Source organism: Janthinobacterium agaricidamnosum (assembly GCF_003667705.1).
GTDB lineage: Bacteria > Pseudomonadota > Gammaproteobacteria > Burkholderiales > Burkholderiaceae_D > Janthinobacterium.
In genome coordinates, this window is sequence record NZ_CP033019.1 from 5,324,486 (window position 1) to 5,435,792 (window position 111,307).

Annotated in this window: 115 protein-coding genes and 1 tRNA gene (2 of these 116 cut by a window edge); 55 read left to right on the top strand and 61 right to left on the bottom strand. The window is 62.2% G+C overall.

Annotation, left to right across the window (positions count from 1 at the left end):
* The 9 genes from D9M09_RS24055 to D9M09_RS24095 all read right to left on the bottom strand — a co-directional run.
* Window positions 1–49 carry the start of a helix-turn-helix transcriptional regulator gene (locus tag D9M09_RS24055; RefSeq protein ID WP_070311687.1) on the bottom strand. 284 nt of this gene lie to the left of the window's left edge, so only the first 49 of its 333 coding nucleotides appear in the window; its start codon is at window positions 47–49; its stop codon lies off the left edge, out of view.
* Window position 50: 1 nt separating this feature from the next.
* Entirely contained in the window at window positions 51–1,343 is a 1,293-nt protein-coding gene (locus D9M09_RS24060) for a type II toxin-antitoxin system HipA family toxin (RefSeq protein WP_240453459.1), read from the bottom strand.
* Window positions 1,344–1,518: 175 nt separating this feature from the next.
* Window positions 1,519–3,006, bottom strand: coding sequence for an aldehyde dehydrogenase (locus D9M09_RS24065; RefSeq protein WP_070311689.1), 1,488 nt, complete (start codon window positions 3,004–3,006; stop codon window positions 1,519–1,521).
* Window positions 3,007–3,036: 30 nt separating this feature from the next.
* A complete protein-coding gene (locus D9M09_RS24070) occupies window positions 3,037–3,888 on the bottom strand; it encodes an ABC transporter permease (RefSeq protein ID WP_070311690.1) in 852 nt (283 codons plus the stop codon).
* Window positions 3,885–4,814: an ABC transporter permease subunit gene (locus D9M09_RS24075; RefSeq protein WP_070311691.1), complete on the bottom strand. Its 930-nt coding sequence runs from the start codon at window positions 4,812–4,814 to the stop codon at window positions 3,885–3,887. Before D9M09_RS24075 ends, D9M09_RS24070 begins: the two co-directional genes overlap by 4 nt.
* 7 nt (window positions 4,815–4,821) lie before the next feature.
* Window positions 4,822–5,970 carry an ABC transporter ATP-binding protein gene (locus tag D9M09_RS24080; protein ID WP_070311692.1) on the bottom strand — a complete coding sequence of 383 codons (1,149 nt, stop codon included), beginning with the start codon at window positions 5,968–5,970 and terminating at the stop codon, window positions 4,822–4,824.
* 199 nt (window positions 5,971–6,169) lie between these two features.
* Window positions 6,170–7,630: an aspartate aminotransferase family protein gene (locus D9M09_RS24085; protein WP_121670560.1), complete on the bottom strand. Its 1,461-nt coding sequence runs from the start codon at window positions 7,628–7,630 to the stop codon at window positions 6,170–6,172.
* An 11-nt stretch (window positions 7,631–7,641) separates the two neighbouring features.
* Window positions 7,642–9,012: a glutamine synthetase family protein gene (locus D9M09_RS24090; RefSeq protein ID WP_121670561.1), complete on the bottom strand. Its 1,371-nt coding sequence runs from the start codon at window positions 9,010–9,012 to the stop codon at window positions 7,642–7,644.
* 54 nt (window positions 9,013–9,066) lie between these two features.
* Window positions 9,067–9,831, bottom strand: a complete 765-nt coding sequence (locus D9M09_RS24095) for a gamma-glutamyl-gamma-aminobutyrate hydrolase family protein (protein ID WP_070311694.1) — start codon at window positions 9,829–9,831, stop codon at window positions 9,067–9,069.
* A 282-nt stretch (window positions 9,832–10,113) separates the two neighbouring features.
* Between D9M09_RS24095 and D9M09_RS24100 the strand changes: the two genes are divergently transcribed.
* On the top strand, window positions 10,114–11,259 hold the full coding sequence (locus tag D9M09_RS24100) for an MFS transporter (RefSeq protein ID WP_070311695.1): 1,146 nt from the start codon (window positions 10,114–10,116) through the stop codon (window positions 11,257–11,259).
* Window positions 11,260–11,263: 4 nt separating this feature from the next.
* Here D9M09_RS24100 and D9M09_RS24105 read toward each other — a convergent pair whose 3' ends face one another.
* Genes D9M09_RS24105 through D9M09_RS24115 form a run of 3 tightly spaced genes read right to left on the bottom strand, consistent with a single transcriptional unit; the run spans window position 11,264 to window position 14,587 of the window.
* Complete coding sequence (locus D9M09_RS24105; RefSeq protein ID WP_121670562.1) at window positions 11,264–12,079, bottom strand: hypothetical protein; 816 nt, start codon at window positions 12,077–12,079, stop codon at window positions 11,264–11,266.
* Entirely contained in the window at window positions 12,076–12,642 is a 567-nt protein-coding gene (locus D9M09_RS24110; RefSeq protein WP_240453460.1) for a sigma-70 family RNA polymerase sigma factor, read from the bottom strand. The genes D9M09_RS24105 and D9M09_RS24110 overlap by 4 nt, the downstream gene beginning before the upstream one ends.
* Before the next feature lie 49 nt (window positions 12,643–12,691).
* Entirely contained in the window at window positions 12,692–14,587 is a 1,896-nt protein-coding gene (locus tag D9M09_RS24115; RefSeq protein ID WP_121670563.1) for a beta-propeller domain-containing protein, read from the bottom strand.
* Between the two features lie 172 nt (window positions 14,588–14,759).
* On the opposite strand from D9M09_RS24115, the gene gabD reads away from it, so the two are divergent.
* A complete protein-coding gene (gabD, locus tag D9M09_RS24120) occupies window positions 14,760–16,214 on the top strand; it encodes an NADP-dependent succinate-semialdehyde dehydrogenase (protein ID WP_121670564.1) in 1,455 nt (484 codons plus the stop codon).
* Window positions 16,215–16,237: 23 nt separating this feature from the next.
* On the opposite strand, the gene D9M09_RS24125 is transcribed toward gabD, so the two are convergent.
* Together D9M09_RS24125 and D9M09_RS24130 are read right to left on the bottom strand one after the other, a co-directional pair.
* Window positions 16,238–16,861: a trimeric intracellular cation channel family protein gene (locus D9M09_RS24125; RefSeq protein ID WP_070220436.1), complete on the bottom strand. Its 624-nt coding sequence runs from the start codon at window positions 16,859–16,861 to the stop codon at window positions 16,238–16,240.
* 4 nt (window positions 16,862–16,865) lie between these two features.
* Complete coding sequence (locus D9M09_RS24130; protein ID WP_121670565.1) at window positions 16,866–19,304, bottom strand: penicillin-binding protein 1A; 2,439 nt, start codon at window positions 19,302–19,304, stop codon at window positions 16,866–16,868.
* A gap of 143 nt (window positions 19,305–19,447) precedes the next feature.
* Here D9M09_RS24130 and D9M09_RS24135 point away from each other — a divergent pair, with 143 nt between their 5' ends.
* Window positions 19,448–20,341 (top strand): HTH-type transcriptional regulator ArgP, encoded by an 894-nt coding sequence (locus tag D9M09_RS24135; RefSeq protein ID WP_205602298.1) that lies wholly within the window; start codon window positions 19,448–19,450, stop codon window positions 20,339–20,341.
* Here the strand turns inward: D9M09_RS24135 and D9M09_RS24140 are convergent, their stop codons facing one another.
* The 4 genes from D9M09_RS24140 to D9M09_RS24155 all read right to left on the bottom strand — a co-directional run bounded on the left by D9M09_RS24140 (window position 20,342) and on the right by D9M09_RS24155 (window position 23,988).
* Window positions 20,342–21,214 carry an ABC transporter permease gene (locus D9M09_RS24140; RefSeq protein WP_070290883.1) on the bottom strand — a complete coding sequence of 291 codons (873 nt, stop codon included), beginning with the start codon at window positions 21,212–21,214 and terminating at the stop codon, window positions 20,342–20,344.
* Complete coding sequence (locus D9M09_RS24145; RefSeq protein WP_070290882.1) at window positions 21,211–22,056, bottom strand: ABC transporter ATP-binding protein; 846 nt, start codon at window positions 22,054–22,056, stop codon at window positions 21,211–21,213. The genes D9M09_RS24140 and D9M09_RS24145 overlap by 4 nt, the downstream gene beginning before the upstream one ends.
* A 1-nt stretch (window position 22,057) precedes the next feature.
* Window positions 22,058–23,023, bottom strand: a complete 966-nt coding sequence (locus tag D9M09_RS24150; RefSeq protein ID WP_240453677.1) for an ABC transporter substrate-binding protein — start codon at window positions 23,021–23,023, stop codon at window positions 22,058–22,060.
* Between the two features lie 80 nt (window positions 23,024–23,103).
* Entirely contained in the window at window positions 23,104–23,988 is an 885-nt protein-coding gene (locus D9M09_RS24155; RefSeq protein WP_070290880.1) for a TauD/TfdA dioxygenase family protein, read from the bottom strand.
* Window positions 23,989–24,201: 213 nt separating this feature from the next.
* On the opposite strand from D9M09_RS24155, the gene D9M09_RS24160 reads away from it, so the two are divergent.
* Window positions 24,202–24,687, top strand: coding sequence for a tetratricopeptide repeat protein (locus D9M09_RS24160; protein WP_070311706.1), 486 nt, complete (start codon window positions 24,202–24,204; stop codon window positions 24,685–24,687).
* An 18-nt stretch (window positions 24,688–24,705) separates the two neighbouring features.
* Here D9M09_RS24160 and can read toward each other — a convergent pair whose 3' ends face one another.
* The 7 genes from can to D9M09_RS24195 all read right to left on the bottom strand — a co-directional run bounded on the left by can (window position 24,706) and on the right by D9M09_RS24195 (window position 33,666).
* Window positions 24,706–25,377, bottom strand: coding sequence for a carbonate dehydratase (can, locus tag D9M09_RS24165; RefSeq protein WP_034788731.1), 672 nt, complete (start codon window positions 25,375–25,377; stop codon window positions 24,706–24,708).
* Between the two features lie 136 nt (window positions 25,378–25,513).
* Window positions 25,514–26,647: a molecular chaperone DnaJ gene (dnaJ, locus tag D9M09_RS24170; RefSeq protein WP_034745985.1), complete on the bottom strand. Its 1,134-nt coding sequence runs from the start codon at window positions 26,645–26,647 to the stop codon at window positions 25,514–25,516.
* Between the two features lie 163 nt (window positions 26,648–26,810).
* Window positions 26,811–28,754: a molecular chaperone DnaK gene (dnaK, locus tag D9M09_RS24175; protein WP_070290878.1), complete on the bottom strand. Its 1,944-nt coding sequence runs from the start codon at window positions 28,752–28,754 to the stop codon at window positions 26,811–26,813.
* Window positions 28,755–28,845: 91 nt separating this feature from the next.
* Entirely contained in the window at window positions 28,846–29,382 is a 537-nt protein-coding gene (grpE, locus tag D9M09_RS24180; protein WP_034788734.1) for a nucleotide exchange factor GrpE, read from the bottom strand.
* A gap of 344 nt (window positions 29,383–29,726) precedes the next feature.
* Window positions 29,727–30,836 carry a ferrochelatase gene (gene hemH / locus D9M09_RS24185; protein WP_121670566.1) on the bottom strand — a complete coding sequence of 370 codons (1,110 nt, stop codon included), beginning with the start codon at window positions 30,834–30,836 and terminating at the stop codon, window positions 29,727–29,729.
* A gap of 143 nt (window positions 30,837–30,979) precedes the next feature.
* Window positions 30,980–32,647: a DNA repair protein RecN gene (gene recN / locus D9M09_RS24190; RefSeq protein WP_070290876.1), complete on the bottom strand. Its 1,668-nt coding sequence runs from the start codon at window positions 32,645–32,647 to the stop codon at window positions 30,980–30,982.
* A gap of 47 nt (window positions 32,648–32,694) precedes the next feature.
* Window positions 32,695–33,666, bottom strand: a complete 972-nt coding sequence (locus tag D9M09_RS24195; RefSeq protein ID WP_227742053.1) for an NAD kinase — start codon at window positions 33,664–33,666, stop codon at window positions 32,695–32,697.
* 263 nt (window positions 33,667–33,929) lie between these two features.
* On the opposite strand from D9M09_RS24195, the gene D9M09_RS24200 reads away from it, so the two are divergent.
* The 4 genes from D9M09_RS24200 (at window position 33,930) to gloA (ending at window position 36,632) form a co-directional block, all read left to right on the top strand.
* Window positions 33,930–34,196 carry a hypothetical protein gene (locus D9M09_RS24200; RefSeq protein WP_070220458.1) on the top strand — a complete coding sequence of 89 codons (267 nt, stop codon included), beginning with the start codon at window positions 33,930–33,932 and terminating at the stop codon, window positions 34,194–34,196.
* Between the two features lie 51 nt (window positions 34,197–34,247).
* Window positions 34,248–35,558: a PQQ-dependent sugar dehydrogenase gene (locus tag D9M09_RS24205; protein ID WP_121670567.1), complete on the top strand. Its 1,311-nt coding sequence runs from the start codon at window positions 34,248–34,250 to the stop codon at window positions 35,556–35,558.
* 118 nt (window positions 35,559–35,676) lie between these two features.
* Entirely contained in the window at window positions 35,677–36,099 is a 423-nt protein-coding gene (locus tag D9M09_RS24210; RefSeq protein WP_070220462.1) for an OsmC family protein, read from the top strand.
* A gap of 125 nt (window positions 36,100–36,224) precedes the next feature.
* A complete protein-coding gene (gene gloA / locus D9M09_RS24215) occupies window positions 36,225–36,632 on the top strand; it encodes a lactoylglutathione lyase (protein WP_086137871.1) in 408 nt (135 codons plus the stop codon).
* A 4-nt stretch (window positions 36,633–36,636) separates the two neighbouring features.
* Here the strand turns inward: gloA and D9M09_RS24220 are convergent, their stop codons facing one another.
* Window positions 36,637–37,542 (bottom strand): LysR substrate-binding domain-containing protein, encoded by a 906-nt coding sequence (locus D9M09_RS24220; protein ID WP_121671222.1) that lies wholly within the window; start codon window positions 37,540–37,542, stop codon window positions 36,637–36,639.
* A 93-nt stretch (window positions 37,543–37,635) separates the two neighbouring features.
* On the opposite strand from D9M09_RS24220, the gene D9M09_RS24225 reads away from it, so the two are divergent.
* A complete protein-coding gene (locus D9M09_RS24225) occupies window positions 37,636–38,103 on the top strand; it encodes a DMT family transporter (protein WP_121670568.1) in 468 nt (155 codons plus the stop codon).
* Between the two features lie 68 nt (window positions 38,104–38,171).
* Here the strand turns inward: D9M09_RS24225 and D9M09_RS24230 are convergent, their stop codons facing one another.
* From D9M09_RS24230 to D9M09_RS24245, 4 genes are all read right to left on the bottom strand, one after another.
* Window positions 38,172–39,512 (bottom strand): TolC family outer membrane protein, encoded by a 1,341-nt coding sequence (locus D9M09_RS24230; protein ID WP_070290871.1) that lies wholly within the window; start codon window positions 39,510–39,512, stop codon window positions 38,172–38,174.
* A gap of 146 nt (window positions 39,513–39,658) precedes the next feature.
* A complete protein-coding gene (locus D9M09_RS24235; protein ID WP_034788759.1) occupies window positions 39,659–39,982 on the bottom strand; it encodes a rhodanese-like domain-containing protein in 324 nt (107 codons plus the stop codon).
* Between the two features lie 13 nt (window positions 39,983–39,995).
* Entirely contained in the window at window positions 39,996–40,646 is a 651-nt protein-coding gene (locus tag D9M09_RS24240) for a protein-L-isoaspartate O-methyltransferase family protein (RefSeq protein ID WP_070220472.1), read from the bottom strand.
* 170 nt (window positions 40,647–40,816) lie between these two features.
* The gene (locus D9M09_RS24245) at window positions 40,817–41,467 is read right to left on the bottom strand and encodes a TetR/AcrR family transcriptional regulator (RefSeq protein ID WP_070220474.1); all 651 of its coding nucleotides are present in this window, start codon (window positions 41,465–41,467) and stop codon (window positions 40,817–40,819) included.
* Between the two features lie 327 nt (window positions 41,468–41,794).
* On the opposite strand from D9M09_RS24245, the gene D9M09_RS24250 reads away from it, so the two are divergent.
* Window positions 41,795–42,664: a head GIN domain-containing protein gene (locus D9M09_RS24250; RefSeq protein ID WP_121670569.1), complete on the top strand. Its 870-nt coding sequence runs from the start codon at window positions 41,795–41,797 to the stop codon at window positions 42,662–42,664.
* Window positions 42,665–42,801: 137 nt separating this feature from the next.
* Complete coding sequence (locus D9M09_RS24255; protein ID WP_070220477.1) at window positions 42,802–43,062, top strand: YkgJ family cysteine cluster protein; 261 nt, start codon at window positions 42,802–42,804, stop codon at window positions 43,060–43,062.
* A 9-nt stretch (window positions 43,063–43,071) separates the two neighbouring features.
* On the opposite strand, the gene D9M09_RS24260 is transcribed toward D9M09_RS24255, so the two are convergent.
* From D9M09_RS24260 to D9M09_RS24285, 6 genes are read right to left on the bottom strand one after another with little or no spacing between them, the layout of a single operon-like run.
* Entirely contained in the window at window positions 43,072–44,100 is a 1,029-nt protein-coding gene (locus D9M09_RS24260; protein ID WP_121671223.1) for an alcohol dehydrogenase, read from the bottom strand.
* A 26-nt stretch (window positions 44,101–44,126) separates the two neighbouring features.
* Complete coding sequence (locus D9M09_RS24265) at window positions 44,127–45,239, bottom strand: flavin monoamine oxidase family protein (RefSeq protein WP_205602299.1); 1,113 nt, start codon at window positions 45,237–45,239, stop codon at window positions 44,127–44,129.
* Window positions 45,200–45,910, bottom strand: a complete 711-nt coding sequence (locus D9M09_RS24270) for a cupin domain-containing protein (protein WP_070220481.1) — start codon at window positions 45,908–45,910, stop codon at window positions 45,200–45,202. The genes D9M09_RS24265 and D9M09_RS24270 overlap by 40 nt, the downstream gene beginning before the upstream one ends.
* A 35-nt stretch (window positions 45,911–45,945) precedes the next feature.
* Window positions 45,946–46,290, bottom strand: a complete 345-nt coding sequence (locus tag D9M09_RS24275) for a carboxymuconolactone decarboxylase family protein (protein ID WP_070311714.1) — start codon at window positions 46,288–46,290, stop codon at window positions 45,946–45,948.
* A 51-nt stretch (window positions 46,291–46,341) separates the two neighbouring features.
* On the bottom strand, window positions 46,342–46,623 hold the full coding sequence (locus D9M09_RS24280; protein ID WP_070220486.1) for a hypothetical protein: 282 nt from the start codon (window positions 46,621–46,623) through the stop codon (window positions 46,342–46,344).
* 60 nt (window positions 46,624–46,683) lie between these two features.
* Complete coding sequence (locus D9M09_RS24285) at window positions 46,684–47,457, bottom strand: SDR family NAD(P)-dependent oxidoreductase (protein ID WP_070220755.1); 774 nt, start codon at window positions 47,455–47,457, stop codon at window positions 46,684–46,686.
* Between the two features lie 224 nt (window positions 47,458–47,681).
* Here D9M09_RS24285 and gcvA point away from each other — a divergent pair, with 224 nt between their 5' ends.
* The 8 genes from gcvA (at window position 47,682) to D9M09_RS24325 (ending at window position 56,576) form a co-directional block, all read left to right on the top strand.
* Window positions 47,682–48,614 carry a transcriptional regulator GcvA gene (gcvA, locus tag D9M09_RS24290; protein ID WP_121670571.1) on the top strand — a complete coding sequence of 311 codons (933 nt, stop codon included), beginning with the start codon at window positions 47,682–47,684 and terminating at the stop codon, window positions 48,612–48,614.
* Between the two features lie 97 nt (window positions 48,615–48,711).
* Window positions 48,712–49,482, top strand: a complete 771-nt coding sequence (locus D9M09_RS24295; RefSeq protein ID WP_121670572.1) for a DeoR/GlpR family DNA-binding transcription regulator — start codon at window positions 48,712–48,714, stop codon at window positions 49,480–49,482.
* Window positions 49,483–49,513: 31 nt separating this feature from the next.
* A complete protein-coding gene (locus D9M09_RS24300) occupies window positions 49,514–50,662 on the top strand; it encodes an MFS transporter (RefSeq protein ID WP_070220492.1) in 1,149 nt (382 codons plus the stop codon).
* 167 nt (window positions 50,663–50,829) lie between these two features.
* A complete protein-coding gene (locus D9M09_RS24305) occupies window positions 50,830–51,675 on the top strand; it encodes an undecaprenyl-diphosphate phosphatase (protein ID WP_070220493.1) in 846 nt (281 codons plus the stop codon).
* A 6-nt stretch (window positions 51,676–51,681) separates the two neighbouring features.
* On the top strand, window positions 51,682–53,505 hold the full coding sequence (gene recQ / locus D9M09_RS24310; RefSeq protein WP_070220494.1) for a DNA helicase RecQ: 1,824 nt from the start codon (window positions 51,682–51,684) through the stop codon (window positions 53,503–53,505).
* Window positions 53,505–53,987 carry a hypothetical protein gene (locus tag D9M09_RS24315; RefSeq protein ID WP_070290863.1) on the top strand — a complete coding sequence of 161 codons (483 nt, stop codon included), beginning with the start codon at window positions 53,505–53,507 and terminating at the stop codon, window positions 53,985–53,987. The genes recQ and D9M09_RS24315 overlap by 1 nt, the downstream gene beginning before the upstream one ends.
* Before the next feature lie 44 nt (window positions 53,988–54,031).
* Window positions 54,032–55,012: a LysR family transcriptional regulator gene (locus D9M09_RS24320; RefSeq protein ID WP_070290862.1), complete on the top strand. Its 981-nt coding sequence runs from the start codon at window positions 54,032–54,034 to the stop codon at window positions 55,010–55,012.
* Between the two features lie 277 nt (window positions 55,013–55,289).
* Entirely contained in the window at window positions 55,290–56,576 is a 1,287-nt protein-coding gene (locus D9M09_RS24325) for a Glu/Leu/Phe/Val family dehydrogenase (protein ID WP_070220497.1), read from the top strand.
* A 281-nt stretch (window positions 56,577–56,857) separates the two neighbouring features.
* Here the strand turns inward: D9M09_RS24325 and galE are convergent, their stop codons facing one another.
* Together galE and trmB are read right to left on the bottom strand one after the other, a co-directional pair.
* Window positions 56,858–57,877, bottom strand: a complete 1,020-nt coding sequence (gene galE / locus D9M09_RS24330) for a UDP-glucose 4-epimerase GalE (protein ID WP_121670573.1) — start codon at window positions 57,875–57,877, stop codon at window positions 56,858–56,860.
* A 156-nt stretch (window positions 57,878–58,033) separates the two neighbouring features.
* Complete coding sequence (gene trmB, locus D9M09_RS24335; RefSeq protein ID WP_070220500.1) at window positions 58,034–58,714, bottom strand: tRNA (guanosine(46)-N7)-methyltransferase TrmB; 681 nt, start codon at window positions 58,712–58,714, stop codon at window positions 58,034–58,036.
* A 473-nt stretch (window positions 58,715–59,187) separates the two neighbouring features.
* Between trmB and D9M09_RS24345 the strand changes: the two genes are divergently transcribed.
* Both D9M09_RS24345 and D9M09_RS24350 read left to right on the top strand, forming a co-directional pair.
* Window positions 59,188–60,228, top strand: coding sequence for a phosphoribosyltransferase-like protein (locus tag D9M09_RS24345; RefSeq protein ID WP_121670575.1), 1,041 nt, complete (start codon window positions 59,188–59,190; stop codon window positions 60,226–60,228).
* Window positions 60,203–60,847: an NADAR family protein gene (locus tag D9M09_RS24350; protein ID WP_276208651.1), complete on the top strand. Its 645-nt coding sequence runs from the start codon at window positions 60,203–60,205 to the stop codon at window positions 60,845–60,847. Before D9M09_RS24345 ends, D9M09_RS24350 begins: the two co-directional genes overlap by 26 nt.
* 412 nt (window positions 60,848–61,259) lie before the next feature.
* Here D9M09_RS24350 and D9M09_RS24355 read toward each other — a convergent pair whose 3' ends face one another.
* From D9M09_RS24355 to D9M09_RS24365, 3 genes are read right to left on the bottom strand one after another with little or no spacing between them, the layout of a single operon-like run.
* A complete protein-coding gene (locus tag D9M09_RS24355; RefSeq protein ID WP_121670576.1) occupies window positions 61,260–61,475 on the bottom strand; it encodes a hypothetical protein in 216 nt (71 codons plus the stop codon).
* Window positions 61,472–62,536, bottom strand: coding sequence for a phage portal protein (locus D9M09_RS24360; RefSeq protein WP_121670577.1), 1,065 nt, complete (start codon window positions 62,534–62,536; stop codon window positions 61,472–61,474). The genes D9M09_RS24355 and D9M09_RS24360 overlap by 4 nt, the downstream gene beginning before the upstream one ends.
* The gene (locus D9M09_RS24365) at window positions 62,533–64,344 is read right to left on the bottom strand and encodes a terminase ATPase subunit family protein (RefSeq protein WP_121671225.1); all 1,812 of its coding nucleotides are present in this window, start codon (window positions 64,342–64,344) and stop codon (window positions 62,533–62,535) included. The genes D9M09_RS24360 and D9M09_RS24365 overlap by 4 nt, the downstream gene beginning before the upstream one ends.
* 136 nt (window positions 64,345–64,480) lie before the next feature.
* Between D9M09_RS24365 and D9M09_RS24370 the strand changes: the two genes are divergently transcribed.
* The 24 genes from D9M09_RS24370 (at window position 64,481) to D9M09_RS24480 (ending at window position 83,360) form a co-directional block, all read left to right on the top strand.
* Window positions 64,481–65,269 carry a GPO family capsid scaffolding protein gene (locus tag D9M09_RS24370; RefSeq protein WP_121670578.1) on the top strand — a complete coding sequence of 263 codons (789 nt, stop codon included), beginning with the start codon at window positions 64,481–64,483 and terminating at the stop codon, window positions 65,267–65,269.
* A 47-nt stretch (window positions 65,270–65,316) separates the two neighbouring features.
* The gene (locus D9M09_RS24375) at window positions 65,317–66,336 is read left to right on the top strand and encodes a phage major capsid protein, P2 family (RefSeq protein WP_121670579.1); all 1,020 of its coding nucleotides are present in this window, start codon (window positions 65,317–65,319) and stop codon (window positions 66,334–66,336) included.
* Entirely contained in the window at window positions 66,336–67,052 is a 717-nt protein-coding gene (gene gpM / locus D9M09_RS24380; protein WP_121670580.1) for a phage terminase small subunit, read from the top strand. Before D9M09_RS24375 ends, gpM begins: the two co-directional genes overlap by 1 nt.
* 107 nt (window positions 67,053–67,159) lie before the next feature.
* Complete coding sequence (locus tag D9M09_RS24385; RefSeq protein ID WP_121670581.1) at window positions 67,160–67,663, top strand: head completion/stabilization protein; 504 nt, start codon at window positions 67,160–67,162, stop codon at window positions 67,661–67,663.
* Window positions 67,663–67,878: a tail protein X gene (locus D9M09_RS24390; protein ID WP_121670582.1), complete on the top strand. Its 216-nt coding sequence runs from the start codon at window positions 67,663–67,665 to the stop codon at window positions 67,876–67,878. The genes D9M09_RS24385 and D9M09_RS24390 overlap by 1 nt, the downstream gene beginning before the upstream one ends.
* A gap of 64 nt (window positions 67,879–67,942) precedes the next feature.
* Window positions 67,943–68,314, top strand: coding sequence for a hypothetical protein (locus tag D9M09_RS24395; protein ID WP_035820867.1), 372 nt, complete (start codon window positions 67,943–67,945; stop codon window positions 68,312–68,314).
* Complete coding sequence (locus D9M09_RS24400) at window positions 68,314–68,874, top strand: glycoside hydrolase family 108 protein (RefSeq protein WP_121670583.1); 561 nt, start codon at window positions 68,314–68,316, stop codon at window positions 68,872–68,874. The genes D9M09_RS24395 and D9M09_RS24400 overlap by 1 nt, the downstream gene beginning before the upstream one ends.
* Window positions 68,871–69,383, top strand: coding sequence for a lysis system i-spanin subunit Rz (locus tag D9M09_RS24405; RefSeq protein ID WP_121670584.1), 513 nt, complete (start codon window positions 68,871–68,873; stop codon window positions 69,381–69,383). The genes D9M09_RS24400 and D9M09_RS24405 overlap by 4 nt, the downstream gene beginning before the upstream one ends.
* Window positions 69,367–69,855, top strand: coding sequence for a phage tail protein (locus D9M09_RS24410; protein WP_121670585.1), 489 nt, complete (start codon window positions 69,367–69,369; stop codon window positions 69,853–69,855). Before D9M09_RS24405 ends, D9M09_RS24410 begins: the two co-directional genes overlap by 17 nt.
* Window positions 69,852–70,319 (top strand): phage virion morphogenesis protein, encoded by a 468-nt coding sequence (locus tag D9M09_RS24415; RefSeq protein WP_121670586.1) that lies wholly within the window; start codon window positions 69,852–69,854, stop codon window positions 70,317–70,319. The genes D9M09_RS24410 and D9M09_RS24415 overlap by 4 nt, the downstream gene beginning before the upstream one ends.
* Before the next feature lie 243 nt (window positions 70,320–70,562).
* Window positions 70,563–71,465, top strand: coding sequence for a hypothetical protein (locus D9M09_RS29245; RefSeq protein WP_162995785.1), 903 nt, complete (start codon window positions 70,563–70,565; stop codon window positions 71,463–71,465).
* Window positions 71,466–71,775: 310 nt separating this feature from the next.
* The gene (locus D9M09_RS24420) at window positions 71,776–72,447 is read left to right on the top strand and encodes a phage baseplate assembly protein V (RefSeq protein ID WP_240453462.1); all 672 of its coding nucleotides are present in this window, start codon (window positions 71,776–71,778) and stop codon (window positions 72,445–72,447) included.
* The gene (locus tag D9M09_RS24425) at window positions 72,444–72,788 is read left to right on the top strand and encodes a GPW/gp25 family protein (RefSeq protein WP_121670587.1); all 345 of its coding nucleotides are present in this window, start codon (window positions 72,444–72,446) and stop codon (window positions 72,786–72,788) included. Before D9M09_RS24420 ends, D9M09_RS24425 begins: the two co-directional genes overlap by 4 nt.
* Window positions 72,785–73,696 (top strand): baseplate assembly protein, encoded by a 912-nt coding sequence (locus tag D9M09_RS24430; RefSeq protein WP_121670588.1) that lies wholly within the window; start codon window positions 72,785–72,787, stop codon window positions 73,694–73,696. Before D9M09_RS24425 ends, D9M09_RS24430 begins: the two co-directional genes overlap by 4 nt.
* The gene (locus tag D9M09_RS24435) at window positions 73,689–74,309 is read left to right on the top strand and encodes a phage tail protein I (protein WP_205602300.1); all 621 of its coding nucleotides are present in this window, start codon (window positions 73,689–73,691) and stop codon (window positions 74,307–74,309) included. The genes D9M09_RS24430 and D9M09_RS24435 overlap by 8 nt, the downstream gene beginning before the upstream one ends.
* Window positions 74,306–75,865, top strand: coding sequence for a phage tail protein (locus D9M09_RS29405; RefSeq protein WP_205602301.1), 1,560 nt, complete (start codon window positions 74,306–74,308; stop codon window positions 75,863–75,865). Before D9M09_RS24435 ends, D9M09_RS29405 begins: the two co-directional genes overlap by 4 nt.
* Window positions 75,866–75,867: 2 nt before the next feature.
* Window positions 75,868–76,350: a hypothetical protein gene (locus tag D9M09_RS24445; protein ID WP_121670589.1), complete on the top strand. Its 483-nt coding sequence runs from the start codon at window positions 75,868–75,870 to the stop codon at window positions 76,348–76,350.
* 33 nt (window positions 76,351–76,383) lie between these two features.
* Window positions 76,384–77,559 (top strand): phage tail sheath protein, encoded by a 1,176-nt coding sequence (locus D9M09_RS24450; protein WP_121670590.1) that lies wholly within the window; start codon window positions 76,384–76,386, stop codon window positions 77,557–77,559.
* 53 nt (window positions 77,560–77,612) lie between these two features.
* On the top strand, window positions 77,613–78,122 hold the full coding sequence (locus D9M09_RS24455) for a phage major tail tube protein (RefSeq protein ID WP_121670591.1): 510 nt from the start codon (window positions 77,613–77,615) through the stop codon (window positions 78,120–78,122).
* Window positions 78,123–78,156: 34 nt separating this feature from the next.
* Window positions 78,157–78,465, top strand: coding sequence for a phage tail assembly protein (locus tag D9M09_RS24460; protein ID WP_121670592.1), 309 nt, complete (start codon window positions 78,157–78,159; stop codon window positions 78,463–78,465).
* 8 nt (window positions 78,466–78,473) lie between these two features.
* Window positions 78,474–78,587: a GpE family phage tail protein gene (locus D9M09_RS24465; RefSeq protein ID WP_071650284.1), complete on the top strand. Its 114-nt coding sequence runs from the start codon at window positions 78,474–78,476 to the stop codon at window positions 78,585–78,587.
* Window positions 78,588–78,617: 30 nt separating this feature from the next.
* Window positions 78,618–81,467, top strand: coding sequence for a phage tail tape measure protein (locus tag D9M09_RS24470; RefSeq protein WP_121670593.1), 2,850 nt, complete (start codon window positions 78,618–78,620; stop codon window positions 81,465–81,467).
* A 16-nt stretch (window positions 81,468–81,483) separates the two neighbouring features.
* Window positions 81,484–82,092 (top strand): phage tail protein, encoded by a 609-nt coding sequence (locus D9M09_RS24475; protein ID WP_121670594.1) that lies wholly within the window; start codon window positions 81,484–81,486, stop codon window positions 82,090–82,092.
* The gene (locus tag D9M09_RS24480) at window positions 82,089–83,360 is read left to right on the top strand and encodes a phage late control D family protein (RefSeq protein WP_121670595.1); all 1,272 of its coding nucleotides are present in this window, start codon (window positions 82,089–82,091) and stop codon (window positions 83,358–83,360) included. The genes D9M09_RS24475 and D9M09_RS24480 overlap by 4 nt, the downstream gene beginning before the upstream one ends.
* Before the next feature lie 93 nt (window positions 83,361–83,453).
* Here D9M09_RS24480 and D9M09_RS24485 read toward each other — a convergent pair whose 3' ends face one another.
* The 3 genes from D9M09_RS24485 to D9M09_RS24495 all read right to left on the bottom strand — a co-directional run bounded on the left by D9M09_RS24485 (window position 83,454) and on the right by D9M09_RS24495 (window position 84,629).
* Window positions 83,454–83,702 (bottom strand): hypothetical protein, encoded by a 249-nt coding sequence (locus tag D9M09_RS24485; protein ID WP_121670596.1) that lies wholly within the window; start codon window positions 83,700–83,702, stop codon window positions 83,454–83,456.
* Window positions 83,703–83,908: 206 nt separating this feature from the next.
* Window positions 83,909–84,157 (bottom strand): DUF1496 domain-containing protein, encoded by a 249-nt coding sequence (locus D9M09_RS30115; protein WP_162995786.1) that lies wholly within the window; start codon window positions 84,155–84,157, stop codon window positions 83,909–83,911.
* 25 nt (window positions 84,158–84,182) lie between these two features.
* Window positions 84,183–84,629, bottom strand: coding sequence for a helix-turn-helix domain-containing protein (locus D9M09_RS24495; RefSeq protein WP_121670598.1), 447 nt, complete (start codon window positions 84,627–84,629; stop codon window positions 84,183–84,185).
* A gap of 312 nt (window positions 84,630–84,941) precedes the next feature.
* On the opposite strand from D9M09_RS24495, the gene D9M09_RS24500 reads away from it, so the two are divergent.
* From D9M09_RS24500 to D9M09_RS24545, 10 genes are all read left to right on the top strand, one after another.
* Entirely contained in the window at window positions 84,942–85,139 is a 198-nt protein-coding gene (locus D9M09_RS24500) for a hypothetical protein (RefSeq protein WP_034745824.1), read from the top strand.
* A 230-nt stretch (window positions 85,140–85,369) separates the two neighbouring features.
* Window positions 85,370–85,633, top strand: coding sequence for an ogr/Delta-like zinc finger family protein (locus D9M09_RS24510; protein WP_121670599.1), 264 nt, complete (start codon window positions 85,370–85,372; stop codon window positions 85,631–85,633).
* A 123-nt stretch (window positions 85,634–85,756) separates the two neighbouring features.
* On the top strand, window positions 85,757–86,170 hold the full coding sequence (locus D9M09_RS24515; RefSeq protein ID WP_121670600.1) for a hypothetical protein: 414 nt from the start codon (window positions 85,757–85,759) through the stop codon (window positions 86,168–86,170).
* Between the two features lie 101 nt (window positions 86,171–86,271).
* The gene (locus D9M09_RS24520) at window positions 86,272–86,649 is read left to right on the top strand and encodes a hypothetical protein (protein ID WP_121670601.1); all 378 of its coding nucleotides are present in this window, start codon (window positions 86,272–86,274) and stop codon (window positions 86,647–86,649) included.
* Window positions 86,639–88,477 carry a replication endonuclease gene (locus D9M09_RS24525; protein ID WP_121670602.1) on the top strand — a complete coding sequence of 613 codons (1,839 nt, stop codon included), beginning with the start codon at window positions 86,639–86,641 and terminating at the stop codon, window positions 88,475–88,477. The genes D9M09_RS24520 and D9M09_RS24525 overlap by 11 nt, the downstream gene beginning before the upstream one ends.
* Complete coding sequence (locus D9M09_RS29250; RefSeq protein WP_162995787.1) at window positions 88,474–88,626, top strand: hypothetical protein; 153 nt, start codon at window positions 88,474–88,476, stop codon at window positions 88,624–88,626. The genes D9M09_RS24525 and D9M09_RS29250 overlap by 4 nt, the downstream gene beginning before the upstream one ends.
* Window positions 88,620–88,859, top strand: coding sequence for a hypothetical protein (locus D9M09_RS24530; RefSeq protein ID WP_121670603.1), 240 nt, complete (start codon window positions 88,620–88,622; stop codon window positions 88,857–88,859). Before D9M09_RS29250 ends, D9M09_RS24530 begins: the two co-directional genes overlap by 7 nt.
* On the top strand, window positions 88,856–89,470 hold the full coding sequence (locus D9M09_RS24535; protein ID WP_205602302.1) for a hypothetical protein: 615 nt from the start codon (window positions 88,856–88,858) through the stop codon (window positions 89,468–89,470). Before D9M09_RS24530 ends, D9M09_RS24535 begins: the two co-directional genes overlap by 4 nt.
* Window positions 89,471–89,480: 10 nt before the next feature.
* Complete coding sequence (locus D9M09_RS24540) at window positions 89,481–89,705, top strand: DUF4224 domain-containing protein (protein ID WP_121670604.1); 225 nt, start codon at window positions 89,481–89,483, stop codon at window positions 89,703–89,705.
* A gap of 19 nt (window positions 89,706–89,724) precedes the next feature.
* On the top strand, window positions 89,725–90,714 hold the full coding sequence (locus D9M09_RS24545) for a tyrosine-type recombinase/integrase (protein WP_240453463.1): 990 nt from the start codon (window positions 89,725–89,727) through the stop codon (window positions 90,712–90,714).
* Window positions 90,715–90,732: 18 nt separating this feature from the next.
* On the opposite strand, the gene D9M09_RS24550 is transcribed toward D9M09_RS24545, so the two are convergent.
* The 17 genes from D9M09_RS24550 to leuS form a co-directional block, all read right to left on the bottom strand.
* A complete protein-coding gene (locus D9M09_RS24550; protein WP_121670606.1) occupies window positions 90,733–91,890 on the bottom strand; it encodes a Fic family protein in 1,158 nt (385 codons plus the stop codon).
* Window positions 91,891–92,230: 340 nt separating this feature from the next.
* Window positions 92,231–92,304 (bottom strand) — tRNA-Gly (locus tag D9M09_RS24555).
* 246 nt (window positions 92,305–92,550) lie between these two features.
* Window positions 92,551–93,423 (bottom strand): dTDP-4-dehydrorhamnose reductase, encoded by an 873-nt coding sequence (gene rfbD / locus D9M09_RS24560; protein WP_121670607.1) that lies wholly within the window; start codon window positions 93,421–93,423, stop codon window positions 92,551–92,553.
* A 39-nt stretch (window positions 93,424–93,462) separates the two neighbouring features.
* Window positions 93,463–94,008: a dTDP-4-dehydrorhamnose 3,5-epimerase gene (gene rfbC / locus D9M09_RS24565; protein ID WP_070220504.1), complete on the bottom strand. Its 546-nt coding sequence runs from the start codon at window positions 94,006–94,008 to the stop codon at window positions 93,463–93,465.
* Window positions 94,009–94,052: 44 nt separating this feature from the next.
* Window positions 94,053–94,946 carry a glucose-1-phosphate thymidylyltransferase RfbA gene (gene rfbA, locus D9M09_RS24570; protein ID WP_070220506.1) on the bottom strand — a complete coding sequence of 298 codons (894 nt, stop codon included), beginning with the start codon at window positions 94,944–94,946 and terminating at the stop codon, window positions 94,053–94,055.
* Window positions 94,946–96,025, bottom strand: coding sequence for a dTDP-glucose 4,6-dehydratase (rfbB, locus tag D9M09_RS24575; RefSeq protein ID WP_070220508.1), 1,080 nt, complete (start codon window positions 96,023–96,025; stop codon window positions 94,946–94,948). Before rfbB ends, rfbA begins: the two co-directional genes overlap by 1 nt.
* A gap of 270 nt (window positions 96,026–96,295) precedes the next feature.
* Window positions 96,296–97,870: an SEL1-like repeat protein gene (locus D9M09_RS24580; RefSeq protein WP_240453464.1), complete on the bottom strand. Its 1,575-nt coding sequence runs from the start codon at window positions 97,868–97,870 to the stop codon at window positions 96,296–96,298.
* Between the two features lie 2 nt (window positions 97,871–97,872).
* Complete coding sequence (locus tag D9M09_RS24585) at window positions 97,873–100,077, bottom strand: EAL domain-containing response regulator (RefSeq protein ID WP_070220512.1); 2,205 nt, start codon at window positions 100,075–100,077, stop codon at window positions 97,873–97,875.
* Window positions 100,078–100,082: 5 nt separating this feature from the next.
* Window positions 100,083–102,236, bottom strand: coding sequence for an HDOD domain-containing protein (locus D9M09_RS24590; protein WP_240453465.1), 2,154 nt, complete (start codon window positions 102,234–102,236; stop codon window positions 100,083–100,085).
* Window positions 102,237–102,439: 203 nt separating this feature from the next.
* On the bottom strand, window positions 102,440–103,720 hold the full coding sequence (locus D9M09_RS24595) for a multidrug effflux MFS transporter (protein WP_200880291.1): 1,281 nt from the start codon (window positions 103,718–103,720) through the stop codon (window positions 102,440–102,442).
* A gap of 199 nt (window positions 103,721–103,919) precedes the next feature.
* The gene (locus D9M09_RS24600; protein WP_373631582.1) at window positions 103,920–105,122 is read right to left on the bottom strand and encodes a THUMP domain-containing class I SAM-dependent RNA methyltransferase; all 1,203 of its coding nucleotides are present in this window, start codon (window positions 105,120–105,122) and stop codon (window positions 103,920–103,922) included.
* Between the two features lie 217 nt (window positions 105,123–105,339).
* On the bottom strand, window positions 105,340–105,954 hold the full coding sequence (locus D9M09_RS24605; protein ID WP_070220516.1) for a 2-hydroxychromene-2-carboxylate isomerase: 615 nt from the start codon (window positions 105,952–105,954) through the stop codon (window positions 105,340–105,342).
* 10 nt (window positions 105,955–105,964) lie between these two features.
* Window positions 105,965–106,402, bottom strand: coding sequence for a CopD family protein (locus D9M09_RS24610; protein WP_070220518.1), 438 nt, complete (start codon window positions 106,400–106,402; stop codon window positions 105,965–105,967).
* A gap of 70 nt (window positions 106,403–106,472) precedes the next feature.
* Window positions 106,473–107,756 carry a glutamate-5-semialdehyde dehydrogenase gene (locus D9M09_RS24615; RefSeq protein ID WP_430886678.1) on the bottom strand — a complete coding sequence of 428 codons (1,284 nt, stop codon included), beginning with the start codon at window positions 107,754–107,756 and terminating at the stop codon, window positions 106,473–106,475.
* 11 nt (window positions 107,757–107,767) lie between these two features.
* Window positions 107,768–108,784: a DNA polymerase III subunit delta gene (gene holA / locus D9M09_RS24620; RefSeq protein ID WP_121670610.1), complete on the bottom strand. Its 1,017-nt coding sequence runs from the start codon at window positions 108,782–108,784 to the stop codon at window positions 107,768–107,770.
* 10 nt (window positions 108,785–108,794) lie between these two features.
* The gene (lptE, locus tag D9M09_RS24625; protein ID WP_070220522.1) at window positions 108,795–109,385 is read right to left on the bottom strand and encodes an LPS assembly lipoprotein LptE; all 591 of its coding nucleotides are present in this window, start codon (window positions 109,383–109,385) and stop codon (window positions 108,795–108,797) included.
* A 2-nt stretch (window positions 109,386–109,387) separates the two neighbouring features.
* Window positions 109,388–111,307, bottom strand: partial view of a leucine--tRNA ligase gene (gene leuS, locus D9M09_RS24630; protein ID WP_070311735.1) — the 3' portion only. Its footprint extends 720 nt past the window's final position; the window shows 1,920 of its 2,640 coding nt (coding positions 721–2,640); its start codon lies off the right edge, out of view; its stop codon occupies window positions 109,388–109,390.

A 111,307-nucleotide genomic window follows, 5' to 3' on the forward strand; every position in this document is an offset into this window, starting at 1 on the left:
TGCGCTGCCGCAACTCTTCCTTGTCAACGGTCTTCTTTGTACGCGCCATGTCAGTGCTCTCCCAATGCCTTGAGCTGTTCGATCTGCCCGGCGATATGTGGCCGGAGGAAAGCAATGATGTCATCATCCACGCCAGCCTCCTGCATATGCTGTTCCAGCGCAACCAGGTGCTGGGAAAATCCGTATAGCGCGAGGCGGATCTGCTGGCGCTCCACGTCCGGCATGCCGATCGTAGCTAGTATCGTCGTCCAGTCATGCAGCTCGTTTTTGGTATCCGGGTGATACCAGCGCGCCGCGCGTGGTATGCCATCCGGGTCCAGGTACATCGGTGCAAAATCGAACAGCGGCGTGAGGCGCACCTCGGCACCAATTTGCTGCACCGCCGTATTGCGTGCGTGATTATCGGTATTGCGCATGGCCAGGTTCAAGATATCGCGCTTGAGAAATTCGATGGTTTCCGCAGTCTTGTCGCTGACGACGGCGCGCAGCGCCTGCAATAGGTCGAACTGGCTGGGCGTGGCTTCAAAGCCAACGATACCTGCCAGCGAAGCGGCGCTTTCCTGATGCAGTCGCAGCACTTTTCCATCGAGGATGCGGCGGTCAAAACGGGGAATGAACAAGGTATCGTCCTGGTAGCGCAGCTGGCCTTCGGTGCGCAAGCCGACCGCGCGCGCCACAGTCATGTATGCGGCCTCATTCCGCAACACCTTGGCGTCGCTGGCGGTCTTTCCGCGCGGACGCTTGACGATGAAATGAGCAGCCGCGTCCTGATCCGCCAAAGCGCCATCGGCATGCCAGAGACCGGCATGGTCAGTGGTCAGCAGATATTTCGGCGCCGCTCCTTGCACCCCCAGACTGCCGGCGGCCAGCATGCCATGCATCAGCATGCGCTCATTGAAGGCATCGCCGCGACCTATGATCTCGTCCAGTGAAAAGCCGCTCAGCGGCTTGCCCTGGTCATGGCGATGCATATGTTGTGCGTAGTACTGCACGGCCTCGGCAATGCGCACGCGCCCGACGGGATTGAACGCGCCGGCGCACATCAGAGGAAAATCGGCAGCCGGACCATCGGCCAGCTGCAGCTGCCCAAGCAGATATGTCCGTCCGCTTCCCTGGGGAATCAGGTCAAAGATAAAGGCTGGCCATTGCGCCAGCTTCTGCATCTCTGCCGTGACGGGAAAACGCAGCGAGACAGGCCCACTCTCAAGCTTGAAGAAGGCATAATCGAGGTCATACTCGAACAGGGCAGCGGTACGTGGATTGCCGCCTGCAGGCTCAAGCAAAGTCAGCGATGCGCAATCGTGCCACGCATCATCATGAAAAATTTGAAAATGGCATTGCATGGCCGCTCCAATTGGATCTTATAGTAGCTAATTGTGTTCAGTTTACCCTTAAATTAGCACTTATACGATCCAAATTTTAGCAAGTGCAGCGCCATGAAAAATTTAATAGCACCCAAAAGGACTATTTTAAGCCAAAAATACCCTTAATTAGCCCTTTTAAGTACCCTTATAGAAATTATCCCACCTGTATCCACGTCGTCTTCAGCTCCGTGTACTTGTCCAGCGCATGGAGCGACTTGTCGCGCCCGTTGCCCGACTGTTTATAACCGCCGAACGGCACGGTGATGTCGTCGCCGTCGTACTGGTTGACGTGCACGGTGCCCGCGCGCAGGGCGCGCGACGTCTGGATGGCCTTGCTGATGTCCGAGGTCCACACGGCCGCCTGCAAGCCGTAGGGCGTGGCGTTGGCCTGTTGGATGGCTTCGGCGATATCCGTAAAGCCCAACACGGACAGGACGGGCCCGAAGATCTCTTCGCGCGCGATCGTCATGCCGGCGTCCACGCCGAAGATGGTCGGCTGCACGTAATAGCCGCCCGTATCAAGGCGCACGGCCTCGCCGCCGCCCAGCAATTGCGCGCCTTCGTTCTTGCCGGACGCGATATAGCCCATCACTGTTTGCATCTGCGTGGCGTCGACGATGGCGCCCATGACGGTGGCTTCATCGAGCGGATCGCCTGGCTGGAAGCGGGGCAGCATGGCCAGCGCCTTGGCGATAAATGCATCCTTGACCGATTCTTCCACGAACAGGCGCGAGGGCGCATTGCAGCTTTCGCCCTGGTTGAAAAAGATGGAGCCGACGGCGGCCGCCACGGCCTTGTCCAGGTCCGGACAATCGGCGCACACGATGTTGGCGGACTTGCCGCCCAGTTCCGTCCACGCCCGTTTCAGATTCGACTGGCCCGCCATCTGCACGATCAGTTTCCCCGTGCGCGTGGAACCCGTAAAGCCGATGCAATCGACATCCATGTGCAGCGCCAGCGCGGCGCCGGCCTCGTTGCCGTAGCCGGGCAGCACGTTGAACACGCCCGCCGGCACGCCCGCTTCCAGCGCGATGTCGGCCAGGCGCAGGGCCGTCAGCGGCGATTTTTCCGACGGTTTCAATATCACGCTGTTGCCGGCCGCGAGGGCGGGCGCGATCTTCCAGGCGGCCATGATCATCGGGTAATTCCACGGCACGATGGCGGCGACGACGCCCACCGGTTCGCGCGTGATCAGGGCCAGGCTGTTGGCGGGCGTCGGGGCGATTTCATCGTAGACCTTGTCGATCGCCTCGCCATACCAGCGCAGGCAGTTGGCCGTGGCGCCCACGTCCACGCTCTGGCTGTACTTGATCGGTTTACCCATGTCCAGGGTTTCCAGCAGGGCCAGCTCGGGACCGTATTTCTGTACCAGGTCGGCGAACTTGATCAATATCCGCTTGCGCTGCGCCGGCGACTTGCCGGCCCAGCGGCGGTCGTCAAAGGCGGCGCGCGCGGCCTGCACGGCCGCCTCCACGTCGGCGCCGTCGCAGCGGGCCACCTGCCCCAGCTGACGCCCGTCGATGGGCGACAGATTGTCGAAGGTCTGGCCGGACCTGGCCCAGGCGCGCTCGCCGTTGATGAAGGCGCGCCCATCGATCTTGATCTCTGCGGCCCGTGCATGCCAACTGGTGTTTTCCGTCATGGTCGTCTCCTGTGTCAGTTTACAAGCAGCTTACTCCTGGTCCGCCGAATACGCCGCAGACATCTGCTTGCGGCGTCTGCGGTCGGCGCGCGCCAGCATCACGGCATACGCGATCACGGCAATCGTCACGACGAGGATGGTCAGCGCGGCGATGGCATTGACGCGCGGGTCGAGCCCCAGGCGCGCGCGCGAGAAGATCACCAGCGGCATCGTCGTCGAACCGGGGCCGGACAGGAAAGCGGAGAGCACCACGTCGTCCAGCGACAAGGTGAACGTCAGCAGCCAGCTTGATGCCAGTGCCTGCGTGATGTTCGGCAGGGTCACGAGGAAGAATACCTGGTGCGCGCGGCAGCCGAGGTCCATGGCCGCTTCCGCCAGCGACTTGCTCATTTCCTGCAGGCGCGATTGCACCACCACGGCCGCATACGCCATGCCCAGCAGGGTGTGGCCGAGCCAGATGGTCAGCACGCCCCGCTCGGGGAAACCGAAGACCTTTTGCATGGACACCAGCATCAGCAGCAGGGACAGGCCGATGATCACTTCCGGCATCACCAAGGGCGCGCTGACCATGGCGGAAAACACCGTGCGGCCGCGGAAGCGCTGGTAACTGCTCAAGGCAAAGGCGGCAAAGGTGCCGAGGATGACGGACGAGGTGGCCGACATGAAGGCGATCTTCAGGGATAAACCGAAGCCCGAGATGATTTCCGCATCGCTCATCAACTCGCTGTACCAGCGCAGCGAGAAGCCGCTCCACACCATGTCCTGGCGCGAGCTGTTGAACGAGAAGACGATCAGCACGATGATGGGCAGGTACAGGAACAAATAGCCCAGCGAGAGCCAGCCGCGTCCGAACCAGCGCTGCAGGAAGGTACGTCCGTTCATGTGCGCTCCTCCGCGTCCTGGTCGGTCTTGTATTTGTTAAAAATGGCCATCGGCACGAGGATCAGCAGGATCACCAGCACCGTCACGGACGAAGCCATGGCCCAGTCGTTATTCGTGAAATACTCATCCCACAGCACGCGGCCGATCATCAGGGTTTCCGGGCCGCCCAGCAGCTCGGGAATCACGTATTCGCCCACGGACGGAATGAACACCAGCATGGCGCCGGCGATGATGCCCGACTTCGACAGGGGCACGGTGATGCGCCAGAACGCCTGCAAAGGCGTGGCGCCCAGGTCGGCCGCCGCTTCCAGATAGCGCACGTCCATTTTCACCAGGTTCGCGTACAGGGGCAGGATCATGAACGGCAGATAGGCATACACCATGCCGACGACCAGCGAAAACGAGGTGTTCATCATATGCAGCGGTTCCTGCACCACGCCCAGCGCGATCAAGAGATCGTTGAGCAAGCCGTGGTTGGCCAGGATGCCCTTCCACGCATACACGCGCAGCAGGAACGAAGTCCAGAACGGCAGCATCACCAGCATCATCAGCACGGGGCGGATCGATGGCCTGGCGCGCGCCATGAAGTAGGCGAACGGGTAGCCGATGAACAGGCAAATGGCCGTGGTGATGGCCGCGTACTTGATGGAACTGAGGTAGGTGAGCAGATACAGTTCGTCGGCGGCGATGAACAGATAGTTGGCGATTTTGACCTTCAGCACGACGATGCCGTCGACATACGACAGCAGGCCGCCGAACGGGCTGCCGGCCGTGTCCATGTCGGACAGGCTGATACGCAGCACGATCAGGAACGGTACCAAAAAGGCGGCCGTCAGGAACAGCGCGGGCACGGCGATGACGGCGTTGCGCCCAGTGACCCAACGCAGGGTGACGAGCTTGCGCAGCGATTGCAAAATGGACGTCATGATGGCCTCAGCTGGTCAGCACGACGATGTCGGCGCCATCCCACCACACCCACACGCGCTGCTCGCGCTCGAGGCGCGCGGCGTCGTGGCGGGCCGCGTTGGTGCGCGAGACTTTCACCACCGTGCCGCTGTCGAGGCGCACGTGGTAGCTGGTTTCATTGCCAAAATACGCCATGGCGACGATCACGCCCTGGGCGCAGTTATAGCCGTGTTCCGCTGGCGAAGCCCGTTCTTCCAAGGAGGGTGGTTCGGTCTGGATGCCGATCTTTTCGGGGCGCACGGCCACCGAGACATCCATGCCCAGGTTGCCCGTGATGCCATGCGCGACATAGTGGCGGCCGTCGGGCGTGTCGATCACCACGTGATCGGGTTCGTCTTCCGTGATGCGGCCGTCGAACAGATTGACGCTGCCGATGAAGTCGGCGACGAAGCGGCAATTCGGCGTCTCGTAGATTTCACCGGGCGCGCCCACCTGCAGGATGCGCCCTTCGCTCATGACGGCGATGCGCGTGGCCATGCTCATGGCTTCATCCTGGTCGTGCGTGACCATCACGCACGTCACGCCCACCTGCTCGATGATGTTGACCAGTTCCATCTGCGTGCGTTCGCGCAGTTTCTTGTCGAGCGCGCCCAGCGGCTCGTCGAGCAGCAGCAATTGCGGACGCTTGGCCAGGCTGCGCGCCAGCGCCACACGCTGCTGCTGGCCGCCCGACAGCTGGTGCGGCTTGCGCTTCGCGTATTGGCCCAGCTGCACCAGCGCCAGCATCTGTTCGACCCGCGCCGCCACTTCCGCTTTCGGCAAGCCGTCGCGGCGCAGGCCGAAAGCGATGTTGTCCCACACGGACAGGTGGGGGAACAGCGCGTACGACTGGAACATCATGTTGATGGGCCGCTGGTGCGGCGGCACGTCGACGATGCTGTTGCCCGCCAGGGCGATGCGCCCCGAGGTCGGCGTCTCGAAACCGGCCAGCATGCGCAGCAGGGTCGACTTGCCGCAACCTGAACTGCCCAGCAGGGCAAAGATCTCGCCCTTGTTGATCGTCACGGAAATGCCATCGACGGCGCGCACGCCATCGAATTCCTTGACCAGCTGATCAATCAGCAAGAAAGGCGCTTGGGCGTCGCTGGCCGACGCGGCAGGTGTTGCTATCGTCATGTGTGGGTAGCTTCTGGGTAAGAGGGTGTCAAAATGAAAAACTGGCCACTACAGGAGCGGCCAGGATGGAAGTTTAGCGGAACTGCCGCCTTTGCGGTCCAAAAAATGCATAGATGCTGCTTATTTGGGTAAAAACCCAACGGCAAAGACTGGGGTCAGACCCGGCGGGTCTGACCCCGGTATTTAAGCCAGCTCAGAGCTAAACCCAGCCCTTCGCTTTCACGTCCGCATACGTCTTGTCCAGGCACAGCCGTATCAGCGCCACCATCTCATCGATCTGCGCCCGCGTCATGACCAGGGGCGGGGCGACGATCATGCGCTCGCCCACGGCGCGCATGATGACGCCGTTGTCGAACATGTGGCCGCGGCAGATCATGCCCACGCCCTGGTCCTCGTCGAACAGCTCGTTGTCGTGCACGGTGGCGCCCTTTTTACGCACCAGGTTCAGGCCCGCGACAAGGCCGCAGCTGTCAGCATAGCCGACCAGCGGATGCTCGCCCAGGCTGGCGAAGCACTGCTTCAGGTATGGTCCCGTATCATCGGCCACCTTGGCCACCAGCTGCTCTTCCTCGATGATGCGGATGTTTTCCAGCGCGGCCGCGCAGGCCACGGGGTGGCCGGAATACGTGAAACCGTGCGTGAATTCGCCGCCCTGCTCGATCAGCACCTTGGCGACCCTGTCGCCCACCAGCACGCCGCCCAGCGGCACGTAACCCGAGGTGACGCCCTTGGCAAACGTGATCAGGTCGGGCTTGATGCCGAACAGTTCGGAGCCGAACCAGCGCCCCAGGCGGCCGAAGCCGCAGATGACTTCATCGGCGATCAGCAAAATGCCGTACTTGTCACAGATGCGCTGGATCTCGGGCCAGTAGGTCGATGGCGGGATGATGACGCCGCCGGCCCCCTGCACCGGCTCGCCGATGAAGGCGGCCACCTTGTCGGCGCCGATTTCGAGGATCTTGTCTTCCAGCCAGCCGGCCGCCTTCAAGCCGAAGGCTTCCGGAGACAAGCCATGGCCCGACTCCAGGTAATTGGGCTGGCCGATATGCGCGATGCCCGGTATCGGCAAGCCGCCCTGCGCATGCATGCCGTCCATGCCGCCCAGCGATGCTCCCGCCACCGTGCTGCCGTGATACGCGTTGTGGCGGCTGATGATGGTGTGGCGCTCCTTGTAGCCGAGGATATCCCAGTAGCGGCGCACCATGCGCAAATTCGTGTCGTTGCCTTCCGAGCCGGAACTGGTGAAGAACACGTGCTGGAACTGCGGCGGCGATATCTGCGCCAGCTTGGCCGCCAGCTGCGCGGCCGGCACGTTCGTCGTGCCAAAGAAGCTGTTATAGAAGGGCAGCGTCTCCATCTGTTTGTACACGGCTTGCGAAATCGACGTGCGGCCGTAGCCCACGTTCACGCACCACAGGCCCGACATGCCGTCGACGATCTTCTTGCCCTGGCTATCCCACAGGTAGACGCCGTCGCCGCGCACCATCACCCTGGCACCCTTGCTTGCCAGGTCCTGGAAGTCGGTGAACGGATGCAGGTAGTGGGCCGAGTCCATCTGCTGGATGGCGGCCGTGTCGTACACCTGCGGCGCCGCATTCTTTTGCGCCACGGACGATACAAAAGCGGCGCTCGGCGCCAGCGGATTGTTGGATGTGCTCATGCGTGTTCCTTTTAAACGTGTAATAACAGGTGTTCGCGCTCCCACGGACTGATGACGGTCATGAATTCCTGGTGCTCCAGGTCCTTGATGGCCGCATACACGTCGATGAAGCGCTCGCCCAGCACCGTGCGCAGCTTGTCTTCCGCGCGCAGCAGCTGCAGGGCCTCGGGCAAGCCTTGCGGCAGCTCGAATTTCATGTCGTAGGCGCTGCCCACCATCATCGGCGTCGCTTCCAGCTGCTCCGTCATGCCCAGGTAGCCGCAGGCCAGGGTGACGGCCAGGGCCAGGTAGGGATTCGCGTCGGCGCCGATGATGCGGTTTTCCACGCGGCGGTCCTGCACGCCCGACTCGGGCACGCGGAAGCCCACCGTGCGGTTGTCCAGGCCCCACTGGATGTTGATCGGCGCGGCAGTGTGGCGCACGATGCGGCGGTAGGAATTCACGTAGGGCGCGACGATGGCCATGGCCGACGGCATGTAGCGCTGCAGGCCCGCGATGTAATGCTTGAAGATGGGCGCGGCCGAACCGTCCTCGTTGCTGAAGATGTTCATGCCCGTCTTCGCATCGACGACGCTCTGGTGCACGTGCATGGCGGAACCCGGCTCGCCCGCCATGGGCTTGGCCATGAAGGTGGCGTACATATCGTGTTTTAACGCCGCTTCGCGCAAGGTGCGCTTGAAGAAGAAGACCTTGTCGGCCAGGCCCAGCGGATCGCCGTGCAGGAAGTTGATTTCCATCTGACCCGCGCCGATTTCGTGGATCAGCGTATCGACGTCAAGGTTCATCAGTTCGCAATAATCGTAGATATCCTCGAACAGCGGATCGAATTCGTTGACGGCGTCGATGCTGTACACCTGGCGGCTCGTCTCGGCCCGGCCGCTGCGGCCAATGGGCGGTTTCAATGGCAAATCGGGGTCCGTGTTTTTCGCCGTCAGGTAGAACTCCAGCTCCGGCGCCACCACGGGCTTCCAGCCCTTGTCCGCATACAGTTTCAGCACGCGCCGCAGCACGGAGCGGGGAGCAAAATCGACCAGCGCGCCATCGGCAAAATAGCAGTCGTGGATGACTTGCGCGGTGGGGTCGGTAGCCCACGGCACCATGGTGATGGTGGTGGGATCGGCCTTTAAAATCATGTCGCGGTCGGTGCTGGAAATGGCGCGGTCGTAGCCGCCATCGTCGACCGGGTAATTGCCCGTCACCGTCATGCCCAGTACCGCTTCCGGGATGCGCATGCCGCGTTCCTGGGTGAATTTCCCGCGCGGCAGGATCTTCCCCCGCGCCACGCCCGTCAAGTCGGGTACCAGGCATTCAATTTCCGTGACGCGCTTTTCATTGAGCCACAAATCCATATCCGTATAAGTGAAATTTTCGCGTATTGCCATGTTTCCCTCTCGCTGGTCTTGATCAAACACCGCGTACTGCGGGCGGTGCGCCTGTCATTCTGTCTTTCTGTGCTGCTCCTGGTAGTCGCGGCAAGCCTGGCCGAAGGCGCCGAACAGCCGCATGGACTGCGGATTGTCCTCGACCTGCCATTCCGGGTGCCATTGCACGGCCAGCGCAAAGCCGGCGGCGCTGGCCACCGTGTACGCTTCCACCAGGCCGTCGTCGGCCAGCGCTTCCACCAGCAAGCCATCGGCCAGCCGGGCGATGCCCTGGCCATGCAGGGAATTGACCATCATTTCGCTCTCGCCGCCCAGCAACCGTGACAGCACGCCGTCGGGCATCAGCTTGATGCGGTGCGCGGGCGCATACTGGCGCGCCAGCGGATCGAGCACGTTCTCGCGGTGGTCCTGCATGCCCGGCACCGCCTGCACGGCCTGGTGCAGGCTGCCGCCCAGGGCCACGTTGACTTCCTGGAAGCCGCGGCAGATGGCCAGCAGCGGCAACTGCAACGTCAGTGCGGCGCGGATCAGGGGCAAGGTGGTGGCGTCGCGCGCGGGGTCCTGCGGCAGGTCGGGATGCAGGATCTCTTCGCCATACAGGCGCGCGTCGACGTTCGAGGCGGAACCGGTCAGCATGACGCCGTCGGCGATCCGCAGCACCACTTCCAGGTCCGCATCGGCGCCCAGGGCCGGCAGCAGCAGCGGCATGCAGCCGGCGCCGCGCAGCACGGCGTGCAGGTATTTGTCCTGCGCCATGTGCCAGGCATGGCTGCCCAGCTGGCGCTGGCAGGCGGGAACGAGAACGATGGGATGGCGCATGGTGCTACCTCGCTGGCGTGACGATCCAATGACAGCGCCATGACAGCGCTGCCGCTCGCTTCACTGTACAGCAGAGCCGGTATAGTCGGCCACACCGATGGACGTGGCCAGCGGCGGCACACATCGCCTACACTACGGCTTTGCAATATTGCCTTTATTAAAATCATCATATGCCCGTCCGGCGCCAAACACCAGCGCCGCAGGCACAGTTGCCTACTTTCCCATGCATCCACACCGTTTTCCCGCCCTCCCGAACACCTTTTCCCCCTTGCGGGGGCAGCCATGAAGACCATGCCGTGGCGCGACTTCTTCGCCCTCGTGGTCAGCATCGGCGTGGTCGGCCTGGGCCTGGGAGCCACCATGCCGCTCACCGCCCTGACCCTGCACCAGCGCGGCGTGGGCACGGACATCATCGGCATGATCACGGCCGTCAGCGCCCTCGGCATCCTGGCCGCCTCGCCGTTCGTCTCGGGCTGGGTGGGGCGTTTCGGTGCGCGCGCCACCATGCTGGGCGCCGTCTGGGTGGCCTCGCTGGCGACGATCGCCATGCAGTTCAGCGACCACCTGCTGGCGTGGAGCGTGCTGCGCTTCCTGTTCGGCGGCGCCATGGGCGTGCTGTTTACCATCGGCGAAGCGTGGGTCAACCGCCTGGCGCCCGACAATTCGCGCGGGCGCGTGGTGGCCATGTACACCACCAGTTTTACCTTCTTCCAGCTGATCGGCCCCGCCCTCGTGGCCCTCTTCAACGACAAGATTGCGTGGAGCTTCGCCGCCTGCGGCCTGCTGTTTCTGCTGGCCGTGCCGGGCCTGATGCTGATCTCGAACAGCGGCCCGGAAAAGGAACCGCAAGAACACGGCGTGAAGTGGACCCTGATCCTGCCGCGCATGCCGATGATCGTGCTCGGTGCCGCCTTCTTTGCCCTGTTCGACACGCTGGCATTGAGCTTGCTGCCCCTGTATGCGATGGAGCACGGCATCGGCACGGACCTGGCCCTGCTGTCGGCCACCGTGGTGCTGGTGGGCGATACGGGCCTGCAATTCGCGCTGGGCTGGATGGCCGACCGTTTCGGCCGCGCCAGGGTGCACGCGGGCTGCGGCGTGGCCGTCTGCCTGCTGCTGCCGCTGCTGCCGTTTGCCGTCGGCACGCCATGGCTGTGGTGGACCCTGCTGCTGTTGCTGGGCGCGGCGGCGGGCGGCATCTACATGCTGGCGCTGGTGGCCTGCGGCGAGCGTTTCACGGGGCTGTCGCTGACCAGCGCCAGCGCCATCGTCAACGCCACCTGGGGTATCACCAGCGGCGGCGGTCCCCTGCTGACGGGCGTCCTGATGCAATCGGCGGGCGTAAACGCCCTGCCGGCCGTGATGTGGGTATGCGCCGCCATTTTCGTCGGCAGCGCCGTGTGGGAGCGCAGGAAGGGGATCGTGTAAAGCGCTACTTCGGTATTTTTTCCAGCCGCTGCCGCAGCTCCTCGGCCACCGGATAGTCGGGATACGCCTGCCGGAACGCCGTCCACTCGTCGTGCGCCAGGGCACCCTCGCCCGCCTTGAGCAGGGCGTCGATCTTCACCAGCCACACGGAGGCGTCGAGCTTTGCGGGCGGCGGCAGCGGCGCGGAGCGGGCCGCCACGGGAGCGGGCATGGCCAGCGCGCGCTGCACCGGCGCCTGACGCTGCAGGCCGGCCTCGGCCTGCATGACGGCTTGCTGCTCGATTGCCGCAGCAGGCGCCGGTGGTGGCGGCGGCGCAGGAGGAGCCACGGGTACGGTCACCGCCAGCGGAGGTGCTGACGGCACGGCTGCTACCGGCTCGGCCTGCACCGGCGGCCTCGGTGCCGCCTTGGCCATGGCGCGCGGTGCCGGTGCCGGCGCCGGCGCGGACTCAGTCGCAGGTGCAACGGCCGGTGCGGCTTCCTGCATCACCTCCTGCGTGACCGGTTCCCCGACCACGGGAAACTGCGCCGGCTTCGATCCGAACCAGTCCACGCCGATCAGGTTTACCGTCAGCAGCACGGCAGCGGCCAGCCCCAGCGGAACGCGCCAGCGCTGCAGGTAGTCCGGTGATTTCTTGGCCGGCAGAGTGCGCAGCACGCCATCGGCGCTGTCATTGGCCGCTGCCGGCTGGTGCAAGGCTTTTTCCGCGTCGGCCAGGATGGCCGCATCGAGCGCGCTGGAAGGCGCCGGCTGCGGCAGGCTGGCCAGCAGCGCGGTCAAGTCCTCGTCATTCGGTTCGTCGTGATTGTGCGTATTCATGCCTGTCCTCCCGCGCCAGCGGCGCTGTCCAAGCCCGCGCGCAATTTCTGCATGGCGTAGCGCAGCCGGCTCTTGACGGTTTCCGCTTCCGCCCCCGTCACCGCGGCGATCTCGAGGATGCTCATGCCGCTGAACTGCTGCAGCACCAGCGCTTCCTTCTGTTCCGCCGGCAGCGCGGCGATGGCCGCATGCAGCCGCGCGTGCTGCTGTTTCTGCTCCAGCGACTGCGGCGGCGATGCGCCCTCGTCCGCCAGTTCGCCTGCATCGCCGTGGTCCTGTCCTTCCCGCTGGCGCAGGAGGTCGATCAGGCGGTTGCGCGCGATCTGGTACAGATAGGTGCGAAACGCCGCCTGCGGCTGGTAGCCGGCGCGCGCCGCATGCAGGCTGGCCCACGCATCCTGCACGATCTCGTCCACCCACGCGCGGCGCGGCGAACGCCAGGCCACGAAGCGGTACAGGCCCTGGCTGTGGCGCCGGTACAGCTCGCGAAACGACGGCAGGTCGCCGGCGCTGTAGCGCAGCATCAGGTCTTCATCCGTCGCGGTCAATAAAGTGTCGGGCATGCGGACCAGTGTAGCCGAACTACGCGGCAGCGACAATTTCCCCGCGCCTTCAGCGCAAAGAGGAGGCATTGGGCGCATAGCTGACGCGGCGCACTTCGCGGATCTGCCCCTCCTTGAGCGCCCCTTCCACCAGTTCATAGCCGAGCAGGGCGAAGACGCGGCCCTGCAGGAACAGCGGGCGCGCATTGCCGTACCAGTCCACGCACGACGCGCGGCAGCCGTCGTCCGGTGCCGGGCCGGGCCGCGCCGCCAGCGCGCCCAGTTCAGTCAACTGCAGGCCGCTGTTGCGCAGGTACAGGACGGAGGCGGCTGACTTGTTGAGCCCAGGCCGTTCGTCCGCGCCCAGGATGGGCAGGCCGATCAAGCCCTCGCCGGCCGTTTGCGGCTTGTAGAAAAAGCCGTGGCTGCGCGACTCGCCCTGCGCCGCATCGGCGCGGATGTAGCGCGTGGCGACCGCCGCCTGCGCCCCCAGACCGATGGTGCTGAAGTGCAGATCCCTGCCCTGCGCGCCGATCACCACGGCGTCATTGCCCAGCGCCTCGATGCGCTCCACGCCGTGCGGCAAGGCCAGCGACTGCACGCTGCCCGCATCGGCCCAGCGCACGGCATACAGGGGCTGGCGTGGCCAGGCCTGGTCCGCCTTGCGGCGCCCCGCATTGCCCGGATTGCCGTACAACAGATAGGGCCCCACATAGCGGTTCTGCAGGCCGTAGCCGCCACCGCCGGGCAGCGGCTTGTAGCTGCCGGCCGGCGCACTGTCGCGGCCATCGGAAAACGACGCCAATGGCACACGCAGCAGGGCCATGTCGCCGCGCCCCCGCGTGCCATCCCACATCGCGTCGCCCTGGCCCTCGGCGCGCAGCAGGACGTTCAGGTGGCCGTCGCCGCTTTCGAGGAACGAGAACTGGTCGACGGGCGCGCCAGCCACCTTCAGGGCGCTGGGCGCCGAGCCGTCGAGGGGAATGCGGAACACGCCCGAGTCGCTGCCCCGGCGCGTCGTCCACACGAAAACAGATTCGCCCGACACATAAAACACGCGCCCCTGCGGCCCCATCACGGCGGTCGCTTCGCAGCGCATGTCGCGCTGCGCCAGGTCGCACACGGTGACCGTATGCAGGGTCAGACCAAAGCCCGGTTCGGGCTCTTCATCGGTGCGGTAAATGCGCGTGGCCGGGGCGATGCGCTTGAAGTCGGACGGTATGGCGTCGGGACGCCAGCGGCGCAGCGCGGGAAAGCCGCCAAACGGGTCGCCCCGGCGCAGGTTCAGCGACAGGGGTGAATAGAATACCAGCTTGCTGCCGATCAGGCGGCTGGCGTAATTGCGCGACGAATAATAATCGTTGGAGCGCAAATGATACGTGGCGCGATAGGCCAGCTTGCCATCCGCACCGATGTCGAACAGGCCGATCTCCGTGCCGCCACGGCTGTAGCTGTAGCCGATCACCACGACCGTGTCGCCATCGATCAGCATCTCGTCATACCAGCTGCCCGACGGGTCGCTGCCCGGCGCGAATGCATCGAGCGAGGCGACGGGCTGCAGGGCATTGCCGCCCACCTGCACGGTGAACAGCTTGCCGCGCCGGAGCATCACAAGGTGCTTGCCGTGCAGCTTGACGATGCCGCCTTCGTCCACGCCCGCCGTCTGCACATTGGTGACGGATTCGGCCGCTTCTGCCGACGCCGCCGGCGCCGTTTTCGCCACCATCGGCGCTGGCGCTGGCGGCGGTGCGGGCGGCGCCGCCATGGACTGCGCCGTGGCGCGCTGCAGTTTCTGCTGCTCCCGCAGCAAGGCCGCCTGGCGCGCCTGCAGCTGCTGCAGGTAGCTGCTCAAGGCCTGCTCGCTGGCGAACGGCGCCAGGGTCTTGCGCGGCGCCGTGCCGGCGGCATGGCTGCCTGCCGACAGCAGCAGGGACAGCATCAATATGATCTTGTGGGCGCTGGACATCGCTTCTGCTCCGGTTGATTGCGGTAATGACCATGAAACGGCATGCGCGGCGAAACGGGGTTAAAAAAGGTCAACTATTTTTGAAGGCCAGACGCCGCGCGTGGGACGCAATCGTGCGCCCGGCAAAAAGGACTACCATGGACGATCACGCAACCACTGCTGAAAGTCTGCCATGCTCACACTGAAAGATCCCACGCTGCTACGCCAGCAATGCTACCTGAACGGACTATGGCTCGATGCCGACGGCGGCAAGCACGCCGACGTCCGCAATCCCGCCACGGGTGAAGTGATCGGCCATGTGCCCGTGATGGGCACGCAGGAGACAAGAAACGCCATCAGCGCTGCCAACGCCGCCTGGCCCGCCTGGCGCAAGAAGACGGCCAAGGAACGCGCAGCCGTGCTGCGCCGCTGGAATGACCTGATACTGGAAAACGCGGACGACCTGGCGCTGATCATGACGGCGGAACAGGGCAAGCCCTTGCTCGAAGCCAAAGGCGAAGTGCAATACGCCGCCTCCTTCATCGAATGGTTCGCCGAAGAAGGCAAGCGCGTCGCGGGCGACACCCTGCAGTCGCCGTGGCCGGACCGGCGCATCGTCGTGACGAAGGAGCCGATCGGCGTGTGCGCCGCCATCACACCCTGGAACTTCCCGGCCGCGATGATCACGCGCAAGGCAGGACCGGCGCTGGCGGCCGGCTGCCCGATGCTCGTCAAGCCGGCCGGCATGACGCCGTTTTCCGCGCTGGCGCTGGCCGTGCTGGCCGAACGCGCGGGTGTGCCTGCGGGCGTGTTCAATGTCATCACGGGCTCGTCGCAGGAGATCGGCGATGAGATGACGTCCAATCCCCTCGTGCGCAAGCTCAGTTTCACGGGATCGACGGAAGTGGGCCGCATGCTGATGCGCCAGTGCGCGCCGACGATCAAAAAGCTGTCGCTGGAACTGGGCGGCAATGCGCCGTTCATCGTCTTCGACGACGCCGACCTGGATGCGGCAGTGGAAGGCGCCATCGCCTCGAAATACCGCAACGCGGGCCAGACCTGCGTGTGCGCCAACCGGCTGTACGTGCAGGATGGCGTGTACGAGGCCTTTGCGCAAAAGCTGGTGACGGCCGTGCAAAAACTCAAGGTGGGCAACGGCGCCGACGAAGGCGTCACGCAGGGGCCGCTGATCGAGGAAAAGGCCGTAAAAAAAGTGGAGCAGCACGTGGCCGACGCACTGGCCAAGGGCGGGCGCCTGCTACTGGGCGGCAAGCGCCATGCGCTGGGCCACAACTTCTTCCAGCCCACCGTGATCGCCGACGTGACGAGCGACATGCTGGTGGCCAGCGAAGAGACGTTCGGGCCGCTGGCGCCCCTGTTCCGCTTCAAGACGGACGAGGAAGTCATCGCCCTGGCCAACAACACGGAATTCGGCCTGGCGTCCTATTTCTATTCGCGCGACATCGGCCGCATCTGGAAGGTCGCCGAAGGCCTGGAATCCGGCATGGTGGGCGTGAACACGGGGCTGATCTCGACGGAAGCGGCGCCGTTCGGCGGCGTCAAGCAGTCGGGCCTGGGCCGGGAGGGATCGTCGTACGGGATCGACGATTACCTGGTCATCAAATACATCTGCATGGGCGGTATTTAACGATATGCCCGACGGCGCCGCCGCTATTCGAATCCCCGGATCCGGTCACCGTTGAAATTCGGCAGGCGCCACTCGAAGTGCAAGGCCAGGAAGCGGAACAAAAAGCCCGCGCCGATGGACGACAGCTGCGCCACGGAGCTGTCGACCTTGAAGTGCAGCAGGCCGACATACAGGGCGCCGGTAAACAGGGCCACGGTGGCATACACTTCGCGCTGCAGCACGAGGGGAATCTGGTTGCACAGGATATCGCGCAGCAAGCCGCCGAAGACGCCCGTGATCATCCCCGCCAGCACGACGATGGCCGGGTGCATCTTGGCCGACATGGCGATGTCGCAGCCGATCACGCAAAACGCTACCAGGCCCAGGCCGTCGACCAGCAAAAAGATGGCGCGCAGATGGTGCAGATAGCGCGCGACAAAGGCCGTCACAATGGCCGCGCCGATGGTAAACAACAGGTATTCGGGATGCGCGATCCAGCCCAGCGGGTAGTGCCCCAGCAGCACGTCGCGCACGGTGCCGCCACCGAGCGCCGTGACGGTGCCGATCATGCAGATGCCGAACAAATCCATGCCGCGCCGCATGCCCATGATGGCGCCGGACATCGCTTCGGCAACAATCGCCACCAGGTAGATCGTATATAACAGCATGGTCTTACTCTTCCGAAAATGATTTGAGAATTTGTTCGCGTTCGCGCGCTTCGCTCAGGGTGCGCGCTTCATTCGTGCCCGTGCTGGAGCCGCCATCGCCGCCAGCGCCAGCGTCACCGTGCGCCATGCGCGTATCGGCACCGCCGCTGCCGCAGCCGACGCTGCTGTGGATAAAGGCGAAGTTATCCTTCAGGCAGTCGCCGGCCAGGTATTCGGCATACACGTAGTCGCCATCGAGCAGGGCCAGGCCAGGCGGTTCGGCCAGCACCTGCTCGCGGCGGCCCTGCACGGCTACCTGCATGTAGTCGCGCCAGACGGGCAGCGCCAGCGTCCCCCCGGTGGCGTTGCCCAGGCTCTTGGGCTGGTCGTAGCCTAGCCAGACGACGGACACGAGGCCCGAGGAATAACCGGCGAACCAGGCGTCATAGGCATTGTTCGAGGTTCCCGTCTTGCCGGCCGCGTCGCCGCGTCCCAGCGCCAGCGCGCCGCGTCCCGTGCCGCTCTTGACGACGTCGCGCAGCATGCTGTCCATGACGTAGGCATTGCGCGTGGAGATCACCTGCGTGCCCGGTGCCGGCTCGCCCTTGGCGCGCGGCGCCGCGTCGGAAAACAGCACCGCGCCGCTGCGGCTGCGCACTTCCTTGATCAGCTTTGGCGGCATCTGCACGCCGCCGTTGGCGAACACGGCATACGATTGCGCCAGCTGCAGCGGCGTGACGGCGCCCGCGCCCAGCGCCAGCGGCAGCGAGACGGGATTGCGCGCGCCCTCGAAACCGAAGCGCGTGGCGTAGTGCTGCACGTAGCCGGGCCCCGCCGCCTGCATCAGGCTGACGGCCACCAGGTTTTTCGAGCGCACGAGACCGCGCCGCACGCTGATGAAGCCTTCATAGTTGTTGCCGTAATTGCGCGGACGCCACGGCTGCGCCCCCGTTTCCCGCGGCAGCAGCAGGCGCTGCGTATCATCCACGGCCGTGCCGGGAAAATAGCCCTTTTCCAGCGCCGCCGAATACACGAAGGGCTTGAAGCTGGAACCGGGCTGGCGGTAGGCCTGCATGGCGTGGTTGTAGTGGTTGCGGTAGAAATCGAAGCCGCCCGCCATGGCGACGATTTCGCCGCTGTGCGCCTCGACGGAAATGAGCGCGCCTTCCATCTCGGGCAGCTGGCTCACGAGCCAGAGCTTTTTCGCCGCGTCGTGCACCACGCGGATGACGCTGTTTTCCACGATGGCGCGCTTGCCGTCGAGCGGCAGCTTGCCGCCCAGGCGCGCGTCCGATGCCGTCAGCACGATCTCGTCGCCATTGCGCAGCTGCGCCGTCAGCTGGCGCTTGCCGCCCGTCTCGACCTTGCGCACCAGGGCGGCGCGCACTTCTCCGCTGTCCGGGTAGGCGGCCAGCTGGCGCGCCACGCTGTCTGCGGAGGCGGCCAGGCGCGCTTCCGGGCCGCGATAGCCGCGCCGCGCCTGCGCGTTCAATAGCCCATCGCGCAGCGACTTGTCGGCCGCCCGCTGCGGCGCCATGCGGATGGTGGTGGTCACGTCCAGGCCCATGCTGTAGGCGCCTTCGGGATAGCTTTGCACGATCAGCTGACGCGCTTCCTCGACCGCATACGCGGCCGCGTGCACGGAGCTGTTGCGGTCCTTGTTCAGGGCTAGTTTTTCCGCCACGGCGGCGTCGTATTCGGCTGGCGTGATGTAGCCGAGTTCGCGCATGCGCTGCAGGATGTAATGCTGGCGCACGGTGGCGCGCTGCGGATTGGCGACGGGATTATACGCCGACGGCGCTTTCGGCAAGCCGGCCAGCATGGCCGCTTCGGCAATGCTGACGTCGGCCAGCGGCTTGTCGAAATAGATGTTCGAGGCGGCGGAAAAGCCGTAGGAGCGCTCGCCCAGGTAAATCTGGTTCATGTACAGTTCCAGCAGCTTGTCCTTGCCGTAGTGCTGTTCCAGCTTGTAGGCGAGCAGCATCTCCGTCAGCTTGCGCTGCACCGTCTTTTCGCGCGACAGGAAAAAGTCGCGCGCCACCTGCATGGTGATGGTGCTGGCGCCCTGCGCATGGTGGCCCGTGACGACGTTGGCCAGGGTGGCGCGCGTCAAGCCGTAAAAGTCCACGGCGCCATGCTCGTAGAAGCGCGCATCCTCGATGGCCAGCAAGGCCTGGCGCATGCGCAGCGGGATCTCCTTCAGGGGCAGGAATTCGCGGCGCTCTTCGCCGTACTCGGCCAGCAGCTCGCCTTCGCTGGAAAAAATACGTAGCGGCAGCGCGGGCTTGTACTGCGCCAGGTGCTCGACGGGCGGCAAGTCCTGCCATGCCTGGCGCAGCCACCAGCCGCCCGCCAGCGCTGCGGACAAGCCCAGGCCCAGGGTCAATCCCAGGCCGAATTTCAGATTGCGTGCCAGTTTCGATGACGGCTTGTGGGGCTTTGTATCTTGCGCTTGTGCTTCCATGAGGTGATTCCTTTGCTGCCAGGAGGCCGCGCTGCATACGCGTACGCGGCACTCCATCAAAGAGGCATTGTGCACTGCAACACACCCATCCTTATGAAAAGTAAGTATTATTTAGTATTGATAAATTTTTCTTATGTTAGGCAGTGGTCATGGATCTCAATCCCAAGCACACGGAAGCGTTCCGCGCCGTCGTCGAAACGGGCAGTTTCGAGCAGGCGGCGCTGCGGCTGCACCTGACGTCGCCGGCCATTTCGCAAAGGGTGCGGGCGCTGGAAAGCCAGCTCGGCAATGCGCTGATCGTGCGCAGCCGTCCCGCGCGCGCCACGCGCATGGGCCAGCGGCTGATGCAGTATCTGAAGCGGGCCAAGCTGCTGGAAGCGGATTTGCAGGCGGAACTGGCGGTGCAGCAGGATGCCCCGCTGACCCTGGTGCTGGCGCTGAACGCGGATTCGATGGGCACGTGGTTCTTCCCGGCCCTGTCCGAGGTGTTGATACGCGAACGCGTGCTGCTGGACCTGACCGTGGAAGACCAGGACCACACGTATACCTTGCTGGAAACGGGCATGGCGATCGGCTGCATCAGCACGGAAGCCAAACCCATGCGCGGCTGCACGGCCGAGCCGCTGGGCGTGATGCGCTACTGGCTGGTGGCCACACAAGCGTTCCGCCAGCAGTGGTTTGCGCACGGGCTGACGCGCAAGGCGGCGCGCACGGCGCCCGTCGTCGCCTACACGCGCAAGGACACCCTGCAGTCGTCGTTCCTGCTAGAGGCGCTGGGCTTGCCCGAAGGCGCCTACCCCTGCCATTACGTGCCGGGCGCCACCTCGCACTTCAACGCCATCCGCTACGGCCTCGGCTACGGCATGGTGCCGGAATTGCTATTGAAGGCGAACACGGATGGGGAACTCGTGGAAATGCTCACGCCCAAGACACCTGCGGACGTGGCCCTGTACTGGCACACGTGGAAGGTGCAGTCGCCGCGCATGGAGCAGCTGTCGCGGCACATCATTGCGGCGGCGCGCACCATGCTGAGATAATTATCGCTGCATGCCCCAGCGTTTCAAGGTGACGCGCTCCAAGGTGCGAAAACCGATGTTTTCCACGATTAAACCGATGACGATGACGGCCGCCAGGCCCGCAAACACCTTGTCCGTGTACAGCTCGTTGCGGTTCTGGAAGATGTACCAGCCCAGGCCGCCCTGCCCCGACGTGGTGCCGAATACCAGCTCGGCCGCGATCAGGGTGCGCCAGGCGAACGCCCAGCCTATCTTCAAACCCGAGACGATGGACGGCAAGGCGCCCGGCACGAGGATGTGCAGCACCAGCCGCAAGCCGTTCAAGCCGTAGTTGCGGCCCGCCATGCGCAGGGTCTCTGGCACGCCCTGGAAGCCCGCATACGTGTTCAGGGCCAGCGGCCACATCACGGAATGGACGATGACGAAGATCAAACTGGCGCGTCCCAGGCCGAACCACAGCAGGGCCAGCGGCAGCAGGGCGATCGCAGGCAAGGGATTGAGCATGGCCGTCAGGGTTTCCAGAACGTCACGCCCGATGCGGCTCGACACGGCCAGCAAGGTCAGCACGAAGGCGGCCAACACGCCCACCGCATAGCCTTGCAGCAACACGACGAGGGACGCGGCCGTACGCGTGAGCAATTCACCGTTGGCGATGCCGCCGATAAACGCCTGCGCCGTCTGGATAAAGCTGGGCAGCAATAAATCGTTCTGCGTCCAGCGCGCCGCCCCTTCCCACAGCAGGGCCAGACTGAGCAAAATGAAAGCCTTGCGCCACAGCGCGTGCTGGCTCCAGCGCTGCCAGCGCGACAATGGCCGCTCGACGGTGACGCCGGCCGGCGGCGATGCCGCATAGACGAATTCCTGGCGGATGGGCGGCTCCAGCAGCGCGCTCATACGGCCTCCCGCTGCGCAGTAACTGCTTGCGGGACAGGAACCACTTCCTCATCGAACAGCAAGCCGTGGATGCGGCGGCTGGCAGCCTGGAATTCCGTACTGCCCGCGCTGTGCAGGCCGAACTGATGGCTGTTGAGTTCGGCGCGCACCCGGCCCGGATGGGGCGACAGCAGCAGGATGCGGTTGCCCACCACCAGCGCTTCTTCGATCGAATGCGTGACGAAGACGAGGGTAAAGCGCAGCTCTTCCCACAGGCGGCTCAGCTCTTCCTGCATCTTGCGCCGCGTCAAGGCATCGAGCGCGGCAAACGGCTCGTCCATCAGCAGCACTTCCGGCTGCATGGCCAGGGCGCGCGCGATGGCTACCCGCTGCTTCATGCCGCCCGACAAGGTATGCGGATGGGCATCTTCAAAGCCGGCCAGGCCCACCTTGGCGATCCAGTGATGGGCGCGCTCGCGGGCCGCCTGCTTGTCCAGCCGCTTGCTGGCAAGTAAGGGGAACATGACGTTTTCCAGCACGGTCTTCCATGGCGGCAACTGGTCGAATTCCTGGAACACGACGACACGCTCCGGCCCCGGCTTGCTGATAGGAACGCCCTGCATGGCGATGCTGCCGGCGCGCGGCGCGATGAAGCCGGCCACGGCCTTTAATAAGGACGACTTGCCGCAGCCCGATGGCCCCAGCAGCACGAAACGGTCGCCGCGGAACACGTCGAAACTGACGTCATGCGTGGCACGCACGGTACGCTGTTCCGTGCGGTATTCCAGGCTGACATGTTTGACGCTGAGCAAGGGCTCCAGCGCAAGCGGAGGGCGTACCAGGTGAAAAGCAAGCGCGTTCATGTCAGCCTCCTTGCGTGATGGCAGGGTCGTCAAAAAAGTAATCGCGCCAGCTGTCGGGCAGGTTGCGGATGGCACTTATACGGTGCAGGAATTGCGCCAGGCCATAGGTATTTTGCGGCGCGATCTTGAATTGCACTTGCGGATTGGCAAAGATTTTCAGCAGCAGATTACGGTCCACCTTGCTTTTATTGACCTTGATATAGATGTCGGCCGCGCCTTGGCGATTGCTGCTCGCGTACTGCGCCGCTTCGGCCAGCGCGGCGATGAAGGCGCGGTACGTCTTCGGATTGTCCTTGCGGTACTTTTCCGTCGCATACAGCAAGGTCGACGAGCTGGGTCCGCCCTGCACGTCATACGAATTCAGGATGATATGGGCGTTCGGATTCTGCGCCAGTTCCTGCTCCTGGAACGGCGAATTGCCGAAATGGCCGCTCAATTCCGTGCCGCCGGCGATGATGGCCGCCGCCGCGTCCGGGTGCGGCAGGGTTTGCGTGATTTTATCCAGGCGGGCAAATTCCTTGTCGCCCCACTGCTTCGCCACGGCCATCTGCAATATCCTGGCCTGGACGGAAACGGAGACGGCCGGCAAGGCGATGCGGTCCTTGTCCGTCAAGTCGGCCAGGGTTTTCACCTTCGGGTTGTTGCTGATCAAATAGTAGGGGAAATTACCGAGCGAAGCCACGCCGCGCACGTTCTGCCGGCCTTTCGTGCGGTCCCAGATGGTCAGCAGCGGCCCCAGGCCCGCCCCCGCGATATCGATATTGCCCGACAACAAAGCGTCATTGATGGCCGGGCCGCCGGACAGGGTGATCCACTCGACTTTCACGTCGACGCCCTGCTGCTTGCCATGCTTTTCGATCAGTTTTTGTTCCTGCGCAATATTGAGCAGCAAGAAGGTGATGCCGTGCTGGCCCGCGATGCGGATCTGGCCTTCGGCCCGGGCCATGGGCATGGCCATGCACAGCATGGCGATGGCGGCGAGAAGGCGGCGGGAAAAGGTCAAGATCGGCAACATAGACACTCCTTGGGTTAAATCAACAGTCAAAATCAGTAAGGCGCATCGCCTTCGATGGTGGTGCGGTAGAGTTTGCGGCGCTGGTCGAGCGGGCAGCCCGTCGCCAGGTGCATCAGCGAGCGGTTGTCCCAGAACACCAGGTCGTGCGGCTGCCAGCGGTGCACATACAGGTGTTCGGGGCGCACGCTGTGGGCGAACAGTTCGTCGAGCAGGGCGCGGCTTTCATCGGCGGGCAAGCCGACGATGCGCGTGGTGAAATGCTCGCTGACGAACAGGGCACGGCGTCCCGTTTCCGGATGCACGCGCACCACAGGGTGCGTTACGGGTTTGACTTCATCGATCTGCGCCTGCGTCAGCGCCGGGCGCCACGGGTTGCGGCGACGCAACTCCTCATACTGGCTCAGGTAGCTGTGTTCGGCACGGGCGCCGCGCACGGCGTGGCGCAGCGCGGCCGGCAAGCTTTCCCAGGCCAGGTGCATGTTGGCAAACACGGTATCGCCGCCCTCGTCCGGCAACTCTTGCGCGTGCAGCATGGAGCCGAGGCTGGGCACTTCCTTGTACGACAGGTCGGAATGCCAGAAATGGCCCGCGTCACCGAGGCCGATGGGTTGGCCATCTTCAACGATGTTCGAGATGATCAGCACTTCCGGCTGCGTAGGCAGCTGGAACTGGCGCAGCACGTGGATTTGCAGGGGGCCGAAGCGGCGGCTGAAATCGACTTGCTGCTGCGGCGTGATGCGCTGGTCGCGGAACACCAGCACATGATGGTCGAGGTGGGCGTGGTGCAGGCGCTGGAAGTCGCCCAGCGACAGCGGCTGCGACAGGTCCAGCCCCAGCACTTGTGCGCCGAGCGGCGCATCGAACGTTTCGATGCGGAACTGGCTGGAAGAAAACGCGGATTTCAGGACGGCCGACATGGGAACTCGACTAGAGTCTGGGGAAGTCCACTGTATGCCGGCCTGCGCTCCTTGCAAACGAAGCATTTACTATATGGATATGCGCGGCGCATTGCGCCATGCTGCAACAGGCGCTGTCACGCAAGGGCACAGCGGCACCGGCTTTGTGCCCGGAAAGGGAGCTAGCACGCAACTTGCTTGTCTGCCAATCTTCAACCATCGCCCAGGAAAACCATGCGCGCCTACGCCCTGATGCTCGCCGTTCTGTTCGCTGTTCCCGTCCACGCCCAGGACAGCCAGGATGAAAGTGATCTCAGCTACAAAGCCTATGTGCACAGCGACAAGCGCATCAAGTGTTTATACGGCTATGCGGCCGACAAGACGGGCGACCATGCGGCGGCCGTCGCCATCTTTGAAGACTGCATCCGGCGCTGGAACGATGTGTATTCGATGATTTGGCTGGCCCAGCTGTATGAAACGGGCATCGGCGTGCCCAGGGACCTGGCGCAGGCGACGGCGCTGATGCGGCGCGGCGCCCATACCAACGATGACGCCGCCTATGCGCGGCTGGCGCGCTATCACTATGGCGTGGCGCTGGCCGAAGGCCGGGGCACGCCGCAGGACCTTCCCCAGGCCAGAACCTGGCTGCGCCAGGCGGCGCAGGAGGGCGTGCGGGAGGCGGCCGATTATCTGGACCGCCTGGAAGGCGCCGCGCCATAGACGCGGCGCCAGCGCCGCTTACGCGATTGCTTCGTAGCGGGCCAGGCGGGTCGCCATGCGCGGCGCCAGCTCATGGCCGGCCGTGACCGTCACTTCGAGGTCGTTCAGCAAGCCATCCTTCAAGCCGTAGACCCAGCCATGGACGCTGAGTTCCTGGCCCCGTTCCCACGCATCTTGCACGACGGTGGTCTGGCATACGTTCAAGACTTGCTCGACCACGTTCAGTTCGCACAGACGGTCGCCGCGCTGGCGGCTCGTCAATACGTCGCCCAGATAGCGCTCGTGCTTCTGGCCAACGTCCTGCACGTGGCGCAGCCAGTTGTCGACCAGGCCGATGCGCGTGCCCGTCATGGCCGCATGCACGCCCTTGCAGCCGTAATGGCCGACGATGATGATATGTTTGACTTTCAGCACGTCCACGGCAAATTGCAGGACGGACAGGCAATTGAGGTCGGAATGCACGACCACATTGGCAATATTACGGTGCACAAACACGTCGCCAGGCGCCATGCCCAGCAATTCGTTGGCGGGAACGCGGCTGTCGGAGCAGCCGATCCACAGGTATTCGGGCGATGTCTGCGCTTCCAGGTTCTTGAAGAAGTTCGGGTCCTTCGCCACCATCGAGTCGGCCCAGCGGCGGTTACGCTGCAGCAGTTCCGCCAGGGCCGGGCCATTTTTCTGTTCGGTCATATCGCTCCCATTGTGTGCGTACGACTGAATTGGCCGCAGATCGCGCCCATAGGCCGGCGATGCTCGCACATTGTTCAGTCGTGATGAAAAAAACGCCGGGATGTTTCAGCATCCCGGCGCATGGTGTTACGTGTGCTTATTCAAAAAAATCCTTGACCTTGTCTTTCCAGGTCTTGCTTTGCGGACTGTGCTTGGCACCGCCCTCGGTCGTCGACTTTTCAAAGTCGCGCAGCAGGTCTTTCTGTTTTTCCGTCAGTTTCACCGGTGTTTCGATGGCCACGTGGCAGAACAGGTCGCCCGCGTAACCGGAGCGCACGCCCTTGATGCCCTTGCCTTTCAGGCGGAAGGTCTTGCCCGACTGGGTGCCTTCCGGAATCGTGAACGACACTTTGCCGTTCAGGGTAGGCACTTCGATTTCGCCACCCAAAGCTGCCTTGGTGAACGAGATCGGCATTTCGCAATGCAGGTCGTCGCCTTCGCGCTGGAACACGGCGTGCGGCTTGATGTGGATTTCCACATACAGGTCGCCCGACGGGCCGCCATTCGTGCCCGGTTCGCCGTTGCCGGACGAACGGATACGCATGCCGTTGTCGATACCGACTGGAATTTTGACTTCCAGGGTCTTGTTGCGCTTGATGCGACCGGCGCCGCCGCATGGCGTGCAGGGGTCGGTGATGACCTTGCCGCTGCCATGGCATTTCGGGCAGGTTTGCTGGATGCTGAAGAAACCTTGCTGCATGCGCACCTGGCCGTGACCGCCGCAAGTACCGCAGGTGGTGGGCGAGGTGCCCGGCTTGGCGCCGCTGCCATGACAAGTGTCGCACTTGTCCCAGCTCGGCACGCGAATCGTCGTGTCGAAGCCGTGCGCAGCTTGCTCCAGTGTAATTTCCAGGTTGTAGCGCAAGTCGGCGCCACGGTACACCTGTGGACCCGCATTGCGGCTGCGACCACCGCCACCGCCAAAGATGTCGCCGAAGATATCGCCGAAGCTGTCGGCAAAGCCGCCAGCACCGCCGCCGAAGCCGCCGCCACCGCCCATGTTCGGGTCCACGCCGGCGTGACCGTAACGGTCATACGCATCGCGCTTTTCCGGATTGGTCAGCATCTCGTAGGCTTCTTTGACTTCCTTAAACTTTTCTTCCGATTCCTTGCTATCCGGATTGCGGTCCGGATGGTATTTCATCGCCAGTTTACGGTAAGACTTTTTGATCTCTTCTTCCGAAGCATTTTTTGCGACACCGAGTGTCTCGTAAAAATCACGCTTTGCCATGTTGTCGGCACCTTGCAGTCTATCTACTGATGTAAAAATTACACGAAAAAGCCGAGTCGAGTGCTGCGCTAGGCGCAGCGACTCGGCTCGGCCGGTCTTCGCGGCTAATCCCGCGATGTAGCGTTCAGCCCGGCTGCCCCCGGTTCATGGGAGCGCAAGACAATTACTTGCTGTCTTTGACTTCCTTGAAGTCAGCGTCAACAACGTCGTCCTGCTTGGCGCCTGCGTCCGATGCGCCAGCAGCTTGCTGTGCACCTTCCGCGCCGCCGGCAGCTTGCTGCGCTTGCATGTCGGCATACATTTTTTCGCCCAGTTTCTGCGATGCGCTCGACAGTGCTTCCACCTTGGCGTCGATCTCAGCCTTGTCGCCCGCCTTGATGCTTGCTTCCAGGTCGGTGATCGCCGCTTCGATCTTCTCTTTCTCGCCCGCGTCCAGCTTGTCGCCGTATTCGGTCAAGGATTTCCGGGTCGAGTGTACCAGAGCATCGGCCTGGTTGCGCGACTCGGCCAATTCTTTGACCTTCTTGTCTTCTTCGGCGTTCAGCTCGGCGTCTTTCACCATCTTCTGGATTTCAGCCTCGGTCAAGCCGGAATTGGCCTTGATCGTGATCTTGTTTTCCTTACCGGTGGCCTTGTCTTTCGCGCCGACGTGCAAGATGCCGTTGGCGTCGATGTCGAAGGTCACTTCGATCTGTGGCGTGCCGCGCGATGCTGGCGGGATGCCTTCCAGATTGAATTCGCCCAGACCTTTGTTGCCGGCGGCGATTTCGCGCTCACCCTGGAAGACCTTGATGGTCACCGCAGGCTGGTTGTCGTCGGCCGTCGAGAAGACCTGGCTGAACTTGGTCGGAATCGTCGTGTTTTTGTGGATCATCTTGGTCATCACGCCGCCCAGGGTTTCGATACCCAGGGACAGAGGGGTGACGTCCAGCAACAGCAAGTCCTTGCGTTCGCCCGACAGGACCGAACCTTGAATCGCTGCGCCCACGGCGACGGCTTCGTCCGGGTTCACGTCCTTGCGTGGATCCTTGCCGAAGAATTCCTTCACTTTTTCCTGCACCTTCGGCATACGGGTCATACCGCCGACCAGGATGATGTCATCGATGTCCGACACTTTCACGCCAGCATCTTTGATGGCGGTGCGGCATGGTTCCATCGTGGCCGTGATCAGCTCTTCCACCAGCGATTCCAGCTTGGCGCGGGTCATCTTCAGGTTCAAGTGGACCGGTGCGCCGTTCGCCATGGCGATATACGGCTCGTTGATCTCGGTTTGCTGCGACGACGACAATTCGATCTTCGCGCGCTCGGCCGAAGCCTTGATGCGCTGCAGGGCGATCGGATCTTTTTTCAGGTCGATGCCGTTGATCTTCTTGAACTCGTCGATGATGTAATCGATGACGCGCTGGTCGAAGTCTTCGCCGCCCAGGAAGGTGTCGCCGTTGGTCGACAGCACTTCAAATTGTTTCTCGCCATCAACATCCGCGATTTCGATGATCGACACGTCGAACGTACCGCCACCCAGGTCATACACGGCGATTTTACGATCGCCTTTTTCGGTCTTGTCCAGGCCGAACGCCAGCGCTGCCGCGGTTGGCTCGTTGATGATGCGCTTGACGTCCAGGCCAGCGATACGGCCGGCATCCTTGGTGGCTTGACGCTGCGAGTCGTTGAAGTAGGCAGGCACGGTGATGACGGCTTCGGTGACTTCTTCACCGAGGTAGTCTTCTGCCGTTTTTTTCATCTTGCGCAGGACTTCAGCCGAAATTTGCGGCGGCGCCAGTTTTTTGTCGCGTACGCCGATCCATGCATCGCCGTTGTCGGCTTTCATGATTTGATACGGCATCAGCGCGATGTCTTTTTGCACTTCTTTTTCGTCGAACTTGCGACCGATCAGACGCTTGACTGCGTACAGCGTGTTTTTCGGATTGGTCACGGCCTGGCGTTTCGCTGGCGCGCCGACGAGAATTTCGCCATCTTCTTGATAAGCAATAATCGACGGCGTCGTGCGTGCGCCTTCAGCGTTTTCGATTACCTTTGGTTGACCGTTTTCCATGATGGAAACGCAGGAATTCGTGGTTCCCAGATCGATACCGATAATTCTACCCATGATTTTTTTCCTTTTATTTGCTAGATTTCAGATGGTTCTTATATGTGGCAAAGCGGCATGGTTTCAAGGCTTGCTTGATGCCGCACTCTGATTATTTTGCTTGCGCGGTCGTGACAATGGCTGGACGCAGCAGGCGGTCCGCAATCATATAGCCCTTTTGCAAGACTGACACGATGGTATTGGCTTCCTGCTCCGCTGGCACCACGGCAACGGCCTGGTGTTTCATCGGATCGAGCTTTTCGCCCTGCACTGGCAAGACTTCTACCAGGCGGTTACGCTCGAACGCGGCGTTCAGTTGCTTCAAGGTCATCTCGACGCCTTCTTTCAGCGATTCGATGGTCGGTGCTTCCACCGTCAGCGCCGTTTCCAGGCTGTCTTTCACCGGCACCATGGCTTCGGCAAAGCTTTCCACTGCGAATTTATGCGCTTTAGCAACATCTTCCTGCGCACGGCGACGAATATTTTCGCCATCGGCCTTGGCGCGCATGAAGGCATCGTGCATCTCTGCAAGACGCGCTTCGGTACTCGCCAGCTGCTCTTCCAAAGTAGGCTCTGCGGGAGTCGATGGGGCAGTCGCCGCGGCGTCCGCTTGCGGATTAGGTACAGCTTGGTTTTCCTGATCTTGCATCTAGAAAGCTCCTACAATCAATGACTTAAATGAGTTAGTCTAACTATCTTTACAACACTAACGGGCAGATGGGGCTATATCCTATTGTTTCAAGGGGTATACACGGCAAAACCAGAATTACAGCGATTCATGTTACAGCTTATTACAAAAGGTGACCCATTTCGGCCAGTGAGCCGTGCGCGCCCCCTTGATTTTCCAGGCTTCCCCGGGCAAAGCGGGCATTCTACCAGCCCCGCCATGGCCATCGCCACTGACGGCGTTGCTATCTGAATAGTACTTTTGTCGCGCCAGACATGACAAAGCCGCGCAAGCGCGGCTTTTCATTGCGGAAAAATTAATTATCTTTAATTTGCCGCGCCCAGTGCCAGCGCCGCCGCGCGCGCCTGCTCGCCCGCCTTCTTGTCCGCGTCGCGCTGCGGCGCCGTCTTCATCGTCGGCCAGCCGATCATATGCTGCTCCGCAATTTCCGCCATGCCCGCGATCCAGGCCGGCGTTTCGTTCAGGCAGGCGATGTAATGGAAGTGCTGGCCGCCGGCCGTCTCGAAATCATGCTTGGCTTCCATGGCGATCTCTTCCAGCGTTTCCAGGCAATCGCTGGTAAAGCCCGGACACAGCAGGTCGACCCGCTTGACGCCCTGCTGCGCAAGCGCCACCAGGGTGGGCGCCGTGTACGGCTGCAGCCATTCGGCCTTGCCGAAGCGCGACTGGAAGGTCACCACGTATTGCTCTTTAGTTAATTTCAGCTTTTCTGCCAGCAATCGCGCCGTTTTCAGGCATTGGCAGTGGTAGGGGTCGCCCAGCAGCAAGGTACGCTTGGGCACGCCATGGAAACTCATCACCAGTTTTTCCGGACGGCCATGCGCTTCCCAGTGGTTCAGCACGGAATCGCGCAAGGCGTCGATATATGTGTCGTGCTCGTGATATTGCTTGATGAAACGCAATTCCGGCACATTACGCACGGTAGCGTAATGGGCGAATACGGCGTCGTAGATGGACCCCGTCGTCGTGCCCGAGTATTGCGGATACGCCGGCAAAATGGCGATGCGCTCGCAGCCTTCGCTTTTCAGCTGGGCCAGCACGTCGGGCAAGGAAGGCGAACCGTAACGCATGGCCATGGCCACGGTCACACCATCGTGCCCTCGCTCGGCCAGGGCGCCGGCCAGCAATTTCGCCTGCTTTTGCGTATGCACTTTCAGGGGCGAGCCCTCGCGCGTCCAGATCGACGCGTATTTCTTGGCCGACTGGCCCGAGCGGAAGGGCAAAATAATCAGGTTCAGGATGAACCACCAGACGAGGCGGGGTATCTCCACCACGCGCGGGTCCGACAAAAATTGCTTCAGGTAGCGCCGCACGGCCGACGAGGTCGGTGCATCGGGCGTGCCCAGGTTGACCAGCACCACGGCGCTGCGGTCGATGCTGCCATGCGTGTACGGCGGTTCTGTTTGAAATGACATGAAGGCTCTTCGAAGGCGTTGGATGGATTAGGCAGTTATTATAGTTACATTGCGTCAACATCGGGGGTCAGACCCTCAATGCCGCTAACGTCAAGCTCAGCGCTAACGCGTCCGGGGGTCTGACCCCGGATTTAAGCCTGCGTTCAAATCGCCAGCAATTCGCGGGCATGCTTGCGCGTGGTGGCCGTGATTTCCAGGCCGCCCAGCATGCGCGCCACTTCTTCCACCCTGGCCTTGGCGTCGAGCATGTCGATGCGCGACGCCGTCTTGCCGTTGTCCAGGGTGCTTTTTGCCACTTGGAAATGCTGATTGGCCTGGCTGGCCACTTGCGGCAAGTGGGTCACGCACAGCACTTGGCGTCCCTGCCCCAGGCGTTTTAATAAGCGTCCGACCACTTCAGCGACGGCGCCGCCGATGCCGCTGTCGACCTCGTCGAAGATCAGGGTCGGCGTGGTGGTGGCGTGCGAAGTGATGACGGAAATGGCCAGCGCGATACGCGCCAGTTCGCCGCCGGACGCTACCTTGGCCAGCGAACGGGGCGCCGTGCCCGCATGGCCTGCAACGAGAAACTCGACTTGCTCGAGGCCGTGGGCGGCCGGATCGCACGGGTGCAGCGCGATTTCGAAGCTGCCGCCCGTCATGCTCAGTTCCTGCATGGCGCGCGTGACGGCTTGCCCCAGCTCCAGGGCGGCGGCGCGGCGCGTGGCGGACAATCGCTCGGCCACGGCGCGGTACTCGGCCTCGATCTTCGCTTCCTGGCGCAGCAAGCCCTCGATATCGGAAGCGTCGGCCAGGTGCTGCAGCTTTTCCGACAGCTTGGCGTGTTCCTCCGGCAATTCTTCTGGCGTGACGCGGAATTTGCGGGCCGTGCTGTGCATGGCTTCCATGCGCGCGTCGAGCTGGTGCAGACGCTCCGGGTCCAGTTCCACGCGGTCCAGGTAATTGTTCAGCGCGTACACGGATTCCTGCAGCTGGATGCGCGACGACTCGATCAGGTCGACGATCGGCTGCAATTCCGCATCGACGGACACGAGCTTGCCCAGCTTCTGGTTCAAGGCCGACAGTTGCGACACGATCGGATGGTCTTCCGACTCGGAAATGATCGCCAGGGCTTCCTGCGCCCCCTCCAGCAGGCTGGCCGCGTGCGACAGGCGGCTGTGCTCGTTCGTGATCTCCGTCCATTCGCCGGGCTTGGCGGCCAGCTTTTCCAGTTCGCCCACTTGCCATTCCAGGCGTTCGCGCTCGTACAGCACGTTGGCGGCATTCGTTTCGAATTCCTCGCGCTGGCGCACGAGGGCGCGCCAGCGCTTGTGCAGCGCCGCCACTTGCCGCGCATCCTGCTCCGCGCCCGCTTCGCGCGCCGTCGCCTGGCCGTCGAGCAAGGCACGCTGCGCTTCGCTTTTCAGCAAGGACTGGTGCGCGTGCTGGCCGTGGATATCGACCAGCATGTCGCCCAGTTCGCGCAGCTGGGCGGCCGTGGCGGGAATGCCGTTGATATACGCCTTCGAGCGGCCCGCATTGTCGATCACGCGGCGCAGCAGGGCGCCGCCATCGTCGTTGGCGAATTCATGCGCCACCAGCCAGGCCTGCGCCACTTCGCTGACGGAAAAATCGGCTGTGATGTCGGCCTTGGCCGCGCCTTCGCGCACCACGCTGGCGTCGCCGCGCCCGCCCAGCGCCAAAGTCAGCGCATCGATGAGGATGGACTTGCCGGCGCCCGTCTCGCCCGTCAGCACGCTGAAGCCGGCGGAAAATTCCAGTTCAATGGTATCGACAATGACAAAATCGCGAATGGACAGTGTATGGAGCATGGCTTCTGTGGTTAGGCGGCGCACCGCGGGTTGAGGTGGAGAAACTATTAGCTGAGCTTGCCCTCGCCCGACGGGTACTCATTCCAGTGCAGTTTTTCACGCAGGGTGTTGTAGTAGCTCCACCCTTCCGGATGCAGGAAGGTAATCGTATGGGGCGAACGGCGGATGAGGATGCGGTCTTGCTGCACCAGGCTGGCAAAGGTCTGCATGTCGAAATTGACGCTGATATCGCGCCCGCGCACGATTTCCACCACGATCTGGCTGGAATCGGGCAGGACGATGGGGCGGTTCGACAGCGCATGCGGGGCGATCGGCACGAGCACGATGCCGCCCAGGGTCGGATGCAGCAGGGGGCCGCCGGCCGACAGCGAATACGCGGTCGAGCCCGTGGGCGTGGAAATGATCAAGCCATCGGAGCGCTGGTTGTACATGAAGTGACCGTCGACCTCGACGCGCAATTCGGCCATGCCGGCGCCGCCGCCGCGCGAGACGACGACATCGTTGACGGCCATGCCCACGTGAATCGACTCGCCGTCGCGCAGCACGCTGCCTTCGAGCAAAGTGCGGCGCTCGGCCTTGAATCGGCCGCCGAGAATTTGCGCCAGCACGGGCAGCATGCGCTCAAGCGGAATATCGGTCATGAAACCCAGGCGCCCCTGATTGATACCGATCAAGGGGACGTCGAATGGTGCCAGCTGGCGCGCAATGCCGAGCATGGTGCCATCGCCGCCCATGACGATGGCGCAATCGGCGGCGGCGCCGATCTCGGCCGGCGACATGGCGCGCACTCCGGGAAACGCCAGGTTCAGGTGCGCGGCCGTCTCCGCCTCGAAGACCACCGTGTGGCCCAGCACTTGCAGGAAATCGACGATGCTTTTCACGGGCTCGGCAATGCCATCCGTATTCTGGCGCACGACCAGGGCAATGGTCTTGGCGCCCAGGTTGAAGCGCTCGCCCGGGGCTGGCAAGGTCGCGGCTGGCTGTTCGGCTCGCTGGTCGGCGTAGTTATCGACGGGCATAAAAATCTCGGTAATGAATTCGGTGGCAAGCCGCCCCAGGCTGTCGCGTCGCACGCCGCCATCGCATGATACTGTATATATCCACAGTATAGTGCGGCTGCCGTGTGCCCGCAAGGGGCGTTCTTGGTGTTGCACGCAGTGTAGCGCAGAAAAAGAATCGTCCATGCGTGCGCCAGCGCTCCCTGGATGGACAAATCCGCTTGCAGGCAGCCTGGCTGCGGCAGGACACTGATCCCACGTCAATTCTTCTGTCAGGAGGCCATATGGTTACCCAGCATAGCGAACGCAAGATCAATACCGATGAAAAGGTCAAGAATGACGGCATCGACCGTCTGCCGCACGAGCGCGACGAATCGCCCGATGCGCAGAACGTGCGCCCACGCAAGATCATGCAGCAGGCGGCCAGCGACCTGGAGCAGGGACTGGTCGATACGGACCTGCACGCCCAGCCGGGCGTGGAAAAGGTCAAGCCCGCCGCGCCGCAGCAAGCCCGTCCCGACGCGCAACTGGAACCAAAGAAGGCGCGCTGACTCCAACGGTCACGCTCTGCTACCCGCACTGTTCATGCTCCGGAGTACGCCATGCACCGTTACGCCCGTTCCTTCCTGCTGGCCGCTGCCTGCGGCGCCCATCTCGCCCATGCCCAGGCGCCCGCCATGCCCGTGGGCTTCGGCCCGCAGCCCACCCTGCCCGCACCGGACAAGCAGCTAATTCCCACCGTGAATGTGGCGCCCGTGCAGCGCTGGACGGCCGCGCAGCACCCCGCTGTCGCGGCGGGCCTGGCCATCCATGCGTATGCGCGCGACCTCGACCATCCGCGCTGGCTGTACGTCTTGCCGAATGGCGACGTGCTCGTGGCGGAAACGAACGCCCCGCCGAAGCCGGACGACAGCAAGGGCATCAAGGGCGCCATCATGCAGATGCAGATGAAAAAGGCGGGCGCGGCCACGCCCAGCGCCAACCGCATCACCCTGCTGCGCGGCGTCGACGCGAATGGCGTGGCGCAGACGCGCAGCGTGTTCCTGCAAGGACTGAACTCGCCGTTCGGCATGGCCCTGGTGGGTAACGAGCTGTACATCGCCAATGCCGACGCCTTGATGCGTTTTCCTTACAAGGAAGGCCAGACAGCCATCACGGCGCCCGGCGTCAAGGTGATGGATTTGCCGGGCGGCCCCATCAATCACCACTGGACCAAAAACGTCATCGCCAGCCCCGATGGCAAATTTCTCTATGTTTCCGTCGGCTCGAACAGCAACGTGGGCGAAAACGGCATGGCGGCCGAAGATGGCCGCGCCGCCATCTGGCAATTCACGCGGGCGACGGGCAAGGCCCGCGTGTATGCGACGGGCTTGCGCAACCCCGTCGGCCTGGCCTGGCAGCCCAGGACGGGCGCCCTGTGGACGGCCGTCAATGAGCGCGACGAGCTGGGCAACGACCTGGTGCCCGACTACATGACGTCCGTCAAGGATGGCGCCTTCTATGGCTGGCCCTACAGTTATTTCGGCCAGCACGTCGATGCGCGGGTCACGCCGCCCCGTCCCGAACTGGTGGCCACCGCTGTTGCACCCGACTACGCGCTGGGCGCCCATACGGCCTCGCTGGGACTGGCGTTTTATGACGCCACCCTGCTGCCGGAACGCTACCGGGGCGGCGCCTTCATCGGCCAGCACGGCTCGTGGAACCGCAAACCCTTCAGCGGCTATAAAGTCATCTTTGTTCCGTTCGCCGATGGCGTGCCCAGCGGTCCTCCGCAGGACGTCGTCGCCGGCTTCCTCGACAGCAATGGCAAGGCACAGGGGCGCCCCGTCGGCGTGGCCGTCGACAAGGCCGGCGCGCTGCTGGTGGCGGACGACGTGGGCAATGTCATCTGGCGCGTCACGCCGGCGCCGTGAACACATTGGCGCCGTGAACACATTGGCGCCGCGCATGCGCCCCCTGTGTGGCGCAACGAACGGAAGGGCAAGGATGCCACGCGCATGATGGACCTTCGAACCACGCAAGGAGTACATCATGAAAAAAACAGGATCAGCCGTCTGGAGTGGCGGCCTTAAGGATGGCAAAGGATTTATTTCCACCCAAAGCGGCGCACTCGACAATGTGGCCTATGGTTTCAACACGCGCTTCGAAGATGGTCCCGGCAGCAATCCGGAAGAACTGATCGGCGCGGCCCACGCGGCCTGCTTCACCATGGCCCTGTCCGGCCAACTGGGCGAGGCGGGCTTGCGCGCCACGGCCCTGAAAACCACGGCCGACGTCAGCCTGGAAAAAATCGATGGCAGCTATGCCATCACGGCCGTGCACCTGACCCTGGTGGCCACCATTCCCGGCGCCACCGACGAAGCGTTCCAGGACGCGGCCCTGCGCGCCAAGCTCGGTTGCCCCGTATCGAAGTTGCTGGCCACGGAAATCACGCTGGACGCCCGTCTGGAGTAATTCCAGAGGCACTAACGTCACCGTCCGCGGCTGTCCTGCCACCAGGGCAGCCGGGGCGGTCTCGGCAAGAAAGCCGTAAAACGCATAAAATCCTGCCATTCCCCTCTCACCCTCAAGGATTTACGATGCGTATTTTGCACACCATGTTACGGGTCGGCGACCTGCAGCGCTCCATCGACTTTTACACGAACGTCCTGGGCATGAAATTGCTGCGCACCAGCGACAATCCGGAATACCAGTACACGCTGGCCTTCGTCGGCTATGGTTCGAATCCCGACCACGCGGAACTGGAACTGACGTATAACTATGGCACCACCAGCTACGAGCTGGGCACGGCGTATGGCCACATCGCCATCTCGGCCGACGATATCGTCGCCGCTTGCGACGCGGCGCGGGCGAATGGCGGCAACGTCACGCGCGAACCGGGCCCCGTCAAGGGCGGCAACACGGTCATCGCCTTCATCACCGATCCGGATGGCTACAAGATCGAATTGATCGAACGCAAGTTCGACGGCCAGGGCGCCGGCCTGTAATTCCTCAGCCTGGTTCCGTGGCCGTTGCAATGGCCGCGCGCAGCCAGGCGATGCCCGCATCGCCGTCCGTGCGGCGGTGCCGTATCACTTCAAACGCAAACGGCGCGATGGCAAACGGCGCGGAGTACTGTGCCAGCCCCTGCGCCTCAATGCCCTGCAAGGCACGCCGCGCCACCGTCAATATCAGATCCGTCCCCATCACGACATCCGGTGCGACCGTCCAGTACGGCACGCGCACGGCGATGCGGCGCGCCTGGCCCAGTTGCGCCAGCGCTGCATCGACTTCGGCCGCCATGCCGCCTTCGCCGGACGCCACCAGCACATGGGGGCGCGCCAGATAGGTCTGCAAGCTCAAGCTCTCGCCCGGCGCCAGGCTGGCCGGATCGAGCGCGCACATGAACGTTTCCTCGAATAAGGTTTCCCTGTGCAACTGCTCGGGCAGTTGCGGGAACACGCCCAGCGCCAGATCGATCTCGCCATCCTGCACGCCGGCCACCACGGCAGAACGGCTGGCATAGCTGACGGCCATGTCGATGCCGGGCGCTTCCACGCGCAAACGCCGCAGCAAAGCGGGCAAGATCAATGCCGCACCGTAATCCGACATGGCCAGGCGAAACACGCGCTGCGCCGTGGCCGCCTCGAAGACGGCGCCACCGAGCACGGAGCGCACGCTCTGCAGGGCTTCGGCCAGCGGCCGCGCCAATTCCAGGGCGCGCGCCGTGGGCTGGAAACCGCCTTTGCCGCGCAGCAGCAACGGGTCGTCGAGCAGATGGCGCAGGCGCGCCAGCGCATGGCTGACGGCAGGCTGGCTCATGTGCAGGCGTTCCGCCGCGCGCGACAAATGGCGCTCGCTCAGCAGCGCATCCAGGATCACCAGCAAGTTCAAATCGACGGCGCGCAAATTATTCATTTCGTGCATAGTTTAATGACAAAATACGAATTGGATTTAATCATGACAGCATAATACGATGGCTCCATCAACTCAACACGCAGGGAGTCGCACATGCACGGATGGATCACCTTGTTTGCCCCGCTGGCCATGCTGGCCGGCGCCGTCGTCCCCTTCCAGGCGGGCGCTAACGCCGCGCTGGGCCGCAACCTGGGCCACCCGCTGTGGGCCACCATCGCCTCGCTGGCCGTCAGCGCCGTGCTTGCTTTACTGGTGATGCTGGCCTGGCGGGTGCCGGCGCCCGATTTGCACCTCGCCGTGCGCGGGCCGGGCTGGTCCTGGCTCGGTGGCGCGGCCGGCGTGTTTTATATTACGGCCGCGCTGATGCTGGCGCCGCGCATGGGTTCCGGCCCCTTCATGGCAGCCGTCATCGGCGGGCAGATGCTGGCCGCGCTGGCCATCGACCGCTACGGCTTGCTGGGTTTTGCCATCAAGCATATTTCTCCGCTGCACTGGGCCGGCGCGGGCCTGGTGGTGGCCGGTGTCGTGCTGACCCAGTTCGCCAACAGCCGCGCCGTGTGAGCACACGTCAAGGCGAAAAAAAACCAGCGCCGTTGCCGGGGCTGGTTTTCATGTAGAGCAGAGCGCGCTTACTTGACGAGCAAGGCGTTGACGGGCATCAAGTCCGTTTCCTTCAGGGTGCCGGCGGCGGCCTTCAGGCGCAAGCCGTTCATGATGGTGTCGTAGCGGGCTTTCGACAGGTCTTTTTGCGTCGAGAACAATTGTTTCTGCGCATTCAAGACGTCGATATTGATGCGCACGCCCACTTGATAGCCGAGCTGGTTCGACTCCAGCGCCGACTTGCTCGACACTTCCGCCGCTTCCAGCGCCTTGACTTGCGCCAGGCCGCTGTTGACGCCCAGGAACGCCTGGCGCGCGCCTTGCGATGCCGTGCGGCGTGCCGTTTCCAGGTCGTTGCGGGCCTTGTTTTCCAGCGCGATCGATTCGCGCACCTTGCTCGTCACGGCAAAGCCGCTGAAAATGGGGATGCTCCACTGCACGCCGATGGCGTTGTTGTTATTGCCGCTACCATTGCCGCCACCGGACGTGTAGGTGTGGCCCGTGTTGGCGATCAGGTCCAGGGTCGGATAGTGGCCGGCGCGGTTGCGGCCGATGTCACGCTTGGCCGATTCCACGTTGAACTGGGCCGTGACGACGCTGTAGTTCTGCTCTTCCGCCGAGCTCACCCACGGCTCGATGGCGGCCGGTTCCGGCGCGCTGATGACCACGCCCGCGCGCATTGGCGCCAGGCTCGTCGGCGCTTCGCCGATGATGGTTTGCAGGGCGCTGCGCTTGTTGGCCAGGTCATTGATGGCGGCAAATTCCTGCGCCACCACCAGGTCGTAGGCCGCTTGCGCTTCGTGCGTGTCGGTAATCGTTTGCGTGCCGACTTCGAAGTTGCGCTTGGCCGATGCCAGCTGCTCCGTCGTGGCCACTTTTTGCGCCTGCGTGGCGCCCAGGTTGTCCTGCGCGCTGAGCACGTCGAAATACGCTTGCGCCACGCGCGTGATCAAGTCTTGCTGGACTTGCGCAAATTGCGCTTCGGCAATCGCCTGCGCCAGCTTGCTTTGCTGGTAGGTTTCCCAACGGTCCCAGCGGAACAGCGGCTGCGCCAGGGTCAGGTTGTAGCTGTTCGCGCGGACGTTGACGGACGGCGAAGTGATCTTGTTGCCGCCATTGTTCTGGATAATCTGTTCCTGATTGCCGCGCGTATTGCTGCCCGAGGCGGAGATTTGCGGCAGCAAGCCTGCCAGCCCCTGCGGAACCCGCTCCATCCCGGCAGACAGGGCCGCGCGCGCGCTGGCGTACTGCGCGTCATTGGCCAGCGCCTGCTGGTACACCTGGATGAGATCGGCCGCCTGCGCTTGCAGCGAGCATGTCATCGAGACAAAGGCGCTGGTCATCAGCACGGCGATAAGGGGTTTCCGCATTGCATTTCTCCGTTGGAGTCGTCAAAAGTTGATGGAATCAAAAATCGGTTACAGCCTGCCTGGCGGCCGCGCCAGCAGGAGCGGGGTACAGGCCTCCGCAGGCATGCAGGAAAACATGCCTGGCAGTGCATCTACTGCGAATTCACTTAGTATTTCGGCATGGCGCTGTCGACTTGCAGCGCCCAGGCATGCACGCCGCCCGTCAAATTACTGATCTTGCCAAAACCATTGCGCTCCAGGAAGGCCGCCACTTGCATGCTGCGCATGCCGTGATGGCAAATGCAGACGATTTCGGCGTCTTCATCGAGGTCATCGATGCGCGCGGGAATCGAGTTCATCTGCATCAAGGTGGCACCGTCGAGGTGGCACAGGTCGAACTCCCACTGTTCCCGCACGTCCAGCAAGAACGGACGCGGGCGGGAAGGGTCAGCCAGCCAGGCGGCCAGCTGCGGTGCACTCAAATGCTCCATCGAATCGGTCGCCTCAGAACTGGAAATGCGACGGTGCCACGGCTTGCAGCGGCGTGACATTGGTTTCAAACAGCTTGCGCGTGTCATAGGCCTTGTCCGAGCTGCGCGTGATCAGGTGCGCCGACATGATCGGCGCTTCGCCGATGATCGCCAGGATGCGGCCGCCGACTTTGACTTGTTGCAACAGCGCTTCCGGCAGCACGGCCAGGGCGCCGGACACGACGATCACGTCGTAGGGTGCACCCTTGCTCCAGCCCTGGGCGCCGTCGCCCAGTTCCACGGTCACGTTGGTCACGCCGTTGGCGGCCAGGTTCTGCTCGGCCAGGGTTTTCAATTGGGGAACGATTTCCACGCTCGTCACATGACGCGCCTTGTGCGCCAGCAACGCGGCCATGTAACCGCTGCCGGTGCCGATTTCCAGCACATTTTCATGCTTCTTGACGGCTACGTCTTGCAAAATACGCGCTTCCAGCTTTGGCGTGAACATACATTCGCCGCCGCCCAGTGGAATTTCCGTATCGACGAAGGCCAGGTTTTTATAGGCGGCCGGCACGAAATTTTCACGCTTGACCACGTTCAACAGCTCCAGCACGTCGATATCCAGTACGTCCCATGGACGGATCTGCTGTTCGATCATATTGAAGCGGGCTTGTTCGATATTCATCTTTGGACTCGGTAAGTGAAGTAATAATCCGCCATTTTATCGTTGAACTGGCTGAAAGCACATGTTAACCATAAAGGCGGGGAATGGAGGAAATTTGCGACGATCTGCAGATTTGGGGGGGCGAACCTTGGAAAAGGGGTAACTGAACGGTAGTAGCCAGGCCCGGTGCATCAGCTTTTCCCGGGCGCCTCCGCCTGCAGGCTGCGCAAGCTCATGTCGATAAAGGCATCCATATAGGCGAGCGGATCGATATCCTTGACCTCGCACGGCACGAAGGAGTGCGTCCACATCATGAGCATGGTGACGGGTGCGCTGAGGATGGTGCTGACCAGCACGGGATCGATCTGGCGGAATTCACCGCGCTGCATGCCCCGTTCCAGCAGACTGACGATCAGTCCATTGCCGCGCGCGACGACTTCTTCGTTGTAAAACTGCGCCAGTTCCGGGAAATTGTTCGCTTCGGCCAGCATCAGCTTGGTCAAACCGGCCAGTTTGGTGGCACCGAATTCTTCCCACCACTGCATCATCACCTTGCGCAACAATTCGGCGCTGCTGCTGTCCGAAGCGGCCATGCTGTCTTCCGCTTCGCCGATCGACTGCACGATATTGTCGCGCACGACGGCTTTGAACAGCTCTTGTTTATTCTCAAAGTACAGGTACAGGGTGCCTTTCGACACGCCCGCCCGCTTGGCCACATCTTCCAGGCGCGTCGATGCAAAGCCCCGTTCGACAAACAGGTCGAGGGCGGCAGCGAGTAATTCCTGCGGGCGGGCATCCTTGCGCCGCTCCCAGCGGGGCTTGGTATCAATCGGGGCTTGCATGTGTCTTTCCAAGTAACTTACTTTTGAGTCATTAATAGTAGCCCTGTCTACGGGCAAGGTCAAGCACGGGCGAGGCGGGGCACCGCCCAGCATGCCGAACACGGGTATTGTACGCTCCGTACCGGCGTTGGCGACACCTCCTCTGGCGCCTGACCTGTGGCGCTGGGTGAACCAGAATGCGTTTCAGCCCCCGTTTTGCGCAGTTCATCGCATTGGCGTTCAGCAAAGACAGACGCTTTGCTATCTTGACATCGACAGCACGGCAGCCGCGGCGCGGCAGCCGGCTTATTTCTTGTCCTGAACTAAAACAATCATAAAGGAAACACCATGCGTACCTTGCTGGCCCTGTGCTGTGCCGTTGCCCTCGGCGGTTGCGCCATCGTCATCCACCCCAACGATGGCGAAGTACGCCATGCCGATTCGGGTGGCAATGCCATCCAGGGCAACGAGCAAGTGAGCCGCGACGTGCGCCAGGTCAGCAACATCAACACGCTCGACATCGACAGCATGAAGCGCATCGATATCAAGATCGACGTGCGCGTGGGGCCGGCAACATCGCTGGTGATCGAAGCGGACAGCAACCTGCAGCCGCGCATCCACAGCGAAGTGAGCGGCAATACCCTGCGCATCTGGAGCGATACGAACATTCGCAGCAGCAATGGCATCCACGTCATCTACACGACGCCGCAATTGAGGAAGATCAGCATTTCCGGCTCGGGCCGCCTGGTGGCCAGCGGTTTCAATGGCGACGATTTCAGCCTGGAGCAGCGCGGTTCGATGAAGAGCGAATTGTCGGGCACCGTGGGACGCCTCGACGTGGCCAACAATGGTTCCGGCAGCATCAACGCGGCGGCCCTCGCCAGCGGCAACACGGACGCGGTGCAAAACGGTTCGGGCAGCATCCAGCTGGGCAGCGTGCGCGGCGAACGCGTCAACGTGGCCGTCAACGGCTCGGGCAGCATCAGCGCCAGCGGCGCCGTGCAGCGCCTCGACGCCAACGTCAACGGCTCGGGCGACATCAACCTGGCCGCCCTGCGCAGCGACGTTGCCTATCTGGCGAGCAACGGTTCCGGCGACATCGACGTGACCGTCCAGAATGAAGTCAACGCCCGCGCCAGCGGTTCCGGCCGCATCACCGTGCATGGCGATCCGGCCCGCCGCACCCTGTCGGGCAAGCGCGTCAGCATCGTGCGCTAGGCAAGCGGCGGGAAGCGGCAGGCCGCGCCGACTTGCTATACTGTCGGCCCCTGATCCCTTTCCAGCCATCGCCATGCCGTCCTGCGCCTGCTCCCTGGCAGCCGGATGGCAAGCTGGTCGTCCACTAAAGAATAACCATGAACTGCCGCGACCACTGCGGAGCGTGCTGCATCGCTCCCTCCATCACCAGTCCGATACCGGGCATGCCGAACGGGAAACCCGCTGGCGTCCGCTGCGTGCAGCTGGGAGACGATAGCCGCTGCCGCATTTTCGGACAGCCGGAACGGCCGGCGTTCTGCGCAGGATTGCAGCCGTCGGCAGAGATGTGCGGCGCCAGCCGCGAACAGGCGATACGCTGGCTCGACGACCTGGAGCAGGCAACGGCGCCGCAGACTTGAAGAGAATGCCTAGGCCTTCGGCAACATGGTCAGCACCATGCGGAACTTGACGTCCCCGGACTGCATGCGCTGACAGGCTTCGGCCGCACGTTCCAGCGGCATGGTTACGATACGCGGACGCACGTCGGCCAGCACGCTGAAAGCAAGCGTCTTTTCATTGTCATACGGCGTGCCGGTGATCGAGCCGAGCACGCCGCGTTCGCCCACCACCAATTTACCGGAAGACACGAGCAGCGGATCCTTGCCCGCGCCCAGCACGACCAGCCGTCCGGCTGGCGCCAGGCCATCCATCAGCGCCGTCACGGCGGCCGCGCTGGAGACGGTGGTGATGACCGCCTGCGCCCCGCCATGCGCTTGCAGCACGGCGGCCGCATCCTCGGCCAGGCTGTCGACATACACGTGCGCGCCCAGCTCCAGCGCGTCCTGCGCAATATCGCCGCCGCGCCCGATCGCCACCACCTTGAAGCCCATGCGGCGCGCATACTGCAAGGCCATATGCCCCAGGCCGCCGATGCCCAGGATGGCGACCGTATCGCCCGCCTGCGCCCCGCTCTTCTTGAGCGCATTGAAGGTGGCAAGACCCGCGCACAGGATGGGCGCCGCCTCTTCCGCATCGAGCTGCCCGGGAATCGATACCAGGCCGGTGACGCGCGCCAGCATCATCTCGGCATAGCCGCCGTCGCGGCTGGCGCCCACGAACGGCTGGTCCTGACATAACTGGAAACGGCCTTGGCGGCAGGGCGGGCAGGCGTTGCAGTGGCCGCCCAGACGGCCGACGCCGACGCGCTGGCCGATTTGCCAGATGCCCGGCGTGTGTTCGCCCAGCGCGACGATGCGCCCGACCACCTCGTGACCGGGCACGCGCGGCGGCTGCAGCGCCGGGTCGGCGCCGTCGATATCGGCGCTGTCGGCGCCACAGATGCCGCAGGCTTCGACGGCGATCAAGACTTCGCCCACGCCAGGCAGCGGCGTGGCGCGCTCGACCAGTTCCAGCACGCCGGGGCGGCTCACTTGCATGGCGCGGTAAGTGGCTTTCATCTTCATTTCTCCTTCGTTGAGTTAAGTCACGGAATCGCCGGGCGCTGCTGCGCCGCTTGCCAGGCTTGCACGCCCAGAGCGGCCGCCTCGACCGCGCCGGCCAGATAGCCGGGAAAGCGCGGCGACCATTCGCTGGCGATGGCCGTCAGGCGGCCCTGCCAGGGACCGGCCGCAGGCGCCGCTGCCGGGGCGTGGCCGTGCTCGCCGACGGCGTCGAGGTCGACGGCGGTGGCGGTCAGCGCATCCTGCGACCAGTCCTTGATGGCATCGGTGCGCGGCGCGGCCGCTTGCGGGCCGAACAGCCGTACCAGCTGGGCCCGGCAATGCGCCAGCAAGACCCCATCGTCCAGGCGCTGGCGCGTGCGTGCCGGCACGGCCAGGAAACCAAACAGGGCAGCGCTGCCGCCCGGCATCGAGGCATCATGGATCTCGCCCAGCGGCCCGCTCTGGCTGCGCGCCGAACCGGACAAGCCCTGTTCGCGCCAGAACGGCCGTTCGTAGACGGCGACGTACTTCGCATGGGGCGCCATCCAGGTGGCGGTGGCGGTCCACTCGCGCGCCAGCGCCGCAGGCAGGGCCGGCTCGTACGCGATACCGGCGGCAGCCAGGCGCGGCGGCAATGCCAGCAGCACGTGGCCGGCGCGCCACGCGGTGACGGCGCCCGCCGCATCCGCGCTCGCCACTTCGACGTGCTCGGCCGCATGGCGCAGGCGCAGCACCTGTTGTCCGGTGACGACGCGCGTGCTGCGCAAGGTGCCGTGCAAGGCATCGGTCAGCGCATTCATGCCGCCAATCAGGCGCATCGATGGCGGCGCGCTCGCGTACGTGCGCATGCGCACCGGCGCCTCCCCTGCGGCGCGCTGGTACTGCATGTCGCCCTGGTCGTACTGGTCGAAGCACTGCAGCCCCAGCCCGTCGACCAGCTGGTGCAGCGCGCACTGCTGCTCGGGCCAGAACCAGGCCGGGCCCAGGTCGAAGCGGTCGCTGCCGCCAGCTGCCTGCATGCCGGCGATACGCCCGCCGATGAAATCGCGCGCTTCGAGCACGACGACATTGGCCACGCCCAACCGCTCCAGCAAGTGGGCCGCGTACAGGCCGCTCAGGCCGGCGCCGATAATGATGATGCGTGCGTGTTGCATGCTGATCCTTTCAAAGTCGCGTCCGCCACATGCCGGACTTTCAGGTAAACGGTGGCTCCCTGCGCACCGGCAACGATGGCGGGCAAGGTGCAGGCAGGCAGGCGCATCCAGCTGCGCGGCGCGCAGGCATGCTGGCGTGCGCGCACCTCGCCCTCGAGCACCAGCAGTTCCTGGCTGCCATCTGCCTCGGCCAGCAAGGCTTCATGCGGCATCAGCCGCTGCAGGCTGACCTGCTCGGCAGCATCGTCGAACAGCGGACAGACGGCCCGCCCCCGCTGCTCGCGCCAGTTGGCGGGGTCGCGGGTGTCGATGCGGACGTGCCGCTGTTCGCGCGGCTGCATCTGCTGCAACTTGACGAAGATCACCGCCCCCGCGCCGCTCGACGGCCGGTGGCTGGAGCCGGGCGGATTGCGCAAATACCAGCCGGCGGGATAATCCACGCCGTCTTCGGAAAACGTGCCGTCGAGGACCAGGATTTCCTCGCCGCCCGGATGCCGATGCGGCGGGAAGAAGGATTCGGGCGCATAGCGCACGATGCTCGTTGCGCGCGCTTGCTCGGCGCCGATGCGATCGAGCATGATGCGCTCGACGCCGCCCTGCGGCGACGCGACCCAGCGGTACTGGTGCGGCGCCAGGATGACGGGGCGCGAAAAATCGGCATTGATCAGCATGACAAACTTCCAGAGTTGAAAAAAACGGCCAGCGCTTACTGCTTCGGCAGCTGTTGGTAGGCTTCCATCACGCGCGCCGAATACGTCAGCGCGGCGCCCGTATTGAGCGCGATCGCCACGCCGAGCGCTTCGGAAATTTCTTCCAGGGTCGCACCGGCTTCCACCGCTTTCCTCGTGTGCACCGAGATGCAGCCGTCGCAACGCGTGGTGATGGCCACCGCCAGCGCGATCAGTTCGTGGATCTTCGGCGCCAGGTGGCCGGTCTTGGCGGCGGCGCCGTCGATGGCCATCACGCCGCGCATCACGTCGGGGCTCTGCGCGGCGTAATCGCCGACTTTTTCCAGCAGGGAGTCGCGGTAGGTGTTCCAGTCTTGCATCATGATTTTTGCTCCAAAAAAGGGAATAGTAGGTAGCAGCGGGCGGGTGCCCGCTTACGCCACGGTATAAATGCGCACGTCGGGCGCCGCGTCCAGCAGCGGCGTGAGCGCCACCACCACGTCGCTGTTGAACAGCGCGCTTTGCAGATAGGCATTGGCGTTGCCCACGCTGTCGAAGCCATGCAGCACTTGCACGTCTTCCTCGCGGATCAGCAATTGCTTCGACTGCGCGCCCGCGATGCCGGCCAGGAACGGCGCCTTGTACTGCTGATAGACGCCAGCCGCCGCGGCGCGGTTGGCGTTGGCGATCTTGAGGGTGATTTGCAGATAAGCCATGCGATGCTCCTTGATGATCAGGTGAAGAAAAGGCGGGCAAGGCGGGCTTGCCCCAGGTATTTAGTTGCGGCCGGCCATCACGCCGCCATCGACGTCCCACACCGCGCCGGTCACCCAGGCGGCCTTGTCGGACAGCAGAAACGCCACCACTTCCGCCACGTCCAGCGGCGTGCCCACGCGGCCGATCGGGTGGAAACCGTTGAAGCCCTGCAGCGCCTCATGGACCTCCGCCTTCGGAATAAAACCTTCGTAGATCGGCGTCTGCACGACGGCTGGCGAGACGGCGTTGACGCGAATCTGCTTCGATGCCAGTTCCATCGCCAGATGCTGGGTCAGCGAGTGCAGGCCGGCCTTGGCCATCGAATACGCCGACGATGGCGTGGCGGCGATCGCCTGCTTGCCCCACATCGAGCCGATGTTGACGATAGACCCAGGGCGTCCGCCGGCGACCAGGTGCGCGGCCACCTTTTGCGTGATGAAGAACAAGGCCTTGTTGAGATTCATATACTGGTCGTAGTCGGCGGCGCCGTGTTCGAGGAACGGTTTGGGGAAGAACACGCCTGCCGCGTTGACCAGCAGATCGATGTCCGCATGCTGTTCGTCCAGCGTTTTGAGCAGCGCGGCCAGGCCCGCGTCGCTCGACAGGTCGGCGGTCACCGCCCACACCGTGCCGAGCGCCGACAATGCCTTGCGCGCCTCTTCGGTTTTCTCTGCGCGGTGGCCGACGATCACGGCGCTGCCGCCTTGCTCCAGTACCACGCGTGCCGTCGCCAGACCCATGCCGCTGGTGCCACCCACGACCAGCAGTTTCTTGCCTTCGAATTGCTTGCTCATTTTCATTCCTTTCCTATGCCCGCCGTCCAAGCAGGCGCTGTTGAAGAAAAACTTCCGGGCAGTTGTGTACTGCCGCGATGCAATGCATTCTGCGCTTGGCGGGGAACGGGAACAAACCAGATTAAATATCAGTCATTGAAAGAAAATCTTTAGTGGCACGGCTGCGGAGTGACTAAAATAGCCACGCAGAGACGCATAATCACGCGACACCATGGAAGAAAATCATGAAGACACCGATCCATCTGAACGCCTTGCGGGCATTCGAAGCCAGCGCCCGCCACCAGAGCTTTTCAGCCGCCGCCGCTGAACTCAACGTCAGCCCCGCTGCCGTGGGCCAGTTGGTGCGCAACCTGGAAGACTGGCTGGGCGCGCCGCTGTTCCATCGGCACACGGCGGGCAAGACGCGGCTGGTGGCGACGCAGGCCGCGGAGCGCGCGCTGCCGGATTTGCGCGCCGGCTTTGACCGCTTGCTGCTGGGTCTGGAAAGGCTCAAGGAAGGTTCGCTCAACGGGGTGCTGACGGTGACCGTCAGTCCCGCCTTCGCCGCCAAGTGGCTGTTGCCACGGATTGAACGCTTTCAATCGGTCTGCCCGGAAACCGACGTGCGGCTCGATACCAGTCTGAAGCCCGTCGATTTCGTCTCGCAACGCATCGATATCGGCGTGCGCTACGGCACCGGCAACTGGCCGGGACTGAGCGCCGACAAATTGATGGATGAAGAAGTCTATCCCGTGTGTTCGCCCGCGTTTCTGCAACAGCATGCGCCATTGCGGCAGCCGGCCGACCTGGCGCGGCAAACGCTGATTCACGACCTGTCGATGGATGGCCATGGCGATTTTCCAACGTGGGAAGCGTGGCTGCAGAAGGCGGGCGTGCGCGATAGCGCCGCCTCGCGCGGCATGAAGATCAACAATTCGGCGGCGGTGCTGCAGGCGGCGGCCGAGGGCCATGGCGTGGCGCTGGCGCGCAGCGTGATGGCGCATGACGATATCGCCTCCGGGCGGCTGGTACGCCTGTGCGGCGCGATGACTTTTCTTTCGCCGCTGGCCTACTACGTGGTCTACCGGCCGGAGTCCGCAGGCCTGCCGCGCCTGGCGACCTTTCGCGGCTGGCTGCTGGAAGAGGCAGGCAAGCAGGCCGCCGCGGTTGCACGGTAAGCCAGCCGTTGGCCGCCGTGACGCGCAGATAAGCATTGACCGCGTCTGCACGTTTGCGTATATTTATGCGCATTCCTGCACGTTTTAATTAAAATCCATGTCCGCCACTCTGCTCCTCAAACAACGCCACGCGCTGATCCAGCAACAATTGCATGCCGACGGCCGTGTGCTGGCGCTGGACCTGGCGCGCCAGCTCGACGTGTCCGAAGACACGATACGGCGCGATCTGCGCGAGATGGCGGCGGCCGGCCTGTGCCAGCGCGTGTATGGCGGCGCCCTGCCGCTGGCGCCCGATGGCGGCACCTTGACGCAGCGCAAACAGGAAGCGCCGGAACGCAAGGCGCGCCTGGCGCAGGCCGCCGTGTCCCTCGTGCGCGCGGGCCAGGTGCTGTTTCTCGATGCGGGCTCGACCAACCTTGCCATCGCCGGCGCCTTGCCGCAGTTGGCGCTCACTGTCATCACCAATGCGCCGTCCATCGCCATGGTCCTGATGGAGCGTCCCGAAATCGAGCTGATCATGGCTGGCGGCCGGGTCGACCGCCGCGCCGGTGCCAGCCTGGGTCCGCAAGCGCTGCGCACGGTCGAGCGCATGCATCCCGACCTGTGCTTCCTCGGTGCCTGCGGCGCCGACGCGGACGCGGGCGTGACGGCGTTCAACTATGACGAGGCCGAGTTCAAGCGCAGCATCGCCGGCGCCAGCAAGGCGGTCGTCGTGGCCGTCACCAGCGACAAGCTGGGCACGGCCGCGCCTTTCGGCGTGCTGGCCACGGGCTTGCTGCAGCACCTGGTGCTCGAAGCCGATGCCGATGCTGCCCACGCGGCTGCCTTTGAACGGCTGGGCGTGCAAGTGTTGCGCGCCCGCGCCTGATTTTTCCACCCCGACCTTGAAAAGCGTACCCATGCACCTTACCGGCACCCTGCAACAACGCGCGACGCGCCTGGTCTTCTTCGCCGCCGGCCTCGGCATGGCCGCCTGGGCACCCCTGGTTCCCTACGCCAAGTCGCGCCTGAGCCTCGATGAAGCGACGCTGGGCATCTTGCTGCTGTGCCTGGGCGCCGGCTCGCTGTGCGCGATGCCGTTTACGGGCATGCTCACGGCCCGCTTCGGCTGCCGCAAGGTCATCGTCGGCGCCGGCCTGCTGCTGACCGCCATCCTGCCCGGCCTGGCGCTGGCCGCCACGCCGCTGCAACTGGGCCTGGTGCTGCTGGTGTTCGGCGCAGCCATGGGCACATTTGACGTGGCCATCAATATCCAGGCCGTGATCATCGAAAAAGCCAACGGCGGCGCCATGATGTCGGGTTTTCATGCGCTGTTCAGCGTGGGCGGCTTTGCCGGCGCGGCCTGCATGGCCCTGCTGTTGTGGCTGGGACTGACGCCGGCCTGGTCCTGCGCGGTGGTGATGCTGCTGCTGTGCGGCGTGCTGGGCGCGGCGCAAGGCCATCTGCTGCCGACGGCGTCCGCCTCCGGCGAAAAGACGCCGCTGTTCGTCATGCCGCATGGCGCCGTCATTTTCATCGGTCTGCTGTGCTTTATCGTCTTCCTGGCCGAAGGCGCGATTCTCGACTGGAGCGCCCTGTTCCTGACCACCACGCGCGGCGTGGAAGAAGCCAAGGGCGGTCTCGGCTACGCCGCCTTCGCCATCGCCATGACGGTGGGCCGCTTCACAGGCGACAAGGTGGTCACACGCTTTGGCGGCAAGCGGGTACTCACTATTGGCGGCTTGTGCGCGGCGGCAGGCTTCTTCCTGGCCGTGCTGGCGCCGCATGCCAGCCTGGCCATGGCCGGCTTCGTGCTGATCGGTCTGGGCGCGGCGAACATCGTGCCCATCCTGTTCACGGCGGCGGGCCAGCAACATGCCATGCCGGCCAGCCTGGCGGTGGCGGCCATCACCACCATCGGCTATGCGGGCATCCTGGCCGGTCCGGCCGTGATCGGCTTCGTGGCGCACGCCACCAGCCTGAATATCGCCTTCGCCATGCTGGGCGCCGCCCTGCTGCTGGTGGCAGCCAGCGCGCGCCTGGTGGCGCCGGCCAAACAACGTTCCTGATCCTCCTTCTGCCTGTCGGACGATGCTAAAAAAGCGCCGCCCGACAGCGCCCAAATCGGCTCGACGGGCCTGCGGCATGGTAAGCTTCGACCCCGCGCACATTGCGGGCGCCACGCACTTACCCCATCCTGCCACTTATACCCGTACTTATACCCTTTTATACATCTATGGATCTCATTCTTGCGCTAAAAGCCATCATCATGGGGCTGGTCGAAGGTTTTACCGAATTCTTGCCGATTTCGTCCACGGGACATCTGATCCTGGCCGGCAGCCTGCTCGACTTTACCAAGGATGTCTCGAAAGAAGTCATGGATGTCTTCGAGATCGCCATCCAGGCCGGCGCCATCCTGGCCGTGTGCTGGGAATACCGCCAGCGCATCGGCAGCGTGCTGTCTACCTTCGGCAGCGAAGCGAAGTCGCGCAAGTTCGTGCTGAACGTGGCCATCGCCTTCCTGCCACTGGCGGTCATCGGACTGGCTATCGGCAAGATGATCAAGCATGCGCTGTTCAAGCCCGTTCCGGTCGCCATGGCCTTCATCATCGGCGGCATCGTGATTCTGCTGGTGGAGCGTCGCGCGCGCACCAATCCCGTCACCGTGCGCGTCAACTCGGTCGACGAAATGACGCCGTTCGACGCATTGAAAGTGGGCTGCGCGCAGGCGTTCGCGCTGATTCCCGGCACCAGCCGTTCCGGCTCGACCATCATCGGCGGCATGTTGCTGGGCCTGTCGCGCAAGACGGCTACCGAGTTCTCGTTCTTCCTGGCCATCCCGACGTTGCTGGCCGCCACCGCCTATTCTTTATACAAAGCGCGCGACATCCTGTCGGCCACCGACGTGCCCCTGTTCGGCCTGGGCACCGTGGCCGCCTTCATTTCCGCCTTCCTGTGCGTGCGCTGGCTGCTGCGCTATATCAGCTCGCACGACTTCACGTTTTTTGCCTGGTACCGCATTGTGTTCGGCTTGCTGGTATTGGCCAGCGCCCACTACGGCTGGGTTGTTTGGGCAGAATAAGGCACTATGAATCAAGATCTTAACCAGCGCGCGCTGCACCTGCTGCAAACCGTTTTCGGCTACCCGGCCTTCCGCGGCCAGCAAGCCGACATCGTCGACCACGTCAGCCATGGCGGCGACGCGCTGGTGCTGATGCCCACGGGCGGCGGCAAGTCGCTGTGCTACCAGATTCCCGCGCTGCTGCGCGATGGCGTCGGCGTCGTCGTCTCGCCGCTGATCGCACTGATGCAGGACCAGGTGGACGCGCTGGAAGAAGTCGGCGTGCGCGCCGCCTTCCTGAACTCCACCCAGACCTACGAAGAAGCGAGCCGCATCGAGCGCCTGGTGCGCACGGGCGGCATCGACGTCGTCTACGTGGCGCCCGAGCGCCTGATGACGCAGCGCTGCCTTGACCTGTTCCAGGCGTCGAAGATCTCCCTGTTCGCCATCGACGAGGCGCACTGCGTAGCCCAGTGGGGCCACGACTTCCGTCCCGAATACATCAAGCTGTCGGTGCTGCACGAGCAGTTCCCGGACGTGCCGCGCATCGCGCTCACGGCCACGGCCGACCCGCAGACGCGCGCTGAAATCGCGCTGCGCCTGCAGCTGGAAGACGCGCGCCAGTTCGTCTCGTCCTTCGACCGCCCGAACATCCGCTACCAGATCGTGGAAAAGGCGAATGGCCGCAAGCAGCTGCTCGACTTCATCAACACGGAACACGCGGGCGACTGCGGCATCGTGTACTGCCTGTCGCGCAAAAAGGTCGAAGAGACGGCGGAATTTCTGAACCAGAGCGGCATCCGCGCCCTGCCCTACCACGCCGGCATGGAGTACGCCAAGCGCAGCGCCAACCAGGCGCGCTTCCTGCGCGAGGAAAACATCGTCATGGTCGCCACCATCGCCTTCGGCATGGGCATCGACAAGCCCGACGTGCGCTTCGTCGCGCATCTGGATCTGCCGAAAAGCATCGAGGGCTATTACCAGGAAACGGGGCGCGCGGGCCGCGACGGCATGGCCGCCAACGCCTGGATGGCGTACGGCTTGCAGGACGTGGTGCTGCAGCGGCGCATGATTGACGAATCGGAAGCGGACGACACCTTCAAGCGCGTGCTGGGCGTGAAGCTCGACGCCATGCTGGGCCTGTGCGAAACGCTCAGCTGCCGCCGCATGCGATTGCTCGAATACTTCGGCGAACCGGCTTCGCCGTGCGGCAATTGCGACACCTGCCTGGTGCCGCCCGTGTCGTTCGACGGCACGGTGCCCGTGCAAAAACTGCTGTCGGCCATCTACCGCGTCGACCAGCGCTTCGCCGGCGGCCACGTGATCGACGTGCTGCGCGGCGTGGAGTCCGAACGCATCAAGACCTGGCACCACGATTCGCTGTCGGTCTTCGGCATCGGCTCGGACCTGGGCGAAGCGGAATGGAAATCGATTTTGCGCCAGGCCATCGCGCTCGGTCTCGTCTCGGTCGACCATGAACAATACAGCTCGCTGAAACTGACGGACGCCTCGCGCCCCGTGCTCAAGGGCGGCCAGAAGGTGCAGCTGCGCCAGTACCAGAAACCGGTGAAAACCAGCAAGCGCAGCACCAGCGTGGCGAAGGGTTATGTCGAGACGGACTTGTCTACCAGCGAGCAGGCGATCTTCGACAAGCTGCGCTGGTGGCGCGTGGAAACGGCGCGCACCCACAACGTGCCCGCCTACGTGATTTTCGTCGACGCCACCCTGCGCGAAATCGCCAAGGCCAAGCCCACCTCGCTCGAGCAGATGCGCGGCGTGAGCGGCGTGGGCGAGAAAAAACTGGCCTCGTACGGCGACGAAATCGTCGCCATGATCCTGGAGATGATTTAATGGAAGCACTCTCGCCCGACCTGATTTACCAGGCCGTGAAAATCCTCGGCGCCCAGCCTGACGCAGAAGACGCGGTGGAAGCGCAAGTACGTACCCTGGTCGGCGACGACCTGACGGTGCGTCGCCTGGCCGACGTGGTGCCGGAAGCCTTCGGCCTGGTGCTGGTGTCGCACCTTCCCGGCGCCGAAAACATGACCTTGCCCGCCACCTTCCGCGCGCAGGACGAGGACGGCGAATGGGTGGAGTTCCCCTTGCGCCGCGAGCCGATCTTTGTCGTCGCCGCGGATATCGCCCAGCATACTTTCCACAACGGCCCGCGCGCCCTGATCAAAAATCTCGCCGACCGCAGCTCCTTGCTGTCGGCCATCAACAAGGCCTTGAACGCGGGTGGCTCGCTCGATGGCACGACCCTGGGTCCGCCCTCCTTCTTCGGCCTGCCGGCATCGCTGTACCGGCCGGCGGCATCGGCCGAGACGCCCTGACCACTCCACCTAGCCCCTGCCCTTGACAAGAGAACGCCGCCGCGATGGAAACCAAATGGCTGGAAGACTTCATCTCGCTCGCTGAAACGCATAATTTCAGCCGTTCCGCGGCCCTGCGCCACGTGACCCAGCCGGCCTTTTCGCGGCGCATCCAGTCGCTGGAAAACTGGCTCGGCATCGACCTGGTCGACCGCACCTCGTACCCGACGCGGCTGACGCCCGCTGGCGCCGTGTTCTACGAGCAGGCGCTGGAAATGCTGGGGCAGATCAACGGCGTGCGCGCCCTGTTGCGCGGCAAGCGCGCGGCCACGCAAACGAGCGTCGACTTCGCCGTGCCGCACACCCTGTCGCTGACCTTCATGCCGAAATGGCTGACGGCGCTGGAAGAAGGTTTTGCGCCGATCAACAGCCGTTTGATGGCCCTGAACGTGCACGACGCCGTGCTGCAGCTGGTCGACGGCGGCTGCGACCTGCTGCTGTGCTATCACCATCCGCGCCAGCCGGTGCAGCTCGATCCGGGCCGCTACGACATGCTGGTGATGGGCCGCGAAACCCTGCGCGCGTATGCGCGCTGCGGCCAGGACAAGGTGCCGGACTTCGTCCTGCCCGGCAGCGCCAGGGAGCCGCTGCCCTTCCTCTCCTACACCAACAACGCCTACCTGGGCCGCATGGTGGAACTGCTGCTGGCCGACGCCAAGGCGCCCCTGTTCCTGGAAACCTGCTACGAAACGGACATGGCCGAAGGCTTGAAAATGATGGCGCTGGAGGGACGCGGCATCGCCTTCCTGCCCGAATCGGCCGTCATGCGCGACGTCAAATACAAGCACCTGGCACGCGCCGACGGCGGCGCGCCTGGCTGGGAAATCGAGCTGGAAATCCGCTTGTACCGCGAGCGCCCGTCCAGCCTGCGCCCCGGCAAGCAGATCGTCGAAAGCCTGTGGCAATACCTGGTGCAGGTGCAGGAAAGCGCCGCGCGCGGCGGAAAAAAACGCCGGCGCGCGGCTGTCACCACCATTCCATCCTGACCTCCTAACTATGCAATAAATGCATAACCGGATGCGCACAAAGCATTGGCCGGGGCATGAGGCTATCGCCTACGATGCGGTTCCGCTGCGCGCAACTCAATTGATTGCGCCTACCACAGCATTTTTGAATGCCAGGAAAAATCGTAGCGAGCGGCAGTGATTTGTGGCCGAGAAGCGCAGCTGTACGAAGGTACAGCGAGCATCGCCGGCCGCAAAGCACGACGCGCAGTAGATTTTTCGGCATTACACCACCGTTTTGTCCAGGAGCTTATCAAGCATGACCAGCAAGCACGCACTTCCTTCCTACCTCAATCCTGAAGACCTGGGCCCATGGGGCGTCTACCTCGAGCAGATCGACCGCGTCACGCCGTACCTGGGCAACCTGTCGCGCTGGGTGGAAACGCTGAAGCGTCCAAAGCGCATCCTGACGGTCGACGTGCCTATCGAGCGCGATGACGGCACCATTGCCCACTACGAAGGCTACCGCGTGCAGCACAATCTGTCGCGCGGCCCGGGCAAAGGCGGCGTACGCTTCCACCAGGACGTTACCCTGTCGGAAGTGATGGCGCTGTCGGCCTGGATGACGGTCAAGAATGCAGCGGTCAACGTGCCATACGGCGGCGCCAAGGGCGGTATCCGTGTCGATCCGAAGACCCTGTCGCGCAACGAACTGCAACGCCTGACGCGCCGCTACACGAGCGAGATCAGCATGATCATCGGACCGAACAAGGATATCCCGGCGCCGGATGTCAACACGAATGAACAAGTCATGGCGTGGATGATGGACAGCTACGCCATGATCGGCGGCAATATGTCGACCGGCGTGGTGACGGGCAAACCGATCTCGCTGGGCGGCAGCCTGGGTCGCCGCGATGCGACGGGCCGCGGCGTATTCGTCGTCGGTTGCGATGCGGCCGCCAAGGTCGGCATGTCGCTCGAAGGCGCGAAAGTCATCGTGCAAGGTTTCGGCAACGTGGGCGGCGTCGCTGCACGCATGTTCGCTGAAGCCGGCTCGAAAGTGGTCGCGGTACAGGATCACAAGACCACCGTCGTGCATTCCGGCGGCTTGAACATCCCGCAATTGCTGGCACACGTGGCCGAAGTGGGCAGCGTCGAAGGCTTCCCGGGCGCCGAGGCATTCGTGCCGCGCGAAGATTTCTGGGGCATCGATTGCGACATCCTGATTCCGGCCGCGCTGGAACAGCAGATCACGGCCGAACGCGCACAAGTCATCCGCGCCAAGATCATCCTGGAAGGCGCCAACGGCCCGACCCTGCCTGCAGCGGACGACATCCTGACCGACCGCGGCGTGCTGATCGTGCCGGACGTGCTGGCCAACGCCGGCGGCGTGACCGTCAGCTACTTCGAGTGGGCGCAGAACTTCTCGAGCTTCTTCTGGACGGAAGAAGAAATCAACAGCCGCCTGACCCGCATCATGCGCGAAGCGTTCGACGCGGTATGGCAAGTGTCGCAAGAGAAGAAAGTGTCGATGCGTACCGCCACCTTCATCCTGGCGTGCACGCGCGTGCTGCAGGCGCGCGAAGTACGCGGCCTCTACCCATAATGGCTGCCTGAGAAAATGCCTGGGGCGTTGTTGCCTGCCCCTCGCCGTACTGGCGTACTGTCTTCGGCTTTGCGCCTGGCCCCAGACATTTTTCAGGCGCCAAATGGCTGCCTGCGAAAATGCCTGGGGCGTTGTTGCTTCGCCTCGCCGTACTAGCGTACTGTCTTCGGCTTTGCGCCTAGCCCCAGACATTTTTCAGGCGCCATTGAGTTACTGGCGCTGTTAAAAAAATCCCGCCACACTTGCGTGTGAGCGGGATTTTTTGTATCTGGCGGACTTTTTTACGCCGCGTAGCCTTGCGGATTCTGGTGCTGCCAGCGCCAGTGGTCGCGGCACATGTCGTCGATATTTTTCTGTGCTTGCCAGCCCAGCAATTGCTTCGCCTTGTCGGCCGAGGCGTAGCAGCTGGCGATGTCGCCGGGGCGGCGCGGCACGATGTCGTATGGCACCTTGCGGCCGCTGGCGGCCTCGAAGGCGCGTACGGTGTCAAGCACGCTGTAGCCGTGACCCGTGCCCAGGTTGACGGTAAAGCCGCCCTCGGTGGAGAACAGGCGGTTCAGGGCCGCCACATGGCCCAGCGCCAGGTCGACCACGTGGATGTAGTCGCGCACGCCCGTACCGTCCGGCGTGTCGTAGTCGTTGCCGAAGACGGCCAGCCGCTCGCGGCGGCCGACGGCCACCTGGGCGATGAAAGGCATCAGATTGTTCGGGATGCCGGCCGGATCTTCGCCGATCAAGCCGCTGGCATGCGCGCCGACGGGATTAAAGTAGCGCAATACACCGACTTGCCATTGCGCATCGGCATGCACGAGATCGGCCAGGATCTCCTCGACCATCAGCTTCGAGCGGCCGTACGGATTGGTCACGGACAGGCGCGACGATTCCACGATCGGCAAGGCTTCCGGATCGCCATACACGGTGGCCGACGAGCTGAACACAAAACGCTTCACGTTCGCCGCCGCCAGCACTTCCAGCAGCGCCACGGTGCCCGACACATTGTTGTCCATGTACATCAGCGGCTGGGCCACGGATTCGCCCACGGCTTTCAAGCCGGCGAAATGGATCACCGCATCGATGGCATGCTCGCGCAAGACGGCGGCCATGGCCGTGCGGTCGCGCACGTCCGCTTCATAGAAGGGCACGCTTTTGCCGGCAATGCGCTCCACGCGCGCCATCGCTTCGCGCGCGCTATTGCACAGATTATCCACCGCGACCACCTCAAAACCGGCAGCCAGCAATTCGACACAGGTATGCGAACCGATGAAACCGGATGCGCCGGTCACGAGTATTTTCTTGGACATAATATCAATCAATGCAAAAAAGATAAGACTAGCGGAATTTCCCCGCTTTGCCAAGCCCGCACAAGGCTGCGCAAGTAATAAAAAAGCCCGCCGCATTGCTGCGGCAGGCTTCATTTTTATGCAAATGGCAGGGGTGGGCAAGCCGCCATAATGTGTTTATTTCTTGATGAACACCAGATCCCACACGCCATGGCCCAGCTTCAAGCCGCGATTTTCAAACTTGGTCAGCGGACGATATGCCGGTTGCGGCGCATAAGCATCGGCGCTATTGCGCAGTTGAGGCTCGGCGCCCAGCACGTCCAGCATTTGCACCGCGTAATCTTCCCAATCGGTGGCGCAATGCAGATAGCCGCCCGGCGCGAGGCGGTCGGTCAATTGCTTGACGAATGGCGACTGGATCAAACGACGCTTGTTGTGGCGCGCCTTGTGCCATGGATCGGGAAAAAACACATGGATGCCGGCCAGCGAATTGGCGGGAATCATGTGCGTGAGTACTTCCACCGCATCGTGCTGCAGCAGGCGCAGATTCGTCAGCGACTCTTCGCCGATCAGCTTCAGCAGGCTGCCGACGCCAGGCGTGTGCACTTCGACGCCGATGAAATCCTTCTCCGGCATGGCTTTGGCGATATGCGCCGTCGTCGCGCCCATGCCAAAACCGATTTCCAGGATCACGGGCGCCTTGCGGCCGAACACCTGCTCGAAGTCCATGGACTCCTTGGCGAATGGCAACAAGAACTGCGGCCCCAAGGTCTCAAGCGCGCGCGCCTGCGCGACAGACAGCCGTCCCGCGCGGGTGACAAAACTGCGGATGCGGTGTTCGGTCGGATCGTACATCATCGGCCGCGCCGGGCCGTTTGCTGGGGTATCAGAAGACATGGGAATGGAGAAATAAGTAGCCGCGCCGCATCAAGCCAGGCGCCAGCGAAAAATGGAGCGGGTGAAGGGAATCGAACCCTCGTCGTAAGCTTGGGAAGCTCGACAAGGAACTCAACAGCCATGCGGGCTTGCGACCCGTTTCTGCTCCGCAAAGGTGACATTATAGCAGCGCTGGAAGCCATGAACCATGCTGTTGATTTTATGGTTGTGGAGCAAATTTTTCGGCTTAACGATGGTTTTTTCTGTTTTATCTGCTATCTGCACCTTGAAACGCACCAAAGCTCAAAATACTATCGGCCGCAAGTAAAGAACGTCCAACCTCTGCGGCCCTAATGCTGCATAAAAACTACCCATAGATAAAAATTTTTGTTGCCTGACTTGAATTTCAAAATATCATCCATACTTGCTTTTGGTTAATGTCACTTGGAGGTGGTATGGCGAAGAGAACTAATTTGATGGAAGCAATTGCAAACACCATTCAGTCGTATAGGAAAGGGGAAATTCCTGTTCCTACGGTTGACCATGTTGATCGCTGGATCAGCCAATTTACACCAGAAAATCAGTTGCCAATGCTGCAAGAATTTAGCGATGTCATCGAAAGTTCCTTCATCACTCATGAGAGTTTTGTTAGATTCTTAGGTGGCCTAATGAACAATGCAGCACTGACAGGCAAAACTCCTAAAGACTTTTGGTCAAAAGTAAATTTTTTAAGAGTACAAAAAGATGGTGTTAGTCAACGAGCAATGCTTAAGCTGATGGCTGTTCAGTTGAAAGATACATTTGGACTTGATCTAGCAAAATGCGGAGCGGACGATGGTGACTTCATGTATTTGGATGACATCATGTGCACTGGTAGTCGGGTCGGTAATGACATCGTCGATTGGATCAAAAACGACGCACCAAAAGAGTGCCGTCTCCACATTGTTCTTGCAGTGACGCACACAACAGGCGAATATTATTTGCGGAATACACGGCTTGAAAACGCGAAGAAGGAAGCTGGCAAGCAAGGAATAAAGATCACTGTTTGGCGCGCTCTGGAACTGGAAAATACGGTGTATTGGAATAGAAATGCTGATGTTTATTGGCCAAGTGAGCTACCCAATCTTGAAACAGTAAAATCCTACGCAGCGAACGGAAAATTTCCGTTCAAGCCTCGTGAACTCGGTGGAAAGTCGAAGATTTTCAAATCCGAAGAAGGGCGTAAGATACTTGAAGCTGAGTTCCTACTCGCAGGGATGAAGATTCGATCACACCATTCGACGCCAAAGGACTCTCTTCGACCGCTCGGATTTGGCCCCTTCGGGATCGGCTTTGGCTCAACCTTAGTGACCTATCGGAACTGCCCCAACACAGCCCCCCTTGCGGTTTGGTGGGGTGATGGTGGTGCAAGCAATACAGCGTTACAATGGTATCCTCTACTCCCACGAAAAACGTACTCGTCTGCGGAAAATGTCTTCAGTAAATGCTTCGACTAAGTTTGAATTGCTACGCACATACACTAGAAGTGAGTGCGTAGTCTTTCATCGTACGAAGGACCCGTTTGGCGGGCTTTCGAATATGGCTGGTGGATACGCGGTAACTGTCAATGGTGTACGTTTTCGCACAACTGAGGCTTTATATCAAGCATGCCGATTTCCACAATTACCTGAAGTTCAAAGGTTGGTCATCTCAGAGGCCAGTCCAATTGTAGCCAAGCGAAAAACAATGCCATTCCGCGACCAGACAAGAAAAGACTGGGACTCCATTCGGCACAAAATTATGCGATGGTGTTTGCGAGTGAAACTTGCCCAAAACTACACTGAGTTCGGAGCTTTGTTACTTTCCACAGGTGATGGTCATATCGTTGAGCAATCAAGTAAAGATACATTCTGGGGCGCGCGAGTTATCGATCAAAATACTCTTGCAGGAGAGAATGTTCTCGGCCGCTTGCTGATGGAACTTAGAGAAGACGCACGAATTGACGAAAAGCAGATATTAAGGGTTGTGCCCCCTTTACCCATACCAGATTTTAACCTCTTTGGTGAGCCTATCGAGATAGTGACTGCCCCGAATTCAGAGGCGTTGCATGGTTATCGAAGCACCATGTTGTTCTGATTGCTCCGCCGACTGATATCTTTCGTGCTCGGACAATATGACCGCAATACAGCCCCGCTAGCACACTAAAACGTCCCTTCCCACACCCATCACACCAACAACGTCAAGAAACGCTCAAAGTGCGTCAAAATGCGTCAAATCGCATGCCCCCTCTTAGCCCCGCCGCGCCAGTCCTCATGCTCCTTCGGCCATGGCGCAAATTTGAGTCAAAAGACCCCTATATAGCGGGCAGGTGTGGAGGGGGGACAACTGCGCGCGCCGGGCCGAAACGGGCCTTTTTCTTGCTTCTGGTACAACATCATTCGCTGGGACGTGAAAAAGCCGCCTCGTGGGCGGCTTGTGCGGTGGCTGGGGCGCTCTTGCGCGGCTGGACTGTCGCGGCCCTGCCCTGCCGGCTATCGCGGCGTGGCCCTCATCCTGGGCGGCCGGCGCGGCTCTTCGCCGCCTGCACCTTGTCGTAGTCGTCGCGGCAATCCACGCCACAGAACAGCAGCGCGGGCGCCAGCGCCTCGTCGCAGTAGTGGCAGCAGCCATGCGCCGCCAGGGCGGGCCGGCCGCGCACGGCGGCCAGGCCGCGCGCCACCTCCGCAAAGATAATCTTGTCGGTGTTGTCGATGTGATCGCTCATTGCGCTGTCTCCTTGCCCAGGCCCAGGTCATACGGCGCGAACTTCACCACTTCCACGCCGGCCCACTCGTTGATCGCTTCGAACTGCGCCTGCAGCGGCACCAGCTCATTGCGGGCGAAGACGCGCGCGGCCGGTTCCACGGCACCGAAGCCGCCGGCATTGTTTGGCAGAATGCCCATCAGCTGCGGCGGTACGCGGTGCGCGGCAAGCTGGTCGTCGCGCGTGACGCTCTTGATGTTGAAAAACTCGTCCTTGGCGGCTACGTCCGACACGGGCAGAATCTGGATGCCGTCCTTCTTGCCGTTCGGTGCGTACATGAACAGGTTGCGGAAGTTGCCCGGCCCCTTGCTGTCGCGCATGGCCTGGCGCAGGTTGTCCACGTCCTGCGTATTCGCCGCGGCATCCGTCATGTAGAACACGAAGCCGGCATGCGAGCCGTTCTTGTAGTACTTGCGGCGAAACAGGGTCGCCGCCTCGTTGAGCCAGGCCGACTGCAGGGCGCTCAGGTACTGCGGCACGCCGTACAGCTCCTGGTTCACGTCCGGTTCCATCAGGTGAAACACGCGGCCCTTGTCGAACTGGTGCACGGCCTGGTAGCCGTTGACGAAATAATAGGTATCCAGATCGACGCCGCGCCGCATGTACTTGGCCAGCGCGTGCTGGTACGCCAGCGCCTTGCCGCTACGGCTGGGCCGGTCTTCCAGGTAGGCATTGCCGAAGGTCAGATAGTCCAGGGCCATGCGCTTGAATCCATCGCGCGACAGGTATTTCGTCGGCATCAAGGTGGACGTCAGCACGTTGGCCTTGAAGTGGATGGCGCTGCTGTGGTGCACGCCCGCGTTGAAGGACTTGGCCAAGCCGGCCAGGTTGACGGGCGGTTCATACCAGTGGCCGTTCTTCCAGCATTCGAAGCAATCGAGAATGTCGGCGTGCTCGAGCACGGGCGTCGGGTCGCCGAAGGAAAACGCCTCGATGCCGGCGGTGGCCGGCGCCGTGGCGGGGGAATCTGGGGCGGGCTGGGCCTGCTGGCCGCGCGCGCGCAGGTGTCGTGCTTTTCTCAAGAATAAATCTCCATGAAAGATTGGTGGTTGTCAGTGGTGCCTTCGAATGGCTCGTGGTCGAGCGCGTGCATGCAGGCCCACGCCAGGTCGGCGTGGCCGGTTTCATCGCTGCGGCCGGCGATATACGTCACGTGCCGCCCGCTGGGGGTGAGGGTCTTGTGGATGGCCATGAAGGACTGCGCGATGTCCGTCCAGCCGGCATCGAACTCCAGCCGCCCCTTGCTGATGATGTTTTTGGCTTTTAGCACCATGCGGGTTTTGACTTCGGGCGAGTAATTCAGGGCCGTCACTGCCGGGAAGAAGCCGCGCACGATCGGCAGCACGCCGATACCCATGCCCGTGGTATCGATGCCGATGTATTCGACGTTGTAGCGCTGCGTCATCTGGCGGATGGCATCGGCGTGGTCCTCGAAGCTCTGCCCGCGCCACTGGTGGCGCTCCAGGATGCGGAACTTGCCGCCGGCCGTCATGGGCGGCGCCAGCACCACGCAGCCGGCGCTGTCGCCGTTCAAGGCCGGGTCGTAGCCGATCCACACGGGCCGGTTGCCGAACGGCCGCAGGCCCAGCAAGGGCTTGTAGTCGTCCCACTCCACCCAGGAATCGACCATGCAGCGCTGCAGCTCGGCCAGCGGGAAGACCGAGGCCGAGTCGTCAATAAAATTGCACATCAGCAGGTTATCGAACTGGTCCGGGCTGTATTCGAAGTTGCGCAGCTCGTCGATGTCGAACAGGTTGCAGCCGCCACGCTCGGCGTCCAGGATGGTGACGATCTGGCGCCAGATTTTGTCCTCGCCCGTAAAACCCGACGAGAGGCGGCTGTGGCTGACGTCGATGTTCACCTGGTCGGCCTTGGCGCGGCGCTTGTTGAACAGCTCGCCCGTCCAGAACGGGTAAGCCTGGTGCGTGGTGGAGGATGGCGTGGAGAAATAGGTTTTGCGCCATTTCTTGTGAATGGCCATGCCCGAGGCCACCTTGTTCAGCTCCTGGAAATTCTGCGTCCAGAAGAATTCATCGAAGTAGAAATTGCCGTGGTAGCCCTGCGCCGTGCGCGCATTGGTACCGAGGAAATACAGGTGTGCACCGTTCGGCAGCACGATGGGGTCGCCCGTCAGCTCGATGCCGGCCGCCTCGCGCGCGAATTGCACAATGTATTGCTTGAAGACGTGGGCCTGGCTCTTGGAAGCGGACAGGAAGATTTGATTGCGGCCCGTCGCCATCGCGTCGGCCAGCGCCTCGCGGGCGAAGTACCAGGTGGCGCCGATCTGGCGGCTCTTGAGAATGGCGCGCGTGCGCTGGTCGCCGTTGCGATACCAGACCTTTTGATAGTCGAACAGCGAGTCCTGGAAGGCGTCGAGCAGCTGGATTTTCTGTTCTTCGCTGAAATCGTTGCGCGTAGGCTTTTTCTTCGGCCCGGCATTGCGGTTCGCCAGCTTGGGGTTGAGATCGACCTCGTTGCCTCCCGGCTGCTCGTAGCGGCGCACGCGTGCCATCTGCACGATGGTGCGGGCTAGCAGATCGATTTCCTTGTAATCGCTGCCGCTCTTGACCTCTTTTTCGATCAGTTTCACCAGGCGCAGCTCGGCCGACGCTTCGACGTGCTCGATGGCCTGCGCCTTGTCCCACTCGTCGCGCTCTTTCCAGCTATTGATGGTGCTGCGCTTGATCCCCAGGTGGCGGGCAATGGACGAAATGCGCCAGCCCTTCCAGTACAGGGCGCGCGCGGCACGGCGCGGCTCGGATTCGGGCACGGCCAGTTCACCGATGATTCCATCGATGGTTTGTTCGCTTGTTTTCTCGATTGTCAGCATGCCGCCAGCGTAGGCCGCGCGCGCGCGGAGCGGGGAAAGGCAAAAGTCGCTATGGCCCATAGCAACCCGCACCGCATTGAATCGCAGCGCCAAGACGTTGACCATGGCGTTATCCGATCAACCGAGACACGCCACCATGCCTAAATCCCAATTCTTCCGCGTCGCCACCGAAGGCGCCACCACCGACGGTCGCAACATCGACCGCGCCACCATCGAGCAAATCGCCGCCACCTACAACCCGAAGACCTACGCAGCGCGCATCTGGCTGGAACACATCCGGGGCATCCTGCCCGACAGCCAGTTCAAGGCCTACGGCGACGTGATCGCCGTGAAAGCCGAGGAAGTGGACACCGACAACGGCAAGAAACTGGCCCTGTTCGCGCAGATCGAACCCACGCCGGAACTGGTGGCCATCAACAAGGCGAAACAAAAGCTCTACACCAGCCTGGAAATTCAGCCCGACTTTGCCGACTCGGCGCAGCCCTACCTGGTCGGCCTGGGCGTCACCGACAGCCCAGCCAGCCTGGGCACCGAGGCACTGAAATTCTCCGCCAGCCGCAAACAGCAAAGCGCCAACCTGTTTACTTCCGCCGTCGAGGTGACGCTGGAATTTGAAGAGCCGCAGGGCACCAAGCTGGCCGACGCCATGAAAAACCTGCTGTCGCGCTTCTCCAATAAATCCGGCGCCGACGCCGCGCAGTTCGCCGACATCAGCGAGGCCGTGCAAGCGCTGGCCGGCCACGTCGTCACCGCCAACGATAACTACACGGGCACCCTGGCGCGCCTGGAGAAAACCGAAACAGCGTTGCAGGCCACGCAGGACGAGCTGGCCGCTTTCAAGGCGCAGATGGACGAAGCGCCCGGCAACGGCCCGCGCCGCCCGGCCGCCACCGGCAACGACGGCGCCGTGCAGACCGAGTTTTAAGCGCCTTCGCCCTTTCTTCCCCCCATTCAACAACGGAGCACTGATTTATGAAAAAGCAAACGCGCCAGGTCTTTGGCCAATATGAAACCCGCCTGGGCCACCTGAACGACACGGACAACGTGGCCAAGACCTTCAGCGTCACGCCCAGCGTGCAGCAAAAGCTGGAAAACAAGATGCAGGAATCGAGCGAGTTCCTGTCGAAAGTGAACATCATCGGCGTGGGCGAGCAGGAAGGCGAAAAACTGGGCCTGGGCGTATCCGGCCCGATTGCCAGCCGCACCAACACCAAGGACAAGGAACGCGAGACGCGCGACCTGTCCACCATGGATAGCACCAAGTACCGCTGCGAGCAAACCAACTTTGACACGCATTTGAGCTATGCCAAGCTGGACGCCTGGGCCAAGTTCCAGGACTTTCAATCGCGCGTGGCCAATGCAATCTTGACGCGCCAGGCACTCGACCGCATCGTCATCGGTTTCAACGGCGTGAAAGTCATGGCCACCACCGACCTGGCCGCCAATCCTCTGCTGCAGGACGTGAACAAGGGCTGGCTGCAGCACCTGCGCGAACAGGCGCCCGATCGCGTGCTGGGCCTGGTGGCCAGCGGCATGCCGGGCAAGGTCATCATCGGCGACGTGGACGGCGCCGACTATGCCAACCTGGACGCGGCCGTCGCCGATGCCGTCAACCTGCTGGACCCGTGGTATCAGGAAGACACCAATCTGGTGGCCATCGTCGGGCGCAAGCTGCTGAACGATAAATACTTCCCGCTGGTGAACACCAAGCAGGCGCCCACGGAAACCCTGGCGGCCGACATCATCATCAGCCAGAAACGCATTGGCGGCTTGCCGGCGGCGCGCGTGCCCTACTTCCCGGACAACGCCATCCTGATTACCCGCTTCGACAATCTGTCGATTTACTTCCAGGACGGCGCGCGGCGCCGCCGCGTGGTGGACGAGCCCAAGCGCGACCGCATCGAGAATTACGAGTCGTCGAACGACGCCTATGTGATCGAAGACCTGGGCCTGGCCGCGCTGGTGGAAAACATCGAGCTGAAAGACAAGTGATGAGCAACCAATCTCCCGCCCTGCGCCACCGCGCGCGCATGCTGGCCGAGCGCACGGCCGGCGCCTCCGCGCCGCTGGGCGTCACCACCGGCACGGCCTACGAAATGATGCTCTACAAGCTGTCCGATGACCGCCGGCGCCTGAAGTCCATTCAGTCCGTGGAACGCAAGATCGAGGTCAAGGCCACCATGCTGCCCGACTATGCGCAGTGGATCGACGGCGTGCTGGCCGGCGGCAAGGGCGCCCAGGATGACGTGTTTGCCACCCTGCTGGTGTGGCACATCGACACGGGCGAGTACGAGCGCGCCCTGGTCATGGCCGCCTATGCGCTGGAACACAAGTTCACCTTGCCCGACACCTACAGCCGCGACATCGCCACCCTGATGCTGGACGAGTTCGCCGAAGGCTACTTGCACGGCAAGCTGGCCAGCGATCCGCAGCACGCGGCCCAGGTGCTGGGCACCGTCGAGCAGCTGACGGCCGCCAGCGACGCGCCCGACCAGGCGCGCGCCAAGCTGCACAAGGCCATCGGCCTGGCCATGATCGCCGTGCTGGACCAGGCCGACGAAACGGACATCGCCCCGGCGCTGGTGGCACAAGCGGAAACGGCCATGGCCCAGCTGAAACGCGCACGCGCCCTGTCGGAGTCGTGCGGCGTCAAGAAAGATATGGAACGGCTGGAGCGGCGCCTCAAACGCACGGCCGGTTCCGCGTAAGAGCATCCCCCGCAGCACGGCGGCACGGGGGGATTCTGGCCAACGCATAGTCAACGATGCTGACCTGATGAACCCCGTCCACCGCCCTATTTTTGAAAGCGCCCCGTATGTCCTTCATGGCCCTGCCCCCGTCAATCCCGCCCGGCACCGCGCCGGCGCCGCCAGCGGCTGCCCCTGGCATCATCGAGAACGATGGCTGGTTTCCCGACGTCAACCTGGCCGAAATGCGCGACGCCATGCGCCTGGACGGCACCGTCACCGACGCGCGCCTGGTGCAAGCCGTGGTCGATGCCATCCTGCAGGTCAACCGCGAACTGGCGCAATGGCAAGGCACGCAAGCGCAAGCCGGCATCGCCGCGCTGGTAGACGTGCCCGCCACGCGCATCAACCGCGAGTCCCGCTTGCTGGCGCAGTACCGGCGCGCCGTCTACAGCACGGCGAAGGCGGACCTGATCGAGCGTTACCGCGACTACGACAGCACGGCCACGTCCGTCAGCGACAAGAAAAGCATGGAATGGCTGGACGAGGCGCCCGGCGCACAGCGGCGCAATGCGCAATGGGCCATCGCCGATATGGTCGGCCGCACGCATCTGACCGTGGAATTGATCTGATGCAAGTGCGCACGCGGCAGCACGACACGGTGGACGCCCTGGTGTGGCGCTACCTGGGCGACGGTGCGGGATACGTCGAGCAAACCCTGGAAATGAATCCCGCGCTGGCGCGCCACGGCGCCGTGCTGCCTGCCGGCCTGGTCATCACGCTGCCCGAGCCGGCGCCCAGCACGGGCCAGGTGGCCGCAGCCGATCTTGTGCAGCTATGGGATTAACCCTGGCATTTACCCTTTATCCATCATGAAAAATCTATCACCCCTCTCACCGGAGAATCAAGCAATGTCCGCAGAATCGTTTGGTGGTTTCGCCACCCTGGTCAAACTGTACGGCTTCAAGGCGGCCCTTGGCATGGTCGGCGCCGCCATGCTGTACATCGTGCTGCCACCGCTGAACAGCGACGGCACCTTCAACAAGGGCGAATTTGTCGCCCGCCTGGCCTGTGCGGGCGTGTTCTCGTGCCTGCTGGGCGGCACCGTGTACCAGCTGCTGTGCGCCCAGCTCCCGGCCATCGGCGCCATGGTCAACGCGTCCGCCATCGACTTGATCGTCGGCGCGCCTGGCTGGTGGGTATCGCGCGCCGTGGCCCTGTGGTTCCAGCGCCGCAGCGACAAGGACATCGCCGAGCTGGTCAAAGACGCGAAGGAACACTGATGGCCACCACAGAAAATCCCCTGATAGCACGCGTCATCGACGCCATCCTGCGCGCCGAAGGCGGCTATGTGAACGACCCTCTCGATGCGGGCGGCGAAACCAATTACGGCATCACGGTGGCCGTGGCGCGCGCCAACGGCTACACGGGGCCGATGCGCGACCTGCCCATGGCAGTGGCGCGCGTCATCTACACGGCGCGCTATATCACGGAACCGAAGTTCGACCAGGTGCTGGCCCTGCATGCCGGCATCGGCGCCGAGCTGATCGACACGGGCGTGAACATGGGGCCGCACCGCGCGGCCGAGTTCCTGCAGCGCTGGCTGAACGGTTTCAACGACACGGGCGCGCGCTATCCCGCCCTGTTTGTCGATGGCCGCCTAGGCGCGCAGTCGATGGGCGCTCTTGCATCCTTCCTGAAATGGCGCGGCCAGGATGGTGCGGCCGTGCTGCTGCGCGCCTTGAACGGCTTGCAGGCGGCGCGCTACCTGGAAATCACCGAGGCCAACAAGACCCAGCGCCGTTTCCTGTTCGGCTGGATCAAGGAACGGGTGGCCATGTGACCACAACCACCTGGCGCCCGCTGGCCGCCTACCTGCTGTGCGGCGCCCTGACGGGCTGGACGGCGCAGGGCTGGCGCAAGGACGCCAGCATCGCCGAGCTGCAGCGGGCGGCGGCCGCCAGTAAAACCACCGCCGCCACCGCAATGGCCCAGGCCACCGCCCGCGTGCTCACCCTGGAGCGCGCCGCCGGCGCCGCCCTGGCGCAGCGCGCCGACCACCTCACCCAGGAGCAATCCCATGCAAAAACTGAGCGTGACCGTTTTAACGATGACGTGCGCAGTGGCGCTGTGCGCCTGTCAATCCCCATTGCCAGCGGCCAGTGCGCCGCAACTGCAGATTCCACCTCTGCCGCAAGCGATCAGCACCAAACGCGCGCCGAACTTGACCCGGCGACTGCGGCAGCTCTTGACGCCATTGCCGGCGATGGCGACGACGCCACCCGGCAACTGAACGCCTGCATCGATTCCTACAACCTAGTACGAGACACCTACCATGTACAAACCGAATAGCCTGCGCCAGCACCTGGCCGCCGCCATCCCCGACCTGCAGCGCGACCCCGACCGCCTGCTGGTCTTCGCCGACGAGGGCAATGTGGTGGCCAATGCCACCGCCTCCCTATCCTTCGAATACCGTTTCAAGCTCAACCTGATCGTCACCGACTACGCCGGCGACGCCGACGCCATCATGGTGGCCCTGATCGCCTGGCTGAAAGTCCACCAGCTCGACCTGATGGCCAACGAGGAAACGCGCAAGCATGGCATCGCCTTCGAGGTGGATTTTAATAACCATGAAACGGTCGACATTTCCATCAAGCTGGACCTGACCGAGCGCGTGGCCGTCAAGACTGGCGAGGCGGGCCGCCTGGATATCAAGCACCTGGCCGAGATACAGCACATGCCCGCCTACGCCGACGAGTTCTGGAAACTGTACGCCGGCGAGAAGCTGCTGGCCGAATGGCACACGCCCGAGGCCACGCCGTGAGCGACGACCTGCACACGCTGGAAGCCTGGGCCCGGGCGCTGCTGGCCAAGCTGCAACCGGCCCAGCGCCGGGCAATCAATCACAAAGTGGCCATCGACCTGCGCCGCAGCCAGGCGCAGCGCATCAAGGCACAGCAAGGACCGGACGGCACCGCGTATTCGGCACGCAAGCGGCGCAAGGAATTCAAGGGGAAGAATGGACGGATCAAGCGGCAAAAGGCAGCCATGTTCGCCAAGATTCGCACCGCCAAACACCTGAAAGTGAAGGCGACCGGCGACCAGATCGAGGTTGGGTTCTTTGGCTGGGTGGCACGCGTGGCGCGTGTGCATCAGTTTGGCCGGCAAGACCGCTTGTCGAAAAAAGGCCCACTGTACAAGTACCCGGAGCGGCCGCTGCTCGGCTTGAGTGAGCCGGATCGGACGTTGATACGCGAATCGTTGCTGCGTCACATGGATAAAAATTGAGATGCTTCAGTGCAAACTTCAACTGACATTAGTTATCAAATGAGTTAGAGTTCTATTATTCTTCGCAGTGAAGTAGGCTAAAAATAGTAGTGCAATGCGCGATGCAGCGAATCCATCTTTCTGCCAACACAATAAATAGATAACTACCGATTAAAAGCTTTAAAATTAAAATTACATTCACAATAAAAATTTGAGTGCAAATTTATAATAATTCACAAAAATTGTGTAAATACTGGATCAATAATGAGTGATGCCGTGATTAAATTCTCCATACCAATAAATACAAGAGGACTTTATTTAAATGAAGATATTTTAAAAAAAATTGATACCTTGGCAAAAAAAATTGTATTGGAATCAAATGCGCTGCCTCATATAGAATCAGAAATTCGCGCATCAACGGACAAAGGGAGAAGCATTTCAGCAATAGATATTCCGACATTGCTCAAAAAAATCGAAGGCATTGACGAAAAAATAAACTCGTTTTCTATCAGACATGAAACAATCAATAGAAAAACAGCAATTCAGATAGTATTTGACAAAAAAGGTGAAGTGAAAATTAATGCTTATGGAACGCAAACTGATTTGGAATTTAATTTGCAAAGAATAAAAATGGAAATAAACGTCTGCGACCAGGAGTATCACTGGTTAATTCAGAAGGTAACTACTTCAAAATTTTTGCGAGCAACTCCTATTACCATATTCTTTTCGCTATCAATGATAACTATGATTTGTATTTTTTATTACTTCTATGCAAAATCTATAGGAATAGACATTGACAATACATTGATTATTCATGATTCTCTGCAGTATGTAAAAGATGTAGAGAAAGCGATCCGCTCCGATTCGGTATCTGAAAAATTAAATGCAATATTAAAGGGAGAGTTGAGAAACTTCTCAAATGTAACAGAGGTATTGAAAGACATATCGTTAAAAATTAGATTTCTATCAATTTCCACCTTTATTGTAGCCGTAGCATTATTTCTTCAATACAAATTAAAAAAACTATTCCCAATTTATTTTTTCGAATTTGGCCACCAAATTGGGCAGTATGAGAAGCTAGTAAAAAAAAGAGAAATTTGGATAGTGGGGATAATTTTGGCTTTTGCAGTTAACATCATATCTGGAATTTTTGTCTCATTTTTCTAACGACGTTGCCACATCAACGCCACCTTAACAATACCTCTAACAAAAAAAGCCATAAAACCAGCCATCAAGTGAACTTCAATTTTCCCAATTAAACTGTACGCGAAAGTATCTATAGAAAAATTTGATCTCTATAAAACTTGAACTTAAGGTCGACACATATAAACTGCACCATCCTTTTCGATGAAAAAAAGGCGGGGGACTTTCCCACCATCAAGCATATAAATGTGAGCTTAATAAGCATGCATTGCCATAGTCACTAAGCAGCATATCAACCCGCCCCCGCGTGCATCCGCACGCGGACTTCGGCAACATGCACTGCATGAACGCCGACCTGTCCGACCTCCTCCGCTTGCTGCAAAACCTGATCCGCCTGGGCACCATTGCCGAGGTCAAAGGGGCCAAGGCGCGCGTCCGGCTCGGACCGACCCTCACCACGGTATGGCTGAAATGGGTCACGCCGCGCGCCGGCAGCACGCGCACCTGGTCAACGCCGACTATCGGCGAACAGGTGATCGTCTTTTCCCCGGGCGGCGACCTGACGCGCGGCATCATCCTGCCCGCGCTGTACTCGCAGGCATTTGATGCGCCCGACACCCGCGACAGCATCCACACCACGCATTACCCCGACGGCGCCGTGGTGCAATACGACCATGCGGCCCACGCGCTGACGGCCACGCTGCCAGGCGGCACCGCCACCATCACGGCCGACAAGGTGACGTCGAACGCGCCCAGCACCATCTGCACGGGCGACCTGACCGTCATGAAAAACCTGATCGTCAAGCAATCCACTACCGTGGAAGGCGTCACCACCCTGAACGGCGGCGTGAATGCCAAGGCCGGCGCCGCTGGCGGCGTGGCCATGGCCGTGCAAGGTTCCATCAAGGCGACCGACGACGTGCTGGCCGGCGCCATCAGCCTGGCCAAGCATCCGCACGGCGGCGTCAGGTCCGGCGGCGACCAGTCGGGCGGGCCGTTGCCATGATGGGCATGCACGCCGCCACCGGGCGCAGCCTGACGGGTCTGAATCATCTGCGCCAGTCCGTGGCCGACATCCTCACCACACCCATCGGCTCACGTATCCGGCGCCGGCGCTATGGTTCCGAAGTGCCCGAACTGATCGACCAGCCCCTGAACAGCGCCACGCAGTTGCGCATCTACGCCGCCACCGCCTTTGCCCTGCGCCGCTGGGAGCCGCGCCTGCAGCTCGCCAGCGTGCAGCTCACGCGCGACACGGACGGCGCCATCGCGCTGCTGCTCGATGGCACGGCGAATGGCCAGGGCATCACCCTGTCCGTGCCCGTCAAGCAAGGCGGCAGCGTATGAGCACGCCCATCGACCTGACCCAGTTGCCTGCGCCCAGCGTGGTCGAGGTGCTGGACTTCGAAGCCATCCTCGCTACACGCAAAGCTCACCTTGTCAGCCTGCTGCCGGAAGCCGCGCGCGCCGCCGTCACGGCCCTGTTGGAGCTGGAATCGGAGCCGGCCACCAAGCTGCTGGAAGAGAACAGCTACCAAGAAACCATCTTGCGAAACCGCGTCAACGAGGCCGGCAAGGCCGTCATGCTGGCGTTTGCCATCGACGGCGACCTGGACCAGCTGGGCGCCAACGTCAACGTGGGGCGCCTGACCATCACGCCGGCCAATCCCAACGCCCTGCCGCCCGTGGCCGCCGTCATGGAAGATAACGACGCCTACCGCCTGCGCATCCAGGAAGCGCCGGATGGCCTGTCCGTGGCCGGCCCGAAAGCGTCGTATGAATTTCACGCCCGCAGCAGCGACGGCCGCGTCAAGGACGCGAGCGCCACCAGCCCTTCGCCAGCTCACGTCATCGTCACTGTGCTGGCCAACAACGACACAGGCATCGCCGACTCCGCGCTGCTGGCCACCGTGGCGCGCGCACTCAACGCCGAGGACGTGCGCCCCCTGGGCGACCGCCTGACGGTGCAGGCCGCCCAGGTCATCGACTACCAGATCGAGGCCACCTTGTTTATCGGAGTCGGCCCGGAAGTGCCGATTCTGCTGGACGCCGCGCACGCCAACGCCGTGCGCGTGTCGCAGCCGCGCCGCCCGCTGGGCCACAGCATTTATCGATCCGCCTGCAGCGCCGCCGTCCACGTCGAAGGCGTGCGCAAGGTCGTCTTGACCAGCCCGGCGGCGGACATCGAACTGAACGCCACCCAGGCCGCGCGCTGCACGGCCATCAAGCTCAATGTCGTGGTGCGCGATGAATAAGGTCGTGCCCACCCTGCCGCCCAACACCACGGCGCTGGAGCGCGCCATTGCTGTGGCCTGCGCCGAGCTGGTCAACGTGCCCGTGCCGCTGCGCGACCTGTGGAACGCCGACCGCTGCCCGGTCAACTTGCTGCCGTTCCTGGCCTGGGCCTGCTCCGTTGACCGCTGGGACGACGCCTGGCCCGAATCGACCAAGCGCGGCACCATCAAGGCGGCCTATTTCATCCACAAGCACAAGGGCACGATTGCCGCCGTGCGCCGCGTGGTGGAGTCCCTGGGCTATTTGATCCGCATCACCGAATGGTGGCAAACCACGCCACCGGGCGTACCGGGCACCTTCCGCCTCGATGTCGGCGTGCTGGACTCGGGCATCACGGATGCCATGTTTCAGGAAATGGAACGCCTGATTGCCGACGCCAAACCCGTCAGCCGCCATATGACGGGCCTGGCGATTTACCTGGAAAGTCGCGGCAACGTCTACGCGGGCGCTTGCGCCTACCACGGCGACGCCATGACCGTGTATCCCTGGATCGCGGAAACCATCGAAGTGCGCGGCACGCTGTTGCAGGCCGGCGCATCCCATACCATCGACACCCTGACCATCTATCCATGACCACATACTTTGCCATCCTGACCGAAGTGGGCGAGGCCAAGCTGGCCAACGCCATCGCCCTGGGCCAAACCCTGAAACTGAAAAGCCTGGCCGTGGGCGACGGCAACGGCATGCTGCCGATGCCCGTACGCACGCAAAAGGCGCTGGTCCACGAAGTGCGCCGCGCCGGCCTGAACCAGTTGAGCATCGACCCGGCCAACGCCAGCCAGATCATCGTCGAGCAAGTCTTGCCCGAGGACGTGGGCGGCTGGTGGATTCGTGAAATCGGTATCTACGACGAAGCCGGCGACCTGTGCGCGGTGGCCAACTGCCCGCCCAGCTACAAGCCATTGATGGCCGAGGGCAGCGGCCGCACGCAAGTGGTGCGCATTGTCCTCATCGTGGCCAGCACAGCCGCCATCGAACTGAAAATCGACCCGTCTGTCATCCTGGCCACGCGCAAGTATGTCGATGAGCAGGACATCATCGTGCGCGCCTACAGTGACGCGCAACTGGCCAAGCACCTGGCCGCCGCCGACCCGCATCCGCTGCTGGCCAAGGTCGCCTATGTCGATCAGCAGGACACCAGCGCACGCGCCTATGGCGATCAGCAGCTGACCAAGCACCAGGCTGCTGCCGATCCGCACCCGCTCCTGGCCAAGGTCGCTTATGTCGATCAGCAGGACACCAGCGCACGTGCCTATGGCGACCAGCAACTGACCAAGCACCAGGCGGCCGCCGATCCGCACCCGCTACTGGCCAAGGTTACCTATGTCGATCAGCAAGACACCAGCGCACGCGCCTATGGCGACCAGCAGCTGGCCAAGCACGCAGCGGCGGCCGATCCGCATCCGCAATACAGCATGAAGGAGATCGCGACACTGCCGAAGTTTGACGCGTCGAGCAAGCTGGTCAATGCCGATTTTGTACAGCGCGCGCAAGGAAACATGGTGCGCTATGCCGACGTCATTGAAAGCCGCACACTCACCGTCGAGGATATGGGTTGCGCCCTGTACTTCCCTTCCGCCGGCAAGACCATCACCATTCCCGACCCCGTAGCGCTTGGCATTCCCAACAATTCCGGCAAGTGCGTCAAGTTCTTCGGCCTGTTCAATACCGGCACCATTCTTGCCGCGCCAGGCGTAAACATTGGATTTGATGTCGGCAGTGTGCCGAGCATCACGATCAAGCCAGGGCAATTTCTGACCCTCATGGCGACCGGGCCAAAAGTCTGGCAAGTCATCGACTCGACCGCCGAGCTGTGGCGCAATGCCGACTTTGCGGCGATGTTGTTTTCGAACGGCTTCAAGCAAATTTCCGGCGACTTCATTTTGCAATGGGGCACTGGTGCTACAACCCAGGCCGCTGGCTATGTCGATGTGATCTTTCCCATTCCGTTTCCGAACAAGTGTTTTCGTGTCTTCGGGGGCTATGACGGGCAAGGCGGCACCGGTGCCAGTGCGCCCAGCAATATCAATGCCGGCATGCAAACCAAAACGGGCTGCCGCCTGTTCACCTACAACGGGACAACGCTGTCGGGCGGCATCACCCCATCCTATTTTGCGATTGGAAACTAATCATGGCCGTCAGATATTCACCGAGTACAGGTTTTTTTTACCCCGTCAACATCGATTACCAGGACGTCCCATCCGATGTGTTTGAGGTATCCGATGCTGACCACTTGGCCGCCCATACCGCCCGCGCATCCGGCGGATCGTTCAGGTTTGTCAAAGGGACGCTGCGCATCACGCCGGCCCCTGCCATTCCCTATGGCCAGGTGTGCGCCGTCTACCTCAATACCGTTCGCGCGCGCCGTGACGGCATCCTCAACCGCCTGGCCGGCATCGGCTTTGCCGCCATGGCCAGCGGCGACGCAGACACGGTGCGCGCCATCACGGCGGCGCGCGCCTGCCTGCTCGACATCACCATCTGCGCGACGGTCGCCGCCGCCCAGGATATGGACGCCCTGCAAGCGGCCGTCAGCGCCGAATTCCAGCGCATCGCCGACGCCTTGCCGCAAGAGGCCCGGCGCGCCTTCGATGATGCAGGCAGCAGCCAGTAACACCCGACATTTACCAACAACCAGGAGAGCAACATGGCTACCGACTACCACCATGGCGTGCGCGTCATTGAAATCAACGAGGGTTCGCGCCCGATCCGCACCGTATCCACCGCCGTGCTGGGCCTGATCGCCACGGCTGACGATGCCGACCCCGTGGCCTTCCCGCTCGACACCCCCGTGCTCGTCACCAACGTGCTGGCCGCCATGGGCAAGGCCGGCAAGACGGGCACCTTGTACCGCAGCCTGCAGGCCATCGCCGCGCAAACCAAACCCCTGACCATCGTGGTGCGCGTGGCGCAGGGCGAAACGGAAGCGGAAACCACCAGCAACGCCGTGGGCGGCGTGTCGCCCGATGGCAAGTACCTGGGCGCCCAGGCGCTGCTGGCCGCGCAAAGCAAGCTGGGCGTGAAACCGCGCATCCTGGGCGCGCCGGGACTGGACACCCAGGCCGTGACGAATGCCATGGCCAGCGTGGCGCAGCGCCTGCGCGCCTTCTTGTATGCCGCCGCCTATGGCTGTGCCACCGTCACGGCGGCCACCACCTATCGCGGCCAGTTCGGGCAACGCGAAGTGATGATGATCTGGCCGGATTTTGTGAACTGGAATACCGCCACCGACGAAGAGGCCAGCATTTCCGCCGTCGCCTACGCCATGGGCCTGCGCGCCAAGATCGACGAGGAAACGGGCTGGCACAAGACTTTGTCGAATGTCGTCGTCAACGGCCCCACCGGCATCAGCAAGGACGTGTTTTTCGACCTGCAAGACCCGGCCACCGATGCCGGTGTGCTCAACGCCAAGGAAGTGACCACCCTGATTAACATGGGCGGCTACCGCTTCTGGGGTTCGCGTACCTGCGAGGCGCCGGGCGGCTTCTTCTATTTCGAAAGCTACACGCGCACGGCCCAAGTGCTGGCCGACACCATCGCCGAAGCGCATTTCGCCTATGTGGACCTGCCCTTGCATCCGTCCCTGGTGCGCGACCTGCTGGAAAGCATCAACGCCAAGTTCCGCGACCTGAAATTGCAGGGCTACATCATCGACGGCCACGCCTGGTATGACGAGCAATACAACGACAAGACGGCGCTGAAAGACGGCAAGCTGGCCATCGATTACGACTACACGCCCGTGCCGCCGCTGGAAAACCTGAAATTCCAGCAGCGCATTACCGACCGCTACCTGGCCGACTTCGCCTCGCGTATCGCCGCCTAAGCGCCACCACCCTGCCCGCACCTGCGCGGGCGCATTGAAATACTGGAGAAATTATGGGCCTGCCCCGCAAACTGAAAAACTTCAACCTGTTCCAGAACGGCGTCTCCTTCATGGGCATGGTGCCCGAAGTCACCTTGCCCAAGCTCAGCCGCAAGATAGAAGAGTACCGCGCCGGCGGCATGAGCGGCCCCGTGTCCGTGGACTTCGGCAACGAGGCGCTCTCGCTGGAATGGAGCGGCGGCGGCCTGATCGCCGAAGCCCTGAAACAGTACGGCGCGCACACGCACGGCGCCGTGCAATTGCGCTTTGCCGGCGCCTACCAGGAAGACGATGACGGCACAGTCGCCGCCGTCGAAGTCGTCGTGCGCGGCCGTTACAAGGAAATCGATATGGGCGGCGCCAAGATGGGCGACGACACCACCCATAAATACACGATGGCCTGCAGCTATTACAAGCTGCTGATCGACGGCACCACCGTCATCGAACTGGACTTCATGAGTGGTACGGAGAACTTTGGCGGCGGCGACACCAATGCGGCCATCCGCAAGGCCATCGGCCTGTAATCCCCCTTTTACTTACCAACACAAGGACCACACCATGAACAACGATACCCAAAACCAAGCCGTCATCGAGCTGGACGAACCAATCAAGCGCGGCGACAGCCTCATCACCTCGCTGACCGTGCGCAAGCCCAAGGCGGGCGCGCTGCGCGGCATTTCCCTGATCGAGCTGGCCAACCTGAACGTATCGGCCCTGCAGATTGTGCTGCCGCGCATCACTGAGCCCACCTTGACGGCGCACGACATCGCCAACATGGACCCGGCCGACCTGCTGGCCGTGGGCGTCGAGGTTGCCGGTTTTTTGGCGAGCAAAGTAGATCGCCTTTCGGTATCCCCGGCGAAGTAGAAGACGCCATGGCCGACATTGCCGGCGTCTTCCACTGGACGCCGGCAGCGATGGACGGCTTTACGATTGATGAACTGATGGCCTGGCGCGAACGCGCCCGGCAGCGAAGCGGAGCGGAATAAATGGCTGGTCGGGATTTGAGATTACAGGTAGTGTTTGCGGCACTGGACAAGATCACCGGCCCGCTGAAAAAGATCATGGGCGGCTCCAGCGATACGGCCAAGGCGCTGAAGGCCACCAGTGACCGCTTGCGCGACTTGAACGCACAGCAAAAGAACATCAGTAAATTCCGCGAGCTGCATGGCGGCCTGGACGCCACCCGCGCCAAGCTGGAAGCGGCGCAGCAGAAGGTGGCCAGTCTGGCCACCAAGATGAAACAGGCGGAGGCGCCCACGCGGGCCATGACGCGCGAGTTTAACGCCGCCACCAAAGCGGCCGGCGCCTTGAAGACGGCAGGCCAGCAACAGGCCCAGCAACTGCAGGTCATGCGCGAGCGGCTCGCGGGCGCCGGCATCGGCACCAAAGACCTGGCCAACCACGAGCGCACCTTGCGCCGCGAGATCGAGGCCACCAACAAAACCATGACGCTGCAGCAGCAGAAGCTGGCCAACGCGGCCACCAAGCAGCAGCGCGTCACCAATGCCACCCAGCACGCCGACAAACTGCGCAGCAAAGCGGGCAGCATTGCCATGGCGGGCGCTGGCGCGACAGCAGCCGGCGCGGTCATGGCCATGCCCATAGCCAAGGGGCTGCACGAGGCGAAGCATTACCAGCTGGAAAAGGCCCGCGTCAATGCCTTGGGCTTGGGGCCTAAAACCAGCCAGCAGGCAATCGCCTTTGCCAAGAACATGAAGACCTACGGCACCAGCCAGAACGAAAACCTGGAACTGGTGCGCGACGCGATGTCGATCTTTGGCGATCTTCACCACGCGGAAATGGTCGCGCCTACCCTGGCCAAGATGAAGTTTGCCAACAAGGCGTTCTTCGGCGCCGAGTCGGGCGAAGAAAACGAACGTATCTTCATGGACCTGTTGAAAGTCATCGAGCAGCGCGGCGGCACGGCCAGTTCGGAGAAGTTCCACGATCAGGCCAACATGATGCAAAAGGTCATCACGGCCACGGGCGGGCGCGTGGGGCCGACGGAGTGGCTGAACTTCATCAAGACGGGCGGCATTGCCGCCAAGATCATGGACGACAAGCAGTTCTATTACCAGATGGAACCGCTGGTGCAGGAAGTCGGCGGCCACCGTGCCGGCACGGCCCTGATGTCCGGCTATTCGAACCTGTATCAGGGGCGCACCACCAAGCGCGCCGTGACCAATCTGGAAAACCTGGGACTGATCGGTGACCACAGTAAAGTGAAGCACGATAAAGTCGGTCAAATCTCTACGCTTGGCCCTGGCGCCCTGCTTGGCAGTGACATTTTCCGGCGCAGCCAATTTGAGTGGCTGGAGCAAGTGCTGTTGCCACAACTGGAAAAGAAAGGCATCACGGATCCCAAGAAAATTGAGGACACCATCGGCAGCCTGTTTTCGACGCGCACGGCCGGCAATCAGTTTCTGGATATGTTCAAGCAACGCATCCAGATGCACAAGAACGCCAAGCTGAACGCAGGCGCGTATGACATCGAGCAGATTTATGACTTGGGCAAGCAGCAGGCCGGCGGCGCCGAACTGGAAGCGACGGCCAGGCTGGCCAACCTGAAACTGACCATGGGCGAGAAAATCCTGCCGCTGTACGCGCAGGGGCTGGAAATGGCGATCAGTGCCATCACGCGCCTGAACGCCTTCATGGAGCGCAACCCGACCGTGGCCAAGGTCATGATCGCCGGCTTTGCCGTGCTGGCCGGCCTGCTGCTGGTGCTGGGGCCGCTGATGCTGGGCATCGCCGCCCTGATCGGCCCGTATGCCATGCTGCACGTCATGTTCGCCAAGATGGGCGTGACGGGCGGCGTGCTCACGCCCATCATGCGCGGCCTGGGCGGCGCCTTCATGTGGGCCGGCCGGGCCGCGCTGGGGTTCGGTACAGCACTGCTGACAACGCCGGTAGGCTGGGTCATCTTGGCCATTGCAGCCATCGCCGGCGCCGCCTACCTGATCTACAAATATTGGGAGCCAATCAAGGGTTTCTTTCGCGGCCTGTGGTCTGACGTCAAGACGGCCTTTGCCGGCGGCGTCGTCGGCGTGAATAACCTGATCGCCAACTGGTCGCCACTGGGCCTGTTCTATCGTGCCTTTGCAGGCGTGCTGGGCTGGTTCGGCATCGCGCTGCCGGCCAAGTTCACCGACTTCGGCGCCAGCCTCCTGCAGCGCATCAGCGCCTCCTGGCAACCTATCGCCGCTTTCTTCGCCGACATCTGGTCGCGCCTGCGCACCGTTTGCGCGGGCGGCATGGGCAGCATCACGGCCCTGATTATCAACTGGTCGCCGGTCGGCGTGTTTTATCAGGCATTCGCGGGCGTGTTGAGCTGGTTCGGCATCAAGCTGCCGGCGCAGTTCACCGAGTTCGGCGCCAACATCCTGCGCGGCCTGGTCAACGGCATCACCGGCTCCATGGGCGCCGTCAAGGACGCCATCAGCAATGCCGGTTCCAGCACCATTGCCTGGTTCAAGGAAAAGTTGGGCATCCACAGCCCAAGCCGCGTGTTTGCCCAGCTGGGCGACTACACCATGCAGGGCCTGGTCGTGGGCCTGGACCGCAGCGAGGGCGCGCCGATTGCCAAGGTATCCGGCCTGGCGCAGCGCCTGACGCAATTGGGCGCCGGCATTGCCATCGGCACGGCCACCGCCCTGCCGGCCAGCGCCTTCGACATGCGCGCGCCGCTGTCGCAGGGCGGGTTCGGTGCCGGCATGACGATTCAAGGCGACAAGATCGAAATCACGATCCAGGCGCAAGCCGGTTCCGATCCGCAGGCCATCGCGCGAGCCGTATATGCAGCCATGGAGCAGCGCGACCGCGAAAAGGCGGCACGCATCCGCTCGTCTCTGCGCGACCACGATTAAGAAAGAAAAACACACCATGATGATGATTTTAGGAATGTTCGTGTTCAGCCTGCCGACGCTGGCCTATCACGAGCTGCAGCGGCAAACGGAATGGAAGCACGCCAGCACGGCCCGCGTGGGCCTGCGCGATGCGCACCAGTACGTGGGGCCAGGTGACGACACCATCACCCTGTCGGGCTGGGTGGCGCCAGAACTGACCGGCTCCCTGTACTCGCTCGATGCGCTGCGTATGATGGCCGACACAGGTAAATCGTGGATACTGATCCAGGGAACGGGCCGCATACTCGGCTCCTACCGCATCACCAGCATGACAGAGGGGCGCAGCATCCTGGACGGCAGCGGCGGCGCGCGCCGCGTCGAGTTCTCGATTGCGCTCAAGCGCGATGACGACGGCGTGCTGGCCATGGTGGGCCTGGGCGACATCGGCGACCTGAAAAACATGCTCAGTATCGACGGCATGACCAGCAGCATCGCGGGCGCGGCCAGGAATGCCGTGGGCAGCGTGGTCGGCAATGTGGTCGGTGGCATCACGTCGAAATACGGCGGCGTGGTCAGCGAGATGAAAGACAAGATCGGCGGCGGCATCAGCGGCGCCATCGGCAGCGCGGCGGACAAGTTCAAATGAGCGAGCATATCCCCGCCTTCAAGGTCAGCATCGAGGACAAGGATTTGACGGCCATCGTCTCGCCGCGGCTGATTAATCTGACCTTGACCCTGTGCCGTGGCGACGAGAGCGACCAGCTCGACATTTCCCTGGACGACAGCGACGGCAAACTGGCGCTGCCGCCGCGCGGCGCGCAGATCGCCCTGGCGCTGGGCTGGCAAGCGTCCGGCCTGGTGGACATGGGCAAGTTCACCGTCGACGAGGTGGAGCACAGCGGCGCGCCCGACACCATCACCCTGCGCGCCAGGTCGGCCAACCTGATCGACACCTTCAAGCAGCAGCAGGAACACAGCTTTCACAAGACCACCCTGGGCGCCATCATCGAGGCGATTGCCTTTCGCAACGAGCTGGCGTCGGGCGTGTCGGCACGCCTGCGCGATACCGCCATCGAGCACATCGACCAGACGCACGAGAGCGATGCGGCCTTCTTGCGCCGGCTGGGCCGGAAGTACGACGCCGTGGCCACCGTCAAGAACGACACCTTGCTCTTCATCCCCATCAACCAGAGCCGCACCGCCAGCGGCAAGGCGCTGCCTGTGATTCCCATCACGCGCGCCCTGGGCGACGGCCACCGCTACCACAGCGCCGAAAGCGACGCCTACACGGGCGTGCGCGCCTTCTGGCACGACGAGCGCTACGCGCGCCGCCGCAGCGTCGTGGCGGGCGTACCCGGCAACAGCAAGCGCCTGCGCACCACCTTCGCCAATGAAACAGACGCACGCGCGGCGGCCGTGGCCGAATGGCAGCGCATCCTGCGCGGCCTAGCCACCTTTGAAATGAGCCTTGCCCTGGGCAACCCGGCCGTGTTCCCGCAATCGCCCGTGACGGTGCAAGGCTTCAAGCCCGAGATCGACGCCACCGAATGGCTATCGATCAAGGTCACACACAGCCTGGGCGGCAACGGCTTTACCACGCGGGTGGAGTTTGAAACGAAGACGGAAGCGGTCGAGGCCGAGCGCGAGGACGAGAAAGACCCGGACGAAGGCGTCACGGGCGTGGTGGCCAGGTGGAAGGACGTGGCGGCGAAGAAGAAAAAGGCGGGGCAGGAACAGGCCGGCGCCAAGGGCACGCTCAAGACGTTGGAGCATCTTTACAAGAGCAGGCAGGCCGCCAAGCGGGCGGTCATGCGTGCGTGGAAGCGTATCGAAGAAGTGCGGGACATCATCCGCGAAAACAGCGAGGAACCTTGGAAGCCTACGCAAACTCTGGCCGAAGGAGAAACAGCGTGAAGGTATCGCATTTCCCCAAGCTCACCTTGCAGCGCCAAGCAGGTGTATGTCGGATTCAAGTGCCATTCAGGAGCACCTGTATAACTGCATAGGTCATTTCTTTTGCGGACCCGGGAAGTGCTTAACGAATTTGATCGTGAAGTCTGGGAAGTTCTCCACGAGCTGGACTTTGAAGTTTGGGAAGTTATCGACGATTTGCCACGTCCCCGGCTTATTCGGGAAGTGATCGACCTCGAGCACGTGAAGATCCGCGAAATTCTCGACCACCTTCACTTTAAAGTCAGGGAAGTGTTCTACGTACTTGATCTTCCCAAAAATCTTGCTTACGTCCATTTTTGCCATCGCTTATCCTTGTGAGATCCCGGTACTAAATTTTGATTGTCAATTTGTATGCGTGCTCTACGCGCCGTGCGCCAACATTGACCGGCTGCTTCTGGCCGCCAGCGGTCCAAGATCATAACAAGTTGCATAGCGGGGAAAGTCACACATTGTCACGCTCTCGTGAATGGTCGTCTCTGGCAGCAGGACGACCAGTCGGTCCAAGGTTGCTAACTCCAGTTACCGCTCACCCAAGTGGGCAAACCGTCAGAGGAAGTAGATGCGCACTCACATTTGACCCCGTGCGCCGTCTCGATAACGATACCAAGTGAATACGGCTTCCCGTCGTAATAACATGAATTTTTGACAAATCTTGTGGCCGTGGAAGTCTTTATTTCACATCTATATTGCGGCCAGCAGCAGGCAAAGAGCAATGGGACTAGAGCGGCAACTTTCCATTTTCCTACGCTCGTAAGCAACGAGAACCTGCCCTTTCGCCACGAGTTACGTCGGTGATTTTTTTTTGCGACCCATGTTGATCGTTTGGGGAGCCGTAATATCTCCGTGAATTTGCTGGCCTACTTTGCCATGAAATACCATTTGCGTCTTGCCTTCGATTCCTCTAGATGACGGGGCAATAGCTGGCTCCGTAATTCCCTCAACAACGCCAAGTACGCGTGCTTTTCCTCGCAAGTCCAACTTGCGATATCCGACTAGTAGCTCATTCTCGTCCTCGGTCAACGTGGCGCTTGCGGCCGTGCCATGCAACACATATTGCGTATCGACGCCCACTGATGCGATGGCAATTAGATAATCCGCGCTAGGAAATCTCTTGTCTTGTTCGTAATTAATTTGTGTGCCCTTCTCGACCTTCCCAACCAGTGCGAATTCCGGTTGAGTCATGCCTAGTCGCTTCCGTTCGCTTTTTAAGCGCTGCCCTAATGTATCCATATGTCTATCTTTTAGTTGCAAAGTACAATTTTTTGTACTAAAGTGACGTCATTACCATGTGACGTATACAAATCATATCCTATGACATCTACCGCTCCAGTCACGCGCCAGCCGAAGAACCCACTTTCGCAGCCAATCCCGATTCGCTTGCTCCCCCCTGAGATCGAGCGCGTGGAAAAATTCGCACAGCAAGACTCCCGTTCGCGGGCATCGTTTATGCGCCTAATGCTGCTACGTGGCCTGCAATCTTACGAGGCCGAACTCGAACAATTCTCCCTTGTCCATCACGCCTAACAGCACAGGAGCAGGCCCATGTATCCCGATCCAAAACGCGTCCGTAACAACCGTGTCATGGTGCGCCTTGACGAATATGAGTATGACGTCCTGGCCGCCATCGCCAATTATCAGGGCGAGGAACTGGCGCCGTTTCTGCGGCAGCTCGCGCTTCGCCAGGCGGCAATAGTGCTTGGCGACGACAACAGTGTCACCTTACCCAGCATTGCTGCCTAAATGAAGTCACCAATCAGCAACTTTTGAGCAGCCGAAAATATGCCCGACCGTTCCGTACCTGTAGAAACATGCGATGAAGACCAAGACACGTTTGAACGTGTCCGAATACAGCAGGGCTTGGACACCATCGACCAGGCTATTGAGTGGTTGATTAAGGATAACGTACGAATCGGGATTCGCAAGATGAGCGGCCGAGGCCGTGCCCTGTATCAAGTGAAAAGAAAGAACAAATGAGAGTCATCGGCCTGCCCTGCCCGCATTGCGAATACACCGTCCGCGCCGTTAAAAGCCGCATGATGTCCGCCATGTTCAAGGAAATCACCTACATGTGCCAGAACCCCGAATGCGGGCACTCCTTCGTGGCAGGCCTGGAAGTACTGCGCACTCTCTCGCTGTCCGCCATGCCCAAGCCGGATATTCGCATCCCGATGTCCCAGCATGCGCGCACAGCGGCCACCAGCCAACTGGCCCTGGACCTGACTGCGGGGTGCTGATGAACGCCTTACCTATCCTCGCGCCGCCGTAACCCGGCCGCTGTAACTCCCCTCTTTTGCTGTGCCCTGCTGCGCTCCCTTTTGAGCGTGCGGGATTCGTTCAACCAAAAATAAGGAAATCCGATGCAAAACAGTCTGCAAGCCGCCAGTGCGGCACCGTTGCGCCCGACCTGCGGCACGAACTGCCCTACGCTTGCGCAATGCGTCATCCCGGTGGCGCCCACCTGCTTCCTGCTTCAGCCCGGCAGCGAGACGGACATCGGCGCATTAACCAACTATCTTCACGTCGTCGCCAATACATGCCACACGTTCGGCGCGCGCAATCTCACGTTTATCGTTAGCGATGAGTGGGCGCTACAACTGGCCGGCTTCTTTGATGCGGCAAACCAGCGCAAGCTAATTGGCGATCTGCCTATCGAAATTCGCTTCCTGTTTGCCAGCAATGACGGCGCTTTCGTTTGGGGAAGCTCTGAGCTTACGGCGCACTACCTGGCCAAGTATTTCGTCAAGCACTCCGTATCGCCAGAGGCCTGCTAATGCTGCGCGCGCTCAAGTCCGTCGCCATCTGGCTGCTGTCGCTCCTGATAGTCATCACCCCTGCCGTGCTGCAGGCCATCGGCGCCATCAAGGACTGAACCATGCCGGCGTCCCTTATCGACAATCACCTGTCGTTCCTGCCTGCGTCGGCCATCCTCGCCGCGCGCGACAAGGACGTGCCGACGCCCCCAGGGGCGCCGGAGGCACTGGCAGCCATCGCAGCGGCAAAAGCCAGCCTGGCCGAACGGGCCAGCTTGCGCGCCATCGAGCAGCGGCGTGCCAGCGAGGCGCGCTTTATCGCCCAGGCCTGGGGATTGTCGCCGCGCGGCGCGCGCCGTTCCGTGCTGATTGCCGCCGGCCTGGACGCCGACCGCTGGGAATCGCCCATCCACTCCTTTACCGAGGAAGAGCGCATCGAGTTGCGCGCCGCCACCTCTGCCGCTATCCGTGTGTACGAAAGACTGTTGAATGCAATCTAAACAAATCCTGCTGCCTGCTCCGCAACGCCACGAAGCCTTCTTGCGATCCGCCCAGTTCGCACCAGAGCTGGCCAGCATTCCATACAAATGGCGCAACCGCGTCATCACGGCCGCCCTGGCCAAGATGGCCTGGTCGTCCTGGCACAAAGTCTATGAATCCATCGCCACCAGCTTTGTGCGCGAGTTTGCCGAGCAGTACGTGCCGGCCGGCGTTGACCTGTCGCAGAGCGACCCTGATATCGTGGCCACTGCTGAGCGCGCGGCTGCTGGTGTGGTCAAGGCGCTCTGGTCGGCCACATCGGAAGCGCACGCCCTGCAGATCATGGCGGACGAATGCACCTCTTACGGCATCAAACTGCCAGAGTTCGAAAAGCAGGCCGACACCATCGCCCGCCTGGTCGATGCCCGCTGGTGGCGCCGCCAACTGCGCAAGAAGGTCAAGCGCGCTTTCGAGGCAGGCAATATCCGCCTGGGCTATGTGAAATATAGCGGCGAACCCTACGCCAGCAACGATGCCGTGCTATCGCGCCTGGCGCAGAACCGCCGCAACGCGGCAGCGCTAGCGGCCACTCTGGTGCAGAACGAAAACGGCCAGCAATTCAGCATCGCCGAGCTGGCTGAGAAAACGACTGCCAACAAGGCCATCCGGCGCGGCGAACTGATGCTGCGCATCAACGGCTTTGAGCAGATTGCCCGCGAACGCGGCGACCAGGGCATCTTTATCACCTGGACGTGCCCATCGCGCTTTCACGCCATGCAGCACAGTGGCAAGCCAAACGACAAGTTCGATGGCTCCACACCGCGCGAAGCGAATGCCTACTTGGGCAAGATGACGTCGCTTTGCCGCTCCGCGCTGGCGCGTCGGGGTATTGGCCTGTACGGCTTTCGCATCGCCGAGCCGCATCACGACGGCTGTCCGCATTGGCATCTGCTGCTGTTCGTGCGCCCCACCGCGAAATACAAGACAGCCCACCTGCAGGACGTGGCCGGCCGCGCCATCCGCATCATGAAGCGCTACGCATGGCGCGTGGACCGTGGCGAGCCGGGCGCCTTCGCGCGCCGCCTGGACGTGAAGCGCATCGACTGGGCCAAGGGCAGCGCCGCCGGCTACATCGCCAAGTACGTGGCAAAGAACATCGACGGCGTGGCCGAGCACAAGACGAAAGAGGGCTATGTCGTCACGGCCGACACCGAAGGCGATGTCGAGCTGACGCCATCGGCGCGCGTCGAGTCCTGGGCCGCGTGCTGGGGCATCCGCCAATTCCAGCAATGGGGCGGCGCTCCCGTCACCGTGTGGCGCGAACTGCGCCGCATCGAGGAAAGCATGCTCAATGAAGCGCCGGCCGCCATGCGCCGCGCCTGGGACGCCGTGCAAAAGATCGACGGCGAAAAGCGCGCCTGCTGGGCCGAATACCTGCGCGCCCAGGGCGGCGCCCTGGTGCCACGCAAGGAACTGGTCGTCACCCTGGCCAAGGACGAAAAGACCGTCATAGGCCGCTATGGCGAAACGCTGCGCACCACGCCCTACGGCGTGCGCTGCAGCGATCTGATCGGCGTGGTCTTCAAGTCCGTGCGCCATACGTGGACGCCGGTACAGGCCACAGGCGGACGCGGGGTGGCTGTTGGGGTTGCCGTTCCTCGGACTCGTGTAAATAACTGTACGCACCCCGACCGCCATGCCCCGGCCACGCCGCCAGAGGCACCCGCGCCGAACCTTTCCGACGAGGCAAAAAGAGCACTGATTGCCGCCTGGGCGGCCGTCAACGCCTGCCCCTATCCCCGGCTGATCGTCCCCGACAACCCACCCCATGAAGGAAATGGCACATGAGCACCTATGCCGTGATCGTTCGCACGCAAACCGAACGCTTTGAATACGCCGCGATTGCCGCTTCCAGCGGCGACGCGATCCAGGCCGCCCTCGACCACTTCGGCGTGTGCGGCGTTACCGCCAAACTGAAAGGAGCACCGCAATGCTGAACACCCTGACCAATTCGCCGCGGCAAATCGCCCTGGGCGACCGCGTGACATTCGATACCGATGAAGGCTACCAAGCCGGCACCGTCAACGACCTGCGCCGCGATGTCGGCAATGGCGAGCTGCATGCGTGGGTGGAGCTGGACCACCAGTGGCCGGGCATGTTCCGCGCCGTGCCGCTGGGCGCCATCGAGGCGGTCAAGAAGGCAATCGCGCCCGTGGGGTGCCCAGCATGACGGCGGAACGCTCAGTACCGGCCGTGGCGGCCTTGTTCGTGCGCGCCAATTCGATCTACAAGACCATGCCGGCTGTTGACGCCTGGGATGCGGAACGCGACGCCCGCGCCTGGCCAGGTGGTGTGCCGGTGGTGGCGCATCCGCCTTGCCGTTCCTGGGGCACGCTGCGCCACCTGGCCAGGCCGCGCCCGGACGAAAAGGAACTCGCGGTGTGGGCCGTCGCCCAGGTGCGCAAGTTCGGCGGCGTGCTCGAGCACCCGAAGCGCTCGACCCTTTGGCCTCATTGCGGCTTGCCAGCGATCGGCGAGCGGGACAAATTTGGCGGCTGGACGCTGCCGATTTTCCAAAGCTCGTTTGGCCACCGCGCGGAAAAGGCCACCTTGCTGTACATCGTCGGCTGTGCGCCCGCTCAAATACCAGCTATGCCCATCGTCCTGGGCGACGCGTCGCATGTGATCGCCCCGTCCGGCCGCAACCGCGCCGGCGAGCGGCGCCGGAAAGGAGATCCGGGCTGGCGGCCGGAATGCGGCAAGGCGGAACGCGAGCATACGCCGCCCGAGCTGGCGCATTGGCTGGTGGCCCTGGCTCAACGCTGCGCGGTGCAAGCATAAGGAAATCCATATGAGCACGTTCCTGTCCATGGATGAGATCTGCGCCCTGACCGGCCGGAAGATGAAAACGAAGCAAATTGAGGCGCTGCGGAAGATGGGCCTCCCCTTTTGGGTCAACGCCATCGGGCGGCCGGTTGTCGCGGTCGCTGCAGTTGAGGGGCGCAAGGAAGCGCCACGGGAAAAAACATGGGTAATGCCAAGGATCAATAAAAATGGGTCGACGAAACACACGTAATTTGAATATGCCGCCGTGCATGCACCCGCGCACGCAGCGCAGCGGCAAGGTGTATTACTACATGTACACCAAGGACAAGCCGCGCAAGGAAATTCCACTTGGGCCCGACTTCATCCTGGCGCTGAAAAAATATGCTGAACTGAACATCGTGGTGGAGGTCATCGCCAACGCGACGTTCTCCGATGTCGAGAAGCGCTATCTGGTCGAGGCGGTGCCCAAGCTTGCCGCCAGCTCAGCCCGCATGTACCGCTCCGACATCAAGCACTTGCTGGCGGCATTTTCCGAGGCGCCGCTTGCGCAGATCAAGCCGATGCACATACGCCAGTTCCTGGACGATCGTGCAGACAAACCAACCACGGCGAATCGCTGCAAGCGCGTGTTTTCGACCATGTGGAACCATGCGCGCGGCTGGGGCTATACCGACCTGCCAAACCCATGCGAGGGCATACAGGGCCACTCCCTGCCCAAGCGCACCGTGTACATCACAGATGCAGTATTCGAGGCGGTATGGGGGCATGCGGGCGCCCCTTTGCGCGACGCCATGGATCTTGCCTACCTGACTGGCCAGCGGCCTGCCGACGCGTTGAAGATGACCGAAAGCGACATCATCGGTGGCTACCTGGTCGTAACACAAGAGAAAACCAAACAGCCCTTGCGCATCAAGGTTGTCGGCGAACTCGCCGCCTTGATTGAGCGCATCAAGGCACGCAAGGCGACACGCAGCATCGTCACTGCCGCGTTGCTGGTGAATGCCCACGGCAAGCGCCTGACGGGTCCGGCGCTGCGCTCGCAATTCGATGCAGCGAAAAAGCTGGCTGCCGAAAAGAATCCCGAATTGCTACCGGAGATCAAAAAATTCTGGTTCTATGACCTCCGCGCAAAAGCCGCCGACGACACCTCGGACCAACACGGAGACCAGGCGGCCAGCGATCTTTTAGGGCACGATAGCGTGAGGACCACGCAACGGCATTACCTGCGACGCGGGAAGATCGTCGAGCCGACGCGGTAAGCCGCGTTGCATGCCTGCTTACGCAGGGCCAAGCAAGGATGCGGAGATGAAGCCCTCGTTCGACAGCGCGTTGATGGCCCCGCGAAGCAGGTAGTTATTCGTAAAGCACATCGTGTACTGGCGTGCGCCAGGCTTAATGGGCTGCAACATCTTACCCTCCACCAGGCGCCTGATCTGGTAGGTGCGCTGAGCTGGATTTAGCCCAGGCATCACCTTGGCCAGATCGCCAGATTTTGCGGTGCCCAGCTTTACCACCTCAAGCAAAATCGCCTGCTCCTCATGCGTAATCAATTGCCGCTGGACCGAATAGGCAAGCGCGGGAATCAGGATTTTTTCCTTCAAGAAAGTGTAGTCGGTCAGCCGGTCCACTTTTTGCAGTTCATCCAGGATGCCTTGCAAAACGTAAGTGCACCAGCGATCCAGGCTTTCATCTGTTCCCTTGTCCGCGCATGAAAGCATCGCATAGTAGCGCTCACGGTCATTGCAAAAAACAGCGGTCGGGTTCAACACCCGTCCGCCGGTCTTGACGTTGAAGCCGTACTTGATCAGGAGAGCATAGGTCATCAAACGCACGACGCGCCCATTGCCATTGCTAAAGGGATGGACCCAACCAAAACGATGGTGTGCCAAGGCAACCTTGATCAAGGCATACTTGGGAGGATCATCTCGATTGATGAACCCCATCAGCTCTTCCATGTAACCAGGTACAAGGACAGGATCTGGCGGAAGGTGGTCTGACTTCGCAATGCGGACCGCTCCCGTTCGATATGCGCCAGGCGTGCGGTCGCCCTCTCTCTCCAGGTCATGCACTGCCAGCGCGTGCAGCTCCCGGATGAAGTGTTCCGAGACCGCAGAATTCGGCGTCACCACATCCTCGATATATTGCATCGCCTTTTCGATGTTGGAGATCTCGCGCACCTGGTCGCTATCGTTCGTGCCCCCTTCCACCGAAGTCTCGACGTAGTCTGCAAGAGTCGTATGGTTGCCCTCGATTCGCGCAGACCCGAGGCTTTCCAGCATGTGGAAAATATGCTTGAGCTGGAAGAAGGTTGACGCGGGCGTTGTGCCCCCAAGTTGCAATCGCCGCAAGTGTTCCAGTTCCGTGAGAACATCGACAAGTGGTGAGTCGAACGACGGATTTAAAAGTTTCAGGTCAAAGTGTTGGAAGTCTGGCATAGCGATCCTGCTTTTCTTAAATGGCGCAAAAGATTAAGTTGAATTTTCAAGATAATACACCTAAAAATCATATACTTACGCGTCATCGCTGAATATCACATATGTAATAATCCAAACTCACAAGTCAAGACATCTAAAATTCCGGGTAGGATTGTGGCTTTTAATGCAAGTTTCTCATCCGCGAACAGATGGAGAAATTGCTTATACAACAATTGAAATGAGTGAAATTTATTGCACAAACGGCAATCCAACCATGGCCCTGAAAAGCTCGCCTGAGCGCCTTTTGTGGAGCAATTTTTGCTTTGTGGAGCGGCGAAAACAGTTTTTCGCCGTTTTTCATTGGAGCGGGTGAAGGGAATCGAACCCTCGTCGTAAGCTTGGGAAGCTTCTGCTCTACCATTGAGCTACACCCGCGAAGCCTGCATTTTACGCGGGATGGCGAGTACTTGGCAAATTTGTGAAGTGCCGCGCATGGCTGCGACGTCCTCTTCAGGACCTGGACCATATGGCAAACATGGATATCGTTTTCAACGATCAGGTCTTTGGACTTCCGGTAGTTGACCAGCATTCTGTCGGCTCCGCCTGAGCAGCTCGGGACCTGGCTTGCCCCGCTAGTTCAGCTTTACAACGGCAATTGTTTCTCTTACATGTTTTATATCCTCAGTCCTGGCATAGTTTCAACGCATCCTGCCACTGCGGCAATCCGCAGAAGGCCTTCTTCAACCGTTCCGAAGACAGCACCGAATTGGCAGGCCGCCGTGCGGGTACCGGGTAGGCTTGCGCGAGTATCGGTCTGAGACGCGGCTTCTTGGCAATCGAGGCATTTGCCATGATCGCCTCAGTGAAGCCGAACCAGCTGGTTTGTCCCTGTGCCGTCAAGTGATATAAACCAGAGCGTTTGTCCCACCATGCTTGGCGGTTCGTGGCAACGACGCTTTGCGCCACGATATGCGCGGTGGTGTCGGCGATGGTGCGGCTCCAGGTGGGTGCACCGACCTGGTCGGAAACGATACTGAGCTCGTCGCGCTCCTGCGCCAGGCGGAGCATGGTCAGCAGAAAGTTCTTTCCATGCATGCTGTAGACCCAGCTGGTGCGCAGGATCAGATGCGGGATGCCGGCTGCCTGGATCGCCTGTTCGCCGGCCAGCTTGCTACTGCCGTACACATTGACAGGGCACGTCGGATCGGTCTCGACATAGGGACCGTTTTTCGATCCATCAAAGACATAATCAGTGCTGTAATGAATCATTGCAGCACCTAATTTTTTTGCTTCCTCGGCCATGACAGCCGGCGCCTCGCCATTGATGCGCATGGCCAACTCTGGCTCGCTTTCCGCCTTGTCGACGGCGGTGTAGGCGGCCGGGTTGACGATCAGCGTCGGCTTGATGCGGCGGATCATGTCGCGTACCTGGGTCAAATCGGCCAGATCCATCTGCCTGCGGTCGAGCGCTATGATTTCTCCCAGGCCTTGCAGGCTGCGTTCCAGTTCGTAGCCAACCTGGCCGGTTTTTCCTGTAATTAAGATACGGCTCATAATTGTTCCAGTGAATGCGGCACGGCTGTCTTGCCGTGCTCAGGCAAAGACGTCGGCATGGGCCAGCAACGTCGCGGCTTTGTCCTTGCCCGACAAGAGCGGTTCGCCGTCCAGCGGCCAGTCGATGCCGATTGCCGGATCATTCCACAAGATACTACGCTCAAATTCCGGCGCCCAGTAATCGGTGGTTTTGTACAAAAATTCAGCGTTGTCGCTGGTTACCAGGAAGCCGTGGGCGAAGCCTTCGGGAATCCATAGCTGGCGTTTGTTGGCAGCCGACAGCACCACGCCGACCCAGCGACCGAAGCTTGGCGAATTTTTACGCAGGTCGACGGTGACGTCGAATACTGCGCCGGCGGTGACGCGCACCAGTTTGCCTTGCGGCTGCTGGATCTGATAATGCAGGCCGCGCAACACCCCCTTGGCCGACTTGGAATGATTGTCTTGCACGAAAGAGCGCGTAACGCCGGTCAGTTCGGCAAAGCGCTTCTGGTTAAAGCTTTCATAGAAAAAGCCGCGGTCGTCACCGAATACCGTCGGTTCGAGTATCAATATGTCAGGTATGGCTGTGGTCTGGATTTGCATGGTATATCGGTATCGTATGAACTAGGTGGAAAGCGCGGCGCACCTCAGAATATTTTGTCGTCGAGCAAACGCAACAGATATTGACCGTAGGCGTTTTTCTTCAACGGCCGGGCTAGCTGCTCCAGTTTGGCGGCATCGATATATCCCTTGCGGTAAGCGATTTCCTCGGGGCAGGCAACTTTCAAGCCCTGGCGGTTTTCAATGGTAGCGATGAATTGGCCCGCTTCCAACAAGGATTCATGGGTGCCCGTATCAAGCCAGGCCATGCCGCGGCCCATCAATTCGACGTTCAATTGCCCGCGTTCCAAGTAGGCGCGGTTGACATCCGTGATTTCCAGCTCGCCACGCGCAGAAGGCACGATACTGGCGGCGATGTCGCAGACCTGGCTGTCGTAGAAATACAGGCCGGTGACGGCGTAATTCGATTTTGGCTTGAGCGGCTTTTCCTCGATGCTGACGGCGTGACGTTGCGCGTCGAAATCGATCACGCCATAGCGTTGCGGATCGGTGACATGGTAAGCGAACACGGTCGAGCCGCTGGTGCGTGCCGAGGCTACGCGCAACTGCGTTTCAAAGTCATGGCCATAATAGATGTTGTCGCCCAGAATCAGGGCCGATGGCGCATTGCCGACAAATTCTTTGCCAATGATGAACGCCTGTGCCAGGCCATCCGGCGTGGGTTGCACGGCGTAGCTGAGTTTGATGCCCCACTGGCTGCCGTCACCCAGCAACTCCTGGAAGCGCGGCGTATCTTGTGGTGTGGAAATGATCAGGATGTCGCGTATGCCAGCCAGCATCAGCGTGGTCAGCGGATAGTAGATCATCGGCTTGTCATACACGGGCAGCAGCTGCTTCGACACGGCCATGGTGACAGGGTACAGGCGCGTGCCGGAACCGCCTGCGAGGATGATGCCCTTGCGTTCGATGGCGTTTCCCATTATTGCTGCTCCTCGGCTGTGTCGCGTGCCGCGTAATTTTTCTCTACCCACTTCAGGTAATCGCCCGACTGCACATCACGTACCCAGACCTGGTTGTCCATATACCACTGGACGGTCTTGCGGATGCCAGTGGCGAAGGTTTCGGCCGGCTTCCAGCCCAGTTCGCGCTCGATCTTGCGCGCGTCGATGGCATAGCGACGGTCGTGGCCTGGGCGATCCAGTACGTAGGTGATTTGTTCGCGATAGCTGCCGGACGCCTTGGGATCGAGCGTATCGAGGATGTCGCACAAGATATGCACGACTTCCAGATTGGCCATTTCATTCCAGCCGCCCACGTTGTAGACCTCGCCCAGGCGTCCCGCTTCCAGGACGCGGCGGATCGCCGCGCAATGGTCGCCCACGTACAGCCAGTCGCGCACTTGCATACCATCGCCATAGATAGGCAAGGCCTTGCCGGCACGGGCATTGCTGATGATGAGCGGAATCAGTTTTTCCGGGAAATGGAAGGAACCATAGTTGTTAGAGCAGTTGGTGGTAAGCACCGGCATGCCATAGGTATGGAAATACGCGCGCACCAGATGATCGGACGCCGCTTTCGATGCCGAATAGGGACTGTTGGGCGCATACGGCGTCGTTTCCGTAAATGGCGGGTCGTTCGGTCCCAGGGTGCCGTACACCTCGTCGGTCGAGACGTGCAGGAAACGGAAGCCGTCCCTGGCGTCGCCTGTCAGGCCAGACCAGTAAGCACGTGCGGCCTCGAGCAGGCTGAAGGTGCCGTTGACGTTGGTGGTAATGAATTCGCCGGGGCTATGGATCGAGCGATCGACATGGCTCTCTGCGGCAAAATGCACGATGGCACGGGGCTGGTGTTCGGCCAGCAGGCGGGAGACGTGGGCAGTATCGCAAATATCGCCGCGTACGAAGATATGCCGCGGGTCTTGCTCCAGACTGGCCAGATTGCTGAGATTGCCAGCGTAGGTCAGTTTGTCAAAATTGATTACAGGCTCATCGTTGAGCGCCAGCCAGTCTCTTACAAAGTTGGAACCGATGAAGCCGGCGCCACCAGTCACTAAAATCATATTACTTTCCTTTGCTCACTTGAACGAATTCACAGGCGTTCCCGAGTGTGCAATCGTCGATGGACGACCTGACTGAACGTACTACTGCGACAGAGTATTATGTGTTTGATATTTTTTTTTGAATATTATGATACTCTCATTCGGGATTAATATGCGCAATCTTTCTTGAAGATGGCGTTAACCGTTTTCAGTAAAATAAAGACCCATTCTTGACATACCTGGCATCCTCAATGCCAGCGTGGCGCGCGACGATTTTAATGAGAGCGTGAATTAATCGGCCAGCGCTTCCAGGCGCTCGCGCACCTGGTTCAGATCCGTCTCGCGCATGCGCGCCGCCGTCTGGCGCAGGGATTTTTCCGCGCCGGCCACGCCGGCCGCCGAGGCCATCGACAGCCAGATATACGCCTGCTGCAAATCGAGCGGAGCGCCCTGGCCGCTTGCGGCCATCAGGCCCAGATTCATCTGCGCCCGCGCATGGCCCTGGCGCGCGGCCAGCGCATACCAGTCCCAGGCAGCGGCATAGTCCTGCGGCACGTCCTGGCCATTGTCGTGCCGCAGGCCCAGCGCAAACTGGGCCAGGCTGTGGCCCTGGGCGGCGGCGCGGCAGTAACAGGCGCATGCCTGCTGGCTGTCAGGTGCAGGACCATCGTCGCGGTCGTGCAAGACGCCCTGCATGTATTGCGCCGGCGCGTAATCCTGCTCGGCGGCGCGGCGGTACCATTCCAGCGCCAGCGACAGATCCTGCGGCACACCCTGGCCATGCTCATAGCGCAGGCCCAGGTCGAACTGCGCGCGCACATGTCCCTGGTCGGCCGCCTTGCGGTACCAGAAGATGGCTTCCTGCGCATCGGCAGGCACGCCCTGTCCATGCTCATGCAGCAGTCCCAACTGATACTGCGCGGCGGGGAAGCCCTGCTCGGCGGCCTGGCGGTAAAACGCTTGCGCCTGCGCGTAATCGTGGGCGCCATGTTCATGATGCAGGCCCAGGTTGTGCTGGGCCGCCGCATGACCCAGTCCCGCCGCCTTGACATACCACTCCAGCGCCGCCTGTTTATCGCAAGGCACGCCCTGGCCATTGTCGTAAATCAGGCCCAGGTTGAACTGCGAACTGGCGTGGCCCTGCTCGGCTGCGCGCCGGTACCAGCTGATCGCCTGCCGGCTGTCCTGCGGCAGCACGTCGCCATTTTCATAGCGCAGCGCCAGGTTGAACTGGGCCGGCGCATAACCCTGCTCAGCGGCCTTGCGCATCCAGGCCGTCGCCTGCTGGCGATCCTGGCGCACGCCCTGGCCATTGTCGTAGCGCAGGCCCAGGTTGAACTGCGCACGCGCATAGCCCTGTTCGGCCGCCTTGCGGTACCAGGCGATGGCTTGCACGAAGTCCTGCGGCACGCCCTTGCCATTGTCATACATCATGCCCAGGTTGTTTTGCGCGCCCGCGTCGCCCTGCTCCGCCGCGCGGCTGAACCACAGCATGGCTTGCCCGCTATCTTGCGCGAGTCCCTGGCCCTTGGCATACAGCCAGCCCAGGTTGTACTGGGCCGCCGCGTAGCCCTGTTCGGCCGCCTGCTGGTACCAGTGCGCCGCCTGCGCAAAATCCTGCGGCACGCCCTGGCCCTTCTGGCACATCACGCCCAGGTTGTATTGCGCATGCTCGAGTCCCTGCGCGGCAGCCAGGCCGTACCAGTGCAGCGCCAGCGCATAGCTTTGTTCGATACCCTGGCCATTGAAATACATGAAGCCCAGGCTGTGCTGGGCGTTCGCATTGCCTTTCTCGGCCAGTCCTTTCAGGCGCAGGTAGTCAGCCGTGTAATGAGCAGCCGTGTAGCGGGGATCGGCAAGCGACACGGTCAAGCCTCGATGGTCAGCGTCGGGGACGGCGCGGGGGCGGCATCGGCGATCAGGCGGTTCTGCTCCTGCAGCACGCCGATAAAACTGCCCAGCGAAATGGGCCGGTGGTACAGATAGCCCTGCATCGTGGTGCAGCCCTTGTCCTGCAGGTAGCGCGCCTGCCCTTCCGTCTCCACACCCTCGGCGATCAGGTGCAGGCCCAGGCCGCGCGCAATCGAGATGATGGCCAGGATGACGGGATAGTGTCCGTGCTCGTCGTGGATTTCCTTCACAAACGACTGGTCGATCTTGATGGTGTGGATGGGGAAGCGATGCAGGTACGACAGCGAGGAATAGCCGGTGCCGAAATCGTCGATGGCCACCGACACGCCCAGCTGGCACAGCTTGTTCAACTGCTCGATCGCGTACTGCGGGTTGCGGATGCAGATGTTTTCCGTGATCTCGACTTCGATCTTTTCCGGCGCGATGCCGTAGCGCGTCAGCGCGCCGCGCATCTTCTCGAAAAAGTCGCCCCGGTCCAGGTATTGCGGCGACAAATTGAGCGACAGGCGCACGGCTTCGCCGCCAGCCGCGTTCCACTGCACCAGGTCGCGGCACAGGGCGCCCAGCATCCAGTCCGAGATCGGCAGCATCAAGCCGTTTTCCTCGGCGAACGGCAGGAATTCGCCGGCCGTCAGCAAACCCCGCTGCGGGTGGTTCCAGCGCATCAGGCCTTCGGCGCCAACGATGCGGCCCGTCATCACATCCACCTGCGGCTGGTAATACATCTCCAGCTGATTCAGCTCCAGCGCCTTGCGCAGGCTCTGCTCGAGCGCGATCTTCTGGTGCGACACGTCGAGCATGGACTCGTGATAGAAACTGTGGCCGTTCTTGCCCAGCGCCTTGACCTGGTACATGGCGATGTCGGCGTGGCGCAGCAGCTCGTCGATGGTCTCGCCGTCGCCCGGATAGATGGCGATGCCGATGGACGCCGAAATATGCACCTGGTTGCCATCGAGGTCGAACGGCTGGTGCAGGCATTCGAGGAATTTGTCGGCGATCAGGCGCGCATCCTGGCGGTCGCGCAGTTCCGGCAGCACGATGGTGAATTCATCGCCGCCCTGGCGCGCCAGGGTATCGCCGCGGCGCAGGCAATCCTTCAGGCGCAGCGCCACTTGCTGCAGCAGCTCGTCGCCCTTCACGTGCCCCAGGGTGTCGTTGACCAGCTTGAAACGATCGAGGTCGATGAACATCACGGCCAGTTCCGTCAGCTTGCGCCGCGCCTGGATGACGGCCAGCCCCAGGCGGTCCTTGAACAGCATGCGGTTCGGCAGGTCCGTCAGGATGTCGTGATAGGCCTGGTAAGAGATGACTTCCTCGGCGCGCTTGCGGTCGGTGATGTCGCGCGCCACGCCGTAGGTGCCGAAGTACTCCTGCTTTTTCGCTTCCTGGTCGTGGCCGTGCATGCCGATCGAGTTGAGCGGAATCGTCATCAGGGTGTTGTTGAAGGTCCGGTCGCTGCCGCTGCCGCTATGGCACTTCAGGCGCAGTTCCACATTGCGCGAGGCGCGCTCGTCGAGGCGGCGCTCGTTGAAGGCATAGCGCGCCCGCTCCTGGTCTTCATCGTGCACGAGAATCGAGTAATGGCTGCCGATCAGCTCCTCGCGGCTAAAGCCCAGCAACTGGTGCACCCTGTCGTTGATGAAAGTGATGCGGCCTTCGTGGTTCAGCGTATAGATGATGTCGGGCGAGCTGTCGACCAGGTAGCGGTACATCTTTTCCGAGTTTTCCAGCTGCAGCGCGATGCGCTCGTTCTCCAGCGCCAGCTGGCTCTTTTGCAGCGCGTTCTCCACCGTCTTGAGCAGCTCCTCGCGGCTGTAGGGCTTGCGCAGATAATCGTAGGCCCCGCGTTTGAGGGCGCCGATGGCCGCCTCGATGCCGACGTCGCCGCTCATGACGATCACGTCGCCCTCGATGCCGCGCCGGTTGATGTGGTCCATGATTTCATGGCCGCTCATGTCGGGCAGGCGCAAGTCGAGCAGGATCAGGTCGAAGCGCAGTTTTGACAACTGCGCCAGCGCCTCGCTGCCGCAGGTGGCCGTGTGCAGCTGGTAGCCGCGGTCCTTCAGCAATTCGTGGAGAGAGGCGAGCAGGCGGGGCTCGTCGTCGACCAGCAAAATGCGCGGGCTGTTTTCCAGGTCAAACGGAATGGCGGAGGAGTTCATGGACGTTACGAAGACATGGCGGTATTGCCGGGCGAGGGCAGCGCGGCTGCAGCGCTTGCCGGCAAGGGAATGGGCAGTAAAATTTCAAACGAGGTGCCGGACTTGCTGCTGCGGCAGCCGATCACGCCATGCAGGCGCGTGACCAGGTCATGCACGATGGACAAGCCCAGGCCGTGATGCGCGCCTGCCTTGCTGCTGCGCACGGGGGAAAACAGATTGGCCAGCACGTCCGGCGCCAGGCCGGCGCCATTATCGCTGACGCACAGCTCCAGGTACAGGCGGCGGTCGCGGTTCACGTGGCCACGGTTCGCCACTTCGATGCGCCCGCCATCAGGCAGGGCTTCGACGGCGTTTTTCAGCAGGTTGAGCAGGATTTGCTTGAGCATGTCGGCATCGGCCTCCACCTCGCATGGCGCGTCCTGCATGCGCGTGACCACCTCGATCTTCGGCGGCAGGAAGTCGGTGGCGCGGAACAGGCGCAGCACATCGTCGACCACGCGCGCGCAATCGGTCACGCCGCTGGACGCCGCCGGCTGCAGATCGGCCAGGCCGCCGATCAGCTGGCCGACCCGGTCGATTTCCTCGTTCAGGATCGCCATTTCGCCCGACACCGGTTCCTGCTTCTCGAGCTTGTGATCGAGCACGCTCAGATAGTTCTTGATGATGGACAGCGGGTTATTCACTTCGTGCACGACGCGGCGCGACGCGGCGCGGTATTCCTCGGTCACGTGATCGAGCTGGCGCCGCGCCAGCCCGCGCGCGCTGATGGCCGTTTCCAGCGCCGTGGCGGCCTGGTTGGCATACGCGCGCAGAAAACCCTCGCGCTTCTGGCAAGCGGGAATCTGCCACGCCGCCACGCCGCCAATGAGCACGCCCAGGCTGCGCTGGCCCGACGCCAAGGGCACGCAGACCAGGCTATCGGTACCGAGAATGCGGAACAGCTGCTCCTCGACGATGCCCAGCGCCGGCATGTCGCGTTTCAGGAACGCCAGCTGGCACTCCAGCGCCGAGGCGGCCAGGAGGCCGCCCTTGGCCAGCGGGATCGAGAAGCCGGCCAGGCGCTGCTGATGTTCGCCCGCCGCCACGCCGACGAGCGCATGGCCGGTGGGGTTTTGCAGCAGGATGACGGCGGTGTCGAAATCGAACAGAATGCGCGCCGAGCGCGTGATGGCTTCGAGCAGGCTGCTCTCGCCCTGCTGCCGGGCGAAGGTCTGGCCCACTTCGGACACCAGCACCATATTGCGCACTTCGTCGGACAGGCGCCGCTGCACCGGATCGACGGCGGGCGGCGCATAGGCGGGCGGCGTGGCGATATCGTCCGCGCCGGCCAGGTCGATGCCCAGGTGCTGCGCGGCCTGCTCCACCTGGCGCGCGACGCTGCCGGCCAGCTCGTCCAGTGTCTCGACGTCCAGCGCGCACAGGCTTGCCGCCTGCGTGATCGACTCCGCATCGTCGGCATGGCAGCACAGCAGGTGCGCCAGGCGCACGATGCGGATCAGGGGATGGCTCGCTTCCAGGCGCGCCAGCGGCTCATGGTGATACAGCACGCTGTCGGCCAGGAAGGAATCGAGATGCCAGCGCTCGATCAGCCAGGCGCCCGCTTCGGCATGCGTGATCTGCAAGGTACGCTGCTCCACCGCGCACAGGGCGGCATCGTCGCGCGCCGTGAAATTGAACGCGTATTCCTTCGGCGCCGTGGCCAGCAGGGCCAGGCGGCCCACGTTGTGCAGCAAGCCGGCCAGATATGCTTCCTCGACGTGCGGATAGGCCATGGCCTTGGCCAGCGCGCGCGCCATGACGGCGGCCGACAGCGAACTTTTCCAGAAGGCGCGCAAATCCGTGCTGCCGGAATGGGGAAAGCTGTTGAAGGTCTGGAAGACGGATTCGCTGATGACCAGGGTCTTGATCATGTCCGTGCCCAGCGACACGAGCGACTGTTCCAGGCTGACGACCTTGCTCTGCCGATGGTAGGCCGAGCTGCTGGCCACGCCGAGGATCTTGCTGGTCATGCCCGCATCCTTGGCGATCAGCGCGGCCAGCTCCGGCATGCCGGCATCGTCGGCCTGCAGGTGGGCGATCAGTTTGAGGAGGATCTGCGGCATGGCCGGCAGGCGGGCAATCAGCAGGCGATTGCGAATATCTTGATCAGATTGATGCATCGTATCAGGCATTGCCGGTTTGAAAAGGAAGAGCGCTCAGCAGCGAAGCGCGGCCACGTTCAGAGGAATCCTCCACTCCTGTAACCCAAAAAATGTCGCCTGAGAGGATGCCGGGAAAAGCAGTCATCTTATCATAAGCGCCGGATATTACTTGCAATATAGAAAATTAAGTTGAAATAAATCCAGCGTTCTGCGATGGAAACTTATGCCTTGAAGGAACCCAGCAAACGGTGGCGGAAGCGCCGCGATATCAGCCACAGCGCCAGCGCCAGGCCCGTAAACGCCAGCTGGCCCGACGCCAGCCACAGCACGGAACCGGACAGCAGAGGAGAGATCACGCCGGCCACCACGGCGCCCAGCAAGGTGCTGGCAAACGACTGGCACGAGGCCACCGTGCCGCGGATGTGCGGGAACAGGTCGAGCGCCAGCAGGGTCGCGCCCGGACCCACCAGCGACATGCCGAAGGTATAGAAGAACAAGGGCAGCACCGACCAGGGCAAGGAGGGCGGCAGGAACAGGTGATACACGACATTGACGCTGGCGGCGCACAGCAGGAAGGCAAAGCCGATGCCGATCTGGCGCGCGAACGTGACCTTGCCGGCGATGCGGTTGGCCGCCGCGGCGCCCATGAAGATGCCGCTCACGCAGGGAATGAACAGCCAGGCGAATTGCGATGGCCCCAGGCCCAGCTGCTTGGGCAGCATTTCCGGCGCGGCCGTGATGAACAGGAACAGGCCCGCGAAATTGAGCGCGACGATGCCGGCCTTGATGTGGAACAGGGGCGAGCGCAGGATCTGGCCATAGCTCGACGCCAGGAAGCGGGGATTGAAGGGCTGGCGCTTTTCCATCGGCAGGGTTTCGGGCAGGCGCCAGTAGCAGAACGCCAGCAGCACCACCGTGTAGAAGGCGAGGAACAGGAAGATCGAGCGCCAGTCGAACCAGATGACGATCCAGCCGCCCAGAATCGGCGCCACGGCCGGCGCGATGGAAAAGATCATCGTCACCAGCGACAGCAGCCGCGCCGCCGCCGCATCGGCATACAGGTCGCGGATGATGGCACGGCTGATCACCACGCCGGCGCCGGCCGAGACGCCCTGCATGATGCGGAAGAACCACAGGTAATGCACCGTGTGCGCCGAAGCGCAGCCGAGCGAACCGATGGCAAACATCAGCAGCGACACGAGAATGACGTTGCGCCTGCCGAAGGTATCCGAGATCGCGCCATGCCACAGCACCATGCCGGCAAAGGCCAGCATGTAGAACGTCAGCGACTGCTGCACTTCCAGCGGCGACGCCTGCAGCGAACCCTGGATCGCGCCAAACGCGGGCAGATAGGTATCGATCGACAGGGGACCCAGCATCGACAGCCCGGCCAGCATCATCGCCAGCGCACCGCGGCTCAGCGGCGCCATGTGGCTCGGTGTGGGAGGCGGAACGGGCGTGACCGGGTCGGGCGGCACATCGGCCGGAGGGGTGGGAAACATGGCGGATCCAAAGTGGCGCGCGGACCGGTTGCGGTCCGCGCGAGGTACTGCGTTACTACAGACGTCTACAGACGTCTACAGACGCCAAAATAGCTGATAAAACCGTCGCGAGCGGAAGGGAGAGCTGGCCGAGAAGCGCAGCCGTACACGAGTACGGCAAGCATCACAGGCCGCCTATCCCGACGCGCAGCAGGTTTGATCAGTTATTTTTTGGCTTGGCTTCTTCGCGGCGGTTGTAACCGGCGACCATATCAAAGCGGAACAAACGACATTCCAGCGCACCGTTGAAGAATGGCGTCTTGCGCGCTTCCTTCAGACGCAGCAGCTTGGGCAGGCCCAGGTCGGCCGTGAACAGGAACACGGTCCAGCCGGCGAAGCGCTGCTTCAGGGTCGTGCCCATGGCCGAATAGAACGACGTCGACAGTTCATCTTCCGGGATGGTGCTGTCGCCGCGCACGCCGATACGCTCGCCGTACGGCGGGTTGGTCAGCATGATGCCCGGCACGTCACTCGGCGGCTTGACTTCCTGCGCCTCGATCTGTTTCAGGGGCACGTCGAAGCGCACGCCGGCGCAACGCAGGTTATGGCGCGTCATGGCGACCATGTCGCCCGAGATATCGCTGCCGAAAATGGTCGGTTCGGCCGGCAGCGGATTGACCTTGATGGCGTTTTTCATGGCATTCCACGGCGCCGGATCGAAGTCGTGGAAGTTTTCAAACGCGAACTGGCGCGAGGCGCCCGGCGGTATCCCTTGCAGCATCTGCGCCGCTTCGGCCAGGATGGTGCCGGAACCGCACATCGGGTCGAACAGCACCATGCCAGGCTTCCAGCCCGACACGCGCAGCAGGCCGGCGGCCAGGTTTTCGCGCAGCGGCGCGTCGCCCGTCTCTTCGCGCCAGCCGCGCTTGAACAAGGCTTCGCCCGAGGTGTCGAGATAGACGGTGAAGGTATGCGCGTCGAGGAAGCCGACGATGCGCATGTCCGGCGTCTTGGTGTTGACCGATGGACGCTCGTTGAACTGGTCGCGGAAGCGGTCGCAGATCGCATCCTTGATTTTCAATGTCGTGAATTCCAGGCTGCGCAGCGGCGATTTCACGGCCGTGACGTCAACGCGGATCGTGTGGTGCACGCCGAACCAGTCTTCCCAGGATTGCGCCAGGGTCAGGTCGTAAATATCGTTTTCCGTCTTGTAGCCGGAATGCGCCATGCGCATCAGCACGCGCGAAGCGATGCGCGAATGCAGGTTGATGCGGTAGGAATCGAGCAGGTCGCCGGAGCAATGGACGCCGCCCGGCACCTGGTTGTGCACCTTCATGGTCGCACTATCCTGGGCGATCTCGCCCAGTTCCTCGGCCAGCGCCGCTTCCATGCCGCGCGGGCATGGGCAAAAATATGAAGCCATGGTGTACCTTTTATCCGTTGAAAAACAATTAACTAAAAATTTCAAAACTTGTCGGATTACGCGCGCAGCGCCAATCCGACCTACATCCAATATCTTGCGCAGGTCGGCGTAGGTCGGCTTAGCCCGCCAGGGCGTAAGCCGACAACACCGCTGCCGACTGAGCTTGTCGGATTACGCGCAAAGCGCTAATCCGACCTACATTGACATCTTTCCATAATTATTTCGCCAGCGCGCGCTCGACAAAATCGAGGCGGTCCTGCCCCCAGAACCCTTCGCCATCGACGATGTACCACGGCGAACCGAACACGCTGGCGGCGGTGGCCGCTTCCGTGTTGGCGTCGTATTCCGCCTGCACGCTGGCCGTCTCCGACGTTTTCAGCAACTGGCGGCCGTCGAAACCGGCGTCAAACGCGATCTGCACCAGGGTTTCCTCGTCGCCGATATTGCGCTCCTCCGCCCACAGACCGCGCATGATGGCGTGCGCCAGTTTCAGCGACGCTTCCACGCCGTGCGCCAGGCGCGTGGCGATGATCAGCTTGGCCGACGCTTCCGGCGACACGGGGAAGAACTTCGGCTGCAGGGTCAATGGCACCTGCAAAAAGGCCGACCAGCGCGCCAGTTCGGCCAGGCGGTACGCCTGGCGCTGCGGTGCGCGCTTGGCCAGCGGCAGGCCGCCCGAGACGCTGAAGACCTTGCCCAGGTCAAAGGGACGCACGTCGATCTGTGCGCCCGTCTTCGCGGCGATGGCCATCAGGCGCGCATGCCCCAGGTAGGTCCATGGCGAGTGGGGCGCAAAAAAATACTGCACGACTTTGCTCTGGCTTGCACTCATTTCGACTCCCTTAGAAAGGCTTGACCACGACCAACACGACGACGGCCAGCAGCATCACCACCGGCACTTCATTAAACCAGCGGAACCAGGTGTGACTGCGCTTGTTGAGACCTTTTTCAAACTTGCGCAGGATGGAACCGCAGGCGTGGTGATAGCCGAGCAGCAGCACCACGAACGTCAGTTTGGCGTGCATCCAGCCCGGCATCTTCATGCCGCCCTGGCTCCCGCCATACAGCATCCACATCAACGCCAGCCCCAGCACCATCGCCGGCAGCGCCAGCAGCGACATGAAGCGGTACAACTTGCGCGCCATCAGCAGCAGGCGCTCGGTGGCCACCGTTTCCGTCTCCATCGCCAGGTTCACGAAGATGCGCGGCAAATAAAACAGGCCGGCGAACCAGGAAATGACGAAGATGATGTGGAAGGCTTTGGTCCAGAGAAAGAGCATGGGGTTCCCAGTGTCGGAGGTGGAGAGAAACAAGAGCACGGGCCGCCTTGTGGGCCGCCCGCGAATGAGACTATTTGCGTACTTCGCCGTGGCCGAAAACCACGTACTTGAGCGAGGTCAGGCCTTCCAGGCCCACCGGACCGCGCGCGTGCAGCTTGTCGTTCGAGATGCCGATCTCGGCGCCCAGGCCATATTCGAAACCGTCGGCGAAACGCGTCGAGGCGTTCACCATCACCGAGGCGGAATCGACTTCGCGCAGGAAGCGCAGCGCATCGCTGTAGTCTTCCGTGATGATGGACTCCGTGTGCTTCGAGGAATACCGGTTGATGTGGTCCATCGCTTCGTCGATGCCGTCGACCACCTTCACCGACAGGATGGCGGCCAGGTATTCGGTGGACCAGTCTTCCTCGGTGGCCGCTATCAGGTGCGGATAAGCGGCGGCGGCCAGGATCGCATGGCTTTCCGGATCGGCGCGCAGTTCCACCTGTTTGGTCAGGTACAGTTCGGCCAGCTGCGGCAGCACGGCCGGTGCGATGGCGCGCGCCACCAGCAGGGTTTCCATGGTGTTGCAGGTGCCGTAGCGGTGGCACTTCGCGTTGAAGCCGATATCGACGGCTTTTTTCAGGTCCGCCTTGGCGTCGATGTAGACGTGGCAGATGCCGTCGAGGTGCTTGATCATCGGCACGGTGGCCTCTTCCATCAGGCGCGCGATCAGGCCTTTGCCGCCGCGCGGCACGATGACGTCCACGTACTGCGGCATGGTGATCAAAGCGCCGACGGCGGCGCGGTCGGTAGTGTCGATCACTTGCACGGCATCGGCAGGCAGGCCGGCACCCAGCAAGCCCTCGGCCACCAGCTTGGCCAGCGCGCGGTTGCAGTGAATCGCTTCCGAGCCGCCGCGCAAGATCGTCGCGTTGCCGCTCTTGATGCACAGGCCGGCCGCGTCCACCGTCACGTTCGGACGCGCTTCATAGATGATGCCGATGACGCCCAGCGGCACGCGCATCTGGCCCACCTGGATGCCCGTCGGACGGAATTTCATGTTCGAGATTTCGCCGATCGGGTCGGCCAGCGACACGATTTGCGTCAAGCCTTCGACCATGGTGGCGATGGCGGCGTCGGACAGGGTCAGGCGGTCGAGCATGGCCGGCGCCAGGCCGGCGGCAGCAGCCGCATCGAGGTCGCGCTGGTTGGCCGCGCGCAGCAGATCGGCATCGCGCACGATGGCGGCGGCGATCAGGGTCAAGGCGCGGTTGCGCGTGGCGCTGTCGGCACGCGCCATGGCGCGCGAAGCGGCGCGTGCGCGCGTGCCCACGTCCTGCATATATTCTGTGATGTCCATGCTCGTATCCATATAGTAAAAAACTAGCCTCGGGCGATCTTCAGTCCCAGTTGCAGCATGGCGTCCCAGGCATCGCCCGCGTAGCCCTTGGCGCGCAAACCCTTGATCATCTTGTCCACCTGCGCCGCCTGCTGCAGCGCCGCTTCCAGCACGGGCAGCGAAATGCGCCGCAGGGCCGGTTCCATCATCCGCTCGCGCGGACCCCAGATGCGGTATTCCTTCAGCAGCGCGCCCAACGGACGCCCTTGCGCCATGCCGGCCTTCAATTTTAACAGCGTGCGGATTTCCTCGGAGACGGCCCACAAGACCAGCGGCAGCGCCTCGCCCTCGCCTTTCAAGCCTTCGAGCATGCGCACCAGGCGCGCCGGGTCGCCGGCCAGCATGGCTTCGGACAGCTTGAAGACATCGTAGCGGGCCACGTTCAGCACCGCGTCCTGCACTTGTTCGTACGTCAGCTTGCCCGCGGCATGCAGCAAGCCCAGCTTCTGGATTTCCTGGTGCGCCGCCAGCAAGTTACCTTCCACCCGTTCGGCGATGAAGTCGATGCTGGCACGCTCGGCGCTTTGCCCCTGCGCGGCCAGGCGCTGCGATATCCACGCCGGCAACTGTGCCCGTTCCACATTCGGAATGTCGATATACACGGCCGCCTGCTGCAGGCTGGCGACCCAGGCCGCCTTTTGCGTGGCCCAATCCAGCTTGGGCAAGGTGATCAGGGTCAGGTTGTCGGGACTGAGGTTTTTCGCGTAGCTTTGCAGCGCCGCGCCGCCATCCTTGCCCGGCTTGCCCGTGGGGATGCGCAGTTCGATCAGTTTTTTATCGCCGAACAGCGACAGCTCCTGGTTCGCCGCCAGCAGTTCACCCCACTTGAAGCTGCGCTCCACCGTCAGCACGTCGCGCTCGGAGTAGCCCTGCGCGCGCGCCGCGCGGCGGATCTTGTCGGCCGCTTCCAGCGCCAGCAAGTGTTCGTCGCTGGTGATCACATACAGCTGCGCCAGCGGCTTGGCCACATTCCCATCGAGCGCATCTATCCGCAATTGCATGGCGTCCCCGTTACTGCTGCGGGGCGGCCGGCGCGGCCGGCGTCACCGGCGCCACCGACATGGCCGGCAGCACCGGCTTGATGGCGGCCAGGCGGCGCATGATCTGCTGCACCAGGTCGTTGCGCATGTCGCGGTACAGCGCCGCTTCCTCGGTTTCCTTGGCCAGTACCTGCCTGTCGTCGAAGGTGATGGGGCGCACCAGGCTGATGGTCGTCGGCGCCAGCAACTGGTTGCCGGCCTTGTCCACCACGCGGAAATTGATCGAATAGCCGAGTTGATACTCTTGTACGCGGCCGCTGGTGTTCAGGGACAAAATGGTCTTGGTACGATTCATCTCCGGATCGGAGATCACTTCAAGGACGGCGTCGGCGCCATCCCTGGTATTGACCACCTCCGTGCTGCCAATGGCGCGGATATAGCGCTTCAGGCCGATCGCCAGCGGCGACGAGTCGGGCAAGCCGATGTACATCGTCGCGAACGGCAGCATGAAACTGCCGTTCGAACCGCGCAAGTGAAAGCCGCAGGCCGACAGCAGGACGGTCAGGCCCAACGCCAGCACGGCGCGGCGGCCCAACAGCGATACTTGAGAGGAAGTCGTCATGATTACACCACGATGCTGATTAACTTGCCTGGCACGACGATGATCTTCTTCGGCGTGGTCTCGACGTACTTCTGCACACTTTCGCACGCCAGCGCGGCCGCTTCGATGCTGGCCTTGTCCGCATCCTTGGCCACCGTGATCGAGCCGCGCAGCTTGCCGTTCACCTGGATCATCATCTCGATCTCGGACTGCTCCAGCGCTTGCGGGTCGACCTGCGGCCATGCCACGTTCAGCAGATCGCCGTGCACGCCAGCGTAGCCGAGTTCCTGCCACAGCACATGGGTGATGTGCGGCGCGACGGGATTGAGCAGGCGCAGGAAGATCGAGAAGCCTTCGGCGATCAGGGCCTTCGACTGCGCGCTATCGTCCAGCTTGGCCGATTCCAGCGTGTTGAGCATCTTCATGCAGGCCGACACCACGGTGTTGTACTGGATGCGCTTCAAGTCGTAATCGGCTTGCTGCAGCAGCTTGTGCAATTCGCGGCGCAGGTTTTTCTGCGCGTCGCCCGTGGCCGGTGCGGCGCCGCCAGCCAGTGCGGCCTGGATCGTTGCCGACTGGGCATAGCCGAAGTTCCACACGCGGCGCAGGAAGCGGTTCGCGCCTTCGACGCCGCTGCCCGACCATTCCAGGGTCTGTTCCGGCGGCGAGGCGAACATGGTGAACAGACGGGCAGTGTCGGCGCCGTACTGCTCGATCTGCGCTTGCGGGTCGATGCCGTTGTTCTTCGACTTCGACATTTTTTCCGTGCCGCCGATTTCCACGGGCTGGCCGTCGGCTACCAGGACGGCGGACTGCGGACGGCCCTTGTCATCGAGCGACAAGCGCACGTCGTCCGGGTTGAACCAGGTGGTCTTGCCGGCGGCGTCCTTGCGGAAGTACGTTTCGTTGAGCACCATGCCTTGCGTCAGCAGGTTGACGAACGGCTCGTCGAACTTGACCAGGCCGAAGTCGCGCATGATCTTGGTCCAGAAGCGCGCGTACAGCAAGTGCATGACGGCGTGTTCGATGCCGCCGATGTACTGGTCCATCGGCATCCAGTAATCGTTGCGCGCGTCGACCATGGCGTCGTTCGAGCCTGGCGAGGTATAGCGCATGTAGTACCACGACGAATCGACGAAGGTATCCATGGTGTCCGTCTCGCGGCGCGCCGGCTTGCCGCACTGCGGGCAGTCGCACTGCAGGAAGGCTTCATATTTGTTCAGCGGGTTGCCCGTGCCGTCCGGCACGCAGTCTTCCGGCAGCACCACCGGCAGGTCTTTTTCCGGCACCGGCACCACGCCGCAGTCGGCGCAATGGATCATCGGAATCGGCGTGCCCCAGTAGCGCTGGCGCGAAATGCCCCAGTCGCGCAGGCGGAACGTGGTTTTCTTTTCGCCCAGGCCCAGCTCCGCCAGGTCGGCGGCCACCGCATCGACGGCGGACGCGAAATGCAGGCCGTCGTATTTGCCGGAAGCGATGCAGACGCCGTCCTTGCTGCCATACGATTCCTGCCAGGCGTCCGTCGAAAATTCCTGGCCCTTGACTTCGATCACTTGCTTGATCGGCAGATTGTATTTCTTGGCAAAGCCGAAATCGCGTTCGTCGTGCGCCGGCACGCCCATCACGGCGCCGTCGCCGTAGGTGATCAGCACGTAGTTGCCGACCCAGACTTCCACTTGCGCGCCCGTCAGCGGATGGGTGACGAACAGGCCGGTCGGCATGCCCTTCTTTTCCATCGTTGCCATGTCTGCCTCGATCACGGAACCGAGCTTGCATTCGGCGTTGAACGCGGCCAGAGCAGGATTCGTTTGCGCGGCGTGGATGGCCAGCGGGTGTTCGGCGGCCACGGCGCAGAAGGTCACGCCCATGACGGTGTCCGGACGGGTGGTGAAAACGTACAGCTTGCCGTCGCCGATCAGGGCGCCGTTCGCGTCCTTGATCGC

Excerpts from the sequence above, each read along its gene's own strand:
- D9M09_RS24450 (WP_121670590.1), top strand. The coding sequence starts at position 76,384 with ATGGCTACCGACTACCACCATGGCGTGCGCGTCATTGAAATCAACGAG.
- D9M09_RS24460 (WP_121670592.1), top strand. The coding sequence starts at position 78,157 with ATGAACAACGATACCCAAAACCAAGCCGTCATCGAGCTGGACGAACCA.
- D9M09_RS24605 (WP_070220516.1), bottom strand. The coding sequence starts at position 105,954 with ATGAGTGCAAGCCAGAGCAAAGTCGTGCAGTATTTTTTTGCGCCCCAC.
- D9M09_RS24425 (WP_121670587.1), top strand. The coding sequence starts at position 72,444 with ATGATGGGCATGCACGCCGCCACCGGGCGCAGCCTGACGGGTCTGAAT.
- rfbA (WP_070220506.1), bottom strand. The coding sequence starts at position 94,946 with ATGGGAAACGCCATCGAACGCAAGGGCATCATCCTCGCAGGCGGTTCC.
- D9M09_RS24195 (WP_227742053.1), bottom strand. The coding sequence starts at position 33,666 with ATGCCCGTCGATAACTACGCCGACCAGCGAGCCGAACAGCCAGCCGCG.
- D9M09_RS24445 (WP_121670589.1), top strand. The coding sequence starts at position 75,868 with ATGGCCGTCAGATATTCACCGAGTACAGGTTTTTTTTACCCCGTCAAC.
- D9M09_RS24060 (WP_240453459.1), bottom strand. The coding sequence starts at position 1,343 with ATGCAATGCCATTTTCAAATTTTTCATGATGATGCGTGGCACGATTGC.
- holA (WP_121670610.1), bottom strand. The coding sequence starts at position 108,784 with ATGCAATTGCGGATAGATGCGCTCGATGGGAATGTGGCCAAGCCGCTG.
- D9M09_RS24315 (WP_070290863.1), top strand. The coding sequence starts at position 53,505 with ATGGAAGCACTCTCGCCCGACCTGATTTACCAGGCCGTGAAAATCCTC.
- D9M09_RS24250 (WP_121670569.1), top strand. The coding sequence starts at position 41,795 with ATGCGTACCTTGCTGGCCCTGTGCTGTGCCGTTGCCCTCGGCGGTTGC.
- D9M09_RS24095 (WP_070311694.1), bottom strand. The coding sequence starts at position 9,831 with ATGCGCCATCCCATCGTTCTCGTTCCCGCCTGCCAGCGCCAGCTGGGC.
- D9M09_RS24270 (WP_070220481.1), bottom strand. The coding sequence starts at position 45,910 with ATGCTGATCAATGCCGATTTTTCGCGCCCCGTCATCCTGGCGCCGCAC.
- D9M09_RS24210 (WP_070220462.1), top strand. The coding sequence starts at position 35,677 with ATGAAAAAAACAGGATCAGCCGTCTGGAGTGGCGGCCTTAAGGATGGC.
- D9M09_RS24305 (WP_070220493.1), top strand. The coding sequence starts at position 50,830 with ATGGATCTCATTCTTGCGCTAAAAGCCATCATCATGGGGCTGGTCGAA.
- D9M09_RS24325 (WP_070220497.1), top strand. The coding sequence starts at position 55,290 with ATGACCAGCAAGCACGCACTTCCTTCCTACCTCAATCCTGAAGACCTG.
- recQ (WP_070220494.1), top strand. The coding sequence starts at position 51,682 with ATGAATCAAGATCTTAACCAGCGCGCGCTGCACCTGCTGCAAACCGTT.
- galE (WP_121670573.1), bottom strand. The coding sequence starts at position 57,877 with ATGTCCAAGAAAATACTCGTGACCGGCGCATCCGGTTTCATCGGTTCG.
- D9M09_RS24590 (WP_240453465.1), bottom strand. The coding sequence starts at position 102,236 with ATGCATCAATCTGATCAAGATATTCGCAATCGCCTGCTGATTGCCCGC.
- D9M09_RS29250 (WP_162995787.1), top strand. The coding sequence starts at position 88,474 with ATGAGCACCTATGCCGTGATCGTTCGCACGCAAACCGAACGCTTTGAA.
- D9M09_RS24365 (WP_121671225.1), bottom strand. The coding sequence starts at position 64,344 with ATGCTGACAATCGAGAAAACAAGCGAACAAACCATCGATGGAATCATC.
- D9M09_RS24145 (WP_070290882.1), bottom strand. The coding sequence starts at position 22,056 with ATGAACGCGCTTGCTTTTCACCTGGTACGCCCTCCGCTTGCGCTGGAG.
- D9M09_RS24585 (WP_070220512.1), bottom strand. The coding sequence starts at position 100,077 with ATGAACTCCTCCGCCATTCCGTTTGACCTGGAAAACAGCCCGCGCATT.
- lptE (WP_070220522.1), bottom strand. The coding sequence starts at position 109,385 with ATGACGACTTCCTCTCAAGTATCGCTGTTGGGCCGCCGCGCCGTGCTG.
- D9M09_RS24140 (WP_070290883.1), bottom strand. The coding sequence starts at position 21,214 with ATGAGCGCGCTGCTGGAGCCGCCCATCCGCCAGGAATTCGTCTATGCG.
- D9M09_RS24065 (WP_070311689.1), bottom strand. The coding sequence starts at position 3,006 with ATGACGGAAAACACCAGTTGGCATGCACGGGCCGCAGAGATCAAGATC.
- gloA (WP_086137871.1), top strand. The coding sequence starts at position 36,225 with ATGCGTATTTTGCACACCATGTTACGGGTCGGCGACCTGCAGCGCTCC.
- D9M09_RS24385 (WP_121670581.1), top strand. The coding sequence starts at position 67,160 with ATGTCCTTCATGGCCCTGCCCCCGTCAATCCCGCCCGGCACCGCGCCG.
- D9M09_RS24090 (WP_121670561.1), bottom strand. The coding sequence starts at position 9,012 with ATGGCAATACGCGAAAATTTCACTTATACGGATATGGATTTGTGGCTC.
- D9M09_RS24600 (WP_373631582.1), bottom strand. The coding sequence starts at position 105,122 with ATGGCTTCATATTTTTGCCCATGCCCGCGCGGCATGGAAGCGGCGCTG.
- D9M09_RS29245 (WP_162995785.1), top strand. The coding sequence starts at position 70,563 with ATGAGTGATGCCGTGATTAAATTCTCCATACCAATAAATACAAGAGGA.
- D9M09_RS24530 (WP_121670603.1), top strand. The coding sequence starts at position 88,620 with ATGCTGAACACCCTGACCAATTCGCCGCGGCAAATCGCCCTGGGCGAC.
- D9M09_RS24125 (WP_070220436.1), bottom strand. The coding sequence starts at position 16,861 with ATGCTGTTATATACGATCTACCTGGTGGCGATTGTTGCCGAAGCGATG.
- D9M09_RS24420 (WP_240453462.1), top strand. The coding sequence starts at position 71,776 with ATGCACTGCATGAACGCCGACCTGTCCGACCTCCTCCGCTTGCTGCAA.
- D9M09_RS24550 (WP_121670606.1), bottom strand. The coding sequence starts at position 91,890 with ATGCCAGACTTCCAACACTTTGACCTGAAACTTTTAAATCCGTCGTTC.
- D9M09_RS24465 (WP_071650284.1), top strand. The coding sequence starts at position 78,474 with ATGGCCGACATTGCCGGCGTCTTCCACTGGACGCCGGCAGCGATGGAC.
- rfbC (WP_070220504.1), bottom strand. The coding sequence starts at position 94,008 with ATGCAAATCCAGACCACAGCCATACCTGACATATTGATACTCGAACCG.
- D9M09_RS29405 (WP_205602301.1), top strand. The coding sequence starts at position 74,306 with ATGACCACATACTTTGCCATCCTGACCGAAGTGGGCGAGGCCAAGCTG.
- D9M09_RS24240 (WP_070220472.1), bottom strand. The coding sequence starts at position 40,646 with ATGAATATCGAACAAGCCCGCTTCAATATGATCGAACAGCAGATCCGT.
- D9M09_RS24455 (WP_121670591.1), top strand. The coding sequence starts at position 77,613 with ATGGGCCTGCCCCGCAAACTGAAAAACTTCAACCTGTTCCAGAACGGC.
- D9M09_RS24160 (WP_070311706.1), top strand. The coding sequence starts at position 24,202 with ATGCGCGCCTACGCCCTGATGCTCGCCGTTCTGTTCGCTGTTCCCGTC.
- D9M09_RS24105 (WP_121670562.1), bottom strand. The coding sequence starts at position 12,079 with ATGAATACGCACAATCACGACGAACCGAATGACGAGGACTTGACCGCG.
- D9M09_RS24345 (WP_121670575.1), top strand. The coding sequence starts at position 59,188 with ATGGCGAAGAGAACTAATTTGATGGAAGCAATTGCAAACACCATTCAG.
- rfbD (WP_121670607.1), bottom strand. The coding sequence starts at position 93,423 with ATGAGCCGTATCTTAATTACAGGAAAAACCGGCCAGGTTGGCTACGAA.
- hemH (WP_121670566.1), bottom strand. The coding sequence starts at position 30,836 with ATGTCATTTCAAACAGAACCGCCGTACACGCATGGCAGCATCGACCGC.
- dnaJ (WP_034745985.1), bottom strand. The coding sequence starts at position 26,647 with ATGGCAAAGCGTGATTTTTACGAGACACTCGGTGTCGCAAAAAATGCT.
- D9M09_RS24150 (WP_240453677.1), bottom strand. The coding sequence starts at position 23,023 with ATGCTGTGCATGGCCATGCCCATGGCCCGGGCCGAAGGCCAGATCCGC.
- D9M09_RS24535 (WP_205602302.1), top strand. The coding sequence starts at position 88,856 with ATGACGGCGGAACGCTCAGTACCGGCCGTGGCGGCCTTGTTCGTGCGC.
- D9M09_RS24395 (WP_035820867.1), top strand. The coding sequence starts at position 67,943 with ATGTCCGCAGAATCGTTTGGTGGTTTCGCCACCCTGGTCAAACTGTAC.
- D9M09_RS24230 (WP_070290871.1), bottom strand. The coding sequence starts at position 39,512 with ATGCGGAAACCCCTTATCGCCGTGCTGATGACCAGCGCCTTTGTCTCG.
- gpM (WP_121670580.1), top strand. The coding sequence starts at position 66,336 with ATGAGCAACCAATCTCCCGCCCTGCGCCACCGCGCGCGCATGCTGGCC.
- D9M09_RS24610 (WP_070220518.1), bottom strand. The coding sequence starts at position 106,402 with ATGCTCTTTCTCTGGACCAAAGCCTTCCACATCATCTTCGTCATTTCC.
- D9M09_RS24495 (WP_121670598.1), bottom strand. The coding sequence starts at position 84,629 with ATGGATACATTAGGGCAGCGCTTAAAAAGCGAACGGAAGCGACTAGGC.
- D9M09_RS24370 (WP_121670578.1), top strand. The coding sequence starts at position 64,481 with ATGCCTAAATCCCAATTCTTCCGCGTCGCCACCGAAGGCGCCACCACC.
- trmB (WP_070220500.1), bottom strand. The coding sequence starts at position 58,714 with ATGATGTACGATCCGACCGAACACCGCATCCGCAGTTTTGTCACCCGC.
- D9M09_RS24225 (WP_121670568.1), top strand. The coding sequence starts at position 37,636 with ATGCACGGATGGATCACCTTGTTTGCCCCGCTGGCCATGCTGGCCGGC.
- D9M09_RS24390 (WP_121670582.1), top strand. The coding sequence starts at position 67,663 with ATGCAAGTGCGCACGCGGCAGCACGACACGGTGGACGCCCTGGTGTGG.
- D9M09_RS24510 (WP_121670599.1), top strand. The coding sequence starts at position 85,370 with ATGAGAGTCATCGGCCTGCCCTGCCCGCATTGCGAATACACCGTCCGC.
- dnaK (WP_070290878.1), bottom strand. The coding sequence starts at position 28,754 with ATGGGTAGAATTATCGGTATCGATCTGGGAACCACGAATTCCTGCGTT.
- D9M09_RS24085 (WP_121670560.1), bottom strand. The coding sequence starts at position 7,630 with ATGAGCACATCCAACAATCCGCTGGCGCCGAGCGCCGCTTTTGTATCG.
- D9M09_RS24115 (WP_121670563.1), bottom strand. The coding sequence starts at position 14,587 with ATGTCCAGCGCCCACAAGATCATATTGATGCTGTCCCTGCTGCTGTCG.
- D9M09_RS24260 (WP_121671223.1), bottom strand. The coding sequence starts at position 44,100 with ATGAAAGCCACTTACCGCGCCATGCAAGTGAGCCGCCCCGGCGTGCTG.
- D9M09_RS24430 (WP_121670588.1), top strand. The coding sequence starts at position 72,785 with ATGAGCACGCCCATCGACCTGACCCAGTTGCCTGCGCCCAGCGTGGTC.
- D9M09_RS24245 (WP_070220474.1), bottom strand. The coding sequence starts at position 41,467 with ATGCAAGCCCCGATTGATACCAAGCCCCGCTGGGAGCGGCGCAAGGAT.
- D9M09_RS24285 (WP_070220755.1), bottom strand. The coding sequence starts at position 47,457 with ATGAGCAAGCAATTCGAAGGCAAGAAACTGCTGGTCGTGGGTGGCACC.
- recN (WP_070290876.1), bottom strand. The coding sequence starts at position 32,647 with ATGCTCCATACACTGTCCATTCGCGATTTTGTCATTGTCGATACCATT.
- D9M09_RS24595 (WP_200880291.1), bottom strand. The coding sequence starts at position 103,720 with ATGTTTCCCACCCCTCCGGCCGATGTGCCGCCCGACCCGGTCACGCCC.
- D9M09_RS24545 (WP_240453463.1), top strand. The coding sequence starts at position 89,725 with ATGCACCCGCGCACGCAGCGCAGCGGCAAGGTGTATTACTACATGTAC.
- D9M09_RS24480 (WP_121670595.1), top strand. The coding sequence starts at position 82,089 with ATGAGCGAGCATATCCCCGCCTTCAAGGTCAGCATCGAGGACAAGGAT.
- D9M09_RS24200 (WP_070220458.1), top strand. The coding sequence starts at position 33,930 with ATGGTTACCCAGCATAGCGAACGCAAGATCAATACCGATGAAAAGGTC.
- D9M09_RS24110 (WP_240453460.1), bottom strand. The coding sequence starts at position 12,642 with ATGCCCGACACTTTATTGACCGCGACGGATGAAGACCTGATGCTGCGC.
- D9M09_RS24515 (WP_121670600.1), top strand. The coding sequence starts at position 85,757 with ATGCAAAACAGTCTGCAAGCCGCCAGTGCGGCACCGTTGCGCCCGACC.
- D9M09_RS24255 (WP_070220477.1), top strand. The coding sequence starts at position 42,802 with ATGAACTGCCGCGACCACTGCGGAGCGTGCTGCATCGCTCCCTCCATC.
- D9M09_RS24130 (WP_121670565.1), bottom strand. The coding sequence starts at position 19,304 with ATGGAAGCACAAGCGCAAGATACAAAGCCCCACAAGCCGTCATCGAAA.
- D9M09_RS24075 (WP_070311691.1), bottom strand. The coding sequence starts at position 4,814 with ATGACGTCCATTTTGCAATCGCTGCGCAAGCTCGTCACCCTGCGTTGG.
- rfbB (WP_070220508.1), bottom strand. The coding sequence starts at position 96,025 with ATGATTTTAGTGACTGGTGGCGCCGGCTTCATCGGTTCCAACTTTGTA.
- D9M09_RS24280 (WP_070220486.1), bottom strand. The coding sequence starts at position 46,623 with ATGGCTTATCTGCAAATCACCCTCAAGATCGCCAACGCCAACCGCGCC.
- can (WP_034788731.1), bottom strand. The coding sequence starts at position 25,377 with ATGACCGAACAGAAAAATGGCCCGGCCCTGGCGGAACTGCTGCAGCGT.
- grpE (WP_034788734.1), bottom strand. The coding sequence starts at position 29,382 with ATGCAAGATCAGGAAAACCAAGCTGTACCTAATCCGCAAGCGGACGCC.
- D9M09_RS24400 (WP_121670583.1), top strand. The coding sequence starts at position 68,314 with ATGGCCACCACAGAAAATCCCCTGATAGCACGCGTCATCGACGCCATC.
- D9M09_RS24220 (WP_121671222.1), bottom strand. The coding sequence starts at position 37,542 with ATGAATAATTTGCGCGCCGTCGATTTGAACTTGCTGGTGATCCTGGAT.
- D9M09_RS24350 (WP_276208651.1), top strand. The coding sequence starts at position 60,203 with ATGTCTTCAGTAAATGCTTCGACTAAGTTTGAATTGCTACGCACATAC.
- D9M09_RS24070 (WP_070311690.1), bottom strand. The coding sequence starts at position 3,888 with ATGAACGGACGTACCTTCCTGCAGCGCTGGTTCGGACGCGGCTGGCTC.
- D9M09_RS24475 (WP_121670594.1), top strand. The coding sequence starts at position 81,484 with ATGATGATGATTTTAGGAATGTTCGTGTTCAGCCTGCCGACGCTGGCC.
- D9M09_RS24355 (WP_121670576.1), bottom strand. The coding sequence starts at position 61,475 with ATGAGCGATCACATCGACAACACCGACAAGATTATCTTTGCGGAGGTG.
- D9M09_RS24275 (WP_070311714.1), bottom strand. The coding sequence starts at position 46,290 with ATGATGCAAGACTGGAACACCTACCGCGACTCCCTGCTGGAAAAAGTC.
- D9M09_RS24205 (WP_121670567.1), top strand. The coding sequence starts at position 34,248 with ATGCACCGTTACGCCCGTTCCTTCCTGCTGGCCGCTGCCTGCGGCGCC.
- D9M09_RS24320 (WP_070290862.1), top strand. The coding sequence starts at position 54,032 with ATGGAAACCAAATGGCTGGAAGACTTCATCTCGCTCGCTGAAACGCAT.
- D9M09_RS24615 (WP_430886678.1), bottom strand. The coding sequence starts at position 107,756 with ATGGATACGAGCATGGACATCACAGAATATATGCAGGACGTGGGCACG.
- D9M09_RS24520 (WP_121670601.1), top strand. The coding sequence starts at position 86,272 with ATGCCGGCGTCCCTTATCGACAATCACCTGTCGTTCCTGCCTGCGTCG.
- D9M09_RS24525 (WP_121670602.1), top strand. The coding sequence starts at position 86,639 with ATGCAATCTAAACAAATCCTGCTGCCTGCTCCGCAACGCCACGAAGCC.
- gabD (WP_121670564.1), top strand. The coding sequence starts at position 14,760 with ATGCTCACACTGAAAGATCCCACGCTGCTACGCCAGCAATGCTACCTG.
- D9M09_RS24410 (WP_121670585.1), top strand. The coding sequence starts at position 69,367 with ATGTACAAACCGAATAGCCTGCGCCAGCACCTGGCCGCCGCCATCCCC.
- D9M09_RS24500 (WP_034745824.1), top strand. The coding sequence starts at position 84,942 with ATGTATCCCGATCCAAAACGCGTCCGTAACAACCGTGTCATGGTGCGC.
- D9M09_RS24155 (WP_070290880.1), bottom strand. The coding sequence starts at position 23,988 with ATGTCGGCCGTCCTGAAATCCGCGTTTTCTTCCAGCCAGTTCCGCATC.
- D9M09_RS24295 (WP_121670572.1), top strand. The coding sequence starts at position 48,712 with ATGTCCGCCACTCTGCTCCTCAAACAACGCCACGCGCTGATCCAGCAA.
- D9M09_RS24080 (WP_070311692.1), bottom strand. The coding sequence starts at position 5,970 with ATGACGATAGCAACACCTGCCGCGTCGGCCAGCGACGCCCAAGCGCCT.
- D9M09_RS24485 (WP_121670596.1), bottom strand. The coding sequence starts at position 83,702 with ATGGCAAAAATGGACGTAAGCAAGATTTTTGGGAAGATCAAGTACGTA.
- D9M09_RS24435 (WP_205602300.1), top strand. The coding sequence starts at position 73,689 with ATGAATAAGGTCGTGCCCACCCTGCCGCCCAACACCACGGCGCTGGAG.
- D9M09_RS24235 (WP_034788759.1), bottom strand. The coding sequence starts at position 39,982 with ATGGAGCATTTGAGTGCACCGCAGCTGGCCGCCTGGCTGGCTGACCCT.
- D9M09_RS24375 (WP_121670579.1), top strand. The coding sequence starts at position 65,317 with ATGAAAAAGCAAACGCGCCAGGTCTTTGGCCAATATGAAACCCGCCTG.
- gcvA (WP_121670571.1), top strand. The coding sequence starts at position 47,682 with ATGAAGACACCGATCCATCTGAACGCCTTGCGGGCATTCGAAGCCAGC.
- D9M09_RS24265 (WP_205602299.1), bottom strand. The coding sequence starts at position 45,239 with ATGCAACACGCACGCATCATCATTATCGGCGCCGGCCTGAGCGGCCTG.
- D9M09_RS24100 (WP_070311695.1), top strand. The coding sequence starts at position 10,114 with ATGAAGACCATGCCGTGGCGCGACTTCTTCGCCCTCGTGGTCAGCATC.
- D9M09_RS24540 (WP_121670604.1), top strand. The coding sequence starts at position 89,481 with ATGAGCACGTTCCTGTCCATGGATGAGATCTGCGCCCTGACCGGCCGG.
- D9M09_RS24300 (WP_070220492.1), top strand. The coding sequence starts at position 49,514 with ATGCACCTTACCGGCACCCTGCAACAACGCGCGACGCGCCTGGTCTTC.